This window comes from Paracoccus maritimus (assembly GCF_025195095.1).
Lineage (GTDB): Bacteria > Pseudomonadota > Alphaproteobacteria > Rhodobacterales > Rhodobacteraceae > Paracoccus > Paracoccus maritimus.
In genome coordinates this window covers 54,064-168,413 of sequence record NZ_JANAVZ010000007.1, presented here as the reverse complement: position 1 = coordinate 168,413, position 114,350 = coordinate 54,064, and the positions used below count along the sequence as shown (strand labels likewise).

104 protein-coding genes, 2 tRNA genes, 3 pseudogenes and 1 riboswitch (2 of these 110 only partly in view) are annotated in these 114,350 nt (G+C 63.4%); of the genes and pseudogenes, 44 read left to right on the top strand and 65 right to left on the bottom strand.

Going from position 1 to position 114,350, the window contains the following annotated elements; all coding sequences use genetic code 11:
• From MU516_RS13595 to MU516_RS13525, 15 genes are all read right to left on the bottom strand, one after another.
• Positions 1-1,017, bottom strand: the 5' portion of a protein-coding gene (locus MU516_RS13595) for an L-idonate 5-dehydrogenase (RefSeq protein WP_260277774.1). It extends 24 nt beyond the left edge of the window; only the first 1,017 of its 1,041 coding nucleotides appear in the window; the start codon lies at positions 1,015-1,017; its stop codon lies off the left edge, out of view.
• Position 1,018: 1 nt separating this feature from the next.
• Positions 1,019-2,296: a TRAP transporter large permease gene (locus MU516_RS13590; RefSeq protein ID WP_260277772.1), complete on the bottom strand. Its 1,278-nt coding sequence runs from the start codon at positions 2,294-2,296 to the stop codon at positions 1,019-1,021.
• The gene (locus MU516_RS13585) at positions 2,293-2,793 is read right to left on the bottom strand and encodes a TRAP transporter small permease (protein WP_260277771.1); all 501 of its coding nucleotides are present in this window, start codon (positions 2,791-2,793) and stop codon (positions 2,293-2,295) included. Before MU516_RS13585 ends, MU516_RS13590 begins: the two co-directional genes overlap by 4 nt.
• A 71-nt stretch (positions 2,794-2,864) precedes the next feature.
• Complete coding sequence (locus MU516_RS13580; RefSeq protein ID WP_260277769.1) at positions 2,865-3,851, bottom strand: TRAP transporter substrate-binding protein; 987 nt, start codon at positions 3,849-3,851, stop codon at positions 2,865-2,867.
• Positions 3,852-3,874: 23 nt separating this feature from the next.
• Positions 3,875-4,555 (bottom strand): GntR family transcriptional regulator, encoded by a 681-nt coding sequence (locus MU516_RS13575; protein ID WP_260277767.1) that lies wholly within the window; start codon positions 4,553-4,555, stop codon positions 3,875-3,877.
• Positions 4,556-4,890: 335 nt separating this feature from the next.
• Positions 4,891-5,976 carry an ABC transporter ATP-binding protein gene (locus MU516_RS13570; protein ID WP_260277766.1) on the bottom strand — a complete coding sequence of 362 codons (1,086 nt, stop codon included), beginning with the start codon at positions 5,974-5,976 and terminating at the stop codon, positions 4,891-4,893.
• A gap of 3 nt (positions 5,977-5,979) precedes the next feature.
• Positions 5,980-6,783 carry an ABC transporter permease gene (locus MU516_RS13565; protein WP_260277764.1) on the bottom strand — a complete coding sequence of 268 codons (804 nt, stop codon included), beginning with the start codon at positions 6,781-6,783 and terminating at the stop codon, positions 5,980-5,982.
• Positions 6,780-7,766 carry an ABC transporter permease gene (locus tag MU516_RS13560; RefSeq protein WP_311319110.1) on the bottom strand — a complete coding sequence of 329 codons (987 nt, stop codon included), beginning with the start codon at positions 7,764-7,766 and terminating at the stop codon, positions 6,780-6,782. The genes MU516_RS13565 and MU516_RS13560 overlap by 4 nt, the downstream gene beginning before the upstream one ends.
• A 76-nt stretch (positions 7,767-7,842) precedes the next feature.
• A complete protein-coding gene (locus tag MU516_RS13555) occupies positions 7,843-8,952 on the bottom strand; it encodes an ABC transporter substrate-binding protein (RefSeq protein ID WP_260277761.1) in 1,110 nt (369 codons plus the stop codon).
• Positions 8,953-8,982: 30 nt separating this feature from the next.
• On the bottom strand, positions 8,983-10,107 hold the full coding sequence (locus MU516_RS13550) for an NAD/NADP octopine/nopaline dehydrogenase family protein (protein WP_260277760.1): 1,125 nt from the start codon (positions 10,105-10,107) through the stop codon (positions 8,983-8,985).
• A gap of 81 nt (positions 10,108-10,188) precedes the next feature.
• Entirely contained in the window at positions 10,189-10,779 is a 591-nt protein-coding gene (locus tag MU516_RS13545; RefSeq protein ID WP_260277759.1) for a peroxidase-related enzyme, read from the bottom strand.
• On the bottom strand, positions 10,776-11,249 hold the full coding sequence (locus MU516_RS13540; protein WP_260277758.1) for a hypothetical protein: 474 nt from the start codon (positions 11,247-11,249) through the stop codon (positions 10,776-10,778). Before MU516_RS13540 ends, MU516_RS13545 begins: the two co-directional genes overlap by 4 nt.
• Positions 11,249-12,715 carry an NAD(P)-binding domain-containing protein gene (locus MU516_RS13535; RefSeq protein ID WP_260277757.1) on the bottom strand — a complete coding sequence of 489 codons (1,467 nt, stop codon included), beginning with the start codon at positions 12,713-12,715 and terminating at the stop codon, positions 11,249-11,251. The genes MU516_RS13540 and MU516_RS13535 overlap by 1 nt, the downstream gene beginning before the upstream one ends.
• A 40-nt stretch (positions 12,716-12,755) precedes the next feature.
• Positions 12,756-14,102, bottom strand: a complete 1,347-nt coding sequence (locus MU516_RS13530; protein WP_260277756.1) for an MFS transporter — start codon at positions 14,100-14,102, stop codon at positions 12,756-12,758.
• Positions 14,099-15,559, bottom strand: coding sequence for an aminotransferase class V-fold PLP-dependent enzyme (locus MU516_RS13525; RefSeq protein ID WP_260277755.1), 1,461 nt, complete (start codon positions 15,557-15,559; stop codon positions 14,099-14,101). Before MU516_RS13525 ends, MU516_RS13530 begins: the two co-directional genes overlap by 4 nt.
• Positions 15,560-15,661: 102 nt before the next feature.
• On the opposite strand from MU516_RS13525, the gene MU516_RS13520 reads away from it, so the two are divergent.
• On the top strand, positions 15,662-16,126 hold the full coding sequence (locus MU516_RS13520; protein ID WP_260277754.1) for an Lrp/AsnC family transcriptional regulator: 465 nt from the start codon (positions 15,662-15,664) through the stop codon (positions 16,124-16,126).
• 76 nt (positions 16,127-16,202) lie between these two features.
• Here the strand turns inward: MU516_RS13520 and tdh are convergent, their stop codons facing one another.
• The 4 genes from tdh to MU516_RS13500 all read right to left on the bottom strand — a co-directional run bounded on the left by tdh (position 16,203) and on the right by MU516_RS13500 (position 19,426).
• Positions 16,203-17,231: an L-threonine 3-dehydrogenase gene (tdh, locus tag MU516_RS13515; protein ID WP_260277842.1), complete on the bottom strand. Its 1,029-nt coding sequence runs from the start codon at positions 17,229-17,231 to the stop codon at positions 16,203-16,205.
• Between the two features lie 14 nt (positions 17,232-17,245).
• Positions 17,246-18,433: a glycine C-acetyltransferase gene (locus tag MU516_RS13510; protein ID WP_260277753.1), complete on the bottom strand. Its 1,188-nt coding sequence runs from the start codon at positions 18,431-18,433 to the stop codon at positions 17,246-17,248.
• 122 nt (positions 18,434-18,555) lie between these two features.
• On the bottom strand, positions 18,556-19,113 hold the full coding sequence (locus tag MU516_RS13505; protein WP_260277752.1) for a helix-turn-helix domain-containing protein: 558 nt from the start codon (positions 19,111-19,113) through the stop codon (positions 18,556-18,558).
• A 238-nt stretch (positions 19,114-19,351) separates the two neighbouring features.
• A tRNA-Gln gene (locus tag MU516_RS13500) sits at positions 19,352-19,426 on the bottom strand.
• A gap of 94 nt (positions 19,427-19,520) precedes the next feature.
• Here MU516_RS13500 and MU516_RS13495 point away from each other — a divergent pair.
• The gene (locus MU516_RS13495) at positions 19,521-20,705 is read left to right on the top strand and encodes a BaiN/RdsA family NAD(P)/FAD-dependent oxidoreductase (RefSeq protein WP_260277750.1); all 1,185 of its coding nucleotides are present in this window, start codon (positions 19,521-19,523) and stop codon (positions 20,703-20,705) included.
• 4 nt (positions 20,706-20,709) lie between these two features.
• Here the strand turns inward: MU516_RS13495 and MU516_RS13490 are convergent, their stop codons facing one another.
• From MU516_RS13490 to MU516_RS13475, 4 genes are read right to left on the bottom strand one after another with little or no spacing between them, the layout of a single operon-like run.
• The gene (locus tag MU516_RS13490; RefSeq protein ID WP_260277748.1) at positions 20,710-22,044 is read right to left on the bottom strand and encodes a mechanosensitive ion channel family protein; all 1,335 of its coding nucleotides are present in this window, start codon (positions 22,042-22,044) and stop codon (positions 20,710-20,712) included.
• On the bottom strand, positions 22,041-22,883 hold the full coding sequence (gene kdsA / locus MU516_RS13485; protein WP_260277747.1) for a 3-deoxy-8-phosphooctulonate synthase: 843 nt from the start codon (positions 22,881-22,883) through the stop codon (positions 22,041-22,043). Before kdsA ends, MU516_RS13490 begins: the two co-directional genes overlap by 4 nt.
• Positions 22,880-24,643 carry a KpsE/RkpR family capsule polysaccharide export protein gene (locus MU516_RS13480; RefSeq protein WP_260277746.1) on the bottom strand — a complete coding sequence of 588 codons (1,764 nt, stop codon included), beginning with the start codon at positions 24,641-24,643 and terminating at the stop codon, positions 22,880-22,882. Before MU516_RS13480 ends, kdsA begins: the two co-directional genes overlap by 4 nt.
• Positions 24,627-25,280 carry an ABC transporter ATP-binding protein gene (locus tag MU516_RS13475; RefSeq protein WP_209056180.1) on the bottom strand — a complete coding sequence of 218 codons (654 nt, stop codon included), beginning with the start codon at positions 25,278-25,280 and terminating at the stop codon, positions 24,627-24,629. Before MU516_RS13475 ends, MU516_RS13480 begins: the two co-directional genes overlap by 17 nt.
• 172 nt (positions 25,281-25,452) lie before the next feature.
• Between MU516_RS13475 and MU516_RS13470 the strand changes: the two genes are divergently transcribed.
• On the top strand, positions 25,453-26,049 hold the full coding sequence (locus tag MU516_RS13470; protein WP_260277745.1) for a uracil-DNA glycosylase family protein: 597 nt from the start codon (positions 25,453-25,455) through the stop codon (positions 26,047-26,049).
• Here the strand turns inward: MU516_RS13470 and MU516_RS13465 are convergent.
• On the bottom strand, positions 26,028-26,573 hold the full coding sequence (locus MU516_RS13465; RefSeq protein ID WP_260277744.1) for a carboxymuconolactone decarboxylase family protein: 546 nt from the start codon (positions 26,571-26,573) through the stop codon (positions 26,028-26,030). The two genes, MU516_RS13470 and MU516_RS13465, sit on opposite strands and share 22 nt — an antisense overlap.
• 40 nt (positions 26,574-26,613) lie before the next feature.
• Between MU516_RS13465 and MU516_RS13460 the strand changes: the two genes are divergently transcribed.
• The 5 genes from MU516_RS13460 to MU516_RS13440 all read left to right on the top strand — a co-directional run bounded on the left by MU516_RS13460 (position 26,614) and on the right by MU516_RS13440 (position 34,199).
• Complete coding sequence (locus MU516_RS13460) at positions 26,614-27,945, top strand: aspartate aminotransferase family protein (protein WP_260277743.1); 1,332 nt, start codon at positions 26,614-26,616, stop codon at positions 27,943-27,945.
• Between the two features lie 210 nt (positions 27,946-28,155).
• Positions 28,156-29,127 (top strand): TAXI family TRAP transporter solute-binding subunit, encoded by a 972-nt coding sequence (locus MU516_RS13455; protein WP_260277742.1) that lies wholly within the window; start codon positions 28,156-28,158, stop codon positions 29,125-29,127.
• Between the two features lie 97 nt (positions 29,128-29,224).
• Entirely contained in the window at positions 29,225-32,053 is a 2,829-nt protein-coding gene (locus MU516_RS13450) for a TRAP transporter permease (protein ID WP_260277741.1), read from the top strand.
• Positions 32,046-32,471, top strand: coding sequence for a universal stress protein (locus MU516_RS13445; RefSeq protein ID WP_260277740.1), 426 nt, complete (start codon positions 32,046-32,048; stop codon positions 32,469-32,471). The genes MU516_RS13450 and MU516_RS13445 overlap by 8 nt, the downstream gene beginning before the upstream one ends.
• Before the next feature lie 57 nt (positions 32,472-32,528).
• A complete protein-coding gene (locus tag MU516_RS13440; RefSeq protein WP_260277739.1) occupies positions 32,529-34,199 on the top strand; it encodes a formate--tetrahydrofolate ligase in 1,671 nt (556 codons plus the stop codon).
• 10 nt (positions 34,200-34,209) lie between these two features.
• Here the strand turns inward: MU516_RS13440 and MU516_RS13435 are convergent, their stop codons facing one another.
• Positions 34,210-35,676, bottom strand: coding sequence for a hypothetical protein (locus tag MU516_RS13435; protein WP_260277738.1), 1,467 nt, complete (start codon positions 35,674-35,676; stop codon positions 34,210-34,212).
• Between the two features lie 280 nt (positions 35,677-35,956).
• Between MU516_RS13435 and MU516_RS13430 the strand changes: the two genes are divergently transcribed.
• Positions 35,957-37,552 (top strand): peptide chain release factor 3, encoded by a 1,596-nt coding sequence (locus MU516_RS13430; protein WP_260277737.1) that lies wholly within the window; start codon positions 35,957-35,959, stop codon positions 37,550-37,552.
• A gap of 10 nt (positions 37,553-37,562) precedes the next feature.
• On the opposite strand, the gene MU516_RS13425 is transcribed toward MU516_RS13430, so the two are convergent.
• From MU516_RS13425 to pedF, 6 genes are all read right to left on the bottom strand, one after another.
• Complete coding sequence (locus MU516_RS13425) at positions 37,563-37,976, bottom strand: hypothetical protein (RefSeq protein WP_260277736.1); 414 nt, start codon at positions 37,974-37,976, stop codon at positions 37,563-37,565.
• Positions 37,958-38,584: a pentapeptide repeat-containing protein gene (locus tag MU516_RS13420; protein ID WP_260277735.1), complete on the bottom strand. Its 627-nt coding sequence runs from the start codon at positions 38,582-38,584 to the stop codon at positions 37,958-37,960. The genes MU516_RS13425 and MU516_RS13420 overlap by 19 nt, the downstream gene beginning before the upstream one ends.
• Positions 38,585-38,649: 65 nt before the next feature.
• On the bottom strand, positions 38,650-40,521 hold the full coding sequence (locus MU516_RS13415; RefSeq protein ID WP_260277734.1) for a PQQ-dependent methanol/ethanol family dehydrogenase: 1,872 nt from the start codon (positions 40,519-40,521) through the stop codon (positions 38,650-38,652).
• Positions 40,522-40,574: 53 nt separating this feature from the next.
• Complete coding sequence (locus MU516_RS13410; protein ID WP_260277733.1) at positions 40,575-41,522, bottom strand: quinoprotein relay system zinc metallohydrolase 1; 948 nt, start codon at positions 41,520-41,522, stop codon at positions 40,575-40,577.
• Positions 41,519-42,280 (bottom strand): quinoprotein dehydrogenase-associated SoxYZ-like carrier, encoded by a 762-nt coding sequence (locus tag MU516_RS13405; RefSeq protein WP_260277731.1) that lies wholly within the window; start codon positions 42,278-42,280, stop codon positions 41,519-41,521. The genes MU516_RS13410 and MU516_RS13405 overlap by 4 nt, the downstream gene beginning before the upstream one ends.
• A gap of 33 nt (positions 42,281-42,313) precedes the next feature.
• Positions 42,314-42,985, bottom strand: coding sequence for a cytochrome c-550 PedF (gene pedF, locus MU516_RS13400; RefSeq protein WP_260277730.1), 672 nt, complete (start codon positions 42,983-42,985; stop codon positions 42,314-42,316).
• Positions 42,986-43,092: 107 nt separating this feature from the next.
• On the opposite strand from pedF, the gene MU516_RS13395 reads away from it, so the two are divergent.
• Both MU516_RS13395 and MU516_RS13390 read left to right on the top strand, forming a co-directional pair.
• Complete coding sequence (locus MU516_RS13395; RefSeq protein ID WP_260277728.1) at positions 43,093-43,707, top strand: rhodanese-like domain-containing protein; 615 nt, start codon at positions 43,093-43,095, stop codon at positions 43,705-43,707.
• Between the two features lie 34 nt (positions 43,708-43,741).
• A complete protein-coding gene (locus MU516_RS13390; RefSeq protein ID WP_260277727.1) occupies positions 43,742-44,230 on the top strand; it encodes a hypothetical protein in 489 nt (162 codons plus the stop codon).
• On the opposite strand, the gene MU516_RS13385 is transcribed toward MU516_RS13390, so the two are convergent.
• The 7 genes from MU516_RS13385 to acs form a co-directional block, all read right to left on the bottom strand.
• Positions 44,206-46,179: a 3'-5' exonuclease gene (locus MU516_RS13385; RefSeq protein ID WP_260277726.1), complete on the bottom strand. Its 1,974-nt coding sequence runs from the start codon at positions 46,177-46,179 to the stop codon at positions 44,206-44,208. The genes MU516_RS13390 and MU516_RS13385 overlap by 25 nt on opposite strands.
• The gene (locus MU516_RS13380) at positions 46,179-46,544 is read right to left on the bottom strand and encodes a response regulator transcription factor (RefSeq protein WP_209056162.1); all 366 of its coding nucleotides are present in this window, start codon (positions 46,542-46,544) and stop codon (positions 46,179-46,181) included. Before MU516_RS13380 ends, MU516_RS13385 begins: the two co-directional genes overlap by 1 nt.
• Positions 46,516-47,043 (bottom strand): hypothetical protein, encoded by a 528-nt coding sequence (locus MU516_RS13375; RefSeq protein WP_260277725.1) that lies wholly within the window; start codon positions 47,041-47,043, stop codon positions 46,516-46,518. Before MU516_RS13375 ends, MU516_RS13380 begins: the two co-directional genes overlap by 29 nt.
• Positions 47,040-48,848: a DUF294 nucleotidyltransferase-like domain-containing protein gene (locus MU516_RS13370; protein WP_260277724.1), complete on the bottom strand. Its 1,809-nt coding sequence runs from the start codon at positions 48,846-48,848 to the stop codon at positions 47,040-47,042. The genes MU516_RS13375 and MU516_RS13370 overlap by 4 nt, the downstream gene beginning before the upstream one ends.
• Before the next feature lie 64 nt (positions 48,849-48,912).
• On the bottom strand, positions 48,913-50,724 hold the full coding sequence (locus MU516_RS13365) for a sodium:solute symporter family protein (RefSeq protein ID WP_260277723.1): 1,812 nt from the start codon (positions 50,722-50,724) through the stop codon (positions 48,913-48,915).
• 12 nt (positions 50,725-50,736) lie between these two features.
• Positions 50,737-50,994 (bottom strand): DUF4212 domain-containing protein, encoded by a 258-nt coding sequence (locus MU516_RS13360; RefSeq protein WP_209056158.1) that lies wholly within the window; start codon positions 50,992-50,994, stop codon positions 50,737-50,739.
• A 133-nt stretch (positions 50,995-51,127) separates the two neighbouring features.
• Positions 51,128-53,083 (bottom strand): acetate--CoA ligase, encoded by a 1,956-nt coding sequence (gene acs, locus MU516_RS13355; protein WP_260277722.1) that lies wholly within the window; start codon positions 53,081-53,083, stop codon positions 51,128-51,130.
• Positions 53,084-53,346: 263 nt separating this feature from the next.
• On the opposite strand from acs, the gene MU516_RS13350 reads away from it, so the two are divergent.
• Positions 53,347-53,841: a pyridoxamine 5-phosphate oxidase gene (locus tag MU516_RS13350; RefSeq protein WP_260277721.1), complete on the top strand. Its 495-nt coding sequence runs from the start codon at positions 53,347-53,349 to the stop codon at positions 53,839-53,841.
• Positions 53,842-53,887: 46 nt separating this feature from the next.
• Here the strand turns inward: MU516_RS13350 and MU516_RS13345 are convergent, their stop codons facing one another.
• From MU516_RS13345 to MU516_RS13335, 3 genes are all read right to left on the bottom strand, one after another.
• Positions 53,888-54,661: a hypothetical protein gene (locus MU516_RS13345; protein ID WP_260277719.1), complete on the bottom strand. Its 774-nt coding sequence runs from the start codon at positions 54,659-54,661 to the stop codon at positions 53,888-53,890.
• A 45-nt stretch (positions 54,662-54,706) separates the two neighbouring features.
• Complete coding sequence (locus tag MU516_RS13340; RefSeq protein WP_260277718.1) at positions 54,707-56,182, bottom strand: glycoside hydrolase family 55 protein; 1,476 nt, start codon at positions 56,180-56,182, stop codon at positions 54,707-54,709.
• Positions 56,183-56,318: 136 nt separating this feature from the next.
• Positions 56,319-57,908, bottom strand: a complete 1,590-nt coding sequence (locus MU516_RS13335) for a lysine--tRNA ligase (RefSeq protein ID WP_260277716.1) — start codon at positions 57,906-57,908, stop codon at positions 56,319-56,321.
• A gap of 88 nt (positions 57,909-57,996) precedes the next feature.
• On the opposite strand from MU516_RS13335, the gene MU516_RS13330 reads away from it, so the two are divergent.
• Positions 57,997-58,419, top strand: coding sequence for a tellurite resistance TerB family protein (locus MU516_RS13330; RefSeq protein ID WP_260277715.1), 423 nt, complete (start codon positions 57,997-57,999; stop codon positions 58,417-58,419).
• A gap of 6 nt (positions 58,420-58,425) precedes the next feature.
• Here the strand turns inward: MU516_RS13330 and MU516_RS13325 are convergent, their stop codons facing one another.
• From MU516_RS13325 to MU516_RS13305, 5 genes are all read right to left on the bottom strand, one after another.
• Positions 58,426-59,832, bottom strand: a complete 1,407-nt coding sequence (locus tag MU516_RS13325) for a D-alanyl-D-alanine carboxypeptidase (protein ID WP_260277714.1) — start codon at positions 59,830-59,832, stop codon at positions 58,426-58,428.
• 8 nt (positions 59,833-59,840) lie between these two features.
• The gene (locus MU516_RS13320) at positions 59,841-60,449 is read right to left on the bottom strand and encodes a nicotinate-nucleotide adenylyltransferase (RefSeq protein WP_260277840.1); all 609 of its coding nucleotides are present in this window, start codon (positions 60,447-60,449) and stop codon (positions 59,841-59,843) included.
• Between the two features lie 134 nt (positions 60,450-60,583).
• Positions 60,584-61,600 (bottom strand): GGDEF domain-containing protein, encoded by a 1,017-nt coding sequence (locus MU516_RS13315; RefSeq protein ID WP_260277713.1) that lies wholly within the window; start codon positions 61,598-61,600, stop codon positions 60,584-60,586.
• Positions 61,597-62,193 (bottom strand): heme NO-binding domain-containing protein, encoded by a 597-nt coding sequence (locus MU516_RS13310; RefSeq protein WP_260277712.1) that lies wholly within the window; start codon positions 62,191-62,193, stop codon positions 61,597-61,599. Before MU516_RS13310 ends, MU516_RS13315 begins: the two co-directional genes overlap by 4 nt.
• 84 nt (positions 62,194-62,277) lie before the next feature.
• Positions 62,278-62,568, bottom strand: a complete 291-nt coding sequence (locus MU516_RS13305; RefSeq protein WP_260277711.1) for a DUF3572 domain-containing protein — start codon at positions 62,566-62,568, stop codon at positions 62,278-62,280.
• A gap of 123 nt (positions 62,569-62,691) precedes the next feature.
• On the opposite strand from MU516_RS13305, the gene MU516_RS13300 reads away from it, so the two are divergent.
• The 3 genes from MU516_RS13300 to MU516_RS13290 all read left to right on the top strand — a co-directional run bounded on the left by MU516_RS13300 (position 62,692) and on the right by MU516_RS13290 (position 65,304).
• Entirely contained in the window at positions 62,692-64,086 is a 1,395-nt protein-coding gene (locus MU516_RS13300; protein WP_260277710.1) for a diguanylate cyclase, read from the top strand.
• Between the two features lie 106 nt (positions 64,087-64,192).
• A complete protein-coding gene (locus MU516_RS13295; RefSeq protein ID WP_260277709.1) occupies positions 64,193-64,609 on the top strand; it encodes a DUF983 domain-containing protein in 417 nt (138 codons plus the stop codon).
• The gene (locus MU516_RS13290) at positions 64,606-65,304 is read left to right on the top strand and encodes an NUDIX hydrolase (RefSeq protein WP_260277708.1); all 699 of its coding nucleotides are present in this window, start codon (positions 64,606-64,608) and stop codon (positions 65,302-65,304) included. Before MU516_RS13295 ends, MU516_RS13290 begins: the two co-directional genes overlap by 4 nt.
• Before the next feature lie 8 nt (positions 65,305-65,312).
• On the opposite strand, the gene ampH is transcribed toward MU516_RS13290, so the two are convergent.
• From ampH to MU516_RS13270, 4 genes are all read right to left on the bottom strand, one after another.
• The gene (gene ampH / locus MU516_RS13285) at positions 65,313-66,443 is read right to left on the bottom strand and encodes a D-alanyl-D-alanine-carboxypeptidase/endopeptidase AmpH (RefSeq protein ID WP_260277707.1); all 1,131 of its coding nucleotides are present in this window, start codon (positions 66,441-66,443) and stop codon (positions 65,313-65,315) included.
• A gap of 99 nt (positions 66,444-66,542) precedes the next feature.
• Positions 66,543-68,057, bottom strand: coding sequence for a PhnE/PtxC family ABC transporter permease (locus tag MU516_RS13280; protein WP_260277706.1), 1,515 nt, complete (start codon positions 68,055-68,057; stop codon positions 66,543-66,545).
• Positions 68,047-68,703: an ATP-binding cassette domain-containing protein gene (locus MU516_RS13275; RefSeq protein ID WP_260277705.1), complete on the bottom strand. Its 657-nt coding sequence runs from the start codon at positions 68,701-68,703 to the stop codon at positions 68,047-68,049. Before MU516_RS13275 ends, MU516_RS13280 begins: the two co-directional genes overlap by 11 nt.
• Positions 68,704-68,708: 5 nt before the next feature.
• Positions 68,709-69,551: a putative selenate ABC transporter substrate-binding protein gene (locus MU516_RS13270; RefSeq protein ID WP_425606861.1), complete on the bottom strand. Its 843-nt coding sequence runs from the start codon at positions 69,549-69,551 to the stop codon at positions 68,709-68,711.
• Positions 69,552-69,898: 347 nt separating this feature from the next.
• Here MU516_RS13270 and MU516_RS19540 point away from each other — a divergent pair, with 347 nt between their 5' ends.
• The 8 genes and pseudogenes from MU516_RS19540 to MU516_RS13235 all read left to right on the top strand — a co-directional run bounded on the left by MU516_RS19540 (position 69,899) and on the right by MU516_RS13235 (position 78,963).
• The gene (locus MU516_RS19540; RefSeq protein ID WP_486651770.1) at positions 69,899-70,498 is read left to right on the top strand and encodes a twin-arginine translocation signal domain-containing protein; all 600 of its coding nucleotides are present in this window, start codon (positions 69,899-69,901) and stop codon (positions 70,496-70,498) included.
• Positions 70,499-70,510: 12 nt separating this feature from the next.
• Positions 70,511-72,982, top strand: a pseudogene (fdnG, locus tag MU516_RS13265) (formate dehydrogenase-N subunit alpha); the annotation flags it as partial.
• Positions 72,979-73,944 carry a formate dehydrogenase subunit beta gene (fdxH, locus tag MU516_RS13260; protein ID WP_260277702.1) on the top strand — a complete coding sequence of 322 codons (966 nt, stop codon included), beginning with the start codon at positions 72,979-72,981 and terminating at the stop codon, positions 73,942-73,944. The pseudogene fdnG and the gene fdxH, both read left to right, overlap by 4 nt.
• On the top strand, positions 73,944-74,630 hold the full coding sequence (locus tag MU516_RS13255) for a formate dehydrogenase subunit gamma (protein WP_260277700.1): 687 nt from the start codon (positions 73,944-73,946) through the stop codon (positions 74,628-74,630). Before fdxH ends, MU516_RS13255 begins: the two co-directional genes overlap by 1 nt.
• A gap of 45 nt (positions 74,631-74,675) precedes the next feature.
• Complete coding sequence (fdhE, locus tag MU516_RS13250; protein ID WP_260277699.1) at positions 74,676-75,590, top strand: formate dehydrogenase accessory protein FdhE; 915 nt, start codon at positions 74,676-74,678, stop codon at positions 75,588-75,590.
• Positions 75,590-76,966 carry an L-seryl-tRNA(Sec) selenium transferase gene (gene selA, locus MU516_RS13245; protein WP_260277698.1) on the top strand — a complete coding sequence of 459 codons (1,377 nt, stop codon included), beginning with the start codon at positions 75,590-75,592 and terminating at the stop codon, positions 76,964-76,966. The genes fdhE and selA overlap by 1 nt, the downstream gene beginning before the upstream one ends.
• A pseudogene (gene selB, locus MU516_RS13240) lies at positions 76,963-78,819 on the top strand (selenocysteine-specific translation elongation factor); the annotation flags it as partial. The gene selA and the pseudogene selB, both read left to right, overlap by 4 nt.
• Before the next feature lie 48 nt (positions 78,820-78,867).
• Positions 78,868-78,963 (top strand) — tRNA-Sec (locus MU516_RS13235).
• A gap of 35 nt (positions 78,964-78,998) precedes the next feature.
• Here MU516_RS13235 and MU516_RS13230 read toward each other — a convergent pair.
• A complete protein-coding gene (locus tag MU516_RS13230) occupies positions 78,999-79,385 on the bottom strand; it encodes a hypothetical protein (protein WP_260277697.1) in 387 nt (128 codons plus the stop codon).
• A gap of 171 nt (positions 79,386-79,556) precedes the next feature.
• Between MU516_RS13230 and tig the strand changes: the two genes are divergently transcribed.
• On the top strand, positions 79,557-80,891 hold the full coding sequence (tig, locus tag MU516_RS13225; protein ID WP_260277696.1) for a trigger factor: 1,335 nt from the start codon (positions 79,557-79,559) through the stop codon (positions 80,889-80,891).
• Between the two features lie 176 nt (positions 80,892-81,067).
• The gene (locus MU516_RS13220; protein ID WP_260277695.1) at positions 81,068-81,490 is read left to right on the top strand and encodes a DUF1489 family protein; all 423 of its coding nucleotides are present in this window, start codon (positions 81,068-81,070) and stop codon (positions 81,488-81,490) included.
• Between the two features lie 7 nt (positions 81,491-81,497).
• On the opposite strand, the gene fba is transcribed toward MU516_RS13220, so the two are convergent.
• Genes fba through MU516_RS13195 form a run of 5 tightly spaced genes read right to left on the bottom strand, consistent with a single transcriptional unit; the run spans position 81,498 to position 85,550 of the window.
• Positions 81,498-82,532: a class II fructose-bisphosphate aldolase gene (fba, locus tag MU516_RS13215; protein ID WP_260277694.1), complete on the bottom strand. Its 1,035-nt coding sequence runs from the start codon at positions 82,530-82,532 to the stop codon at positions 81,498-81,500.
• A gap of 5 nt (positions 82,533-82,537) precedes the next feature.
• The gene (locus tag MU516_RS13210) at positions 82,538-83,515 is read right to left on the bottom strand and encodes a class 1 fructose-bisphosphatase (RefSeq protein WP_260277693.1); all 978 of its coding nucleotides are present in this window, start codon (positions 83,513-83,515) and stop codon (positions 82,538-82,540) included.
• Between the two features lie 18 nt (positions 83,516-83,533).
• Positions 83,534-83,995 carry a D-erythrulose-4-phosphate isomerase gene (derI, locus tag MU516_RS13205; protein ID WP_260277692.1) on the bottom strand — a complete coding sequence of 154 codons (462 nt, stop codon included), beginning with the start codon at positions 83,993-83,995 and terminating at the stop codon, positions 83,534-83,536.
• Between the two features lie 12 nt (positions 83,996-84,007).
• Positions 84,008-84,766 (bottom strand): triose-phosphate isomerase, encoded by a 759-nt coding sequence (locus MU516_RS13200; protein ID WP_260277691.1) that lies wholly within the window; start codon positions 84,764-84,766, stop codon positions 84,008-84,010.
• Between the two features lie 4 nt (positions 84,767-84,770).
• Complete coding sequence (locus MU516_RS13195; protein WP_260277690.1) at positions 84,771-85,550, bottom strand: DeoR/GlpR family DNA-binding transcription regulator; 780 nt, start codon at positions 85,548-85,550, stop codon at positions 84,771-84,773.
• A gap of 146 nt (positions 85,551-85,696) precedes the next feature.
• Between MU516_RS13195 and tkt the strand changes: the two genes are divergently transcribed.
• The gene (gene tkt / locus MU516_RS13190) at positions 85,697-87,727 is read left to right on the top strand and encodes a transketolase (protein ID WP_260277689.1); all 2,031 of its coding nucleotides are present in this window, start codon (positions 85,697-85,699) and stop codon (positions 87,725-87,727) included.
• A gap of 134 nt (positions 87,728-87,861) precedes the next feature.
• On the opposite strand, the gene MU516_RS13185 is transcribed toward tkt, so the two are convergent.
• The 5 genes from MU516_RS13185 to MU516_RS13165 are packed head-to-tail and all read right to left on the bottom strand — an operon-like array spanning position 87,862 to position 94,023.
• Positions 87,862-88,821, bottom strand: coding sequence for a sugar-binding transcriptional regulator (locus tag MU516_RS13185; protein WP_260277688.1), 960 nt, complete (start codon positions 88,819-88,821; stop codon positions 87,862-87,864).
• Positions 88,821-89,963, bottom strand: a complete 1,143-nt coding sequence (locus MU516_RS13180) for an iron-containing alcohol dehydrogenase (RefSeq protein ID WP_260277687.1) — start codon at positions 89,961-89,963, stop codon at positions 88,821-88,823. Before MU516_RS13180 ends, MU516_RS13185 begins: the two co-directional genes overlap by 1 nt.
• 27 nt (positions 89,964-89,990) lie before the next feature.
• A complete protein-coding gene (locus MU516_RS13175) occupies positions 89,991-90,923 on the bottom strand; it encodes a sugar phosphate isomerase/epimerase family protein (RefSeq protein WP_260277686.1) in 933 nt (310 codons plus the stop codon).
• A gap of 9 nt (positions 90,924-90,932) precedes the next feature.
• On the bottom strand, positions 90,933-92,450 hold the full coding sequence (locus tag MU516_RS13170; RefSeq protein ID WP_260277685.1) for a glycerol-3-phosphate dehydrogenase: 1,518 nt from the start codon (positions 92,448-92,450) through the stop codon (positions 90,933-90,935).
• Positions 92,440-94,023 (bottom strand): FGGY-family carbohydrate kinase, encoded by a 1,584-nt coding sequence (locus MU516_RS13165; protein WP_260277684.1) that lies wholly within the window; start codon positions 94,021-94,023, stop codon positions 92,440-92,442. Before MU516_RS13165 ends, MU516_RS13170 begins: the two co-directional genes overlap by 11 nt.
• 607 nt (positions 94,024-94,630) lie before the next feature.
• On the opposite strand from MU516_RS13165, the gene MU516_RS13160 reads away from it, so the two are divergent.
• From MU516_RS13160 to MU516_RS13140, 5 genes are all read left to right on the top strand, one after another.
• On the top strand, positions 94,631-95,296 hold the full coding sequence (locus MU516_RS13160; RefSeq protein WP_260277682.1) for a DUF2291 family protein: 666 nt from the start codon (positions 94,631-94,633) through the stop codon (positions 95,294-95,296).
• The gene (locus tag MU516_RS13155) at positions 95,293-96,849 is read left to right on the top strand and encodes a sugar ABC transporter ATP-binding protein (protein ID WP_260277680.1); all 1,557 of its coding nucleotides are present in this window, start codon (positions 95,293-95,295) and stop codon (positions 96,847-96,849) included. Before MU516_RS13160 ends, MU516_RS13155 begins: the two co-directional genes overlap by 4 nt.
• 26 nt (positions 96,850-96,875) lie before the next feature.
• Positions 96,876-97,919 (top strand): ABC transporter permease, encoded by a 1,044-nt coding sequence (locus MU516_RS13150; RefSeq protein WP_260277678.1) that lies wholly within the window; start codon positions 96,876-96,878, stop codon positions 97,917-97,919.
• Positions 97,920-98,038: 119 nt separating this feature from the next.
• On the top strand, positions 98,039-98,977 hold the full coding sequence (locus MU516_RS13145; protein ID WP_425606857.1) for a D-ribose ABC transporter substrate-binding protein: 939 nt from the start codon (positions 98,039-98,041) through the stop codon (positions 98,975-98,977).
• A gap of 102 nt (positions 98,978-99,079) precedes the next feature.
• On the top strand, positions 99,080-99,949 hold the full coding sequence (locus MU516_RS13140) for a DeoR/GlpR family DNA-binding transcription regulator (protein ID WP_260277676.1): 870 nt from the start codon (positions 99,080-99,082) through the stop codon (positions 99,947-99,949).
• A 116-nt stretch (positions 99,950-100,065) separates the two neighbouring features.
• Here MU516_RS13140 and MU516_RS13135 read toward each other — a convergent pair whose 3' ends face one another.
• Entirely contained in the window at positions 100,066-100,542 is a 477-nt protein-coding gene (locus MU516_RS13135) for a 6,7-dimethyl-8-ribityllumazine synthase (RefSeq protein ID WP_260277838.1), read from the bottom strand.
• A 75-nt stretch (positions 100,543-100,617) separates the two neighbouring features.
• Positions 100,618-100,745: riboswitch (FMN riboswitch) on the bottom strand.
• Positions 100,746-100,978: 233 nt separating this feature from the next.
• Between MU516_RS13135 and ccrA the strand changes: the two genes are divergently transcribed.
• Together ccrA and MU516_RS13125 are read left to right on the top strand one after the other, a co-directional pair.
• On the top strand, positions 100,979-102,268 hold the full coding sequence (gene ccrA / locus MU516_RS13130; protein WP_260277675.1) for a crotonyl-CoA carboxylase/reductase: 1,290 nt from the start codon (positions 100,979-100,981) through the stop codon (positions 102,266-102,268).
• 90 nt (positions 102,269-102,358) lie between these two features.
• Positions 102,359-103,591: a hypothetical protein gene (locus MU516_RS13125; RefSeq protein WP_260277674.1), complete on the top strand. Its 1,233-nt coding sequence runs from the start codon at positions 102,359-102,361 to the stop codon at positions 103,589-103,591.
• Between the two features lie 184 nt (positions 103,592-103,775).
• Here the strand turns inward: MU516_RS13125 and MU516_RS13120 are convergent, their stop codons facing one another.
• Positions 103,776-103,982, bottom strand: a complete 207-nt coding sequence (locus tag MU516_RS13120; protein WP_260277673.1) for a hypothetical protein — start codon at positions 103,980-103,982, stop codon at positions 103,776-103,778.
• Between the two features lie 90 nt (positions 103,983-104,072).
• Here MU516_RS13120 and MU516_RS13115 point away from each other — a divergent pair, with 90 nt between their 5' ends.
• The gene (locus MU516_RS13115; RefSeq protein WP_260277672.1) at positions 104,073-105,620 is read left to right on the top strand and encodes an ATP-dependent DNA helicase; all 1,548 of its coding nucleotides are present in this window, start codon (positions 104,073-104,075) and stop codon (positions 105,618-105,620) included.
• A gap of 30 nt (positions 105,621-105,650) precedes the next feature.
• Here the strand turns inward: MU516_RS13115 and MU516_RS13110 are convergent, their stop codons facing one another.
• Positions 105,651-106,445 (bottom strand): EcsC family protein, encoded by a 795-nt coding sequence (locus MU516_RS13110; RefSeq protein ID WP_260277671.1) that lies wholly within the window; start codon positions 106,443-106,445, stop codon positions 105,651-105,653.
• Positions 106,446-106,545: 100 nt separating this feature from the next.
• Positions 106,546-107,022 (bottom strand): annotated as a pseudogene (locus tag MU516_RS13105) (GNAT family N-acetyltransferase); the annotation flags it as partial.
• A 111-nt stretch (positions 107,023-107,133) separates the two neighbouring features.
• On the opposite strand from MU516_RS13105, the gene MU516_RS13100 reads away from it, so the two are divergent.
• From MU516_RS13100 to MU516_RS13055, 9 genes are all read left to right on the top strand, one after another.
• Positions 107,134-107,736, top strand: a complete 603-nt coding sequence (locus MU516_RS13100; RefSeq protein ID WP_260277670.1) for a flavin reductase family protein — start codon at positions 107,134-107,136, stop codon at positions 107,734-107,736.
• Positions 107,733-108,269 carry an adenine phosphoribosyltransferase gene (locus MU516_RS13095; protein WP_260277669.1) on the top strand — a complete coding sequence of 179 codons (537 nt, stop codon included), beginning with the start codon at positions 107,733-107,735 and terminating at the stop codon, positions 108,267-108,269. The genes MU516_RS13100 and MU516_RS13095 overlap by 4 nt, the downstream gene beginning before the upstream one ends.
• 697 nt (positions 108,270-108,966) lie before the next feature.
• Positions 108,967-110,103, top strand: coding sequence for a TRAP transporter substrate-binding protein (locus MU516_RS13085; RefSeq protein ID WP_425606860.1), 1,137 nt, complete (start codon positions 108,967-108,969; stop codon positions 110,101-110,103).
• A 60-nt stretch (positions 110,104-110,163) separates the two neighbouring features.
• Entirely contained in the window at positions 110,164-110,748 is a 585-nt protein-coding gene (locus MU516_RS13080) for a TRAP transporter small permease subunit (RefSeq protein ID WP_260277667.1), read from the top strand.
• Between the two features lie 30 nt (positions 110,749-110,778).
• On the top strand, positions 110,779-112,197 hold the full coding sequence (locus tag MU516_RS13075) for a TRAP transporter large permease (protein ID WP_260277666.1): 1,419 nt from the start codon (positions 110,779-110,781) through the stop codon (positions 112,195-112,197).
• Complete coding sequence (locus MU516_RS13070; protein ID WP_260277665.1) at positions 112,187-113,542, top strand: amidase; 1,356 nt, start codon at positions 112,187-112,189, stop codon at positions 113,540-113,542. Before MU516_RS13075 ends, MU516_RS13070 begins: the two co-directional genes overlap by 11 nt.
• Complete coding sequence (locus MU516_RS13065) at positions 113,542-113,730, top strand: hypothetical protein (protein WP_260277664.1); 189 nt, start codon at positions 113,542-113,544, stop codon at positions 113,728-113,730. The genes MU516_RS13070 and MU516_RS13065 overlap by 1 nt, the downstream gene beginning before the upstream one ends.
• A 180-nt stretch (positions 113,731-113,910) precedes the next feature.
• Complete coding sequence (locus MU516_RS13060) at positions 113,911-114,273, top strand: hypothetical protein (RefSeq protein ID WP_260277663.1); 363 nt, start codon at positions 113,911-113,913, stop codon at positions 114,271-114,273.
• On the top strand, positions 114,270-114,350 hold the 5' end (the start) of the coding sequence (locus tag MU516_RS13055; RefSeq protein ID WP_260277662.1) for a hypothetical protein. It continues 114 nt past the right edge of the window; the window shows 81 of its 195 coding nt (coding positions 1-81); it begins with the start codon at positions 114,270-114,272; the stop codon falls past the right edge of the window. Before MU516_RS13060 ends, MU516_RS13055 begins: the two co-directional genes overlap by 4 nt.

Genomic DNA, 114,350 nt, shown 5'->3' with positions numbered 1-114,350 from the left:
CTTGACCGCCTTGCTGCGGTCTCCGGCCATGTCGAACGCCCGCACCGCATCTTTGGCCGGCAGCACCTGCGTCACCATCGGCGACAGGTCGATCCTACCTTCGCCGATCATTTGCACCGCCTCGCTGAACTCGGCGTCGAAGCGATGCGTGCCGACCAGGCGCAATTCCTTGCCGACGATCAGGTTCAGGGGCAGCGGCATGGTGCCTCCCACGCCGATCTGGACCACCGTGCCCTGCGGCCGGGTGACACCGATGGCCTGCGCGATGGCGTGCGGATTGGCGGAACATTCCAGCACCACGTCGACCCGCCCCTTTCCGGTCGCATAGTCGTTCAGCCCATCGGGATCGGCGGCCACATTTACCACCCTGTCAGCGCCCATGCGACGCGCGATCGCCAGCGTGAAATCCTGCACATCCGTGACCACGATCTCGGCCGCGCCGCGCAGACGGGCCAAGGCTACGCAGATCGCGCCAATCGGGCCCGCGCCGGTGACCAGAACGCGCTGGCCTTCCAGAGGCGGGGCCATGTTCAGCGCGTGCAGGCAGACCGACAGCGGTTCGGCTCCCGCCGCGGCCTCGGCCGTCACGCCGTCCCGCAACGGAACACATTGCCCCGCCGGGTGCGAGATATGGGTGCGGAAGAAGCCCTGCTCATGCGGCAACCGCATGGCGGACCCGTTGAACCGCATGTTCAGGCAGTGGCGGTTCTGGCCTGCGGCGCAGAATTCGCATTCCCCGCAGTGGCGCGACGGGCACAGCGCGACAAGCTGCCCTGTGCGCAGTCCCGATCCCGCAGGCGCGGTTTCGACGACCCCGGCGGCCTCGTGACCCAGGATCATCGGTTCCCGAACACGGACCGGACCAAATCCGCCGTCGTGATAATAGTGCAGGTCAGATCCGCAGATGCCGCCCCGCAGGACGCGGATCAGGGCATCGCCGGGCGCGGGCCGTGGTTCGGGCTGATCCTCGACCCGAAGATCGTGGGCGGCATGCAGCCGGCAGGCGAAGTCAGTCATATTACTTATCCATCAGAGAAGGCAGGAACGTGCTGATCCACGGGATGTAGGAGACCAGCAGCAGCACGAAAATGTTGGTCGCGAGATACGGCACCAGCGCGCGGATCACCGGGGCCAGCGGGATTCGCGCAATGTTGGCGCAGACGAACATGCAGACACCGACCGGCGGCGTGGTCAGCCCAATCATCAGGTTCAGCACCGCAAAGACGGCAAAATGCAGCGGCTCGATCCCCACGCCCTCGGCCAGCGTCATCAGCGGCACGAACAGAATGATCAGCGCCGCGATCGTTTCCATGAACATGCCGACGATCAGCAGCACGATGTTGATCAGCAGGATCACCAGAAACTTGTTGTCGGTCACCGACAGCACGGCATCGGCAATCATCTGCGGGATTTGTTCGCTGACCAGAATCCAGCCGAACACATTGGCCGTGCCGACCAGCGCGAGGATGCCGGCGGATGAAACCGCACTGTCGATCAGGATCGTCGGGACGCGCGCCAACGGCAATTCGCGATAGACAAAGGCGCCCACGATCACCGCATAGATCGAGGCAACGACCGCCGTTTCGGTCGGCGTGACATAGCCTGACAGCATTCCGCCCACGATCAGCCCCGTCATCGCCAACGCCCAGAACGCGCCAAGAAACGCCGCGCCCAGTTCGCCCCAGCCTTGCCAGGCCTGACGTGGGAAATCGCGCCTCACTGCGATGACATAGGTCGTCACCATCATCGCCAGTCCCAGCAGCAATCCCGGCAATGCGCCCGCAATGAACATCTTGCCGACCGAAATTCCCGCAAGTGACCCGACAATGATCATCGGCACCGAGGGTGGAATGATCGGTCCCACCGTGGACGAAGCGGCGGTAACTGCGGCAGAAAAATCAGCAGGATAGCCGGCCTTCTTCATGCCCGGTATCATCATTCCGCCGATCGATGCCGCATCCGCGACCGCCGTCCCCGAAATACCGCCGAACAGCATCGAGGACGCCACATTGGTCTGCGTCAGCCCGCCCCGGATCCAGCCGACCATCGCCTGCGCGAAACGGATGATGCGCCCGGTGATCCCGCCGCCGTTCATCAGGTTGCCGGCCAAGATGAAGCCGGGAATGCACAACAGCACAAAGCTGTCCATACCGGCATACATCTTCTGCGGGATCACCACCAACGGCATCCCCTGCCACAGAAGATAGGCCATCGAAGACAGCCCCAGCGTCACCGCGACCGGCATGCCGATCACCAGCCCGAAAACGAAGGTCAGGCCAAGGATGGCAAGGCTCATTCGATCTCTCCCGTCAGGTTGTCGGGACGGCCGTCAGCCGCGCCCGTCAGCATCGCGATCAGCCGCAGTGCCGCCGCCAGCGCAAGCATCGTCAGCAGCAGAAGGATGCTGCCATGCGCATAGTTCATGGGCAGAGCCATCGCGGGCGACGTCTGCATCGCGCCGATCCGGGTAAAGCGCAGCGCAGGCTCGACCAGCATCGCGGCGAAGACCAGCACCAGCAGCGCCGAAACCAGCCTGGTGATCCACGGCCCGCGACGCGGCAGGCTTTCGCTGACCAGATCGACATTCACAAGATCGCCCGACAACAGGGCCAGCCCGGTGCCGAATCCTGCAAGATACAGCAGCGCGAACCGGGTCAGTTCCTCGGTCCAGACTGGCGAGGTCGCAAAGCTGCGCCCCACCACCTGAACGGTGACGGCTAGTATCAGCACCATGAAGGACAGTCCGGTGCCAACCCGCAACAGCACCCGCATTCCACGGATCAAGGCGGTCATGTCTCCTCCTTCGCTGGATACCTCGTTTCGCCTGTTGAGCTGCGGTGGCCTGTCGGCCACCGCAGTTCAGGTCATCCCTGCGACGCGAAAAGCTGTTCGACCACCGGCTTGATTTCTGGCGCGACGTTGGCCAGCACCGCATCCTTGGCCGATGCGGCGAAGGCAGCCTTGTCGCTGTCCACGAAGGTCATGCCCTTGTCCTGCAGGATCTGGGTCAGCCGCTCTTCGTCGGCCAAGAACAGTTCGCGCTCATACTGCTGTGCGGTCGCGGCCGCCTGCATCACCGCATCCTGATCCGCCTCGGACAGACGGCCCCAGCTGAGTTCGGAAATGGTCAGGTAGATCCAGGAGCGGACATGTTCGGTCTTGTTCACGAATTTCTGGACCTCGTTGAAATTCGCGGAATCGATCAGGGCCAGCGGATTTTCCTGTGCATCAATCGTGCCGTTCTGCAGCGAGGTAAAGACTTCGCTGAATGCCATCGGTGTAGGGGCGGCACCCAAGGCTTCCCACGTCTTGACGAACAGCGGGACGTTCGGCACCCGCAGCTTTAGCCCGTTAAGATCGTCCGGCGTCATGATCTCGCGGTTCGAGGTCAGATTGCGCGGACCGCGCGCGAAATAGGCAAGCGGACGGATCTGGGCATTGGACATGACCTGAGCCTTGATCTGTTCGCCGATCTCGCCCGACGCGACCTGATCCATCTGGTCCAGCGTCAGATAAGCATAGGGCACGGCCAGCAGCGCCGCCATCGGCGCCCAGTTCTGAAGGCTTTCGCCGGTGATCGTCATGTCGGCGGTGCCAAGCTGCATGCCGTTGATCAGATCGATCTCTTTGCCCAGGGATTCGTTCGGAAAGACCTGCACCTCGACCCGACCTTCGGTCAGCTTCGCGACCTCTTCGCCAAACCTGATCGACGCCTTGTGCCAGCTGTTCTGTTCATTCGCGAGATGACCCAGTTTCAGCGTCACATCTGCGGCATAAGCCTTGATTGCCGGTGCGGCCAGCAGGCTGGCCCCGGCTAGCGCGGTGAAATGGCGACGGTTCAGTTTCATCATCATCCTCCTCATGGTGATAGTGTCTATTTCGTGAAGAATTCCGGCTTGTTGCGCGCGATCTCGGGAAGATCGGTCAACAATTCGCGCAGGTGCAGTCGCATCGCCTGTTCAGCGCGATCTGCATGGCCATCGCGCAGCGCTTCGACGATGGCGGTGTGCTGGTCCAGCAGTTTCTGATGATCGAAGACCCGCGCGGTGATATAGCGCAGACGGTTCATCTGGGACTTCAGCCCCTCAAGCACGTCCCACACATCCGCGTGGCCTGCCGCCTTGGCAAGGCTGCGATGGAACTGATCGTCCAGCGCAATGAAATCCTCGACATGCTGGCGCGCGCTGGCTTCTCGCTGCGCCTCGAGCTGCTGATCAAGCTGCGCCAGAAGTGCGGGCGAGGTGGTGGCCGACACCATCCTGATCAGATCGCTTTCGACTGCCTCGCGGATCAGTCGCGCCGACAGCACCGCGCCCACGGAAATCCGCCCGATAAAGGTGCCGCGCTGGGGTCGCACTTCGGCCAGTCCGGCCGCCGTCAGGCGGATGAAGGCCTCTCGCACGGGCTGGCGGCTGACGCCGACCTGACCGGCAATCTCGGTCTCGCTCAGCCGCGCACCCGGCGCCAGATCGCCGCGCAGGATGCGATCATGCAACCAGTCATAGACCTGTTGCGCAGTCGAACTGGACGGAACGATGAATGATGGCTGATCCACTGTCTTCTCCCTTGCGCAGAAGCTACGCCATACTTCCATACAAGTAAAGCGGGGCAACAGATACGCATCGACTTCTGCAATGCCCCACGCGCACGCGCTCCAAGCGCAAAGCTGCCGTGATCCTGCAACGCGAGGTCAGCCCCGCCGCGAAACAACGGGCGATCTGCAAGCGCACGGCATCTTGGGCTTTCGACCTGACCCACGTTGTGATCGGGACATCAGCCTGCAAGGAAAAGGACCGGCGAGATCAGGTTCGCGGCCACGTTCTGCAATTCCTGGCAATATGCCAGAAGGCCGCACGCCCGCGTCCGGACGACGCGGGCGACAGGTCCGGGTCAGTCGTTCAGGACTGCCATATTGTCTGGTTCCCAGCCGATCCAGACGGGGTCGCTACCCAACGACTGGCCGGTATCGGCGTCCACATAGGCCTTCAGCAGTGCGCCGTTCTCGCCGACAGCGATTTGCATGGCCATCCGGCTGCCCAGGAAGGTCTTGGCCACCACGCGCCCTTGCACCGCATTCGCGGTCTGCGGACGTTCGGCGCTGAATCCCAGCTTTTCCAGCCTGACCGAAGCGGTGATCGGCTGTCCCTCGCCAGGCACACCTGCGGGCGCCTTGCCAAGCAGGGTCGTGCCTTCCCAGTCCATGACGATCTTGTCGCCGTCGCTGCCGCGCATCCGGCCAGACAGAAGATTGGTTTCGCCGATGAATTCGGCCACGAAACGGCTGGCAGGGCGAAAATACAGCTCTTCCGGGGTGCCGTCCTGCTCGACCTTGCCCTTGTTCATCACCACGATCCGGTCGGACATGGTCAACGCCTCTTCCTGGTCATGCGTCACGAAGAAGAACGTCTTGTGGGTGCGGCGCTGGATCGATTTCAGCTCTTGCTGAACCTGGCCGCGCAGCTTGGCGTCCAGCGCGCCCAAAGGTTCGTCCAGCAGCAGCAGCGCCGGATCGGGCGCCAGCGCGCGCGCCAACGCCACACGCTGCCGCTGCCCACCCGAAAGCTGCGCCGGGTAGCGCGTTGCATAGGATTCCAGTTCCAGGAAGGACATGATCTCTGCCGAGCGACGCTGGATCTCTGATTTCCGCATGCCCTTCAGCTCCAGCCCGAAGGCGACATTCTGCGCAACGGTCATGTGCGGGAAGAGTGCATAGTCCTGAAACACCATGTTCACATGGCGCTTTTCGGGCGGCTGGTTCGTCACGTCCTCGCCGTCAAGGATCACCCGCCCTGTGGTCGGACGCTCGAACCCGCCCAGAATGCGCAACGTGGTGGACTTGCCGCACCCCGAGGGGCCAAGGAAAGTGACGAACTCGCCCCGCGCGATGTCCAGCGTCAGATTGTTCAGCGCAACGGTTTCACCGAAATGCTTGGACAGCCCCTCGATGCGGACAAGCGGTGTCGTCTGGTCGGTCATGGCTCAGTTTTCCTTGTTCATGCGGCGGGTGAAGCGCTCTGCCCAGATGCCGATGGCGGCGGTCAGGAACAGCGCGACGGTCGCGATGGCGTTGATCTCGGGGCTCATCCCGGAACGAAGCTTGGCGAAGATCAGCACCGGCAGCGTGGGTTCGTAGCCGCCCAGGAAGAAAGAGCGCACGAAATCGTCGAAAGACAGAAGCAGGCAGAAGATAGAAGCGCCAAGGATCGCAGGCACCAGATAGGGCAGCGTGACGCGGATGAACGAGATCAGCGGGTCGGCGCCCAGATCGCGCGCCGCCTCGATCTGACTTTTGGGCAGTGTCGACAGCCGAGCCATCACCACCAGCACCACGAACGGAACATTATGCACCGCATGCGCCCAGACGATCGCGCCCATGCCGGGCTCGATCCCCAGCCAGCGGGCGTAGATGCGAAAGGCGATCGCCGAGATGATGCCCGGCACCAGCGCCGGCAGGACCGCCAAGCCGAACAGCAACGTGCGGCCCCAGAACTTGCGCCCTTCCAGAAGCACTGCGATCCAGGTGCCGACAAAGATCGAAATCAACGTGGACAGCACCGCGATGGCCACCGAATAGCCGAAGGTCGACAGCACTTCGGCATCGGCGAAGACACCGGTGTACCAATCCAGCGTCCAGGACTTGATCGGGAAACCGATGAAATTGCTGTCCTTGAAGCCCATCAGCACCATCAGGATCAGCGGCACGAAAACGTAGAGGACGAAGGCCCAATAGATGCAGGCAAGGAAGATCCGGTTGCCGCGGAAGACTTCGGGGCGGTCGTTCATTTCTTGTCTCCCTTGCGCAGCGCGTTCATCAGCTTCTGGAACGTCGCCGTGATGGCCAGCGCGGCCGCGAACATGATCGTGGCAAACGCCGCACCGGTGGGCCATTCATCCCCCGCAACATGGAAGAAGCCTGCGATGGTTTCGGCAAAGACCGTGGTGGACGGCCCGCCCAGAAGGACCGGCGTCGCGTAGAAGCCTGTCGAGATCAGGAACACCAGCGTGCAACCCGACGAAATCCCCTCGATGGTCAGCGGCAGCGACACGCGACGGAACCGGGTCCAGGCGCCCGCGCCCAGATCGGCGGCGGCCTCGTTCATGCTTTTGGGCAGCTTTTCCAGCGATGAATACAGAGGCAGCAGCATGTAAAGCGCGGTCAGGTACACGATGCCGACGCCCATGGAAAAGCTGGTATACATGAAGGGAATCGGCCGATCGATCAGACCCAGCGTCTTCAGCGCCAGGTTCACCGCCCCGGTATTGCCCAGCAAGATCATGATCGCGTAGGTGCGCACGATCTCGCCGACCCAGAACGGGATCAGCAGCAGCAGAAGCAGCAGCATCTGGTTCTTGCGGCTGACATGCCGCGCCAGAAAATACGCGACCGGATAGGTGATGATCAGCGTGCAGAAGGTGAACACACCGGCAAAGATCAGGGTGCGGAAGAACGGCATCCAGAAGATGCTGTCCCCAAAGAAGCGGCCATAGTTGTCCAGCGTGAAATGCTGCTCGACGCCGGGCGCAACCGGATAGGCATCCGTCAGCGACACCCGCAGCATCTGCAACATCGGGCCAAGATGCTGGCTCAGTACCCAGAGGATGGGAAACGCCGCAAGGATCAGGAACTGGCGTCGGGGTGAGGCCGTCGTCAGCCGCATCAACGCGTGATACGGTCCCCACGAGGCCAACCGGGCCCAGAATGTGCGTCCCGATTTGTCTTCTGTCATGGCTGGCCCGTCCTGCTGTGCGGATGCGTCATACGTCATACAGTCGTCTTTCAAGTATGCTTGGGCCCCTGCCCCGCGTGTGGCGGGACAGGAACATGCTGGGCTGGCAAGGGGATCAGGCGGCCTTGATCGCCTCGACGGCCGGATCGACGAGGCTGTATTTCAGCTCGTTCGCCTCGGCACGGAAGAACTGCATGTTGGCCAGCTGCTCGTCCGGGAAAGAGGTGGATTTCCGCTCAAGCTCGCTCAGATGCTGGGACACATCCTTGTAGGTCGAGATGAAGCCCGAAGCCTTGGTCATTTCCGCGCCGATTTCGGGCGAGGACAGCAGCGCGTCAAGGAAGAGATAGGCATTGTCGGAGTTCGGCGCATTGTTGGCGATGTTGAACGTATAGACAAAACCGTAGGAACCTTCGCGAGGAATGCTCATCGCCAGCGGGAAGCCGTCATTGATCAGCGCCGCGGCAGGGCCGTTCCAGCTGTGGCCCAGCACGATGTCCTGATTGACCATCATCTGCTGGAACTCGGCACCGCCATCGTAATATTTGCGCACCAGCGGCTTCTTCTCGATCAGGAAGGCCTTGGCTTCCTCGACGATCTGCGCGGCCTTGTCCGGGTCGTCGAGATACTCGACCATATTGCCGTCATAGCCCATCTTTAGCATGATGATCGACATCATGTCCTGGATGATATAGGCGGTCTGGCCCTTGTATTGTTCGCTGAAGAGGGTGTCCCAGGTCTGGGCCTCCTCCTCGCTGACGATTTCGGTGTTGTAGGACAGAACTTCCATCCCCGACAGGATCGGCGCGCCCCATTTGTTGCCGTTGATCGTCGACCAGTCGCTTTCCGAGAAGGTCGGGTTGATCTTGTCCCAGTTCTTCAAACGTCCGGTGTCCAGCGGCGCCAGCAGGTCGCTTTCGATGAACTGCAGGAACCGGTGCCCGGCAACGGTCATGATATCGACGGTCGGGTTCGGCTGCTCGGCCGCCAGCAGGTTGAACTGCTTGCCCTGGTCATCCACCAAGCGGATGTTGACCTTGATGCCGGTATCGGCCTCGAACTGCTCGCGGAAGGCCGTGGGCACGAAATCATTGTAGGTCCAGATGTTCACCTCGCCCCCGGTCTGGGCAGAGGCACGGCGCAGATAGGCGGGCGATGTCAGCGCCGCGCCGGTCGCGACGGTCGTTCCCAGAAACCGGCGACGATTGAAGATCAGTTTCGACATGGCTTGTTCTCCTTGTTGGTCCCGTGGTGGTTATTCTTGATTCTCGCCCGACGCACTTGCTGCGCGGACAGGCTGGCGCAAAAGGCCCGTTCTGGCCGCCACCTTCAAGTCTTCAAGGCTGAAGCGATCAAGGTCGAGCGCCGCCAAAATCTGATTCTCAGCCTCGAAATCGCGACCGTACATGGCCGAAAAGATGCGAATACCTGCCTCGTGCAGCGGCGCGGGATGGCCAGCCAGCCGACCCAGCGCAGCAGTCACGACCAGCCCGTAGGGCACGTCCTCGGTGACATAGCGGCTGTCGGCGGTATCGGGTCCGGTGCCTCCGTTGCCCTGGGCATGCATCTGCTGGTTCATCTCAGAGATCGAAGCGATCGGAACGTGAAAGGACAGGTGGAAATGTTCGAAGATCGTCCTGACCTCCAGCCCCAGCGCCTGCGCGATCTGCAGCCGTTCGCGGTCCAGTTCCTCCAGAAGACGTCCCACCTTCGGGGTGACGTTCTGGCCCTGCGACCATGTTTCGCCACGCTCCATCCGGGTGATGTTTCCCAGCGCGATGCCCATGTGGTTCTGGGGGTTGAGGTTCGACAATGATATCGCCAGCAGCCCGTCACGCGGCTGGAACCGGTCGCCGAACAGTTCCCGGCACAGCGCCAACGCCTCGGCAGAGCGGTCATCGGGCACGGTGCAAAGATCGACGCGGCTGCGCACGGTGTTCACCTTGACCTCGGTGCCCGATTGCCGACGCCCGGTGCAGATCGTCGTGCCCCATGCGGTGATCGGCGCGACGACGCCGCGTTCGGCCAGAAGCTGCATCAGGTACACCGCCCCCAACGAGGCGTGAGAAGACACGATCACATGGTGACGGTCCTCGATATGCGGTGCCAAGGCATCCAGCACGGTCTTGTGGCCATAGCCGGGCAAGGCGATGATCAGTACGTCATTCTCGCGCGCCAGCATCGCCGCGTCGTTGGCGATGCGAGGGGAGAACGTCGTTTCCAAGGCACCCACCGCCTGCAGAGGCGCGCCACCGCTCAGACCTGACGTGCCATCACCAGAAGGCGACCACAGCATCGGATCATGGCCCGCCTTGTCCAGCACCGCCGCGGTTCCGAACGCAATCGAGCCCGCGCCCGCCAATCCTACCGTCTTTCCCACGTCGTCTCCCTGATTCGCCCTATCACTGTCTCATCGTTCAGATGATATTATGACAGAATAATTTCCGTTATAGTAGATTTTTTAAGAAGCGGTTTCCGGCAGCCGCACCGGATCGCCCAGAACATGCATCAACCGATTGGCCCAGCCAAACAGCGATGCCGACAGGATAAGGTCCAGAACTTCGGCCTCATCCAGACCCGCATCTTTCAGGGCAGCCACCTCTGCCGGACCGGCCTGAGACGGCGTCCTGGACAACGCTACGGCAAAATCGAAGATCGCCCGATCACGCGGCCCCAAATCGGCATCGGCACCGTCCCGGAACAGCCTGTCGGTCACGTCCGTGGATTTTTCCAGCTGCGCATGCCGCGCAGCGTGCACCGCGGCGCAGTAGATGCAGTGATTGACCATCGACGCCGCAAGCGCACCCAGTTCACGCTCGGCCCGGCTCATCCCGCCCTTGTCATACATGATTGCGTTGAACAGAGGTGATCGGACCTTCAGACTTTCAACGTCATGCGCCAGCGTCAGGACATATTCCGACACCTTGGTGTTCGACGGGGTGACCTTCAGTGCGTCAAGCTGCTCGTCGCTGGCCTCCTTCAGGTCAACGGGCTTCACGCGCGGTTGCCAATGCGGCACGTTGCGGGTGAACTTCGTGATCACCTTGGTCATGCGAAGACCCCTTTCATCAGGCGCAGACCGGCAACCACCCGCAACTGGTAGGCCAGGAATGCGTTAAGTTCGCAGAGGCGCACGATATCTGCGTCCAAGATCCCTGCCGCCTGCAAGCCCGCGATGTCAGGCGATGCGACGTTGCGCGTATCGGTTGCAACCTTGTCCATGAATGCCAGCACGGCCGCAAGCCCCTCGGCGGATCCGTCCTGCGACGGTTCGGCCAAGGGCGCGAAACTGCCCGCGCCGGTGGCATATCGCTCGGCCAGCTCGTGTTCATCGTTCTGCACCGCGATCCGTGCCGCCAGCGCCGCACGCAATTCGTGCGACCACGCCCCGCAATCTTTCGGCCGCAGCACAGCTTCTTCGGCAGCCTGGGTCATCTCGAAGATATTCGCGCGCCCCTCGACGGCTGTTCCGGGCGCGCCGGTCAGCCCCGCGCCCGTCAATGCGGTTGTTTCCATCGCCATCACGCCACTTCCCCCTTCTGTTCTGCACTGGAAAGCTGGGACGGCACCCACTCGCTGCCGTCCAGCTCGGGTTTGTCATAGGCCATCATCGCCTGCCAATGCTGCTGAACGTCCTCGGCATACAGCTTTCCCGCCAGCGCGCGGGCCATCCAGCCTGCCCCCTCCGAGATCCCGGGGATGTCACCGCTGACCTTCCCAAGGCTGGCCGAAGCGCCATAGTTGAAGCAATAAACATTGGACAGCCAAGGCGCCTGCCCCGGCTCTTTCTCGCGGAACGTGAAATCGTCGTTCAGGTAGGGAAACCGGCCCAGATCTCGGGATTGTTCGTCCTTCGGCGGTGTATAGACGTCCTGCCAAAGCAGGATGTCGCCCGCCGCCTCTCCAAACTCGGTCCGCGACAGCGGGTCGATGGTAAACCCCGTGCCGAGGATCACGAAATCGGCCTCGTAGGACGTCCCGTCCGCGAAGCCCACGGTGACCGCGCCATTTCTCTCGACCGTCGTCGCGACCGCCTTGCCAAAGTGGAAATAGGCGTTGCGATGACGGCTGACCCGCTTGGTAGAACCGTGCGGCGGCGGCGTCTGGGTGGCAAAGGAATACTGCATGAAGCGCCAGCGCCATTCATCAGGCAGGATGGCATAACCGGCAGTGAAGCCGAAGGAACCGATCCCCATCATCTTGTTGACGGTGGGCATTTCCTTGCGGCGGATCAGGTGGCGGACCTCGGCGGCACCATGTTCCAGCGCCTCGGCGGCATTGTCCACGGCCGAGGCCCCGACGCCGACAACCGCAACGCGCTTCCCCCTCAGCGTGTCGAAGTCGATATCATCCGCGCTGTGCGCCCAGTATTTCCGGTCAAGGTCTCGCACGAAACCCGGGATGTTCGGCTGGCCGGTCCCATCGCGCCCGGTGGCGAAGACCAGCTTGCGTGTCAGGATCGACGCCTCTGGCGCGCCCGACAGATGCAGCCGCAGCAGATCGCCCTCGGGCTTGACCAGATCGACGGACACCCCGTTCTCGGTGGGTATCTCAAGAACCTTGCGGTACCATTTCAGGTACTGCATCCACATCGGCCGCGGGATCTTGTCCAGCTGCCCCCATTTCTCGGTGCCGAACTGTGCGCGATACCACGCCTGAAAGCTTAGCGCACCGTGGCCGTAGGCCGGGCCGGTCAGCTCTTTCGGAGAGCGAAGAGTCTCCATCCGTGCATAGGTTAGCCAGGGACCTTCCAGCCCCTCGGGACTGCGATCCAGCACACGCATGTTGTGGATGCCGCCGGTCTTCAGCGCCAGCCAGGCCACCATGCCACACATGCCACCACCGATGATGACCACGTCGTGGACGCCTTCGCGTGCGGGCACCCAGTCCTTGCCCGGCCAGCAAAGGAACTTCAGATCCTCGCGCAGCCGCGCCTCCAGAACGGGCAGTCCCTGGCCGTCGATCGGAGAAGCGGTTTCCTGTATCATGTCGTCATTCCTGTAACTTTGGGGTGCGGTCACTTCACGCTCAGGCCGGCCTGCTGGCCGACCAGTCCGGGTGGAGGTCATCGATGAAAAAGGCATGGGAATGCCGGTGGCGCGGCCCCTGCGCCGGGGTGTGACGCAGATGCGGATGATCGCGGGCCAGTTCCGGGTGATCATGTTCGCGGGTCAGTGGATCGGTCGCGGGCCAGATCCGCAGCCCCAAGGCTGCCACACCGACGGTCATCCCCGACAGGATCAGCAACGCCGGCTCCAGACCGGCACGGGCCCCCAACTCTCCGGCCAGGGGATAGGCCAGCAGCCAGCCCGCATGCGACAGCGAGAACTGCGCCGCGAAAACCGCCGGACGGTCCTTCGCCGTGGCAGATCGTGCGATCACCAACCCGCCCGGCGTCAGCACCAGCGACGCGGCCAGCCCGAAGCCAAGCCAAAGCGCCATGTACCCCGCATAGCCCAACGGCAGCGCGATGACCAAGCCCAGCACCGCGTGCAGCACAGCCCCCGACGCCATCACGCGGCGATCATCCTGCGCTTCGACCAGACGAGGGACCAGCACCGCGCCCATCGCGGCACCCAGGCCGTAGAAAGCCATCAGGATGGGAAAATGCGTTTCCGCATCGCCCAGACGCGCCCCCGCCAGCACCACCGAATTGACCAGCACCCAGGCCATGCTGAGCGACAGCGCGAAATTGAGGAGGAAAAGCCCGCGCAGGCGCGGCGTGCGTCGATAGATGGACAGCCCCCTAAACGCCCGTGACACGAATGATCCCGTGCGGCCATCGCTTCCCTCGGGCGGAAAACGAGTGATAACAAGCGCGGCGATCGAGCCTATGAAAGCCAGCGCGGCGACCCAGAACAGATACTTGCCTGCCAAGACCTGCAACACCATGGCGGCAAGCACCGGCGACAGGACCGATTCCAGCGTATAGGCGATGCGCGACCAGACCAGTGCCCGGCTGTAAACACGTTCATCGGACAGCACATCGGGGATCACCGACTGGAAGATCGGCGTGAAACCCGACGACACGGCAAAGAAGACCAGCGCCAGCGCGGCGATCTGCCAGGTCTGAGAGGCAAAGGCCATCGGCAGCAGCAGCAGCATCCGTGCAACGTCCAGCCCCACCATCACCCGCTTGCGACTGCGACCGGCAAACAGCGCGGCTGCCAGCGGCGCGATGCCGACATACGCAACCATCTTCACCGCCAGAAGAAAGCCCAGAATCTGTCCGGCGGCCGCAGTTCCGCCGATCCGGTACGCCGCCAGCGACATCGCCACGGTCATCAGGCCGATCGCCAGCAGCGAAAAGACCTGTCCGACAAACAGCGTGCGGAAGGCGGGATTGGCAACAGGGCTGATCCGGGCGTCGGTCATGAAGCAAGCGTATCCTTGGAAGAACCTTCCGCGTTGAACCGGGCCGTACTGGTATCGACGCGATACTGAACTGCATAGTCTGGGGCGATCCTTGCCAGGTTGTCCACCGCCCCGATGATCAAATCTGCCTTCTTGTCGCTCATCAGTGCGGAAAGATTCAACCGCACCCAGCCGGGTTTGGCGGTTTCCCTGCCCTGTTCCAGCGCGGCGATGGTCGCGTCGGATTCGGCGCGTCCCAAGCCCAGCAGTCGATGCCCGTAAGGACCTGCACAGGCGCAACCGCCGCGGGCTTGCACGCCCGTCAGATCGCTGAGAAGACGTGTGAAGAACTGGTGATGCACCAGCCCGCCATGTCCATCCCGCACCCGAAACGAGAAGATCGGCAAAGCCTCGGCATCCGGCAAGCCCAGCAACTCGATCCGGTCATTTTCTCCCCAGACCTTCAGCGCCCGCGCCCGCAGTTCCGCCTGCCGGGCATTCAGCCAGTCCTGGCCCAGGGCTTCCTTGACCAGCATCGCCAGCGCGGCGCGGATATCGCCGGTCACGTTCGGGGTGCCACCCTCTTCCCGTGCCGACAGGCTGTCGGAATACACATGCCCCCAGGGCGATACGAAACTGACCGTGCCGCCGCCGGGAAGGGTCGGCGTTGCGCGATGCGCGATATCGTCTCGGATCACGGCGACACCACTGGAACCGGGGCCACCGGGAAACTTGTGAACCGAAAACACGATGGCATCCTTCTGCACATCAGTTCCGGCCATCATGTCCATTTCGCAATAGGGGCCGGCACAGCCGTAATCCCAGATCGCCAGCGCGCCGTTGGCGCGCAGAACGCGCGTCACCGCGTCGGCATCGGTCAGGATGCCGGTCACGTTCGATGCGGCCGAGAAGGTGCCGACAATCCGCGCCGCGCCCTGCGCCGCCTGCAAGCTGCGCTCTAGCGCGGCCATATCCACACCGCCGCCGGGCGCCTCGTCGATTTCGATCACCTCAGCACCGGTTTCTCGCCAGGGCAGGATGTTGGAATGGTGCTCGTAGGGGCCGGTCAGAACCACGACACGCTGCCCTTCCCGCACCAGCCGCGCCAAGTCCAGCAGCCCGACGATGCGGTTGATCCCGGCGGTAGAGCCCGAGCCGGTGAACACCACGCTCATTCCCGCGCCCGCGCCGGTCAGGCGGGCGATTTCGGCCCGCGCGGCCTCGCGCAACTTGGTCATGTACTCGCCGCAGAACGACGCCTGTGTATGCGTGTTGGCATAATAGGGCAGCACCCGTTCGCGGATGAAATCCTCGACCTGGGTCAGCGCGCGACCCGATGCGACATAATCGGCATAGATCAGTGGCTTAGACCCGAACGGCCCGTCGATCTGCACATTCTCGCCGATCAGCCCCTCGCGGATCCGGTCGTGAACGTCGGCGCCTTTCAGCGCGGCCTTGAAGTCGTCGAGCGCAGTCATGTCATCCCCTGGTTCCAATGGTTCGAGTATGACGCAATATTTGGAAAAAACTTCACAGTTCATTGCCGTTGATTTTAATTTTTTGGGTCATATGATCGGTATATGACACATAAACTGGATCATTTTGATTTTCGCATCCTCGAGGAACTTCAGCGTGACGCAGGCCTGCCCCAGCGCGCGCTTGCCGAGAAGGTGGGGTTGTCGCAGAACGCCTGCTGGCGCAGGCTGAAGGCGTTGGAAGCCTCGGGCGCGATCCGCAACCGCACCGTGGTGATCGATCGAAACAGCCTGGGCGGCGGCTTTGTCGTATTCTCGCTGATCAAGACACGACATCATTCGGCAGACTGGCTGAGAAAGTTCCGCGTCCATGTCTCGGCAATCCCCGAGGTGATCGACTTTTTCCGCATCGGGGGCGAGTACGATTATCTGCTGAAGATCATCGTCAGGGACATGGCAGGCTATGACGACGTCTACAAACGGCTGATCGCGGATATAGAGCTGGAAACGGTGACCTCGTATTTCGCAATGGAAGCGATCGAGGAACAGCGCCCGATCCCGTTGCGATAAGGACGTATGGCAACCGGCGGCCGCGCGGGACACGAGCCCCGCGCCGCAACGCGTTCGGATAAGGCTGTCGTGCCGCCTAGCGCCAGTTCAGGACCACCTTGCCGGACTGGCCGGACTTCATCGCCGCAAAGCCGTCGCGGAAATCGTCTACCGACATGCGGTGCGTGATCACCCGGCTGACATCCAGCCCGTTCTGCAACATGGCGATCATCTTGTACCAGGTCTCGAACATTTCGCGCCCGTAAACACCCTTGATGGTGATCGCCTTGAACACGATGCGCGACCAGTCCACCGGGGACTTTCCCGGCGGTATCCCCAGAAGCGCGATCTTGCCGCCCATGATCAGGCTTTCGACCATCTGGTCCAGCGCCTGCTGGCTGCCGGACATTTCCAGCCCCACGTCGAAGCCCTGCTTCATGTCCAACTCGCGGATCACGTCGCGCAGATCCTCCTGCGACACGTCGACCGTGCGCACGTTCCGGCAGACATGCTCTGCCAGCTTCAGTCGGTCGGCGTTGATGTCGGTGATCACCACATGCCGCGCACCGGCGTGGCGCGCCACCGCGGCCGCCATGATGCCGATCGGCCCCGCCCCGGTGATCAGCACATCCTCGCCCAGAAGGTCAAAGCTGAGTGCTGTGTGAACCGCGTTTCCCAGCGGGTCGAGGATCGCGCCGATCTCGTCGGGAATGTCGTCCGGCAGCGGCACCACGTTGAAGGCAGGCAGCTTCAGATATTCGGCAAAGGCCCCCTGCACGTTCACCCCGATGCCGCGCGTGCCGGGATCCAGATGGAACTTGCCCGATCGGCTCTGCCGGCTTTCGGTTCCGACCACATGCCCCTCACCGGAACAGCGCTGACCGATCTGCAGACCGGTCACGTTGCGACCGATCTCGACGATCTCGCCGGCGAACTCATGACCGGTGATCATCGGAACCGGCACCGTGGCCGCGGCCCAGTCGTCCCAGTTCCAGATATGGATGTCCGTGCCGCAGATGCCGGTGGCGTTGATCCGGATCAGAACCTCATCCGGGCCCAGCTCGGGCACTGGCGCCTGCACCATCCACAGCCCCTCTTCGGGGCGGGATTTCTGCAGCGCCTTCATGGTGTTCGGCAAGCTCATCGGATCACCCCCAGATCTCGGCCCACTTCGGCGAAGGCGGCGAGGGCGCGATCAAGCTGCGCGCGGGTCAGGGCCGCGTTCATCTGTGTGCGAATGCGTGCCTGGCCATGCGGAACCACCGGATAGAAGAAGCCCGAGACATAGACGCCCTTCTCGAACAGGCCCGAGGCCATTTTTTGCGCCAAGGGCGCCTCGCCCAGCATCACCGGAATGATCGGATGATCGCCCTGCAGCAGGTCAAAGCCCAGATCGGCAAGACCCTGGCGCCAATACGCGGCATTCTCGAACAGCTGCTGGCGCAACGCAGCGCCCTGATCTACCAGGTGCAGCGCCTCCAGCCCTGCGGCAACGATCGCAGGCGGCAGCGCATTGGAAAACAGGTAAGGTCGCGCGCGTTGGCGCAGCAGGTCTATGACCGGCTGCGGCCCGGCGATATAGCCCCCCATCGCCCCGCCAAGCGCCTTTCCCAGCGTTCCGCTGAGAATATCCACCTCGACCCCGAAATGGTCCGGCGTCCCCGCACCGCGCGGCCCCATGAAGCCGGTGGCATGGCAATCGTCCACCATCACCACTGCATCATAGGTCCGGGCCAGCCGCGTGATTTCAGGAAGGTTCGCCAGATAGCCATCCATCGAGAACACGCCGTCGGTCGCGATCATCACATGCCGCGCCCCGCCGTCACGCGCCTCTTTCAGCTTCGCCTCAAGATCGTTCATGTCGTTGTTGGCATAGCGATAGCGCCGTGCCTTGCACAGCCTTATGCCATCAATGATCGAGGCGTGGTTCAGACTGTCGGACACAATCGCATCCTCGGGCCCAAGAAGCGGTTCGAACAACCCGCCATTCGCATCGAAACACGCCGCGAAGAGGATCGAGTCATCCTTTTGCAGGAATGCCGCCAACTTCTGTTCAAGAGTGCGGTGCAAATCCTGCGTGCCGCAGATAAAGCGGACCGAGGCCATGCCGAAGCCCTTGTCGTCCATCACTTCGCGGGCGGCGCGGATCAGGTCCGGATGATCCGCCAGACCCAGATAATTATTGGCGCAAAGATTGATGACATCCCGCCCGCCCACGGCGATTTCCGCGCGTTGGGCCGACGTGATCATGCGCTCGCGCTTCATCAGGCCATCGGCCTCGATTCCGGCAAGCGTCTTTTGCAGATCGGCGAAGAAGCGGGCGGACATGGGCGACTCCTTTAGGTTGCGATGCGGCATCTATCACGGCGGAAATTATTCCGCAATAACGGATTATGCTTTAGTGCACACCCGTCCGTTAAACTGTCATCCCGCACCTTGAGGCGCCGCCATCACCCTCCCTTCACGACAAGGAACGCCCGCGCCTTTCCTTCGGCCTGCAGGCGATGCGGAACGTCGGCGGCGTATCGCGCGGTTTCACCGGTATCGAGCCGGTCCACGGCCTCGCCGCTTGTCACGGTCAGCGCGCCTTCGATCACGGTCAGGTTTTCCTGAGTGCCCCGGGCATGCGGCGCGGAATCCAGCACCCCGCCCTCTGCAAAGCGCAGCTCGTAAACCTCGTGATGGCCCGCGTCTTCTGGCGGCGACAGGATGCGTATCGTGCAGCCTGTGCCGCGATTCTCGATGGTCGGCACTTGCTGCGCCCGCAGCACTTCCAGCTGGCTGACATGCTGGTCTTCCAGCAACCCGGCAAAATCCACCTGCAGCGCGCGGGTCAGGTTCCACAGCGTCGAGACGGTGGGCGATGACTCGCCACGCTCGATCTGACTGACCATGCTGCGCGACACCCCCGACAGCTTGGCGACGGCGTCCAGAGACAGACCCTGCGACTGCCGGGCCTGTTTCAAGCGCGCAGAAAGAAGCGAGAGAATAGCGTCGGGTTTATCCATGAAAGCGGAAGCTAAGCGCGCAGGACGCAGTTTTCCAGCAGAAAATCCGGGCCGCCGTCAGGGGCCGGATGCCGGCATTCTCATTCGCGCTGTGCACCCGGAGCATGGCCTTGGCGTGGTCCGCCGCAAAGGATTGCGCACTGCGCAGGGGACAGTCTCGGCAGATTGTTACAGGGATATTTGCGACCGGGATCTGCAAATCTGCTTTCGAAGATTCTTCTTGATGATCTCGAAAAACTGGCTGGGGCGGTAGGATTCGAACCTACGGTACACGGTACCAAAAACCGCTGCCTTACCACTTGGCTACGCCCCAACGTGCGAGGCTGAATAGCCAAGACACCGGGGGGGTTCAAGTCGAAAAATCGCAAAACCTTGCCCTGCCGCGGATGCCCGGATATGCGCGCCGGATGGAGCACGCGGATCTACTTGTACTGGGCGCCGGGGCGGCGGGGCTGTTCTGCGCTGGATCGGCGATGGCGCAGGGCCGGCGCGTGGTCGTGCTGGATCATGCATCAAATCCCGCCGAAAAGATTCGCATCTCGGGCGGGGGGCGCTGCAATTTCACAAACCTTGCCACGACCAGAGAACGGTTCCTGTCAGGCAATCCCAGATTCGCGGCCAGCGCCCTGTCAGGATACCGGCCCGAGGACTTCGTCGGGTTGGTCGATCAGGCCGGGATCGCCTGGCACGAAAAGACCCAGGGGCAGCTATTCTGCGACGGGCGGGCGACGCAGATCACAGACATGCTAATCGAAAGGATGCAGGGCGCGGAACTGCGCCTGAGCACGTCAGTGTCGGGTCTGCGGCATGCCGGTGATCGGTTCTGCCTGGAAACTGGCAGCGGTGCCATGACGGCCGCGCGTGTGGTTATTGCCACCGGCGGAAAATCGATACCCAAGATGGGAGCGACGGGTCTGGCCTATGAAATAGCGCAGGATTTCGGTCTGCGCTGCGTCGAGCCCCGGCCCGGTCTGGTTCCGATGACATTTGCGGAACAGGATCTTGCGCTGTGCCGGCCGCTGGCGGGGGTCTCGCTTGAGGCGCGGATACGGCACCGTGGCGGCGACTTCCAGGACGCGCTGCTGTTCACCCATCGCGGTCTCAGCGGCCCCGTCATCCTGCAGATCTCCAGCTTCTGGCAGCCCGGTGAAGTGCTGGAAATCGACTTGCTGCCCGGCATCGCGATTGGCGAGGAACTCAAAAAGCGGCGTGCGCAGGCGGGCCGGATCAGGATCGCGGCAGCTTTGGGCGAATGGCTTCCGCAGCGTCTGGCAGATGCGATCGCGACCGAAGCCGGTCTGGCGGAACGGCGACTGGCCGATCAGTCCAATCCAACGCTTGAGGCGTTGGCAGAGCGGATCAACCGCTGGCGGCTGCGCCCCGTGGGCACCGAAGGATACCGCACCGCCGAGGTCACCTTGGGCGGTGTGGACACCCGCGATCTTGACGCCCGAACACTTCAGGCGCGGAAGGTGCCGGGCCTGCATTTCATCGGTGAATGCGTTGACGTGACCGGTTGGCTTGGCGGCTATAATTTCCAATGGGCCTGGGCCTCGGGGCACGCTGCAGGGATCGCCGCCCGCGACGGCTGAGGCTTCAGCCGGGCCGACGCATGTCACTGCGCAGCAGGTTGCGCCCGTCATCCACCCGGCCGCGATCGACCAACTGTTCGAAACCCGCATCCGGGCTGAGATCAAGCGGCGGCTCGGGCGCGTCAGCGGGGGCCGGTGCAGGGTCGGGCTTCTGAAGCTGGCTGGCCTCCTGCCCCTCAAGATGCAGCCGGTGGATCGGCTCGGGGATCGCATAGCCAGCGCCGTCCAGCGCCTGCCGCAGCAGGCGGAACGCCTCGCCTCGGGCCAGGTCGAAATCAGTGCCGTCCTGCGACACCCAGGCACCTGCCCGGATCACCACGAACTCATTGCCCGACGCCTCGATCCAGGCCACCGGCTCGGGTCGGGCCAGCACGAAATCCATCCCCGCCAGGGTCCGCAGCACCAGATCGCGGGCGCGGCCCAGATCGGCGAAGGGATCGACCGTCAGATCGACAAGAAAACGGCGTTCAGGATTGCGGGTATAGTTGGTCAGCACCGCCTTGTAGACGATCTGATTGGGAAAGCGGATATGGTTGCCGTCAAGCGTCAGCAGCGTCGTTCCGCGACTGGTCAGACGGATTACGCGACCGCGCTGGCCGCCGATTTCGATCAGGTCGTTGGGTCGGAAGGGCTGTCGCAGGGACAGAAGGATCGTCGCCACGAAACCCTCGATCGTGTCACGCGCTGCAAAGCTGAGGGACAAGCCGAAAATCCCGGCGGCACCCAGCAGGGTTCCCAGAAGGGCCGTGGCCTCCATCAGCCCCAGCGCGACGACCAGCGCGACGATCCACGTGCTGAGGCGGATGGTCTGGGCCATGAAGTCGGCGATGAACGGGTTGGGCGCGATCCGTGCCAACGTCTTGTCGCGCCGCGACAACCAGCCACCAAGCAGCACGATCACCGCGCCGACCAGCAGGCCCAGCACGACGAACGGCAGCCCCGCCGCGACCTGGTTCAGCCGCTGCAGGAAACGACCGCGCACGGATTCCAGGCGCAGCCCGATATCGGTCGACAGCAGGACCTGATCCTCGATTGCGACAACGCCATCAACCCGCGCGATCAGCGCGTTCAGACGGTCGATCGTCGCCTGCTCGGTCGCTTCGCCGGTCAGGGTCACGATACCCGCATCGACGCGCGCACGCACGGAATCGAAGGACGCCACCTGATCCAGAATGCTGTAGATCCGGTTGCGGATGGCCAGATCGGTGGCCGCATCGTTGCGGACCGATATGGTGCCGCTGGGTGAAGCCACGCTGTCGCGACCGGCCTGCGCCGCTGCCGGGCCGGGAATCGCGGCCGGCAGCACCAGCAGCAGGATCAGCAGAAGCGCACGGATCATGCGTCCAGCGGTTCTGCCTTGGCCAACGCGTCGAACCGCATCAATGACTCGATCAGCGCCGGCATCCGCTGCAACTGGATCATGTTCGGACCATCGGACGGAGCATTGTCGGGGTCTTCATGGGTTTCGATGAACACCGCGGCCACGCCAAGCGACACGGCGGCGCGCGCCATCACCGGCGCGAACTCGCGCTGACCGCCCGACGATCCGCCCTGCCCGCCCGGCTGTTGCACCGAATGAGTGGCATCCATCACGACGGGATATCCGGTCCGCGCCATGATCGGCAGGGCGCGCATATCCGCGACAAGCGTGTTGTAGCCGAAGCTGACACCACGTTCGGTCAGCAGGATATTCTCGTTCCCGGTCGAGGCGACCTTGTCGGCCACGTTCGGCATGTCCCAAGGCGCAAGAAACTGCCCCTTCTTCACGTTGACGACCGCGCCGGTCTTGCCCGCGGCCAGCAGCAGGTCGGTCTGCCGGCAAAGAAAGGCCGGGATCTGGATCACATCGACCGATTTCGCGGCCAGAACGGCCTGCTCGGCGTCGTGGACATCGGTCAGAACGGGACAGCCAAGCCGCTGCCGCACAGTCGCCAGAATCTCCAGCCCCTCGTCGATACCCAGACCGCGCCGCCCCTTCAACGAGGTGCGGTTGGCCTTGTCGTAGCTGGCCTTGAAGACATAGCGCGCACCGGCCTTGTCGCAGGCCTCGGCCATCGTCTCGGCGATCATCAGCGCGTGGTCCAGCGTCTCGAGCTGGCAGGGACCGGCGATAACGGTCAGCGGCAGGTCGTTGCCGCAGTCGAGATTGCCGATGCGGATATGGCGGTGTTTGGTCATGAAGATACCTGTTCGCGCAAGATGGAAGCGGTCAGGGATAACATGAGGTAAATCCCCGAAAAGATCAAAAGGGCGACCAGCGTGTTCTGGAACGCCTTGGGATAGGTGGCCTCGTCGGGCGCGACAGGTTTCACCGACAGCGACAGATAGCGAACCTGCTTGTTCGCCGTGATCCGCGCCGTCTCCATCTGCGCGGCGGCATTCGCCATCAGTTCCTGCCGAGTCGCAAGATCGCTTTCGGCGATCCGCAATTCGCCCGAGATCGCGGCAAGCGAGGTACGCGTTTCGTTGCCACTGGTCAATTGCCCGCGGGTCTGCGCGATCATGTCCTGAAGCCGCGAGATATCCCCGCGCAGTGTGGCCACGCGGCTTTGTTGCGGACGCTGGTTGGCCAGCAACTGCCCAAGTTCCAGCTGTCTCTGGGCAAGCTGTCCCTCCAACTCGGCGATCTGGTTCATCACCACCGACCCTTCGGCCACGGGATCCAGCACACCCAGATTCTGCTGCAATTCCTGAACCCGCCGCTGTGCCTCGACCACCCGTTCTTCGGCATCGCGATAATTCTGAACGGCACCCTCCATCTGATCAGCGCGCAATCGTTCGGTCATCCGATCGACCTGATCTTCCGCATAGGCGATCAGCGCCAGCGAAAATTCCTGGCTCAACGCGGGATCGGGCGCGATCACCTCCATGTTGATCATCCCTTCGGTGGGATCGTATCCGATCCTCACCGAATCCTGATAGACCTTGTAGGCTGCCTCGTTGGTGGCGTCGGGGGCCAGCCGTTTGACCGGGTCGATCGACGGGTCCTGAAAGGCCCGCTTGAACCCCTTGTCGGCATCAAGGCGCAGCATGGCATCGCGCGACGACAGATAGCTTTGAACCCCGACCGCGTCGCTGTTCGCCTGCAGCCCGGCGATCGCGTTGCCCCCCTGGCTGAGACCAGAGGTGTCCGCGAACTGGATCTGGAACTGCGAGAACGTCGCATAAAGTGGGGTCGCGACCCGGAAATAATACCACCCCGCCAGCGCCGTGGGCAGAACCACGAAAAACAGCAACCGCAAGGCCAGCATCATCATCCGGCGACGACGGCGTCGGGCTATATCGCGCTGGATGCGATAGATGTCGGCGGCGCGCTGATCCTCGGCCAGCGCCTCGCGCGACGGCAGCGGCGGGGCGGCGGGCCCGACCTCGGTCCCCTTGGCACGCGGCAGCACAGCCGGGGCGTTCCGGGTCGGAGAGGACTGCACGCGGTTGCCCTCGCTGGACAGGATCTGGCTCAGCGCGGCGCGGTGGGACGGGTCGATGCCCCGTTCGCGAAGCCGCAGCACCGCCTCTTCGTCAGACGCGACCTCGATCTGGTGCAGCGCGGCGATACGCCGCGCGATACGAAGCTGGCGGTCGGTCAGCTTCTCGGAACGGATCGCCCGCAGCCTGGCCTCCAGCCCCGCGCTGTCCGGTTGCGCGGGCGCGGCGGCCGTCGCGGGCGCCTGTCCGACCTTGCGATCGGGGAAACCGTCATCGGTGGGCTGGGTCAGCGTAAGCCGATCAAGTGCCGCGTTAGATGTATCGGGCTTTCCGGCTGCGTCCGCCGCGGGATCCTCGCCGAAGCGCGGTGGAAGATCCGTTTTCTTTCGCACCTCGACACGAACCGACGGGGTAGTCTTGCGCGTATCGGCAGCATGGGCCGCGGGCGCGCCCGGTCGAACGGATTCCGAGGCGGAGAGGTGAAAGCGGCGGGCCTTAGGCGGTGTAGTCATAATACTGCTTCGCCTCTTCAAGGGACTCGAACATGTACAACCTGCCGTCGCGCAGAATGGCGGCGTGCCGGCAGAACTTCTCGATCGTTTTGGGCTGGTGGGACACGATCACGACGGTCGAATTCCTCAGTCGTTCGAACAGCACCTCGCCCGCCTTCCGGTTGAACTCGACATCCGTGGTCTGCGGCATCCCCTCGTCGATCAGGTAGATGTCGAATTCCAGCGCAAGCAACAAAGAGAAGGTGAACCGCTGCCGCATACCGGCGGAATAGGTGCCGACGGGCATGTCGAAATATTCTTTGATATCCGTCAACCAGCGGGTGAAAGCGGAAACATAGTCCGGGTCCAGCCCGTAGATCCTGGCGATATACCGGGCGTTCTCGTTGGCGGATATCCTGCCGACTACACCGCCCATGAAACCCAACGGAAAAGAGATGCGGCAACTGCGGCGGATCTTGCCCTCATCGGGCTTTTCCAGTCCGCACATCATGTTGACCAAAGTCGTCTTGCCGGTGCCATTCGGCGCAAGAATCCCAAGCGACTGGCCCAGTTCCACGCGGAACGAAGCCTGGTCCAGGATCACCTTTCGCTGCGTCCCGGTCCAGAAGGATTTCGAGACGTTATCGAATTCCAGCATGGCTGTTCGTTACCATTCAAAACACTCGGTCCGGCCTGCCATGCCGATGGTCCGGCAGAATGCGCCGGAACATAGGCCCGCGTCGGCTATCTGTCCAGTTGTCATCCCTAATGCCTGAAAATCCTTTGAAACGCACCCTTCTTTCATGCCGCATTTTCACTAGATGAAAGGAATGTCGATGATCGCCGACCAGATTTCCGGCTGCAGGCTGTGCGCGGATCGCTTTGCCGCCACGGCCACGGCGCATCGTCCGCGGCCGGTGGTGTGGTTCCGCCCCGGCGCGCGACTGCTGATCGTCGGCCAGGCGCCGGGCGCACGTGTCCACGAAAGCGGGCGTCCCTTCACGGATCGTTCGGGCGACAGGCTGCGCGAATGGATGGGCGTGGACCAGGCGACATTCTATGACCGCGACCGTGTCGCGATCGTTCCCATGGCCTTCTGCTTTCCGGGATATGACGGCAAGGGTGCGGACCTGCCCCCTCCGGCGATCTGCGCGCGCACCTGGCGGACGCAGGTCATGCGGCTACTGCGGCCAAGACTGACATTGCTGGTCGGCGGCCATGCGATGCGTTGGCATCTGGGATCACGCAACGTCACGCGCGCCGTGTCGGACTGGCGCGATCATGCGCCGGAGATCTTTCCGCTGCCCCATCCGTCCTGGCGCAATACCGCATGGCTGCGGCGCAACCCGTGGTTTCAAGAAGAGTTGCTGCCCGCGCTGCGCGATGCGGTGGCTGCCGAACTGGATCAGGGGGCGGGACGGGCCTGAAGCTCGGCGGCGATGTCGGCGTCCACCGGCACGTCAAGGCTGTTGGCGATGAAGCCCAGCACCGAATAGAATCCGACCGTGGCCATCAGGTCGAACATGCCGCCGGTGCCGACCAGATTGATCACGCCGCGTTGCGTCGTCTGGGACAGGCGCGAATCCGCGATCAGTTCATCCACGGCGCCGGCAAGAATCCGGTCCTCGTCGGCCATCCCGTCCAGCGGGCCTGCCAGCGTGGCGATGCGCGCGTCGGTCATGCCCACCGCCCGTCCCCGGCTGACATGATGCGCCCATTCGTATTCGGATCGCAAATGATGGCCGGTGCGCAGAATGACCACCTCGCTTTGCTGATCGGTCATCGCGCGGTCGCGCACCACATGCTGACGCAGGGGCGCCCAGGCGGCCAGCAACGCGGGATGATGCGCCATTGTCCGATAGACATTCAGCCGACCCGCGAACCCATCGCGCAGCGCGGCAACGGATTCGGGCCACTCGGTGTCGTTCAGGGGTTTAAACTGTTCGGCCATCGGGACATCCTTTCTTGACCAGAGACTCAGGAATATCGCCATGTCGCATGTCTTTCCCCGCCATTGCCACGCCGAAATGCCCACTGCCGTGGGCGGAGAAGGTGTCTTTCTGATCGATTCCCAGGGCAACCGCTATCTGGACGGATCGGGCGGCGCGGCGGTCAGCTGCCTTGGTCACGGCGACCGCGAAGTGACCGACGCGATCAAGGCGCAGCTGGACCGACTGGCCTTTGCGCATACCGGCTTTCTGACCAGCGAACCAGCCGAGGCACTGGCAGATCTGCTGATCGAACACGCGCCGGGCGATCTTGACCGGGTCTATTTTGTCAGCGGCGGGTCCGAGGCAACCGAGGCCGCAATCAAGCTGGCACGGCAATACTGGGTCGAGAAAGGCCAGCCGCAGCGGTCGCGCCTGATCGCGCGGCGCCAAAGCTATCACGGAAACACCATCGGCGCGTTGTCGGCGGGCGGCAATGAATGGCGGCGACAGCAATTCGGGCCGCTGCTTCTGGATGTCAGCCACATCGCGCCCTGCTACGAATACCGCGAGCGCGGCGATGGCGAAACGGCCGAGGAATACGGCCTCCGCGCGGCCGAAGCCCTGCGCGAAGAGATCCTGCGGCTGGGTCCGGACACCGTGATGGCCTTCATGGCCGAACCGGTGGTCGGCGCGACGGCGGGGGCTGTGCCGCCCGCGCCGGGTTATTTCCAGCGCGTGCGCGAGATCTGCGACGAATACGGCATCCTTCTGATCCTTGACGAGGTGATGTGCGGCATGGGCAGGACGGGGTCGCTGTTCGCCTGCGAACAGGACGGGGTCGCACCCGATATTCTATGCATTGCCAAGGGGTTGGGCGCCGGATATCAGCCGATCGGTGCGATGCTGTGCAGCAAGGCCATCTATGACACGATCGCCTCGGGCAGCGGCTTCTTCCAGCACGGACATACCTATATCGGCCATCCGGTCGCCACGGCCGCAGGGCTTGCGGTCGTCCGCGCGATTCTGGATCGGGACCTTCTGCCGCAGGTGCGCAAGAAAGGCGCGTCACTGCAACAGGCGCTTGAGGCACGCTTTGGCCAGCACCCTCATGTCGGCGATATCCGCGGCAGGGGGCTGTTTCGCGGGATAGAACTGGTCGAGGATCGGGCGACGAAGGCCCCGTTCGATCCGTCCCGGAAGATCGCGGCCAGACTGAAAAAGGCCGCCTTCGCGCGGGGATTGATCTGCTATCCGATGTCGGGCACCATCGACGGCAAACATGGTGACCACGTGCTCTTGGCACCGCCGTTCATCATCTCGGACGCCGAGATCGGGATGCTGACGGATCGGCTTGCCGCTGCTATGGAAGACGTGCTTGGCAGCGACAGCTGACGCTATCGACCATATCCAGGCAGCCGTATCGCCGCCTCCGAAACGGGGCGCCACTCATAAGTATGCCGTAAATAATAGGATCAATAGGCAATTCTACCAAGCTCCGGCTTTAGGGATTGCCAAACCGGTTCACTGCGCTACCGTAGCCTTAACCTGCGCTTTTTGGCGCGGGAATCTATGCGAAAAACGCATGACAAGGGAGTTAGCTGCATGAGCAAGTTCAAACCGATCCTAATTGGCGCTGCCTTCGCCATGGGCGCGACCGGCGCCGCGGCGCAGGAAGAGCGTTTCATCACCATCGGCACGGGCGGCCAGACAGGCGTCTATTATGTGGTCGGCCAGTCGATCTGCCGGCTCGTCAACCGCGACACCGCAACGACCGGGATCAAGTGCACCGCACCGTCCACCGGCGGTTCGATCGCAAACATCAACGCGATCCAGGCCGGCGACATGACCATGGGCGTCGCCCAGTCCGACTGGCAGTATCACGCCTACATGGGTGATACCGAAGAATTCAGTGGCGACAAGAAGTTCGAAAAGGAACGGGCAATCTTCTCGGTCCATCCCGAACCCTTCACCGTGGTGGCCCGCGCCGATTCCGGCATCGAGACCTTCGACGATCTCAAGGGCAAGCGCGTGAACGTGGGCAACCCCGGATCCGGCCAGCGCGGCACGATGGAAGTGGTACTGGACGCGCTTGGCTGGTCGATGTCCGATTTCTCGCTGGCGTCCGAACTGAAGCCGGCGGAACAGTCTGCCGCGCTGGGTGACAACAAGGTGGATGCGATCATCTACACCGTCGGCCACCCGAACGGTTCGATCCAGGAAGCGACCTCGACCGTGGACGCCAAGCTGATCCCGGTCACCGGCGAGGCGATCGACAAGCTGGTCGCGGACAACCCCTACTACGCCAAGGCGACGATTCCGGGCGGCATGTATGCCGGCAACCCCGACGACGTCGAGACGTTCGGCGTCAAGGCGACCTTCGTGACCTCGGCCGATGTGCCCGACGACATGGTGTATGAGGTCGTCAAGGCGGTGTTCGACAATTTCGACCGCTTCAAGGGCCTTCACCCGGCCTTCGCCAACCTCGAACCCGAGGCGATGGTGACCGAAGGCAACAGCGCACCGCTGCATCCGGGCGCCGAGAAGTACTACAAGGAACAGGGCTGGATCGAATAATCCGGTCGACTGACAAAGGGCGGCCCCTCGCGGCCGCCCTTCGCGCCTAAAGATAACTAAAAAAACTAGAACAATCCCATGAACAGGGGGGAACGCGATGAGCGATAATGACAAGGACGATCGTCAAAAGAACGATCAGTTCGAGGCGAGCGCCGTCGAAATGGAGGCATCGGGCCATGGCGGATTGTCACAATCCGAGCTTGATGCACTGGTCGCGTCTTCGGACACCGGCGCGCGGACGCCGCCCGGAGGTGTCGGCAAGCTTATCCTGATCACCGCGCTGTGCTGGTCGCTGTTCCAGCTTTGGATCGCATCGCCCATCCCCTTCATGGTCGGCTTCGGGGTGTTGAACGACACCGAGACCCGGTCGATCCACCTCGCCTTCGCATTGTTCCTTGCCTACATGGCCTATCCCGCCGAACGAACCCCGTTCCAGATGGTGCTGGGCGTCGGCATTCCTGTCCTGATGACGGTCCTGTTCATGGTCGGATCCAAGGCCGGTGTGCCGGTCTGGTGGGTTCCCGTGATCGGCGCTGCGGTGGTCGCGGCAATTCTTCTGGGCAGTCCCAAAAGCTGGGTTCCGCCCTGGGAATGGGCGCTGGCGGTCGTGGCCGCGCTATCGTCGCTGTACATCTTCTTCTTCTATGACGCCATCGGTACGCGTGTCGGCGCGCCGATCATGCAGGATTACGTCGTTGCCGTGATCGGCATCATGCTGCTGCTGGAGGCGACGCGCCGCAGCCTTGGCCCGGCGCTGATGATCGTGGCTTCTGTCTTTCTGATCTACACCTTCCTTGGCCCTTACATGCCGGGGATCATCGCCCACAAGGGCAACTCGCTGGCCGAGGTCGTGAACCACCAGTGGATCACCACGGAAGGTGTGTTCGGCATCGCGCTTGGCGTTTCGACCAGCTTCGTCTTCCTGTTCGTGCTGTTCGGCGCGCTGCTGGACAAGGCGGGGGCGGGCAACTACTTCATCCAGGTCGCCTTCTCGCTGATGGGTCACATGCGCGGCGGACCCGCGAAGGCCGCAGTGGTCAGTTCGGCCATGACCGGCCTGATCTCTGGCTCGTCCATCGCCAACGTCGTGACGACCGGCACCTTCACCATTCCACTGATGAAGAAGGTGGGCTTTTCGTCTGAAAAAGCCGGCGCGGTCGAGGTCGCATCTTCGGTCAACGGTCAGATCATGCCGCCTGTCATGGGTGCTGCCGCGTTCCTGATGGTCGAATATGTCGGCATTCCCTATTTCGACGTGGTCAAGCACGCCTTCGTGCCTGCCACGATCAGCTATATCGCGCTTGTCTATATCGTCCATCTCGAGGCGATGAAGGCCGGCATGAAGGGTCTGCCCCGCGCCTACGAGCCCGGGCCGCTGATGCGCCGCCTGATCGGCTTCCTGTTCGGCATCGTCGCCATCGGCATCCTGGCGTTCCTGCTGAAATTCACGATGGGCTGGATCCGTCCGACCTTTGGCGCCAGCGCGATCTGGGTCGTGTTCGCGCTGCTGACCGCCGCCTATGTCGGCCTGCTCTATGTCGCGTCGCGGGAAGAGCCGCTGGAACTGGACGACCCGAATGCCCCTGTCACGCAGCTGCCGATGCCCGGACCGACGGTCCGGTCGGGCCTGCATTTCCTGCTGCCGATCGTCGTACTGGTCTGGGCGCTGATGGTTGATCGCCTGTCGCCGGGTCTGTCGGCGTTCTGGGCCACGGCCTTCATGATCTTCATCCTGCTGACGCAGCGTCCGCTGATGGTGATGATGCGCGGCATGGACCGGACCGGCAACGAAACGACCGCATCAGCCTTCCGTTCGGGCATCAATGATCTGGCGGACGGCCTGATCTCGGGCGCGCGCAACATGATCGGCATCGGCATCGCCACCGCCACCGCAGGCATCATCGTCGGTGCCGTCAGCCAGACGGGCGTTGGTTCGGCCCTTGCAGATGTGGTCGAGGTGCTGTCGGGCGGCAACCTGCTGGCCATCCTGTTCCTGACCGCGATCCTGTCGCTGATCCTGGGCATGGGCCTGCCGACGACGGCGAACTATATCGTCGTCTCGGCCCTGCTGGCGCCTGTGATTGTCACGCTGGGTCAGCAGAACGGGCTGATCGTGCCGCTGATCGCCGTTCATCTGTTCGTGTTCTATTTCGGGATCATGGCCGATGTGACGCCACCCGTGGGACTTGCCAGCTTCGCGGCCGCGGCCGTGTCGGGCGGTGATCCGATCCGGACAGGCGTGGTCGCGTTCTTCTACAGCCTGCGCACAGCGGCCCTGCCCTTCCTGTTCATCTTCAACACGGACCTCTTGCTGATCAACGTGGACTGGATACACGGCATCTTCGTCTTCATCACGGCGACGATTGCCATGCTGTTGTTCGCCGCTGCGACTCAGGGATGGTTCCTCACCCGCAACAAGATCTGGGAATCCGTCTTGTTGCTGCTGATCGCCTTCGCGATCTTCCGCCCCGGCTTCTTCATGGACTATATCTACCCACCCTATAACGACCTGCCGCCGACGCAGTTCGAACAGGCCTTGGCGGACTCTGCGCCGGGTGATCCCTTGCGCCTGCGCGTCGCAGGGCTGAACGACGTTGGCGAACCGATCGAGTTCACGTCGCTGCTGGAGGTGCCCGAGGGTGCCGACGGTGCGGCGCGGTTGGCCGCGCTGGGAATCGAGACGGTTCAGAACGGCGACGAGGTGATGATTGACAACGTCGCCTTCGACAGCCCCGCACAGGCAGCAGGCCTTGACTGGGATCAGCAGATTCTTCTGGTCCGTGCCCCGGCCGCGGCACCGTCGAAATACTGGATCTACATCCCGACGGCGCTGATCCTTGCGCTTGTCATCTGGTTGCAGCGGCGTCGCGCCGGCCCCGGCGAGGGACAGCTGCGCCGCAAAGAGGAAGGGCTGAGCCATGCATGAGAATGTCCTGCTTCCCATCGACCTGCAGCACGAGGCAAGCTGGTCCAAAGCCCTGCCTCAGGCCCGTCGTCTGGCGGGCGACAGCGGCACGGTCCACCTGCTGGGGATCGTACCCGATATCGGCAGTTCCATGGTCGCCACATTCCTGCCCAAAGGGTTCGAGGTGAAGGCCCTTGAGGAAATGAAGGCTGCGCTGGACAACTTTGCCGACGCCGAGTTTCCGGCGGGCGGCAAGGTGGCCGTCCATGTCGGCCACGGCCATGTATCGGAAACGATCCTGAAGGTCGCGGCCGACGTGAATGCCGACATCATCGTCATGGCCAGCCACAGGCCCGACGAACTGCGCAGCATCCTGATCAGCAGCCACGCAAACTCGGTCGTTAGGCACTCGCCGGTGACGGTAATGATAGTGCGTTAGTCTGGCCTTCTGCGAACGATACTTGCGCCAATAGCCTGCCGAAGCGATGATCCCGGCATGATGACAGATATCCAGATCGCCCGGCAGGCGTCCAAGCTGCCGATTGCCGAGATCGCCGAACGGCTGGGGCTTACCCCAGCCGAAATCCTGCCTTATGGGCATGACAAGGCGAAGATCACCCATGCGGCCATCGCCTCTCTGAACGGTCGCCCATCGGGCCGGCTGGTGCTGGTCACGGCAATCAACCCGACGCCCGCAGGCGAGGGCAAGACCACGACGACCGTCGGACTTGGGGACGCGCTGAACCGGATCGGCAAGCGCACCACGATCTGCATTCGCGAAGCCAGCCTGGGGCCCAATTTCGGCATGAAGGGCGGCGCGGCGGGCGGAGGCCGGGCCCAGATCGTTCCGATGGAAGACATGAACCTGCATTTCACGGGAGATTTTCACGCCATCACCTCGGCCCACAACCTGCTGGCCGCGATGATCGACAACCATGTCTATTGGGGGAACGACCTCAACATCGACACGCGCCGGATCACATGGCGGCGGGTGATGGACATGAACGACCGCGCCCTGCGGGACGGTGTCGTGGGTTTGGGCGGGCCCACGAACGGTTTTCCCCGCCAATCCGGGTTCGACATCACCGTCGCCTCGGAAGTCATGGCCATCCTGTGTCTTGCCAGCGATCTTGCCGATCTGCAGGAACGGCTGGGACGCATCGTGATCGGAGAAACCTTCGATCGCCGCCCCGTGACGGCGCGCGATCTTGGCGCGGACGGTGCGATGACGGTCCTGCTGAAGGACGCGATGCAGCCCAATCTGGTCCAGACCCTGGAAAACCACCCGGCGCTGGTCCATGGCGGCCCCTTTGCCAACATCGCCCATGGCTGCAACAGCGTGATCGCCACGCGCGCCGCACTTGCCATGTCGGAATATGTCGTGACCGAAGCGGGGTTCGGCGCCGATCTGGGGGCAGAGAAGTTTCTGAACATCAAATGCCGGCTGGCCGGGCTTGCGCCGTCGGCCGTGGTGCTGGTCGCAACGATCCGGGCGCTGAAGATGAATGGCGGCGTGGCCAAAAGCGACCTTGGGAAAGAGGATGCGGCGGCTGTCGTCCGTGGCTGCACCAATCTGGGCCGCCATATCGAAAACCTGCATGGTTTCGGCCTGCCTGTCGTCGTCGCCCTGAACCATTTCGCGGGCGATACCGAAGCGGAAACCGATGCCTTGCGCAGCTTCTGCACCGACCACGGGGTTGAAGCCGTGATTGCCCGCCACTGGGCCGAAGGCGGTGCCGGGGCCGAGGATCTGGCGCATGCTGTGACCAGGCTGGCCGAAAGCGGAAAGGCCGATTTTCACACCCTCTATCCCGATGCGATGCCGCTGTGGCAAAAAATCGAGACCATCTGCACCCGCATCTACCGCGCCGCGCATGCCGAACCGGCCGCAGGTGTCCGCAAGCAACTTGAGGCGTGGGAGATGGCCGGGTATGGGGATATGCCAGTCTGCATCGCTAAAACGCAATATTCGTTCAGCACCGATCCGTCGCTGCGTGGCGCGCCGGGAGGGCACGTCATTCCGGTCCGAGAGGTGCGCCTGAACGCCGGTGCGGGCTTCGTGGTCGCAATCTGCGGCGAGATCATGACCATGCCCGGCCTGCCCCGTCATCCGGCAGCGGAAACGATCATGCTGGACCGCGATGGGCAGGTGGAAGGCCTGTTCTGAAGGCTGGGCCTCAGGCGGCGGCCGCCAGATGTAGGGGCGGCTCGAACAGTTGGGCGATCATGCATGCCCGGCGCAGATAAGTCGCAGCCTGTTGCAAACTCAGCGAGTCGGGGCAATCAGCGGTCCGCAAGATCTGCAGGCCATGCGCCCGGATCACTTTGCGCAGCGCGGCGTCGGGCGTGGCCGGCGGAAATATCAACGCATCACGGCAGCAACGATCGAAGACGCCACCCTGCACGGCCAGATCATCAACGCTCCATCGGGACCAGATTCGACCAGGATCGTCCTGGCGCATCATGACCGCGGCACCGTTCAGCCACCGCAGTTCCGGGTCGTCGCGCCACGCCGTTGGCAAGTCCTGTTCCAGATCCAGCGTCTGGCGGGCATGGCGCGCCGCATGCGCATCACAGAAGACGGCCGCGGCAAGCCTGGTCACCCCGGCTTCTCCGGGTCGATAGCCCGTCAGACCACATCGATTGAACCAGTTCTCACCCGTCGCGCGCGTCAGCGCGGCGGCAAGGTCCAGCATCTCGGCCGGTCTCTGTCGCCGCGCCCAATCGTCAACGCGTGGTGCGATCGCGGCTGCAAGACGATCGCGGGACCGGGTCAGCGGGCGCAGTATCGGATCATTCCTGCGGGAACGTCGCCACCCGCCATAGGCGCACAGATGCAACGTGATCAGCACGATCATTGTCGCCTCAAGACCGGTCCGCAGATCCTGATCCGCAGTCGAAAAACCCACCTTTTCGGGGAATGAACCGTCCGGGCGCTGACTTGAGATGATCTCCGACAGATCCTCGGCCATGTCATGATCGGGGTCCAGCAACCTGAGGCAGACTAGCGACTGGGCCAAGGCCACAACGCGCCCCTTCCGCCGTGCCCATTCCGCAAAGCGCCGCGCCTTGTCATGGGCGTGCCCGAAGCTGCGCGCATCCGCAAAGGGCGGACGCGCCGCGCCAAAGCGATAGACCTGCATCAGCAGCCGCGCAAACCGCGAGATCCGCGCGTCGCAGATCACCTCTTGGGGGATCTGGGCGCAGATCGCGGCCTCGGCCTCGGCCATCAGTTCGGGCATGGGTTCAACCGCCAGCGCCAGCCGGTCGGCAAGGTCGGCCTGGGGATCATCCACCACCGCAAGCCGCGCCATCTGCCAAGCCGGATCATCGCGCGAAACCAGTTCGCCTGCCGCGATCAGTTCGCGCAGTGTGGCAGTCATCTTGCCGGTCAGCCCCCTTTCTGATGCCTCGCGCACCATGACTGGGCACAGCCGCCGGGCCGCGATGTCTTCCAGCGGGGACATATGCCCGCGCAGTCCTGAAAGAACGGGCGCAAGCCGCGCCAATTGCGCCACTTGTGCGGCCGCCGGATGATCCGGCGACAGCGGATCGGGAAGGTCCATGACGCGCTGCCGTGTCCAGTCCAGACCACGCGCTGCAAGCATGCGCATCAATTGCTGATAGGTTGCATCAAGTTGCATACAAACCCGTTTGTTCAAGGCCTGATCACCGCGCAAGTTTCAAAAACGGTGGCGGCACGATCAGTCGCAGCGAATATCGACTACCAGTTTCGGATCAACGCTGGGATAACTCAACGGCGATATGCCGATAACTATATTCCATTTTTATGAGTGTGCAATTCAATTAATATAGAATTTCATTTACTGCAATTCCATTCGTCAGATTCAGCCATCTTCATTCACCACACTTGCTGCGCGACGCCAATTGCGTCCGGCGCGCCGGCGCGATAGATGCGCGGGCATGAGCAACCGCCCCGACCTTCCGCCCGAAATCGCCCGCCGCCGGACCTTTGCGATAATCTCGCATCCCGACGCCGGAAAGACCACGCTGACCGAGAAATTCCTGCTGTATGGCGGCGCGATTCAGATGGCGGGGCAGGTTCGTGCCAAGGGCGAGGCGCGCAGAACCCGGTCGGACTTCATGAAGATGGAACAGGATCGCGGGATCTCGGTCTCGGCCTCGGCGATGTCGTTCGATTTCGACGGGCATCGATTCAATCTGGTCGACACACCCGGTCACAGTGATTTCTCTGAAGACACCTATCGAACCCTAACCGCCGTGGATGCGGCGATCATGGTGATCGACGGTGCAAAAGGCGTGGAAAGTCAGACCAGGAAACTGTTCGAGGTCTGCCGGCTGCGCGATTTGCCGATCCTGACATTCTGTAACAAGATGGACAGGGAAAGTCGGGACACATTTGAAATTATTGACGAGATTCAGGAAAATCTTGCAATCGACGTCGCCCCGGCAAGCTGGCCGATCGGTATGGGTCGCGATTTCCTTGGCTGCTATGACATGCTGAACGACCGGCTGGAACTGATGGATCGGGCCGACCGCAACCGGGTCGCCGAATCGATCCGGATTTCCGGGCTGGACGATCCCAAGCTGGCCGAGCATGTGCCGCGGCACCAGTTGACGCAGCTGCGCGAAGAGATCGAGATGGCGCGTGAATTGCTGCCTGCCTTCGATCGCCAGTCATTCCTGGAAGGCCACCTGACACCGATCTGGTTCGGCAGCGCCATCAACAGCTTCGGCGTGCGCGAGTTGATGAACGGGATCCGTGAATTCGGCCCCCAGCCGCAGCCGCAGAACGCATCGGGCCGCGAGATTGCGCCCGAGGAAAAGGCCGTGACCGGCTTCGTCTTCAAGGTGCAGGCGAACATGGACCCCAAGCATCGCGACCGGGTGGCCTTCGTGCGCCTTGCCTCGGGCCATTTCGAACGCGGCATGAAACTGACCCATGTGCGCTCGAAGAAACCGATGGCGGTGTCCAATCCGGTGCTGTTCCTGGCCGCCGACCGCGAGCTTGCCGAAGAAGCCTGGGCAGGCGACATCATCGGCATTCCCAATCACGGACAGCTGCGGATCGGTGACGCGCTGACCGAGGGAGAGGCGCTGCGCTTTACCGGCATCCCGTCCTTCGCGCCCGAACTGCTGCAATCGGTGCGCGCCACGGATCCGATGAAGGCCAAGCATCTGGAAAAGGCGCTGATGCAGTTCGCCGAGGAAGGCGCGGCCAAGGTGTTCAAGCCGATGATCGGTTCCGGCTTCATCGTGGGCGTCGTCGGCGCCCTGCAATTCGAGGTGCTGGCCAGCCGGATCGAACTGGAATACGGCATCCCCGTCCGCTTCGAGGCGTCGCAGTTCACCAGCGCGCGCTGGGTCACCGGACCCACGGACAAGGTCGAGGCCTTCGCCAACGCCAACAAGCAGCACATGGCCCAAGACCATGACGGGGATCTGGTTTTTCTGACCCGGCTGCAATGGGATATCGACCGGGTCGGACGCGATCACCCGAATCTGACGTTGTCGGCCACGAAGGAAATGATGGTCTGAGGGTTCCGGCCTAGAGTTCCTGCAGTTCCACCCGCCAGCCACCCGATGCATTGACCTGCAAGCGATAGCGTCCAGGCCGGTCGATCACGAATTCGCCGTCGCCGGCACCGGCCTGATGCAGGTTTTGCACGACGGCGCCGTGCCGATCCAGCAGATAGGCGACGAAAATCGCATCGTCGCTGGAAAACACCAACCTGGACCGCGTCCGCACCTGAAAGAACGGGGTCTGTCCGCTGCCAGCGCCGGAAAATCGGAGCTCAGGCTCTGCATTTGGCGCCGGCAGCGCTTCGAAACAGGCCAGCCGCGTGCCGTCGTCCTCGATGCTTCGGCAGTTCTGGAAAGCCTTGGCGAACGGCGCGCCGCTGGCGGCGCCTGCAAAGGTCGCCAGAAGCGCACAGCCCGCGATCACCAGTCGAGCGGGCATCCGGTGCAGTTCTCCATATGCACGCCTTCCCAGATCGCAAAGCGGATATTGTTCGATTCCAGATGCGCCTCGGCCAGATCGGCATTGTAGAACTTGGCTTCGGACAGGTTCGCGGCGACGATGGTCGCCCCGACGAAGCGGGCCTTCGGGGCCCAGGACGCCTCCATTGAAACAGCGGTCATGTTCGCGCCGCTGAAATCGGCCCCGGCAAGGCGGGTGTAGTCCAGATCAGCGCCGGTCAGGTCCGCGCCTGGCGCCTTCATGCCCTGAAGCTGCGATTTCTCGAGATTGGCGCCGCGCAGATCCGCGCCGGACAGGTCGATCCCCTTCATCGAGCCATGTGAAAGGTCGGCCCGTGTCAACTTGGCCCCGCGAAAATCAGCGCCACCAAGATCCAGCCCGGACAGGTTCGCGTTGCGCAGGTCGGCGCCGGGGCAGACCGCGCCCGGCTTCAATTCGCAGCCGTCAATCACCAGCGGCCCGTCGGGTCTGTCCGTCGTATCGACGATGATCGGAAAACCGTGATCCTCGACCATGATCCCGGCCTGTTGGGCATTCGCGGGCATCGCACCGATCAGCGCGGTCAAAAACAACAGGAATCGCAACATGATGGCCGTCCTTTCGGCAGGGAAGAATGAATCGGCGGACGGCATTCGCCCGCCGATCTGCAGGGTCAGTTGGCCGAGGCCAGCAATTCGTCGGGGATCTCGAAGACCCAGAACGATCCGCCCTGGCTGACCTGGGTGGTCAGCTGCGCCATGTCGCCGCCCCACAGCGGCACCGCGCCACCATAGCCCGAGGCGATGCCAAGATACTGCTTGCCGTCCATCTCCCATGTGATTGGCACCGAAACGACGCCCGAACCCGTCTGGAACTTCCACAGCTCTGCGCCGTCCTGGGCGTTGAACGCCTTGACATAGCCATCCGAGGTGCCGGTGAAGACAAGATTTCCGGCAGTGGCCAGCGTGCCGGCCCAAAGCGGGAATTCTTCCTTGTGTTCCCAGACCTTTTCGCCGGTGGCCGGATCGAAGGCGCGCAGCGCACCGATATGATCGTCGAACAGCCGCTTGATGCGGAAACCCTGACCCAGATAGGCAGCGCCCGCTTGATAGGTCACGTTCTCGGTCCAGTAGTCCTCGGTCCAGTCGTTCGAGGGAATGTAGAACAGCCCCGTATCGCGCGAATAGGCCATCGGGTTCCAGTTCTTGCCGCCAAGGAAGGGCGGCGTGACCTGAATGGTGGCGCCTTTGGATTCCCCTTCCGCGGGCAAGGGCGGACGCTGGCCTTTAACCTCGATCGGGCGGCCGGTTTCCAGATCGATCCCTTCTGCCCAGGTGATATCCTCGACAAAGGGGAACGCGTTCAGCAGCGCGGTCGGCTTGTTGATTTCCGTGCCACGTTCGCTGAGCGCGTCGATGTCGGTGACATAGAAGAACCCGTTCCGGTCGGCATGACCACCGGCGCGATGGGTGTTGCCGTCCTTGTCGGTATAGTCGAACAGGATGATCTCGTTATTGCCGGAAAAGTCCCATGCGTCATTCGGCGTGTGCTGGTAAAAGCCCACCACCTCGCCATCGGTCGGGTTCACATAGGCCTGACCAGAGGTGTAAAGGCTGTCGTAGTCCCAGTAATTCTCGCCCTGCGAGCGTTCCCATGTATTCCAGGGCGCAGGGTTGCCGGTGCCGACGACGATCGTGTTGGTCTCGGGATCGAAGCTGGCCGATTGCCAGGGCGCGCCGCCGCCGTGATGCCACGCCTCGACCTTGCTGCCATCCTCGTTCACAGGCCAGCTGGGGGCCGAGGCATCGCCCGTCGTGGTGCTTTCCTGACCATTCAGGTTGCCCGTGTGACCTTCCACAAAGGGCCGCATCCAGATTTCTTCGCCGGTCTCGACATCGCGGGCATACAGCTTGCCGACCACGCCGAACTCATCGCCCGAGCTGCCGTGGATCAGCATCACCCGGTCGGTTTCCTTGTCCTTCACGATGGTCGGCGCGCCGGTCATGGTATAGCCGACCTTGTGATCGGCGAACTTCTCGCGCCAGACGACCTTGCCGGTCTTCCTGTCCAGCGCATAGATGCTGGCATCCAGCCCACCGAAGAAGATCTTGTCGCCATAGATCGCGGCGCCCCTGTTGACCACGTCACAGCAGGGGCGGATATCATCGGGCAGGCGCGCCTCGAACTTCCACAGCCGCTCGCCGGTCTTGGCGTCCAGCGCCCAGACCCGGCTGTAGGATCCTGTGATATAGATCACGCCGTCATGCACGATGGCCTGTGTTTCCTGACCGCGCTGCTTTTCGTCGCCAAAGGAAAACGCCCAAGCAGGCCGCAGGTGGCCGACGGTTTCAGCGTTGATCTGGGTCAGCGTCGAATAGCGTTGGGCGTTGTTGCCCATGCCATACATCAACACGTCACCGGTGGTTTCGTGGTCGTTCAGGATATCCTCCCAGGTGACGTCCTTGGCAAATGCGCCACCCAGTCCTCCCGCCACCAGCAGCGCCAGCGCGCTGACGGTCGGGATCGTGATCTGCTTGCGAGCCATTCTCTCCTCCTCTGTCGCAATGAACCGGCGGGTTGCCGGGTTGTCGGCCGTCGTCAGACACTGCCCCCGATCAGTGGCAGTGCCTGGTCTTCAAAGTCGCGCCATCGCTGGATGACAGCGCGGCGATATTCCTCGGGATTGGCGCCTAGCCCGACGAAATCGGGCATCGGGCCGGCGGCCAGCGCCTCGGACGGGGCAAGGCCCAGATCGGCGGCGCGCGCCATGCGGTCGTGGAACCCGTCCAGATAGGCGCGGGTCTGCACGAACGCCCGGCTGTCGCGGGCAAAGGGACCATGGCCTGGCACGATGCCCGATGCGGGCAGACCGGCCAACAGATCCAGCGACGCCCGCCACATATCGGCATCGGCGTCGGGAAAGCTGGGCGCACGATCCAGAAACAGCAGATCACCCGCGATCAAGGTCCCCGTCGCGCGGTCCACCAGCGCCAGATCGGCCTGACTGTGCCCCGACAGCGCAAGCAGCCGAAGATCACGCCCGCCGGCGCCGAAACCGTCACCGGCAGGCAACGGATTACCCGGCAGCGGCGCAGTGCCCGACATCCAGCCACCAAGAATGCGATACAGCCCGTCGCTCAGCGCCTGTGCGTTCCCGGCCTGCAGTCGGGCGGTCATGGGCAGGACATGAATGGGACGGTCGGCAAATGCCTGATTGCCGAACCAGTGATCCGGGTGGTGGTGGGTGTTGAACGATGCCGCGACGCCGCCCAGCTTCTGATCGGCAAACCGCCGCAGCGCCGCACCGTGCCGCGCTGTGCCGCCGGTATCGATCACGATGGCCCCCGCATGCGTGGCCAGCATCACGATATTGCAGATCGCGCCGCCATTCCGGGGCCCAAAGCTGTCGCGCGCCCCTTCGATCAGCCAGACACCGTCCGCGACCTGCTGCGGGCTTAGCCGGTATTCGGGCGCGGCCGGACGCGCTGGAAGCGGCAGCATCAGCGCCGCAGTTCCGCCGATCAGCGCCTGTCGCCGCGAGATCATGCCGTCACCTCGCCCGCGAAACTGTACCCGTTGGTGTCCCGCGCCTCGATCCTGACCGGACCCGCCGCCAGATCCGGCGGCAACGTGAAGGTAAGCGCCGGATTTTCCTCGATCGGCTCGTGCAGATCGACGCTTGCGATCAGGTCGCCCTGCCCGTCCAGCAGCCGCAGCCCTGTCAGATGATGCGCGGGGATGCCATCAGCCAGTCCGGTGTCCATCGGATGCCGGATACTTACGCGCAGCCGTCCGGTCGCGGGCCACAGCCTGCCCCGCATCTGACCGAAACCCTCTTGCCAGTCCGGGCGCGCGTGAGCCGCCGCTGGCGCGGTGCAGCCCCCGCCCATTGCGTCGACAAAGGCTCCGCCCATGCGTGCCGGCACCCCATCGGCCAGCGCGGTGGCCCGGATCGGGCCGGCGATCTCATACTTGACGCCGAAGCCCAGCACCGGCTTCGCCCGACCGGGATGAAAGACCAACGCCAGCGGCAGTGGGCTGTAGTCGATGGTGACGACGATGCGCCGCACCTGGCCCTGAACATCCGTTGCATCGACGATCACCGGAACATGCGCCGGATCCTCGGCCGCGCGCGGGGCCAGAACCCGCATGCCGCGATCTGCCTGCCACCCGGCCGGATCGCCCAGATACTCGGCCCTGTGCAGGTCCCACATGCCGCTGTCGAAGGGGTCTTCCCCCTTGCCCGCCAACGGCGCGGCGCCACCGCCATAGGCGGCCAGCCCGGCGGCTCCGCTATCTAGCATATGGCACAGGAACAAGGTCACCGCCGCCCCCGATCAGTCCGCCGCTGCCTGCAGCGTCTCAAGCGCGGCGGAGACATGCGGCGGCTGGGTGGACAGCAGATATGCCGCCTCGTCGAACGGGGTGATCGCACGCGGCGCACCGGACAGCGCCTCGAACCCCTGCCCGGCGCTGGCGATTTCATCGGCCAGCGCGATCGCGGCAGGCTGGTCATCCTTGACCGCGGCCAGCTTGTCGCGCATCTCGGCCAGCTTGGCAGCGTTTTCGGCGATTTCCTGATCGTCGGGGCGGGTTTCGACATAGGTGCGGATCGCCCAGATCGCCTCCTGGTTCAGGATCCCTTCGAAGGGCGGCATCTTGACCGCGCCGTTCTGTTCATACCCGTGCAGGATCCGGTCCAGATACCACTCGTCGCCGTAATCCGACGCTTCGAGATAGCGCAGGTCGGGGGCCAGCCCCCCCGAGATCGCCTCGAGTCCATGGCAGCGGGCGCAGTTGCTGTTATAGCCTTTCGCGCCGACCTCGACCGCCTTGAAAAGAGTATTGGAATCGGCGTCGCGCCATGGGTTTTCGGCCGCCATCTCTTCGGGCAGATCGGGCAGCCCCGCCGTATCGACGGATTGCGGAACCGTATCGCCGTGCCCCAGCGCGGCGGCAGTCCCCAGCAGGATGACAAGCCCTGTCCAAGCGGTCGTCTTGCGCAGCATCTGAAACTCCTTCCCCATTGCCTGACCCATAGACTGAGGCCAGCGGCGCCAACCTAACAACGGTCCATTGGTCGAAGCGCGAAACAGGGAATCTGGCCAAAGGTCGAATGGGAACCGGTCCCGGTTGCTGTCACGCTGGCGTGATGGGAATCGCCCGCTTTGCAACCGCATCACTGATCTTCCTGCTGTGCGCCGGCGGCGTGTCACGGGCAGATCCGTTGTTCGATCCGACGACCGGCCTGCGCATGTCCGCCTATCGCGCGCCGGTCCCGCCCACGGTGCCCGGCGGTCAGGTCGTGACCGATCCGGCCAGGGTCGCGCGGCTTGCTGACAGCGGTGCGCTGCTCATCGACGTGATGGGTGCGGCGGGCTATCGCATCCGCGACGACGGGACGTGGATCACAGCCGAGAGCCACCAGACCCTGCCCGGTGCGATCTGGCTGCCCGAGATAGGTCGCGGCAGGCAGGAACCCGCCATCGCCGCCTATATGCATCAGGCACTGCAGATGTGCAGCGAGGGGCGCAAGGATCGACCCATTGTGATCTTCTGCCTCAGCGATTGCTGGATGAGTTGGAATGCCGTCCAGCATGTCGCGGCGGCGGGATATTCCCGTGTCTTCTGGTTTCCGGGCGGCACGGACATGTGGCAACTGATGGACATGCCGACCCGGACGGCGGTTCCTTTGCCCTTCGGCGCACGGCACTGCGCAACACGAAACTGACCGGCGGCAGCTACGCCCATTCGCCGAAACCGGCTTGCGCGACGACCCGCCAGCCCCCATCTTCGGTCTTATGAGCCTGCGTCTTGTCGCCCTTTCCGGTCTGTTCCTTGCTGCGCTTCCCGTGATGGCGCAGCAGGACTATGACTATTCCCCGCCGCCCGCGGACCAGGCGCCGCAGGCCGAAGACGACGGCCTTGGCCTGATCGAGCGCGGCATGGGCATGATCCTGCAAAACCTGATGGACGATGTCGGCCCCGACCTGAACAATCTGGGTGACAGCATGTCGGGTGCGCTGTCGCGCATGGCACCCGTGCTGAAGGACCTGTCGGTTCTGGTGGACGACTTGGGCAACTATCAGACGCCGGAACGCCTTGAGAACGGTGATATCATAATCCGGCGCAAGGCCGATGCACCGCCGCCCCCGCCCATAGGCGACAGCCTGAAAGAGTTCGGGGCGCCCGAAGATCAGGACAAGACGCCCGTGGTCCCCCGCGACCCCTACGCCCCGGAAATCGAGCTTTGATCGCCGCCGCCGGTGGCGGTGATCGGCAGGTTTGCATCGGCGATCAGGCGTCTGTGCCGGCGGCCCTCGATGACGGCCTGCTCGAAACGCTCGATGCCCTTCGCCTCCAGCGCCGGGATCAGCCGCAAGAATGCCTCGGCCGTGGCGACCGTATCGCCCATCGCGGTGTGGCGATCCTCGGGCGGAATGGCGATGCCGAGCCTCTGAGTCAGCGCATCCAGCGTGTGCGGCACCGACCCGCCCCAGACCACCGCCGACAATAGAACCGTGTCCAGGACCCGGTTATCGAAATGCGCGCCAGTTTCGGCGGCGGCTGCACGCAACAGGCCCATGTCGAACGGGGCGTTGTGAGCGATCAGGACCGCATCCTCGGCAAAATGGTGAAACGCCGTCAGCGCCGCGGTCATGTCGGGGGCGTCCGCCACCATCTGATCGGTGATGCGATGGATTGCGGTTGCGCCCGGCGGGATCGGCCTGCCGGGATTGACCAGCGTTTCGAAACGTTCGCCGGTCAGCCGCCCCCGGGCGATCCGCACGCCGGCGATCTGCACGATCCGGTCGGTGGTCGCCAGTCCGGTGGTTTCGGTGTCGAAGACCACGCATGTCAGGTCGGCCAGCCGCGATGACGCCGCCCCACGGCTGGACAGCGCGAAGTCATAGGTCAGCCCCGCCCCGCCGGCCTGTCCAGGGGCCAGCCGCAGCGGCAGGACCAGTCGCGCGGTGCCTTCGGCGGCTTCGGGCCAGATGCCGGTGCCATGCGCCGCAAGGATCTGATTACCGGTCAGGTCCGGCTGACCGGTATCGGGCGCGGCCTGCAACCAGCCTTCCAGCCTGTCCATCGGCACGCTCGATCCCTGCCATTCCAGCAGAAGATGCACCTCGCCGGGGTCGCCATGTCCGATCCGCAGGCGTGGCGCGACGGCATCGGCGCGCAACCTGTCGTCCAGAATCCGCAGCAGCGCGTTCATCGGACCGGCCTCGGCCAGCACCGACAAGCGCGGCACTGCCTCGGCAGGATCAAGACCGGTGGCAAGTTCGGCCAGCAAGGCGCTGCCGGTGGGCGCATCGGCAGACATGATCTCGGACAGCCGTCGCGTGGCCTGGGCCAGCCCCTGCCCTTCATCACGGATCGCCTGTGCCAGCGCGGGCGGGATCGGCCCGTCCAGCGCATCCAGCATCGGCACCAGCGTGGCGGCGTGACGGCGCAGGGCCTCCATCGCGTCGCGCGGTGCGGGACGGTCGGGCGCGCGGTCCCTCAGGATCAGCAGCGTGCCGTTGTCGATCCGCCGCATCCGCCCCGACAGCCGCGCGCCTTCGGCCGTCAGACATACCAGATCGGTGGCCTCTGCGCCCGCCGCCAGCCGGGCTGCCGCAGCCTCCAGCGCGCCGGGCACGATATGGCGGTCCAGCGCCCGGTCCAGCGCCAGACCGGGAAGCAGCCGGGCCGCCGAGGCGTTGTAGAATACCACCCTGCCCTGTGCATCGGTCATCACCGCACCGGCACCGAAATCGGCAAGGATCGATTCCAGCGTCGCCTTTTCACGGCCAAGTTCGGCGGCATGTTCCTGCACCGCCTCGGCCAGCGCCTCGGCCGAGCGCGCCCGCGCCTCGGCCGCATCGCGCGCGGCGGGGCCAAGATCGGCCAGATAGCGGGCCTCGTCCGGGTCCGGAACCTGCCCGGTCCGCAGACCACCGGCCAGAACCTCGATCGGACGCGCCACGTTTCGATCGAACAAGAACCAGACGCCGGTGACCAGGGCCAGAACGGCGAAACCCGCGATCAGCCCCGCCTGCAGAATCGGATCCAGCGCGATATCCGCGCCGACGCCCGCCGTCATCAGACGGCGTGCCTGGACCCACAGGCCAAGGATCACAGCCGCCAGCACGGAACACGCCAGCCCCGCGAAGATCAGCAGCACCCGCAGCCGCAAGGACAGCCGGCTCAGCATCACGCGTCCAGCAGCCGGGCCATCTCGGCGCGCAGTTCGTTCAGCTCGAATGGTTTGGCGATAAAGCCGTCCGCCCCCAGCGCCAGCCCCTTGCGGCGTTCGACGACCGAACCGCGTGCGGTCATCATCAGCACCCGCACGTCCTTCAGGGCCGGATCGGCCCGGACGTCCTGCACGATCTGATAGCCCGAGACATCGGGCAACATCACATCCAGCAACACCAGATCGGGATGCGTGTCGCGGATCCGCGCGACCGCCCCTTTGCCGGTCGCCATCCTGGCGTGCCGGTGGCCGTCGCGCGTCAGCAGGAAATCCAGCGCGACGGCAATGTTGTCCTCATCCTCGATCACCAATATCTCGGCCATCGTTCCCCTCCCCCTCGCAGACCGCGGCATAGGCCGGATCATCCGGCTGTACCGGGGTCCATTCGCCTCGCGCGGGCCTGATGCGCCCCTGTGTGCAGTCGAATTGCTGCGGCACCACCAGCGTCTGGCCACGCCGTTCGACCAGCGTGATTTGGGCCTGCCTGATGCCATTCTCCTCGTCGCGGATGCTGGCCGGATCCAGCGCGGCAAAACGCACCGCGACCGGGGCCACATATGTCCATGGTGCCCAGGGCTGGCTGTCGCGACCGACAAGCAGCATCTGCGAATCCTGCGGCAGCCGGTCCTTGGCCCGCCCAAACCACGCATAGTCATTCCAGACGGAATAGCCGATCATCGCCAGACCGATGCCCGCCGGCAGCAGCCAGCGCGGCAAGTTCAGCCCGGCCTTGCGCAAGGCATGCATCCCCGCGAACAGCACCGCCGCCATCCCGATCCCGACGGCAATCACGCCCAGCAATTCGACGCCCACACCCGTCATCCCAGCATTCCCTTTCCATGCCCCACCGCCGACTGCATCCCCCGCACCACCACAAAGGCGTCACGCAGATGGCTGCGCTCGAAATCCGGCAGATCCGAGGGCGACAGGTAGTTGTCGGGCCTGCGATCCGCCTTGACAAGATGCGCCTGACTGTCCAGCCGCATGGTCTGGATCAGGTCATAGGCGGCAATCAGATCGCGCGCGCCGCTGCCCGAGATCACGCCCTGCGCCTCGGCCTCTTGCAGCCTTGCCCGAGTGTTGACCGCTGTCAGCCGCCCCTGCAGCGCATAGACGCGCGCCAGATCGGTGACCGGCACGACGCCGTTATGTTTCATGTCGATATGGTGGCGATGCTCGCCGCTGCGGATGGTGGCGAACCCGCCGATCAAGCCCAGAGGCGGGCGATGCTTCAACGAGTTTGAAATCATGTGCGCGACGAAGATCGAATTCTTCGAGGCCATCTGCAACGTGTCCTGCTGCAATCCGGCCAGCAGCGTGGCATCGCCGCCGATCGCCCGAAGATCGAACATGACGCTGGCCAGCATCTGCGCCTCGGGGCTGGGGCGGTCGATCCAGTCCCGGAAATAGCGCTGCCAGACATCGCGCGGCTGCCGCCAGCGCGGATTGGTCGCCATCATGTCGCCGGGGCAATAGACGTACCCGCATTCATTCAGCCCGTCGCTGACAAAGCGCGCCAGTTTCGCAAAATAGGGATCGGCGGGATCGGCGCCCTCGGCCAGGATCAGGCAGTTGTCCTGATCGCTGACCCCGGTCTGTTCCTGGCGGCCCTGACTGCCGCAGGCCGCCCAAAGCCATGCGGCAGGGGCAGGTCCCAGCTCGTCCTGGGCCATGTCCAGCAGACGCCGCGTCACCGCGTCCGCGATATCGGTGATCATGCGCGTGATGACCTCGTGGCGCTGATGCGCGCGCACAAGCTGCAGCAGAAGCCCGGGAATCCGCGCGGTCGTTCTGGCCATCTGGGGAACGCTGCCTGCTTCGGCCACCTCGCGGATCAGCGCCGAGGCGGTGATCGCCTGGACGCGGGTCAGGTCGGTCTGGCTGATCATGCCGATGAAGCGGCCATCCTCGACCACGGGCAGATGGCCGATGCGCCGTTCCAGCATGATGTTCAGGACATCATATCCCAAGGCCGAAGGCGGCAGGGTGATCGGGTCCTCCGTCATCACCGAGCTGACCGGATCATGCAGATCGCGCCCCTCGGCCACGACCCGGTTCGACATGTCGCGGATCGTGACAAGCCCGGTCAGCCGGCCATCGGACGCGATCCCGAGGCTGCTGATGCCTGCGTCGCGCATCATTCGCGCCGCGTCTATGATCGGCGTGTCCGGCGCGCAGCTTTGCGCCCCGCGGTTGAGCAGATCGCCCACTTTCAGCAGGGCGATATCGGTGCCGCGCTCAAGGGGTCCCCGACCGCGATCGAAGAACCGCGCCACCGCGCGATGGGCATCGATCAGCCGCAACAATTCGGCCCGCGGCAGCATCAGCACGACGCACCCTTCAGCCGCCCGGGCAGATGTCACGGCAGAGCCGTCGCGCAGCAGACCACGCTCGCCAAAGGAGTTTCGGGGACCCAGTTCGGATACGGAATCGCCGTTGCGGTCGGTGACCAGGACCCGGCCCTCTTCGATCAGGTAAAGACCGGGCAGCAGATCCCCGACGTGATAGATTTCGGCGCCAGCAGGATAGGTTCTGCGGCTGAAGGAACCGGCGACGCGCGCCAGTTCGTTCCGCGGCAGACTGTCATAGGGGTGGACAGTGGCGATGAAGTCGGCGGTCTGGGACATGCCGGACAATCCTGAAAACCGGGAAGGCCGCGCCCCCGAAAACCGGGGGCGCAGCAGGTTTCAATCAGTGTGCGCGGGCCTGGCCGGCGCCGCGCGGGACGCGGATCGATTCGACCAGTTCCTGCACTTCCAGCGGCGGCTCCTCGGTGGCGTTCGAAACCACATAGGCGACCGCGAAGTTGATCAGTGCGCCGATCACACCGAAGGATGCGGGCGAAATGCCGAACAGCCATTCCGCCGGAACATCGTTCAGCGAGTTGGTGCCCGCGATGAAGAACCAGCCCTTGTACAGGAAGATATAGACCAGCGTGGACAGGATCCCCGCCAGCATCCCCGCGATCGCGCCCTGCTTGTTGATGCGCTTCGAGAAGATGCCCATCATCAGAACCGGGAAGATCGAGCTGGCTGCAAGGCCGAAGGCCAATGCCACCGTCTGCGCCGCAAAGCCCGGCGGGTTCAGCCCCAGGATCGTGGCCACAAGGATCGACACCGCCATCGACACACGGGCCGCGAACAACTCGCCCTTTTCACTGATGTTGGGGTTCAGCGCGCCCTTGACCAGATCGTGGCTGACCGCGCCCGAAATCGCCAGCAGCAGACCCGCAGCGGTCGAAAGTGCGGCGGCCAGACCGCCAGCAGCGACGATGGCGATCACCCAGCCCGGAAGGTTGGCGATTTCCGGGTTGGCCAGAACCATGATGTCGTTGTTCACCGTGGTCAGTTCGTTGCCTTGCAGGTTCTGCTCGGCCACGGCTGCGGCCAGCGGCTCCTGCTCGGCGCCGGCTTCGTTGTAGTACTGGATCAGTCCGTCGCCGTTCTTGTCCTCCCAGTTCAGCAACCCGGTCACCTGCCAGTTACGCATCCACTGCTTGTCGTCGTCGTTCTGGATCGAGTCCAGCGATACGGCAGGCTGGCTGAAGGTCTGGCCGGTTTCGGCGCCCGGCCACATGGTGCTGGTCAGGTTGAAACGCGACATCGACCCGACTGCCGGGGCAACGGTGTAGAGCAATGCGATGAAGACCAGCGCCCAACCCGCCGACTTCCGTGCGTCCGACACTTTCGGCACGGTGAAGAAGCGGATGATGACATGCGGCAGGCCCGCGGTGCCGATCATCAGCGCCAGCGTGAACAGGACCATGTTCAGTGTGCTGCCGTGATGGCCGGTGTAGGATTTGAAGCCCAGATCGGTCACCACCTGATCCAACGTGGTCAGGAACTTGGCGTCGGTGCCGTTCAGCGTGCCGAACAGACCCGTCTGCGGCAGCGCGTGGCCGGTCAGCTGCAGCGCGATGAAGACCGCCGGGATCGTGTAGGCGATGATCAGCACGACATACTGCGCAACCTGCGTGTAGGTGATGCCCTTCATGCCACCCAGAACAGCATAGCAGAACACCAGCGCCGCGCCGATCCACAGACCGGTCGAGTTCGACACCTCGAGATAGCGCGAGAAGGTGACGCCCACGCCGGTCATCTGACCGATCACATAGGTGATCGAGATGATCAGCAGGCAGATCACGCCGATGATCCGTGCGGTACCAGAATAGAAACGGTCGCCGATGAATTCCGGTACGGTGAACTTTCCGAACTTGCGCAGATACGGCGCCAGCAGCATCGCCAGCAGAACATATCCGCCGGTCCAGCCCATCAGATAGGTCGAGTTGTCATAGCCGGTGAAGGCGATCAGACCCGCCATCGAGATGAAGGATGCCGCCGACATCCAGTCGGCCGCGGTCGCCATCCCGTTCATCACCGGGCTGACACCGCGGTTCGCGGCATAGAATTCGGCCGTTGTTCCGGCGCGGGCCCAGATGGCGATGCCGATATACACGGCAAAGCTGAGGCCGATGAAGATCAGGTTAAGTGTAAACTGGCTCATGTTACGTCCCCCTCACTCGTCCACGCCGTGGTCGCGGTCGAGCTTGTTCATCCGCCACGCGTAGAAGAAAATCAGTGCAATGAAGACCAGGATCGAGCCTTGCTGCGCGAACCAGAAGCCCAAATCAGTCCCGCCGATCTTGATGCCCGAAAGCAGCGGCCTGAGGATGATCGCAAAGCCATAGGACACAAGTGCCCAGATCGCGATGCAGATATAGATTATCTTCAGATTGGCCTGCCAATAGGCGTTCGATGATTGTCTGTCACTCATGTCCTTCGGACCCTCCCTGTTCAGACTTGACCCTCTTTCCGCCATTGCTTTGGACACACCGCCCCGGTTCCCGGCGGAAAGGCCGGGGCGGCTTGCCGGGGCCGACAGGCGGCCCCGTTCGTCTGTCGATGGATCAGCCCCGGTTCATCCGGTTCTCGATCAGTTCGTCCACGACCTCGGGTTCAGCCAGGGTCGAGGTGTCGCCAAGCGCGCCATAGTCGTTCTCGGCGATCTTGCGCAGGATGCGGCGCATGATCTTGCCCGACCGGGTCTTGGGCATTCCCGGCGCCCACTGGATCAGGTCCGGCTTCGCAATCGGGCCGATCTCGGTCCGGACCCATTTTTCCAGTTCCGCGCGCAGTTCGTCGCTGGGTTCCACGCCGTTCATCAACGTGACATATGCATAGATCCCCTGCCCCTTGACCGGATGCGGATATCCGACCACGGCGGCCTCGGCGACCTTGTCATGGGCGACCAGCGCGCTTTCAACCTCGGCGGTGCCCATGCGGTGGCCGCTGACATTGATGACGTCGTCCACGCGGCCGGTGATCCAGTAATAGCCATCTTCGTCGCGCCGACAGCCGTCGCCGGTGAAGTAGTAACCCGGATATTGTTGGAAATATGTCTCCATGAAGCGCTGGTGATCGCCCCAGACGGTGCGCATCTGCCCAGGCCAGCTGTCGGCGATGCACAGCACGCCCTCGGCCGGATCGCCCTTGATCAGTTCGGCACTGTTGGGATCGAGAACGGCGGGCTTGATCCCGAAGAACGGCAGTGTCGCCGAACCGGCCTTGGTCTCGATCGCGCCCGGAAGCGGCGTGATCAGGTGGCCGCCGGTTTCGGTTTGCCACCATGTATCGACGATCGGGCAGCGCCCCTTGCCGACATTCTCATTGTACCAGTTCCAGGCTTCCGGGTTGATCGGCTCGCCCACGGTGCCAAGCAGGCGCAGGCTGGACAGGTCGTGTTTCTCGACGAATTCGGTGCCCTTGCCCATCAACGCGCGAATGGCGGTCGGCGCGGTGTAGAACTGGTTGACCTTGTGCTTGGCGCAGACCTCCCAGAAGCGACCGGCATCAGGCCAGGTCGGCACGCCTTCGAACATCAGCGTGGTCGCGCCGTTCGCCAGCGGGCCATAGACGATATAGCTGTGGCCGGTCACCCAGCCCACATCCGCGGTGCACCAGAACACGTCGCCTTCGTGATAGTCGAAGGTGTATTGATGGGTCATCGCGGCGAAGACCAGATAGCCGCCGGTCGAATGGACGACGCCCTTCGGCTTGCCCGTCGAGCCAGAGGTATACAGCACGAAAAGCGGATCCTCGGCATTCATCGGCCGCGGCGGGCAATCCGGGCTGACCTCTTGCATCTGCGCCTTCACGTCCACATCGCGGCCCTCGACCCAGGTGGTCTGGTCGCCGGTGTGCTTGACGACCAGGCATCGCACCCTGTCCGAACAATGCAGCAGCGCCGCATCTGCATTCGATTTCAGATTGGTCTTGCGCCCGCCGCGCGGCGCGCTGTCGGCGGTGATGACGACCTTGGCACCGCTGTCGTTAATGCGGTTGGCCAATGCATCGGGGGAAAAACCTGCGAAGACGATCGAATGGATTGCACCGATCCGGGCGCAGGCCAGCATCGCATAGGCTGCCTCGGGGATCATTGGCAGATAGATCACGACGCGGTCGCCGCGCATTACGCCCTGGCTCAGCAGGACATTCGCCATCCGGTTCACATTCTCGGAAAGCTGATTATAGGTGATGTACTGCGCCTCGGCCTTGGGATCGTCGGGCTCGAAGATGATCGCCGTCTGCTCGCCACGCCGTTCCAGATGTCGGTCAACGCAGTTGACGCTGGCATTCAGAACGCCGTCCTCGAACCACTTGATGCTGACCTGACCAAAGGTGAAATCGGTGTTCTTGACCTTGGTATAGGGCTGGATCCAGTCCAGCCGCTTGCCCTCGCGCCCCCAGAAACCGTCAGGATCATCAATCGATTCGGCATACAGCCGCTGATAATCCGCAGGCCCCGCATGGGCATTTTCGAAACCTGCCGGAATGGCATGTTTTCCAACGTTTTCAGAGCTCATGTAATCCCCTCCTCGCAGCAATGTCCCGGCAATCAACCAATGCGCGCCAAGCGTCACGCACAGGATGCACGGCAACCCTGCAGTGATGTTAATCACAAACAGGGCACGATGTTAAGTAATTTTTAAATAACGATTTTTTTGTAAATTTATTGACCGATTAAACGGCTAATCTGTAAATATTCACAACTTTGGGAACAGACCGAGTCAGGCGACACGTCGCCTCTCCTGTTGCCAAGCGAACAACCCGCCAGCTAGATCGTGCCATGAGCCAGGCGCGTTTTCAGACCCTCGATGACCAGACCCGCAAGCTGATGATGTCGATGCTGGACCGGATGCGGCATGCGACGCTGGCTGTGCCTGACACGCGTTCAGGCCATCCACATCAGGCTCGCATCCTCTGTCAGACGGCCGGCGACGGAACGCTGACGGCTCTTCTGGCGGGAATCGCAACCCACAGTCAGGCACTGGCCCGAGATCCCCGCGCCGGACTGCTGGTTGAGCAGAGCGAGGAGAAGGGCGATCCGATGACCTGGCCGCGCCTGTCGCTGCAGGTAACGGCTCGGCTGCTGCCAGCGAACGCCGATATCCGCGATCGCTGGTTGCAACGGCACCGACGCTCGCGGCTGTTCATTGATCTGCCGGATTTCCGGTTCTGGTCATTGACGCCACAGCGCGGGCTGTTGAACGCAGGTTTCGGTGCGGCGTTCCGGCTGACGGATCAGGATCTTCGCGGCGACGATGCGAAAACGCCCCCATGACCTTCCGGCTCATGGGGGCGCCTTGGCATCCGAAACTGGATCCGCCTCAGACCGGACGATCCATGCGCGCATAGACGCAGATATTACCCTTCACCGGGGTGCTCCAGTTCACGCGGATCTGGCGTTTGCTGGATCCGACAAAGCCCTGCACCCAGGGCATCGCATCAAGTCGGTTTCCTGATGCGTTGGTGATCGGTCCTTCAAGGATCACCGACTGGATCGATTTGGCCCAGCCTTGAAACGGCAACCCCTGGATCACCGGCAAGGTCCAGCTGCTGGACAGGCTGTTCTGGGTATGCTGCACCATAAGTGGGTTGGAGACATAGTTCGAGATGCCATTGAAGGTATTGGCCTCGAATTGAACGTTGCGCATGTTGTTGTAGTCCAGATCGGCGATCGAGGTATCCACACGCTCGATCCGGTCGATCGAATTATAAAGCGCCTTGAACACGTTGCTGGCGACGGTAAGGCCGTGGATGTAGTGCCCGGTTCCATAGGGCTTGACCGTCAACCAAGTGAACCAGGGCACCGTTCGACTGCACAGGCAGGTATTACCGGTGATGGTCAGGCCGCCAAAGCTGTATTCGCCGCCCGTGAAATCAGGATAGGCGCTGTGTTCATTGGTCCATTCGATCGAGGCGTTGTCGATATAGTTGCCCGAGATCGTCGTCTGGATATTCGTCTGGGTCAGAACCAGCCCGGCATAGCGCAGCCCGTCATTGCTGTTGTCGCCTTGGAACCAGTGGTTGCCGCTGATGATGTGCCCGCCACCCGCCGCGACCATGAAATGGGCAAAACGAACAAACCGGTTGTTGCGCATCTTTACGTCGTTGCCGTTCACGTTGATGGCGATGGTATGGCGCTGCTATGCCGGCAAGGTCATCTCATCTGACAGGAACTGGCATCGATCCACCAGCAAGTCCTGACATCCCTTGCCGATCGAGGTGATCGCGCGGTCCTTCGGGCGGGTGATATAGCAGTCGCGCACTGCGATCATTTCGCCGTCGGGGGGCAGCATGATCGCGCTGCCCACACCCTGACAGTTCAGGTCCAGATCGACAAAGTTCAGCCGGTCCAGCTTTTCCATGCCCGAAAAGTCGAACATGTAGCGATATCGTTCAAAGCTGTAATTGCGCGTGCTGGCACCGCCATACAGCGGCTGCGACAGGCGCAGCCACCCCTCGCTGACATTCTTTCCGTTGACATAGACCTCGCGACCGACGCCGTTGCCGATCACCCGGCTGCCGATCTCGACCGCAGCGACGTTGACGACATCTGTCAGCCGCAACGGGTTCGCCGGGTTGTAGGTCGCACGACTGCTGCTGGTGCCGGTCTGCCACGCCGGACCATCCACCGACATCACACTGCCATTGCAGATGACCCGGCGATTGGAAAATCCCGACAGTTCCGGCGCGATGTCCGAGATAAGCATCGGTTCAGTCAGATCGACCCTGCGTCCGCACAGATCCAGCGAGACATGATCGGTATACCCGAACAACGCCTGCAGTGCCTTGCGGAACCCCAACGTCTCGTCTCCGAACGCATCCGCATAGGTCGGAAAGTCGAAGCTTTCCAGAAAGGACACGCGCGTGGAATCGGGCGTGGTCAGCCTGCCCTTGAAGCGGATCGGACTGCGGATGCCGATGTCGCCAACGATCCGAAAACTGCCTTCCGGCACAAGGATCCATCCGCCATTCGCGGCGTTGTCCGCGGCCATGAATGCGTCTCGATCATTGGTGATACCGTCACCGACCGCGCCATAGTCCCGCACATCCACCCAGTCGATCAGCGACGGGACGAAAGCGGAGGTGACGTCCTCGATCCGGATCGATTCGACGCGTATCGCGCCGCCATTGGCACCGATCAGGTCCAGACCGAAATGGCCAAATACCGGCCGCGTGCCCCATGGCATGTTCACCCCACCGCGCGCGCCCACGCCGACGATAGCACTGACCTCGACCACCTCGTTATGCGTTTGCAAAGGCAGGGTCGGACCGGTTTCGGTTAAACCCGAGACATGATTTCTGCCACCATCACCCGCCCAACCCGCGATGCGCACGCTGCACAGCGGGCCCGCCACCGCCTTGACCCGCGCCGAGATGCGCAGATAGACGCCCGGGATCATCGGCGTCTCGCCCATGAACCGGATGCTGGTCGTCGTCTGCTGCTTGAGGATTTCAAGACAGGCGCCGAAATCCTGATCCGAGGGATTGATACCGGCATTGTCGGCGCTGGCCCAGGTCGCACTGCCCGAGGTGCCATCGCTGCGTGACCATGCATTCAGACCGGCGCGAAACGCCGGCGGCATCAGCAGCAACCCGTTGGTGATCGCAATGTTCATGTCCTATCTCCTCAAGGCGGTGCGCAAACGGGTCCGTGACATGAGCCCGCGTGAGACCTGAAGAAATAGTTTACGAAAGCTTAACCGCCGGTGAACGGTGCGAACGGTGCAACGCGTGTTTCGGCAACACCCGTATCTAGGTCGCGGTCCCGTCCACCAACTCGCCTGCAAGCGCGCGTTCGATCAGACCGCGCGTTTCGTCGATGCCGTAAAGCGCCACAAACCCGCCGAAACGCGGCCCCTGATCGGCGCCCAGCAACACCTGATACAGCGCCGCGAACCAGTCGCGCAGCGGCTCGAATCCGTGATCCTTGCCGACAGCGAAAACCATCGACTGCAATGCCTCGGGATCGGCGGGCTGGTCCCACGCCGCCAACCGCCCGGCCAGATCCTCCATCGCGCGACGTTCGATTTCGTTGGGAGCACGGAATGTCCGGGACGGTGCGACAAAATCCTTGAAATAGCGCAACGCAAATCCCGCCGCCTGATCCAGGCCCGGATGGGTCTCGGGACTGGCCTCGGGCGCGTAACGCCGGATAAAGCCCCACAGACCGTCCTTGCCGCTGGCCCCCGCAACCGAGGCGAGGTTCAGCAGCATCTGGAACGGGACGACCATGTCCGACACCGGCACCTGACCGCCATTGATGTGAAAGACCGGGTTGGCGAGCTGCTGTTCAGGCGCCTGATCCGGGAAGGCGCGCAGTTGCTGGTGATATTCGTCCACCGCCTTCGGGATCACATCGAAATACATGCGCTTGGCCGTTTTCGGCTTCTGATACATGAAATAGGACAGGCTTTCGGTTGCCGCATAGGTCAGCCACTCGTCGATCGACAGGCCGTTGCCTTTGGATTTGCTGATCTTCTGCCCGTGCTGGTCGAGGAACAGTTCATAGGTGAAATGTTCGGGCTTCCGGCCCCCAAGAATCTCGCAGATGCGGTCATAGATCGGCGTGTTGGTGCTGTGATCCTTGCCGTACATCTCGAAATCGACATCCAGCGCCGCCCACCGCGCGCCGAAATCGGGCTTCCACTGCAGCTTCACCTGCCCGCCCGTGACCGGCAGCGTCAATTCCTGCCCGTCCTCGTCGAAGGTGATCGTGCCGGCTGCCGCGTCGACATGCTTGATCGGGACATACAGCACTCGGCCGGTCGTGGGGCTGATCGGCAGGAAGCAGCTATAGGTCTGCTGCCGCTCCTCGCGCAGGCTGGCCAGCATGACCTGCATGATCTGTTCATATTTCTCGGCCGCGCGCAGCAACGTCTCGTCAAAGCGCCCGGACTTGTAGAACTCGGTCGCGCTGATGAATTCGTATTCGAACCCGAACGTATCCAGAAAACGGCGCAGCATCGCGTTGTTATGCCCGCCGAAGCTGTCATACTGGCCGAAGGGATCTGGCACGCTGGTCAGGGGCTTTTGCAGATGTTGGTGCAGCATCTCCTGTTGCGGAACATTGTCGGGCACCTTGCGCATGCCGTCCATGTCATCCGAAAAGCAGATAAGCCGGGTCGGAATATCGCTGATCATCTCGAATGCGCGGCGGATCATGGTCGTGCGCGCAACCTCACCGAATGTCCCGATATGAGGCAGGCCGGACGGGCCGTAACCCGTCTCGAACAGAACGAACCCCTTTTCTGGTTCCTTCTTCTCATAGCGTTTCAGCACCCGGCGCGCCTCCTCGAACGGCCAAGCCTTCGATGTCATCGCAGCGTCGCGCAGGGTTGTCATGATTCAGCTCCTGTTCCAAGCCTTCGACGCCATATTGAAAGCAGGCGGAATCGTCAATAATTTGAACCCATCATCAGGAGACGTCAGCATGACCGCCGAACTGCCCTCTTTCTCGCCCTGCGATGCGCTTGTCGCGGTGATGGTGGCCGTTTCGGCCTCGGATGAAACGATGCGAACCTCGGAGCTCGTGGCGATTCAGCGCAATGTCGATCATGCGCCGGTCTTTGCGGACTACGATGAAAGCCGTATCCGTGCGGTCAGCCAGACCGTGATCTCATTGTTCGAGGACGAAGACGGGCTGGATGCGCTGTTCGGCCTGGTCCGGGATGCTCTGCCAGAGAAGATGTATGAAACCGCCTATGCACTGGCTTGCGACGTGGCCGCGGCGGATGGCAGGCTTTACGAGAACGAAATCGAGATGCTGGCCGAGATCCGCGACCAGATGTCGATTGCCCGCCTGCATGCCGCCGCCATCGAGCTGTCGGCGCAGGTCCGTCATCGCGTGCTCTGACGCCTTCTACAGATATCGCTGCGCCCATGACGCCAGAAGCCGGCGTTGCAGAGTTTTCGCCTCTCGCGTCCAGCCGCGCACTCCGGCAGGCAAATCGGTGCCTGACGTTGCGATGTGACGCGGCTGATCCGTGCAAAGAATCGCGAAGACACCTTGACGCCCATCTTTGTCAAGATGACCTGCCAGATTCGAGACGAAGTTCAAGGTGCCGGTCTTGGCGGCAACCTCGTAGCTTTGCGAGACAGGCGCACCCAGATCATCGGAAAGTGGATCCCGTTTCAGCAGGGCACCAAGTTCCGCCGCACCTGCAGCCGACTGGATCGCGCGTGCAAGTCCCTCTGCCGTCACACGGCTGGCATCGGACAACCCCGAATGATCGGCCAGATCGAAGCCGTCACCCAATCCCTGATCGCGGAACCAGCCCTGCATCCTGCGTGCCGACGCCGCCGGATCGCGGGCCCCGCTTGCGTGCAGGCCCACCACCTCGGCGGTCAGGTTGGTCGAGTAATACAGCATGTCACGCAGAATCCGGTCCAGTCTCTGGCTGCCATGCGCCGCGACCTCATCGCCAGCAGGCATGACATCTATCACTTCGGGCGATGGCAGCACCAACCCCTTGGCGCGGCACAGCGTCTGGAACACGTCGCCGGCATATAGTTCGGGCCTCCGAACCGGCAGCCAGCGGCTTCCGGGCCGAGCCAAGGCGGACCGCGCCACGGTCCAGTGTTCGACACGATCATCCGCGCGATAGGTGAACAGGTTGCGCTGATCGACGGGCTGGGCGGTGATGGTATAGGCGCGTGGCGAATTCGCGGCGGCGCGCGCCTCGAGCCGCATCTGCAATCCGCCGCCGACATGACGCCAGCCCAGATGCACACGGTTGAAATTCAGGATCATTCCCGAAACCGCAGGATTATAGGCCAGGTGATCGGGCTGATCCGGGACAATTTCGGTCAGTCGCGGCAGCGCACCACCCCAGACCGCGAAGCGTGCGGGGCTGGTCTGACCCGACGCGACCAGATCGGCGGCCAGCGTTTCCAGATCGTCGCTGGACAGGATCGGATCACCGCCCCCGACCAGAACCAGCATGTCAGCCGCGCGAACGACGCGGGTCCGGAACCGATGATCGGGCCCCAGCCGGGCAAGGGCATATAACGCCGTCAGCACTTTCATGGTGCTGGCCGGCGGCAAAGGCTCTGACGCCAAAGCGCCGTCCAGAAGCGTGCCGCGGTTGTCAAGCAGCGCGTATCCAACCGTGCCACGCAGCCGCGATGCTGCGACCAACTCTGCCGCATCGGGGATAGGCCTGGTGGGCGGCCGTTGCGCCAGACCGGCATCCTGACCCCACAGACGGGCGGCCGGCAGACTTAACGCGGCAGCCAGAACGGCACGACGGCTCAATTTGGTCACCATTCCGCCCCTCAGTCTGGATTCAACTTGTTTCGGGCCGCTCGAATAGCGGTCGATGACTGCGGCGACATCGGCAGGTTGACCAGAACCCAGGCCGGCGGGTCGCACATCGCAAGTTCACCGGCACGGAATTGCGGCAATCGCCAGCGGCGCATGATCTGCGCGGCTGGCGCGTGACGGGCGGCCACACGCGATCCGGGCCGTGACAGGACACCGATCGGCACCGAAGCCGCAATCTGACGCCAGCGGTCCCATTGGTCGAACTGGACCAGATTGTCGGATCCCATCAGCCAGACAAACCGAACCCCGGGATAGCTGCGCTGCAATTCGGCGATCGTGTCGGCGGTCATTCGGGTGCCGAGTCGCGCCTCGACATCCGTCACCACGATATCGGGATCGTGCAGCAATCGCCTTGCTGCGGCGATCCGGTCCTGCAATGGCGCCGGACCGCGCGACTTGAGCGGATTTCCCGGAGAGACCATCCACCAGATCCGGTCAAGCCCGAAGCGGTGTTTGGCAAAGCGAGATATATCGACATGCCCGCAATGGGCAGGATCGAACGATCCGCCCAGAACTCCGATCCGCATACCGGCGTGCGCCAATGGAAATCCTGTCGCCATTTCCAACGATTAGATCATCACATCGGCCAAGCCAACTGGCCCGTCAAGGCAAGCTGGATCTGTTCCGCAACTTGCCCGATCGTATATGGCGATCCTTGGATCGTGACCGCGCGTGCTTCGATAAGATACGCCAGTCAATCGGCGCGCGGCGCGTCGATAATTGTGACGCGCGCCCTGCCATTGCGTTTCGACCGATACAGGGCAGCATCGGAATCGGCCAGCATACGTTCGGCGGACAGGTTCTTGTAGAACCGTGACAGCACGATCCCCATGCTGGCCGAAACGCCGCATTCTTCTTGCTGGTCAAGCGCGGCTTCGATTCCCGCGATGATCCGTCCGGCCAAGCGCTTCAACATCTCCGGATCCTCAAGCCCTTTCAGGATCAGGACAAATTCGTCACCACCGATTCTGGCCGCCGTATCGTCGCTGCGAGTCACCTCTTGCAGGACCCGGGCAACGTGCCGCAGCACCAGATCGCCTGCCGCATGCCCCAGAAGATCATTCACCTGCTTGAAATGATCCAGATCCAGGTGCGCCAGCGCAAAACCCGTGCCCTTCCCCGTGGCGTCACCGTCTCGGGCCAGTCGCAGCGCGTTGCCCAATGCCAGTTCCAGCCCCCTTCGGTTGCGCAATCCGGTCAGCGGATCGGTATGGGCCTGAACCTCGGCGGCCTCGCGCGCCGCCTCCAACTGGCTGTTGAAACGCGATAACTCGCCCAGAACGCCCCCGATCGCCTCGCGCATGAACAGCAGTTCCATGGCCAGTTCGGGTGGCGCGAAATCCGCATCCGTCAGCCCCGCAATGCGCACCGCGTCGTAGATTTCGATCCCGAACCCAAGATTCAGCAACACCGATCCGGATCGCGCGCGAACCGCATTGCCCCTAAGATTCAGGTGCGGCGCTGGTCGCATCCGCAAAAACAGGCGATCGCCGTTTTCTGCGGCGGCGTCGATCCGATCCAGCAACGTGCCGGCATCACCGGCACGCCCGTTCAGGAACAGATCACCAAGATGTTCCCCGCCGCCGATGATCTTGGCCAGGGTCGGCCCGGTCGACAAGACCGTGCCATCGGCCGTCATCCAAAGATGCATCGGCAACAGCGCCTTCAAGGCCCCCATTTCCAATCCAAGGATCTGTTCCCGATGCATCATCGGCGCGTCGCCATGTCGGTGGCACGATCACCAACCAGACGAAACTCTCGCCCCTCGGCAAACGCATCGTCGGAGATCTGGACATGGACTTCATCACCCTTGACCTCAATCAGCGCCAGCGTGCCATAGTCGTCTGCCATGACGCGCAAAACGCCGGCCAGAATCTCGGACCAGCCGGGCGCGGAATGCGGAAAAGACAGTCGCAGCGATTGATTGGACTGCAACGTGATCTCGATCTGCGGCATATCCAGATCCGGAATGACGAAATGTGCCCGTCCAGGCAGTTCCTCCAATCGCATGAGGAAGTCCCTGAAATCACGGCCTGAAAATCGCAACAGACGCCTGATCGCCTCGCGTCTCGCCAGCCAGGCGCCCATGTCCTCGAACAACTCGCCGACCGGCCTGCAAAGCCGTTCTGCGGTCACCGACAAAAGTCGATGGATCTGTTGCTCTCGATCGCGCGACACAGGTGCCGAACCTGTCACGCCCTCACGTGTCCGCGCGTCGCAGTCCGCGACGACCCGCGTCCACAGCGCATCTCCATGGGTGTCACGCAGGAACTCTTCGATCGCCCGAACTACCAGCCTTTGCATTCGTCACCTCTGCTCGATTCCTGCAGCTAACGCAGAAAGATGAACAAGTTTCTAACAGAGGCAGGAATCGCCGCTTGCCGCCGGTCAGTCCGCTTCCCATCCATAGCTGCCCGGTCCCGCGATCGCCGTCCGTGCCGCAAGCAGGTCCTGTGGTCGCATCGACATCGACGACGCGGCTTCGACCACGCGCGAATCATCTTCAAGAAGAAAATCCAGGACATGCAGACCAAGCTCTGGCGTTCCGGCAAGTGCATGCAGATCGTCGGGCCTCAACCCCGTCGCATTCATGAAGCCCGACGCCAGATCAGGTTTCTCGAGGATGTACAGCAGCGCGTCGGTCGCCAGATGTCGCGCGCCTGAATGATTGAAGCTCATCGTTCACCTCTTCGTGGTCTGAGCGGAAATCGGCTCATGAGATCCGGCCGGAAACCGTTTGTTAAGTATTTGATGAAAGGGTTCAGCCTGGAAGCAACGCTTGTAAAGAGGGCGACACGTCCGATGACCGCTCGCATCCTTGTCGCAGATGGGATGGCCACCAACCGCATCACCCTGAAGGTGCGCTTGGCTGCCGCTTGCCATGATGTGGTGACAGCGGGGACGTATGCCCAACTTCTGCAGCAGGCGCGCGCCGCGCGTCCGGACATGATCATCTTGGGAGGCGGCTTCGTCGCCCCGCACCCCGTCCAGATTTGCGAGGAACTGGCCCGAGACCGCGACCTCGCCCGGATCCCTGTCCTGATGCTTGCCGGCAAGGCCGCGATGTTGCCCGCACTGAGGGCGGGTGCTGCAGCGGTGCTTGAACCCACGGTCGAGGAGCAGGTGCTGCTGGCCCGGATCAGGGGTCTGTTGCGAGATACAAACGCCGGCCACGAACCGCAGCGGTCCATGGCCGAAGCACAGGCAGAATTCACGGGTCAGCCGGTTACATCCGGCGTCACGCTGGTCGCCGATTGCGCGGCACGGGCACTGCTGTGGCGGCACATGCTGCAACGTCGCTTGAACAGCCGCTTCAGCATCTGCAACACTGAAGAAGCGCTGGCCGCCGCCGCTGCGGGTCGCGCCGCCGATCTGTATCTGATCGCCGCGGATATCGAGACGCGCGGGGACGGGTTACGGCTGCTATCCGAACTGCGGTCCCGGTCAGGCTCGCGCGATGCCGCCTTCGTGATCGCGACCGGCCCCCATCGGGCCGAGCTGGCCGCGATCGCGCTGGATCTTGGCGCGGGCGAGGTTTTGCCCATCGACCTGGGCGGCGAGCCGGGCGTCGAGGTTGCCACGCTGGCCCTGCAGATGCAGTTGGCCCGCAAGAAGCAGAGTGATCAGCGCCGGGCAGACGCGTTGCGCAACAGATTGTGGGCCATGACCGACCCCCTCACCGGGCTGTACAACCGCCGCTACGCCCTGCCCCGCCTGACCGAGATCGCCCGCGACGCCTTGCGGGAAAAGGACAGCTTCGCTGTCATGGCCCTGGATCTGGATCGCTTCAAGCGGATCAACGACTGTCACGGTCATGCGGCAGGCGATGCCGTTCTGCGCGATGTGGCGGCCCGCCTTGAGGCCGTGATCGGCAGCAGTGGGATCACCGCGCGCCTCGGCGGCGAGGAATTTCTGGCAGTCCTGCCCGGCATGGGCGAGCGCGAAGCCTGGACCCGCGCCGAAGAGGTGCGTCGGGTGGTCGAAGCACGCCCCGTCATGCTGCCGGATCTTTCGGGCGGCGGACATGTCGGAATAACACTTTCCGCAGGCGTCGCAATCGGTCGCTGCGTCTCTGCGACCTTCCAGCCCGAACGCCTTGCCGAGATGTCTCTGGAACGCGCGGATCGTGCGCTGATGTCGGCCAAGGCGCTGGGGCGGAACCGGGTCATGCTGGCGCAGGCCGAACACGCGGCCTGAGTGCGGCCGATACCTGTGTCCCGTCAGGACTGGCGGAAAGCCTGTTCCGGCACTAGATTGACGGAAACGGGGACCGAACGGGATCCCGATTCAGACGGAGCAGCGCATGACGCAATCGCAGCTTTCCACGAACATGGCGGATGCCGAGCGTCCGAACGGGCAGGCAATGCTGCGCGGGACGCGTGGCCGATGCCCCGCCTGCGGCGAGGGAAAACTGTTCAAGGGTTATCTGAAAGTGGCAGACCATTGCCCTTCCTGTGGCGAGGCGATGCACCACCAGCGTGCCGATGACGGACCGGCCTATCTGACGATCCTGCTGGTTTCGCATCTTGGCGCCCCTATCCTGCTGGCCAGCTTCATCGCGTGGCGCCCTTCGGCGATGACGATGATCATGACCTTCGGGCTGGGTGCCATTGCGCTGTCGCTGCTGCTGCTGCCGCGCATCAAGGGTGCAATGATCGGGCTGCAATGGGCTCGGCGCATGCATGGTTTCGGTGATGCGGCCGAGCCCGCCTCATCATGACGATACAGACGCCGGACATGCCGATCCGGGATGCCGCGACGATGATCCTGCTGCGTCGCGACGCGGGCGGCGGCGCGGTTCTGATGGGAATGCGCGGCGCGTCTGCGGTATTCATGCCATCGAAATATGTGTTTCCGGGCGGCGCCGTCGACGCAGCCGACGCCACCGCGCCGATGGCGCACGGACTGACCGAGCCGCATCGCAGCCGTCTGCTGTGCGACCCGCGCGACGACGCCTGTGCGGACCCCCACGCCATCGCCGCCGCCGCGCTGCGCGAACTGGCGGAAGAGACAGGACTGCTGATCGGCTCCGACACGGGACCACTCTGCGGCTGGCCGGGATATGCCGATACCGGGCTAAGACCAGACGCCTCGGGCCTGCAGTATGTCTTTCGCGCCATCACGCCACCGGGTCGCCCGCGCCGGTTCGACGCGCGCTTCTTTCTTGCCGATGCCGCGACGATCTGCGGCGATCCGGACGATTTCGGCCGCGCGTGTGACGAGCTTTCGCATCTGCACTGGGTTCCGCTGTCAGACGCCCGCGCGCTGGACCTGCCGTTTATCACCGAGGTGGTTCTGGCGGAAATCGCCGAACTGGCCGGGGCGGTGCCGTATCACGCACCATTGCCGCAGGCCGACACCGTGCCGTTCTTCGATAATCGCGGTGCTGCACCGCGATTTTCCCAGATCGCCTGACGAAACGATCAACGCCCCGCAAGCTGCGCCATCAGGTCGTTCGCGAATGCCGCAATGGCCAGAGATGCGTCGAAATCGAACTGATTAATCGCGACGAATACCCCGATATCGTGGGCCGGGGCGAAAGCGTGATAGACAAACATCCCCTGCAGCCCACCGGCTTTTTGCAGGATCAGCGGTCGTCCGGCATCCGGCCGCATGATCACCCAGCCCAGCCCCATCGCGTCCATATGGCCGGATTCGTCCATCGCGAAGACCGGGCTTCGTCCATCTCGCGGCACCCAGGCGGCGTGATCCAAAAGCCGCGCCTCTGGCAGCGTGCCGGCATCCTCCGCCAGATGCCATTCCAGCCATGTCAGCATGTCGTCGGCGGTCGAATACAGCCCGCTGGCCCCCGACATGACGGCTGTCGTGGGAATATCGGGCAACGCCTCGCCCTGGAATCCGTGGCCTTGCATCAGCCGGTCGCCTTCGCGCGGGGCAAAGACGGTGTTCTTCAGGTCGATCGGGTCCAGAAGCCGTGTTCGAAGAAGATCGCGATAGGCTTGCCCGCCGACCTGCCCCAAGGTCATGGCCAGCAGATCAAATCCCATGTTGGAATAGCTGATGCCACTGCCCGGCGCGAAAAGTCGCGGCTGCTCTGAAATTGCCTTGCGGTAGGCCGTCTCGGTCAGCGTGGCGAACGGGTCATCGTCCGGACCGGGTTCGCGGTCGGCCTCGCGCGGCAGCCCGGCACCATGCGTCGCAAGATCGATCAGGCGGATTACGGGTCCGTCGGCCGCATCGATATCAGGCCAATCCAGGTATTCGGTCAAGGGATCGGTCAGGTTGACGTCTCCCTCGGCGGTCATCTGTGCCAACATCGCGCCCGTGAACACCTTGGTGATCGACCCCACCCGCATCAGCGTTCCGCCATCGGGCGCGCCCTGCCCCGGCGCAGCCTCGCCAAAACCTGCGATGCGACGGTCGCCGTCCTGCGTCACGGCAAGGATCAGGGCTGGTGTACCCAGTTCCAGCCACAGGACCTGTCCACCGAAGTCCACTGCCTCGTTCAGCATCGGCTGATCCGCTGTCGCCGGCGCGGACCAGATCAGTAATGCGGCAAGAACCGTCCACCGAACCCCACGACATACGTTCATTCCATCCTCCTGCTTTACCCAAAGTGATGGTCTGCCGATCACAACCCAGACGCGAACCTTGGTAAAGGAAGATGCATTCGGCTATCGAGGTCAAGCGTCTCAGATCGCGGCGGCGGCGGTGCCACCTTCGCGCCTGCGCAGCCTTGTGCGCAAGTGACCCGCACCCAGCCTTGCCCGCAGCTTGCGCGACAGCATGTCGATGCCAGCGGTGACCAGTCCCGTCGCGACAAGGATCGCAACCGCGCGATCCAGCCGCAGTTCCGCGATGGCGTCGTCCAGATAGAACCCCAACGTGGCGATCCCCAGAATGCCCAAGATGGCACTTTCGCGGATGATGATCTCCCACCGGTAAAGACACAGCGCGACGAACTGGCCAAACAGGCGCGGCACGATCTCCCACCCCCACAGCGTCAGCCCTGACGGGGCGTCGGGCCGCAGAGCCAACCCGGCGGCCTGCCGTCCAAGAAGATGCCCGATGATCGCACCGTTATGCAGACCCAGCGCAAGGATCGCGGGCAGCATCGAAGGTCCGAAGACCTGCAGGAACAGATAGGCCAGCATGTATTCGGGAAAGCTGCGCAGGATCACCAGCACCAGATGGCCCAGCATCGCGCCGGCGCGACCCGTCACACGCGGCACGATCAGCGATTGGGCAAAGAACGCAATCAGACCGGCCAGGACAAGCGCCAACTGCGCGACCAGCATCGTCGCGAACAGGCCCGGCAGGATCGCGTCGCGGGTCAGTTCGGACAGCCACGCCCACAGCCCTGCCGGATCGCCCTGCCGCAGCGGCGCGGGCACGATATCATGTGTCAGGAACCGCCAAAGAACCCCCGATCCCATCGGTGGCGCCTTGACCTGCGAAAGCATCGCGATGGCAGCGATCAGCCACAGCCAGACAAGTCGCGGGCGCATCCAGACACGGACCAAGGCGATCAGCGCGATATAGATCGCCATGATCGCCCCCGCCGCGCCGTATTCGCCCTGCTTGAAGAAGCTGTCCAGCTGAAACCCCAGCGTGGGCAGACCGATAAAGCCCAGAACAGCCGACGACCGTAACCCGCATTCCAGGCGATAAAGCGCATAGTTCACCATCTCGGGCCGAGCCAGCGGCGCTCGCGCCCAAAGGAACCGGCTAAGCGGATCGACCCTTGATCCCAACCATTCCGAGGGGCGCGGATCGGCCTCGTCCAGGATTTCTGACAGAACCTTGGCGAAGATACCCGCATAGGGCAGCGCGATGGCCAGAACGCCGGTGGTGACACCCATTCCGGTCACCTGCATCAGCATCAGCGCCCAGAACAGCTCGTGCACGGAGCGCAGCGCGATGCAGGTCCAGCGCACCACGCGAAACCGATAGAATGGTGCCATCAGCAAGCCGGCCAATCCGCCCGCCGCGACACCCGCGACCGCAAAGGCGATGGTCAGCGCGACGGCGCGGAAAATCTGTTCGACGGCACCGAAATCGGGCCGCAGGAACCCGGCGGCCATGCGCCCAAGCGCCGCCCACGGGTCGTGCCCGGCCTGCTGCAGATCGGCGAAGGGCAGGCACAGCGCCGCGACAGCCAGAAACCCCGCGACGATACCAAGCCGTGACACCCGCTCAGCGCGCATAAAGTGCCTCGATCAGGTCGCGCGGAATATCAGGGGCGCCGTCCAGCAGCACCTGTCCGTGTTTCAGACCGATCAGGCGCGTCGCAAAGCCCAGGGCCAGGTCAACATCGTGCAATGCCAGGATGGCGGTCGGGAACGCGTCGCGGATCACCCCTGCCAGCCTGTCGGCCTGCGCGGGATCGACCGCCGACAGCGGTTCATCACCGACCAGGACATCCCCGCCGCGATACAGCGCGCGGGCCAGCGCCACGCGCTGTTTCTGACCGCCTGACAGGGTCTCGACGGCGCGATCAGCCTCGGGGCACAATCCGACCTGATCCAGAACCGTCATCGCCGCGTCGCGGTCGGCGCGGCGCGGGCGGATCAGCGTGGCCAGATTATACACCGCACCGTGATCGTCCAGCCGGCCCATCAGCACGTTGCGCAGCGCGGAAAGCTGCGGGACCAGGGCATGATCCTGCGGAACCAGCGCGACCCGTCGCCCCTGATCCAGCAAAGCCTGCCGGACAGCAGCCAGCAGCGTGGACTTGCCCGCGCCGCTGCGGCCCAGCAGCACCACCCGCTCACCCACCGCGACATGCAGGGTGACGCCACGAAGCACCGGCGCGGCGCCATAGCCCAGATCCGCGGCGTCGAGCAGGTGCAAGCGGCCTACTCCAACAGGCCCAGCTCGCGTCCGACCTTCTCGATCGGGGCATAATCTTCGTTCGATGCCGCAATGAACCGCGTGCGCGGGAATGCCGCCAGAAGATCGGGGTCATCCATTCCGATCAAGGCGGCCTGAACCTTGTCGGCAAACCCTTCCCCCCAACGCGCATCCACATCGCCCCGGATGGTCCAGTTATAGTCGGGATAGGGCGGCGTCTTCCAGATGACCTTCGCGGTCTCTATTTCGGGCGCGCCGTCGGCAACGGCCTGATCATAGACGGCAAAGTTCAGCGCACCGATCTGCCACGCGCCGGACGCCACCAATCGCAGGGTCTGACTGTGATCGCCCGAGAATCCGACCCGATCAAAGAAATCCTCGGGCGCCTCGCCGGTTTCCTGACGGATATGGAATTCCGGCATCAGCCGTCCCGAGGTCGAGGTCTTGGCCCCGAAGGTGAAGGACATGCCCTTGGCCGCAGCGGGAAAATCCGCGGATTCGGTCAGACCGGTATCTGTATTGGCGATGAAATAGCTGACGAATTTCTGATCCTCGTCCCCTTGCGCGATCGCGCGGGCCTCGGGCACCAGCAACCTTGCCTGCACGCCGGACAACCCACCGAACCACGCCAACTGAACCTGATCGTTGCGGAATGCGGTAACCGCCGCAGGATAGGATTTCACCGGCACGAACTGAACCGGCACATCAAGCTGTTCGGACAGGTAATCGGCAACCTTGTCGAAGCGTTCGGCCAACCGTGTCTCGTCCTCGTCCGGGATGGCCGAGAAATACAACGTGTCCTGCGCATGGGCGCTGCCAAGCATGGCGGCAAGCGCAAAGGCGGACATGAACAGGCGGGGCAAAAGACGCATGGCGGACCTCATCAGCCGTTGTTGTGGGTTCGGGAAGGACGGGGACCCTGGCGCCCTGGGGTTGCGCCGCCACTCATCCTCCCGACAAACCCCTGACGGAGAGCGCGGCATCTTGCAAGACACCACCCCGAGCGCCGCCGGCGCATCGGTCTGCCTGCGGAAAGAATAGCAGTTCACCGCAGGCCGCCGCAAGCAGGGACAAGCTGCCAGAGGCGCGATCAATCACAAGTGGTTTGTCCGGGATGGTTTCTCTTGACTTGCGAAAGTCAGCTTCGCACGATGATTTCGTACCTATCGTGATGACAGGCAAAGTGGAGGGTCCCATGAATATCGACCTGACGCGCCGCGGCTTTCTAAGGCTGGCAGGTGCGGGGGTTGCGGCGACCTCGCTGGGGGCCATGGGCTTCGGCGAGGCAGAGGCGGCGGAAGCGGCGCATGTGCGGGCTTTCAAGCTGACCACGACAACGGAAACGCGCAACACCTGTACCTACTGCTCGGTCGCCTGCGGGATCATCATGTATTCCAAGGGCGATGTGAAAGCCGGCGAAATCGCCGAGATCATGCACATCGAAGGCGACGCCGACCATCCGACGAATCGCGGCACGCTGTGTCCCAAGGGCGCGGCCCTGAAGGATTTCGTCAAGGCCCCGACACGCCTGACCCGGCCCCGCTATCGCGCTGCAGGGGCCACCGAGTTCCAGGATGTCACCTGGGACGAGGCGCTGGACAAGATCGCCCGCGCGATGAAGGACGACCGCGACGCCAATCTGGTGCAGGTCAACGAGGCCGGCGTGCCGGTCAACCGTTGGACCACGACCGGGTTTCTTGCGGCCTCCGCCACCACGAACGAAACCGCATGGCTGACCTACAAGGCCGTCCGGTCACTGGGAATCGTCGGCTTCGACAACCAGGCACGCGTCTGACACGGCCCTACGGTAGCCAGTTTGGCTCCAACATTTGGCCGTGGCGCAATGACCAACGCCTGGACCGACATCAAGAACACCGACCTGGTGATCGTCATGGGCGGCAACGCCGCCGAGGCGCATCCCTGCGGCTTCAAATGGGTGACCGAAGCCAAGGCGACGCGTGGCGCCAAGCTGATCGTCGTCGATCCGCGCTATACCCGTACTGCCTCGGTGTCGGATTATTATGCCCCGATCCGTCCGGGCAGCGACATCGCCTTCCTGATGGGCGTGATCCGCTGGTGCATCGAAAACGACAAGGTACAGTGGGAATATGTCCGCAACTTCACCAATGCCGCGTTGCTGGTGAAGGACGGCTTCGGCTGGTCCGACGGGCTTTTCAGCGGCTATGACGAGGAAAAGCGCGACTACGACAAGGCGGACTGGGATTACCAGATCGGTGATGACGGCTATGCCAAGCTGGACATGACGCTTCAGGATCCGCGCTGCGTGTGGAACCTGCTCAAGGCTCATGTAGACGTCTATACGCCCGAATTCGTGGAAAATGTCTGCGGCACGCCCAAGGACCGCTATCTGCAGATCTGCGAGATGATCGGTGAATGCAGCGCGCCTGATCGGGTGATGACCTCGATGTACGCGCTTGGCTGGACGCAGCATTCCAAGGGCGCCCAGAACATCCGCGGCATGGCGATGCTGCAGCTGATCCTGGGCAATATCGGCATGCGCGGCGGCGGGATGAACGCGCTGCGGGGGCATTCGAATATCCAGGGCCTGACCGATCTGGGCCTGATGTCGAACCTGATCCCCGGCTATCTGAACATCCCGACCGAACGGGAACCCGACTGGCAGACCTATATGTCCACGCGGGAGTTCAAGCCGCTTCGACCGGGCCAGACCAGCTATTGGCAGAACTATTCCAAGTTCATGGTCAGCTTCATGAAGGCGATGTGGGGCGATGCCGCCACGGCCGAGAATGATTGGGCCTACCACTATCTGCCCAAGCTGGACGTGCCGACCTATGACGTCCTGCGGATGTTCGAGCTGATGAAGCAGGGACAGGTGAACCTGTATTTCTGCCAGGGCTTCAATCCGCTGATGGCCTTCCCCAACCGGGCCAAGCTGACAGAGGCGCTGTCCAAGCTGAAGCTGCTGGTCGTGATGGACCCGCTTGAGACCGAGACTGCGCATTTCTGGGAAAACCACGGTCAGTACAACGACGTGGATTCCGCCTCGATCCAGACCGAGGTGCTGGAACTGCCGACGACCTGCTTTGCCGAGGACGAAGGCGCGCTGGTCAACTCGGGCCGTTGGCTGCAATGGCACTGGCCGGGCGGCTCGCCTCCGGGCGAGGCGAAGAACGACACCTGGATCATGGCCAACCTGTTCCAGAAGCTGCGCAAGCTTTATCAGGATGAAGGTGGGGTGTTTCCCGAACCGATCCTGAACCTCAGCTGGAACTATGCCGATCCGCTGGACCCCAAGCCCGAGGAACTGGCCAAGGAGATGAATGGCCGCGCGCTGCGCGACATCGAAGATCCGGCCAATCCCGGAACCACGCTGGTTGCCGCCGGCAAGCAGGTGAAGAACTTCACCCAGTTGCAGGACGACGGCTCGACCATGTGCGGCTGCTGGATCTTCTCGGGTTGCTGGAACGAGGATGGCAACAACATGGCGCGGCGGGACAATTCCGATCCCGGCGATGCGGGGATGTTCCTGAACTGGTCCTATTCATGGCCGGTCAATCGGCGCATCCTGTATAACCGCGCCTCGGCCGACATGCAGGGCAAGCCGTGGGATCCCGATCGCAAGCTGATCGAATGGACCGGCGAGAAATGGGAAGGCTATGATGTGCCCGATATCGGCGTGACGTCGAAGCCCGGCGAGGTCATGCCCTTCATCATGAACCAGGAGGGCACATCGCGCCTGTTCACCCGCGGGATGATGCGGGACGGCCCCTTCCCCACGCATATGGAGCCGTTCGAAAGCCCGATCGCGAATGTCCTGAACCCGAAGATGCGCGGCAACCCGGTCAGCCGGGTCTTCGTGGACGACGCCGAGCAATTCGCGACCAGCGAAGAATTCCCGTTCGTCGCCACGTCCTACCGGCTGACGGAACATTTCCACTACTGGACCAAGCACAACAAGGTGAACGCCTCGTTGCAGCCCGAGTTCTTCGTGGAGATCAGCCAGGAACTGGCGGCCGAGAAGGGTATCACCGGCGGCAGCCGGGTGCGTGTCTGGGGCAAGCGGGGACAGGTCTGGGCAAAGGCCGTGGTGACCAAGCGGATCAAGCCGATGCAATGCGACGGAAAGACCGTCCATGTCGTGGGCATTCCACTGCACTGGGGCTTCATGGGTGCCGCCAAGAAGGGCTGGGGGCCGAACAGCCTGACGCCGTTCGTCGGTGACGCGAACGTGGAAACGCCGGAATTCAAGGCGTTCCTCGTCAATATCGAACCCGCAGCAGAGGAGCCGGTGGCATGAGCGATACCGCACCTCAACCCACGACAGCGGCGGCGAACCCGCCCGTCCAGCCGCTTGAATCGAACTTGCTTCCCTCCGACGTGGTCCGAATCTCGGCCACGCCGGATGTGCCTCAGCCGACGCGGCAACTGACCAAGGTCGCCAAGCTGATCGATGTCAGCAAATGCATCGGCTGCAAGGCGTGCCAGTCGGCCTGCGTGGAATGGAACGATACCCATCCCGAGATCGGCGAGAATATCGGCAGCTACGAAAACCCGCATGATCTGACGCCGGACATGTTCACCCTGATGCGGTTCAGTGAATGGGAAAATCCCGCCACAAACGAACTGGAGTGGCTGATCCGCAAGGATGGCTGCATGCATTGCGAGGATCCGGGCTGCCTGAAGGCCTGTCCCGCCCCCGGCGCGATCGTGCAGTATTCGAACGGCATCGTGGACTTCATCCACGACAACTGCATCGGCTGCGGCTATTGCGTGACCGGCTGTCCGTTCGACATTCCCCGCATCAGCAAGGTCGATCACAAAAGCTACAAATGCACCCTGTGTTCGGATCGGGTCGCCGTCGGCCAGGGGCCTGCCTGCGCCAAAGCCTGCCCGACAAAGGCGATCACCTTCGGCACCAAGGACGACATGACGGCGCTGGCCAATGAACGGGTCGAGGATCTGAAGTCGCGCGGCTACGAGAACGCCGGGATCTACGATCCCGAAGGCGTCGGCGGCACGCATGTCTTCTATGTTCTGCACCACGCGGACAAGCCCTCGATCTACAGCAACCTGGCTGAAAACCCGCGCATCTCGCCCATTGTCGAAGGCTGGAAGGGCGTCACCAAGACGGCCGGCATGGCAGCAATGGGCGTGGCGGCTGCGGGCGCCGTCCTGATGGGCCTGTTCACCCGCAACAAGGTCGAACCCGAAGAGGAAGAGGCTGCCGAACGGCTGGTGCAGGACCGGGAGGGAATCTGATGCACAAGCCACTCTATTCCGACCCCGCAGATCACATCGAAAGCACCGACCCGGTGCGCGTCAGCCGCTATCGCGGCATCACACGGTTGAACCACTGGGTGACGGCGCTGTCGCTGATCGTCCTGGCGCTGTCGGGTCTGGCGTTCTTTTCACCGCATCTCTACTTCCTGACCGGCCTGTTCGGCAGCGGACAGATTGCGCGCTGGCTTCATCCGATCATCGGCGTGGTTCTGTTCTTCAGCTTCCTGCTGCTGTTCCTGCAGATGTGGCGGCTGAACCTGCCCAAGCCCGAAGACACCACCTGGGTGTCGCGGATCGGCGATGTTGCGACCGGCCACGAAGAGCGATTGCCCGAGATGGGCAAGTACAACGCCGGACAGAAATTCATTTTCTGGGCGATGTCGGTGCTGATCGTGGTGCTGATCGTGTCCGGCATCATGATGTGGCAGCAGTACTTTGCCGGGCTCGTCTCCATCCCGGTGCGCCGCGTCGCGACGCTAGTTCACGCGCTGGCCGCCGTCGCGATCATCCTTGTCTTCATCCTGCACGTGTTCGCGGCCTTCTGGGTGCGCGGCACCCTGCGCGCGATGACACGCGGCGATGTCACCGGCGGTTGGGCATGGCGGCATCATCGCAAATGGCTGCGCGAGGTCGCTGGACGTTCCAGCAAGGGGCCGGCAGAATAGTAACTGCAACGCAACCCTCAGTGGCCGGTCCGGCCCGGAGAGATCATGGCGACTTCCATTCAGCCCGACCCTTCCGTCATCGGTGGCGTCCCGACGCCGCCGCTGGCATTCCTGCCCGATCCGGACCGCCTGTTCGCGACGCGCGCGCGGCGGTTCCTGTTTCTGGCCGAACACGATCCCCGACTTGGCCCCTATCTTGCCTTCCTTGGCGAACTGACCGCGCTGCAGGCGCGTCTGGTCGACGAACTGCCAGAACCCGATCCGATCCCGGCCGAACGGATTGAACAGGCCCGCACCTATCGCATGCCGCCCATTGATCGCGAGGCTCTGGCGACCGATGAGGTGCTGCACGAAACGCTGATGACGCTGTGCGATCAGGCGCAGGCACTGGACATGCCGCAGCCTGCGAAACTGGCGCTGCAGGCGGTGCTGGCCTCGGATCTGGCGGACCGGCACTGGCTGCTGGAAAACATCCTGTCGGATCGCATCCCGGAAGACAGCGCCGCCCCGCATTTGTTCGCCGCTGCGGCGGTGCAGGTTCACATGGGGCGGCTCGCTGCATCGCTGGATGCATCATCGCTGGTCCCGATCCGCGCCGGCACCTGCCCCACCTGCGGGGGTCGTCCCGCGACGTCCAGCGTGATGGCCGCGCAGGGCATCGAGAATGTGCGCTATGCCACCTGCGCCTGCTGCGCGACGCAATGGAACGAGGTGCGAATCAAGTGCCTGTGCTGCGGATCGACCAAGGGCATCAGCTACCGCTCGGTCGAAACAGACGAGGCGGCGGTGAAAGCCGAAATCTGTTCCGAATGCGATAGCTGGGTCAAGATCATGTATCTGGGCAAGAACCACAGCCTCGACCCGATCGCCGACGACGTCGGCAGTCTGGGACTGGACCTTCTGATGAAGGAGACGGGCTTTGGTCGCGGTGGGGTAAACCCCTATCTGGCGGGATATTGATGACGGGGTTTCGCGCCCTGCCCTCGGTCGATCAGCTTCTGCAGTCGGACATCGGACACGCGCTGATCGAAGAGCATGGCCGCACTGCGGTCACCACCGCCGCCCGCGCCCGGCTGGACGCGGCACGGGTCGCAATCCGCGATGGCGCCTGCGGCGACGATCAGGCCGCCCGGCTGCCGGATCTTCTGGCGGCAGACCTGGCCCAGGCTGCGCGATCCACGCTGCGTCCGATGCTGAACCTGTCCGGCACGGTACTGCATACCAATCTGGGCCGCGCGATTCTTGCGCCCGAGGCAATCGAGGCAGCCCGCACAGCGATGGCCGCGCCGCTGGCGCTGGAATTCGATCTGGACGGCGGCGGACGCGGCCAGCGTGACGATCATCTGCGCGGATTGCTGCGCGAACTGACCGGCGCCGAGGACGCAACCATCGTCAACAACAACGCCGCCGCGGTGCTGATCGCGCTGAACACCTTCGGTCAGGGACGCGAGGGGATCGTCTCGCGCGGGGAACTGATCGAGATCGGTGGCGCGTTCAGAATGCCCGACATCATGGCCCGCGCGGGCACGCGACTGGTCGAGGTGGGCACCACAAACCGAACCCATCCGCGCGACTACGAAAGCGCGATCACCGCCGACACCGGCGTGATCATGAAGGTGCACACATCTAACTACCGCATCCAGGGATTCACGTCCGAAGTGCCCGCGCCGCAACTGGCAGGGATCGCCCGGGCGGCGGGCATACCACTGTTGAACGATCTGGGCGCTGGATCGCTGGTGGATCTGTCCGCCTATGGGCTTCGGCGCGAACCGACCGTTGCCGAGGCGGTGGCCGAGGGCGCCGATCTGGTCACATTCTCAGGCGACAAGCTGCTGGGTGGGCCGCAGGCGGGGTTTATCGTGGGGCGTCGCGACCTGATCGCGCAGATCAACAAGAACCCGCTGAAGCGTGCGCTGCGCCTGGACAAGATTCGCATCGCCGCGTTGCAGGCGACACTGCATCTGTACCGCGACCCGGATCGTCTGCCCACACGTTTGCCCACCCTGCGCGATCTGTCGCGGCCCTACGACCAGATCGCCGCGCAGGCGGCGCGACTTGCCCCAAAAATCGCCGCACTGCTTGAACCGCTAGGATATGCAGCACGACCATGCGACTGCGACAGCCAGATCGGCTCGGGCGCCCTGCCGGTGGATACGATTCCATCAGCCGGGTTGCGGTTGACGGGTCAGGGCGGGGACGCACCGGATCGCCTGTCGGCGCATCTGCGCGCCCTGCCGTGCCCGGTCATCGGCCATATCCGTGACGGCGGGCTGATCCTGGACCTGCGCTGCCTTGATGACGACGACGCCCTGCTGGACGCGATGGCAGCGCTATGATCGTCGGAACGGCAGGCCATATCGATCACGGCAAGACTGCGCTGGTCAAGGCGCTGACGGGAACCGATGCCGACCGGCTGGCCGAGGAAAAGGCGCGCGGCATCACGATTGACTTGGGCTTCGCCTATGCAGATCTTGGGGGTGGCGCGATCACCGGATTTGTCGATGTGCCGGGGCATGAACGTCTGATCCACACCATGCTGGCGGGGGCGGGCGGCATCGACATGGCCTTGCTGGTCGTCGCCGCGGATGACGGGGTGATGCCGCAAACGCGGGAACATGTGGCGATCCTTGACCTGCTGGGGATCACGCAGGGAATCGTGGCGCTGACCAAATGCGACCTTGTCGATACCCCACGGCAAGCACAGGTGACGGCCCAGATCCGTACCGCGATCGCCGGAAGCGGGCTCGCGGATGCGACGATCCTGCCGGTCTCCTCGCGGGAGGGAAAAGGGATAGAGGCACTGCGCCTGGCGCTGCGAGAAGCCGAGGCCGGGATCGCCGCGCGCCGCACCGAAGGTGCGCTGCGCCTTGCGGTGGACCGCAGTTTCACGTTGCCAGGAACGGGCACGGTGGTGACGGGCACTGTCGTCAACGGTCGCGTCGCTGTCGGCGATCAGGTGATTGTCAGCCCGTCGGGCCTTAGCGCGCGGGTGCGTGGCATTCACGCGCAGAACCGCGAGGCGACCCAAGGATTGGCGGGGCAGCGTTGCGCGCTGAACCTTGCGGGCGAGCATGTCACGAAAGCGGCAATCCGACGCGGCGATGTGGTCTTGGCCCCGGCGCTGCACGCGCCGACCGACCGGATCGACGCGACCCTTACCGTTCTGCCGACCGAGCCGAAGCCCGTCGGCACCTGGTTTCCAGCCCGTCTGCACAGCCACGCGACAGAGGCCGGAGCACGGATCGTGCCGCTGGCAAATCCGATCCCACCGGGCGGCAGCGGGCCGGTGCAGATCGTCCTGGATCGGCCCGTCGCCGCGTTGGTGCTGGACCGGTTCATCCTGCGTGACGTGTCGGCCAGCCGGACCATCGGCGGGGGAGTGTTCCTCGACCTGCGCGGGCCGGCGCGAAAACGCCGCGCGCCGGATCGGCTTGCCCTGATCGCTGCGGCAACGGCCCAGGATCCGGCCCAGGCACTGTCTGCGATGCTGGCCATCGCGCCGGTCGATCTGAACGTCTTTAGCCGTGATCGGGGCCTGTCCGAGGACGCGCGCGATGACGCCATCTCGATCAGTTCTGCCGAACGGATCGGCGAGCTTGCGTTGTCTGGCACGCAGCTGAATGCCCTGCGCACACAAATGTCCGAAAACCTTGCCGAATTTCATGAGGCGAACCCGGACTTGCCGGGTCTGGGCCGCGAGAAGCTGCGGCTATCGCTGCACCCCAGGCTGCCCAAGCCTGCATATCTGGCTTTCCTTCAGTCTGAGGCGGAAGCGTCCCGCATCGTGCTGGATGGTGCCTTCGTTCGCCTGCCGGGGCACGAGGTAAAGCTGTCCTCAGACGATGAGGCGCTATGGGCGCGGATCGCCCCAGCGCTGATCGGCGAGAACCGCTTTCGGCCACCGCGTGTCCGCGATTTTGCGGGTGAACTGGACGTCGACGAACGCGAAATCCGTCGCGTCATGAAACTGACCCAGAAACTTGGCCGAACCGATCAAATCGCACGCGACCATTTCTTCGCGCGCGCGGTCACGGCCGAGATGGTCGAGATCGCACAGGACGTGGCAGCCGCGTCAGAGGATGGATGGTTCAGCGCGCCTGCATTTCGCGATCGCGTCATGAACGGCCGCAAGGTGGCCATCGAGATCTTGGATTTCTTCGATCGTCTGGGCGTGACCTTGCGCCGGGGCGATCTGCGTCGCATCAATCCACACAGGGTGGATCTGTTCGGCGCATCCGGAAGGGAATCGTCCCCGGTGGGGCGGCCGGTCTTCAAAACCGGTTGGGGCAGCGAGCCTGTCCCGGGTGGGTTCGACTCCCATTCCCTTCCGCCAGTTTCTCTCCGAGAACCTGCGAACCGAGGCTCGACCTAGCAGTCGGGAAGGCCGGCCAAGTCCTGCGAGGCGGGCTTCGGCTCATCCTGCGGCTGACCGGCGGGTTCGGGCCGTCCCTGCAGATCCAGCCCGCGCGCCGTCGGGGCGTGCCACGTCACCGATGACGGCACTGCGCCCTGCGAATTCGTACCGATCTGTGACCCGCCGGTCCCGCCCGTCCAGCCGGTACTGCCGGAATTGCCGGGCGCGGTGCCGTCCTCGGACGGCTGCGGCTGAGTCGCAGGCAACGCGACGCCCGCGTCGTCGGCGCATTCGCCGCCGGTCGCAACGTCGGGCTGCGATTGGGCCAAGACCCCTGTTCCGCCCAGCATCAAGGCGACGGCCGCGATACCGCCGAACTTCACGATTGAATGGGTTGTCATGGCTTCGCCCCCTCTTGTGCCGGGAATTGCTTGAACGCCCAACGCCTGTGCGGCGCGACGGTTCCGTCGGCCGCCAAGCTATCTGCTTGCAGAGCATGGCCCCGAAGAATAGAACTGCGGAAATTTTCAGGCCGCCGCTACCCGGCGGCCCTTCTTGCTATGAGGACGATGATGCAGGTCAAGGAAACCCAGAACGAAGGTCTGAAGCGGGGCTACCAGTTTACCCTGCCCGCCGCCGAGCTGGCCGAGACGGTCGACGCCAAGCTGAAAGAGGCGCAGCCCGAGGTCGAGATGAAGGGCTTCCGCAAGGGCAAGGTCCCGATGGCGATGCTGAAGAAGCAATTCGGCCAGCGCATCATGGGCGATGCCATGCAGGAAGCCATCGACGGCGCACTGCGCAAGCATCTTGAGGAATCGGGCGACCGTCCCGCCGCCCAGCCCAAGATCGAGATGGAGAACGGCGAGACCTGGAAAGAGGGCGACGATGTCGTCGTCAACGTCTCGTACGAATCCCTGCCCGAGATTCCCGAGGTCGATCTGGCCAAGCTGAAGCTGGAAAAGCTGAGCGTTCCGGCAGAGCAGTCCGCGATCGACGAGGCGCTGGAAAATCTTGCGAAATCGGCTCAGAACTTTGACGATCGCCGCAAGGGCAGCAAGGCCAAGGACGGCGATCAGGTCGTGATCGACTTCAAGGGCTTCGTGGACGGCGAGGCGTTCGAAGGCGGCTCGGCCGAGGATTATCCCTTGGTCCTGGGATCGAACAGCTTCATCCCCGGCTTCGAGGAACAACTTGTCGGCGCAAAGATGGACGAAGACGTTACCGTCAACGTCAAATTCCCCGACGAATACGGCGCGCCGCATCTGGCCGGCAAGGACGCGACCTTCGAATGCAAGATCAAGGCCGTGAAGGCCCCCAAGCCCGCCGAGATCGACGACGAGTTGGCCAAGAAGTACGGCGCCGAGGATCTTGAGGGTCTGAAAAAGCAGATCGCCGAGCGGCTGGAACAGGAATATGCCGGCGCTGCGCGCGCGATCATGAAGCGCGCCCTGCTGGACCAGCTTGACGATCAGGTGAAGTTCGATCTGCCCGAATCGCTGGTCGAGGCCGAGGCCGGGCAGATCGCCCATCAGCTGTGGCACGAGGAACATCCCGAGGAGCAGGGCCACAACCACGGCGAAATCGAACCCACCGACGAGCACAAGAAACTGGCCGAGCGTCGCGTGCGTCTGGGCCTGCTGCTGGCCGAAATCGGTCAGAAGGCCGAAGTGCAGGTGAGCGATCAGGAAATGACCCAGGCCGTGCTGCAAGCCGCGCGCCAGTATCCGGGCCAGGAACGCGCGTTCTTCGAATTCGTCCAGCAGAACCAAGCCGCCCAGCAACAGCTGCGCGCCCCGATCTTCGAAGACAAGGTCGTCGATCACATCGCCGAACAGGCGAAGGTCGAGGAAAAGCAGGTCAGCAAGGAAGAGCTGGAAAAGGCTGTCGAGGCGCTGGACGAACTTTGATCCGCGCCTAACTAGCAGTCCCCCGAAAGCCGCGGCACCCGCCGCGGCTTTCTTCGTTTCGCGCCATTCTGCGGCCGCGTTGCCCGACGGGCCAAAGTCTTCTGCAGGGACGCTTGCGCCAAGAAGAAGCCTTAGGCGCGCTTGCGGGTCCGCGTCGCTAGACCTATCTTGCGTTCATGTCCGGTTCCCTCAATCTCATGAAGCTGTGCGTCGGCGCCGAAGGGCCCGATGATCTGTTGCGCTGGCAGCAGCAGCGGTTCGGCGACGCGCCTGCCTGCCATGTTACACGCATGTGGCCCAGGCGAGAGGCCGAGTTGCTGGACGGCGGATCGATCTATTGGGTCTTCAAGGGTGTGATCCTGGCGCGACAGCGAATCCTGAGGCTGGACGAGCGGATCGGTGACGACGGGATCCGGCGCTGCGCGCTTGTCCTGGATCGGAATCTGGTTCGGGTCGGCGCCGTTCCCCGAAGACCGTTTCAGGGTTGGCGTTATCTGGACGGAAAGGACGCCCCCGCCGATCTGCCGGAAGGCCGCGGCGCCGAAGAAGCGCTGCCGCCAAGCGTGGCGGCGGCGCTGTCCGAGATGGGGCTGGTCTGAACGTCGCTCAGTAACGCGCGGCCATTTCCGCCAGCGTAAGCGGCCGGATCTTCGAGGCGTTTCCAGCCGTTCCGAATGCTTCGAATCGCTGCTGGCACATCTCGGCCATCATCGTCATGGCGGGCTTGAGATACTTGCGCGGGTCGAACTCGGACGGGTCCTCGGTCAGGGTCTTGCGGATCGCGGCGGTCATCGCCAGCCGGCTGTCCGTATCGATATTGACCTTGCGCACACCGAACCGGATGCCGCGCTGGATCTCCTCGACCGGGACGCCCCATGTCGGGCGAATGTCGCCACCATGGGAATTGATGATCTGCTGCAGATCCTCGGGAACCGAGGACGATCCGTGCATGACCAGATGGGTGTTCGGAATCCGCGCGTGGATCGCCTCGATGACATGCATCGCAAGGATCTGGCCGTCAGGTTCGCGGGTGAACTTATAGGCCCCGTGGCTGGTCCCCATCGCGACGGCCAGCGCGTCAACGCCCGTATCGGCCACGAAACGCGCGGCCTCGTCGGGGTCGGTCAGAAGCTGATCCTCGGACAGCTTCTCGGTCGCGCCGTGGCCGTCTTCCTGATCGCCCATTCCGGTTTCAAGGCTGCCCAGCACGCCCAGTTCACCCTCGACCGACACGCCGCAGGCATGGGCCATCTCGACGACGCGCGCGGTGATGTCGCGGTTATAGTCGTAATCGGCCGGCGTCTTGCCGTCGGATTTCAGGCTGCCATCCATCATCACGCTGGTAAACCCGTTCTGGATCGCGGTCGCGCAGGTCGGCAGGCCGTTGCCATGATCCAGATGCATGCACAGGGGAATTTGCGGAAAGGCACGCGCCAGCCCGGCGATCAGCCCGGCCAGCACCTGATCGTTGGCATAGGACCGCGCGCCCCGGCTGGCCTGAAGGATCACCGGGCTGTCGGTCCGGGCAGCCGCCTGCATGACCGCAAGCCCCTGTTCCATGTTGTTGATGTTGAACGCCGGCACCGCGTAGCCGTGCTCGGCTGCGTGGTCCAGAAGCTGGCGAAGCGTAATCATGGCCATCGGATCTATCCTTTGTTGCCGGCGAGATAGGCGAGAATCGTGTCCACCTCGTCCGTGGCGCCGAAGATCAGGGGGGTGAAGTCGTGCAGCCCGCGCGGCCGACGGTCGAGGATCGGGACCTGCCCGTCACTGGCCGCGCCGCCCGCCTGTTCGATCAGAAAGGCGATGGGCGCGCATTCGTAGATCAGCCGCAAGCGGCCATGCTCATATCCAGCGCGGCCATCGGCGGGGTAAAGAAATGCGCCGCCCTTCAGTAGGATACGGTGCAATTCCCCCACCGCGGCTGCCAGCCAACGCATGTTGAAATCGCGCCCTCGCGGCCCGTCGGCGCCCGCGCGCAGATCGCGCAGCCATGCCTGCAGTCCGGGCGACCAATGCCGTTCGTTCGAGGCGTTATAGGCGATGGTCGAGGTGGCGGGTTTCAGCGTCACGTCATCCCGGACGACGCGGAAATGGCCCGCCGCCGCATCAAACCCCGCGATCTGAACGCCCTGCCCGAGCGACCAGCCGAAATCAAGCGAATGACCGAAGGACGCATATCCCGCCGCCACGATGGACCGACCCGTTCGCAGAAACCCCTCTGGCGCGGCAGGCAGGACCGAAAACAACATCCCCAACGGCGCGCCGACGCCGATGCTGCCCGATCCGTCGATCGGATCGATGGCGACGTCGAACAGGCCGTCATCGTTCAGGGTGATGATGTCTTCCGCCTCTTCCGACAGAACCTGCCGGACGCCAACTGTGCGCAGCGCGTCCAGCATGTGGCAATGGGCCGCGACATCCAGCGCCTTCTGCTTGTCGCCGCTGTCATTGATGCCGACGATGGCCTCGGGATCGCCATGCAGCCGCCCCGCGGCAAGCCGCGCGGCCAGCGGCGGCAGGGCCTGCGCCAGTGCCAACACGACGGCGCCGGGACCGTCCTGCGTCAGCGCATCATGGATCGGTCGGCCCCGCGCGGGGCCGTCATCGGGCAGTTTCAGCATGGCGACGTTCCGAGGGTCTCAGCCCTTGTTGTATTTCGCATCGACCTGGTCGATGGCATTCACGTTACCGGCCGATTTGCCGGCAGCGTCGAAGTTCATCGTCTCGGCCAGCCAGGCATCGGCGATGGTCTTGGCAACCTCGGCGCCGATCACACGCGCGCCCATGGTGATGATTTGCGCGTTGTTCGACAGCGCGGCGCGTTCCGCCGAATAGGTGTCATGGGTCAGCGCGGCGCGGATGCCCGGCACCTTGTTGGCCGCGATGCAGACGCCGATGCCGGTGCCACAGACCAGGATCGCGCGGTCATATGTGCCGTCCAGAACCTGCGACGCCACCCGGTCGGACAGGTTGGCATAGAACGCATCCGGACCAGCGTCGGTCCGGCTGATTTCAGACACCTCATGCTTGTCCTTCAGGTAATCGGCCAGAATCTTGGCCAGACCTTCGCCCGCGCTGTCGCCTGCGATAGCCAGTTTCATGTCGTCACTCCTTCAGATTTTCGCGGCGCAGCGCGCCAGAATGTCCAGATATCCCTCGACCTTCCAGGCCGAGCGTCCGATGAACAGCCCGTCGATATGCGGGCATTGGATCAGTTCCTCGCAGTTCTGGGGACTGACCGAGCCGCCATAGAGGCAGGGCAGCTTGCGACCCACGACGTTCCGGGCAACCGCCGTGATATCGGCCTGCCGCGCATCGGCATAGTCGGAGGTCGCGGGAATGCCGTTCACGCCGATGGCCCAGACGGGTTCATAGGCCAGAAGGATCGGCGCCGCTTTCTGATCCTCTGTCAGCCGCCCCAAGGCACCACGCACCTGCGCCTCCAACACATCCTGGGCGCGACCCGCCTCGCGTTCGGACAGGGTTTCGCCGATGCAGATCAGCGGGATCAGCCCGTGACGGATCGCGGCCTCGGTCTTCAGTCCGACGGTTTCATCGGTTTCGCCAAAATGCTCGCGGCGTTCGCTGTGGCCCAGTTCGACGATGTCGAGGTTGCAGTCTTTCAGCATCACCGGGCTGACCTCGCCGGTCCAGGCACCCTCATCAGCCCAATGCATGTTCTGCGCCCCGACCTTGACGCTGGTCCGGTCCAGCATCGCCTTGACCTCGCGCACGGCGGTAAAGGGCGGGATGACAAAGCGTTGAATCCGGTCGTCGCGATCGGCATCGGCGGCGGCCAGCCCTTCGGCAAAGTCGCGCGCCTCTGCCAGCGTCTTGTTCATCTTCCAGCTTGTTCCAATCCAGAACGTCATGTTGTCAATCCTCGGTGGGTTGGGCGCTGGCGATGGTCAGGGCGATGCCCGCGCGATCCAGTGCCGCACGATCTTCGGGCGCCGGGGGCGCGTCGGTGATGATGGCGTCGAATTCGGACAGATCGGCCAGCAGGTGCAAGGCCGGACGACCGAAACGCTGATGGTTGACCAGCAGCACGCTGCGTTCGGCACCAGCCATCATGGCGCGCTTGGCACGCACCACGGGTTCGTCCATGTGGAAGGCCTGCAGCCCCGCAAGCGCCGGGGTCGAGATGAACGCGATATCGGCGCGCAGCCGGGCCAGCGCATATTCGGTCACCAGCCCGAAATAGCCGTTGAACTTGGCGCTGTAAGCCCCACCCAGCGCGATCAGCGTGACCCGTGGCACATCCTTTAGATGATCCAGCACGGCGGCGTTGTTGGTGATGACGGTCAGTGGCGCCTTATCGGCCAGTCGCGCCCCCAGCAGCGACGCCATCGAACCGTCATTGACCATGACGCTCATCCCCGGCTCGACCAGATCCAGCGCGACATGGGCCATGCGCGACTTGGCGCTGCTGTCCTGCAACTCGCGAATGCGGAAATCGCTTTCGAATTGCGTTCCCGCCTCGATGGTCGCGCCGCCGCGCACCTTGCGCAGCAGTCCGGCCTGTTCCAGATCGTCCAGATCGCGGTGGATTGTCATTTTCGACACCGCGAAGCGGTCAGCCAGATCGTCCAGATCGACGGCCCGGTCTTCGACCAGAATATCCATGATGGCCTGTCTGCGTTCGTCGCGTTTCACGGCAACCTCCTGGCCAATTCCGTTTCGCCAATGATGTTTTTAACACCCACATCACACAATGCAACATAATTTTTGTGACTTTGTGATTTTATCTTGTGATTTATTGCGTTCGCGCGTATCACGCTCGCAACACAGGAGGACCGAACATGCCCTTGGATACCCCGAAAGACCCTGCAATCGCCGAAAAGGCCGCGCGAGACCCGGAAAACTTTGCCTTGGCAAACTGCATTCGCGCGCTGTCGATCGACGCGGTGAACGCCGCCAATTCCGGCCACCCCGGCGCGCCGATGGGGATGGCGGATGCCGCGACCGTGCTGTTCCGCAACCATCTGAAATTCGACGCGTCCAACCCTGACTGGCCGGATCGCGATCGTTTCGTGCTGTCGAACGGCCATGCCTCGATGCTGCAATACAGCCTGCTTCACCTGACCGGTTATGCGGACATGACGCTGGATCAGCTGAAGAACTTCCGGCAATGGGGCGCGATCACTGCAGGCCACCCCGAATACGGCCATGCCAAAGGGATTGAACTGACAACGGGTCCGCTGGGTCAGGGCCTGGCGATGGCGGTCGGCATGGCGCTGGCCGAACGTCGACTGGCGGCCGAGTTCGGCGACGACCTGGTCGATCACCATACCTATGTCTTTCTGGGCGATGGCTGCCTGCAGGAAGGTATCGGGCAAGAGGCGATCAGCCTTGCCGGTCACCTGGGGCTGGGCAAGCTGATCGTGCTTTACGACGACAACAGCATCACCATCGACGGACCGACTTCGGTCAGCTTTTCCGAGGACGTGCCAGCCCGCCTGGCCGCCTGCGGCTGGCATGTGCAATCCTGCGACGGTCATGACGGCCGCGCGCTGGACGCCGCGATCACGGCAGCGAAGGCCGAGGCGGGCAAACCCTCGCTGATCGCGATGAAGACGGTGATCGGGTTCGGCTCGCCCAACAAGGCCGGCACCTATTCCGTCCACGGCGCGCCGCTTGGCGCGGACGAGGCCGCGCTGACCAAAGAGGCGCTTGGCTGGTCGGCGGCCCCCTTCGAAATTCCGGCAGATCTTGCAGCCGAATGGCGCAGGATCGGCGCACGCGGCGCCGATGCCCGGACCGCATGGGAAGAACGGCTGGTGGCCAAATCGAGGGATGTGCGGGACGAATTCACCCGTCGCCTGTCGGGTAGACTGCCTGCCGACTACGATTCCGTCGTCAAGACCTCCCGCGACCGGCTGTTCGCGGAACCGAAAAAGGCCGCGACCCGCAAGGCCAGCCAGATGGCGCTGGATCCGCTGACCGAGGCCGTGCCCGAAATGATCGGCGGATCTGCCGATCTGACCGGATCGAACCTGACCCGCGTCAAGGCCGTGGACAGCCAGTATTCCCGCGAGGCGCCGGGCCGATATATCGGTTATGGCGTGCGCGAATTCGGCATGGCGGCAGCATTGAACGGCATCGCGCTGCATGGCGGCTTCATCCCCTATGGCGGCACCTTCCTGGTGTTCTCGGACTATTGCCGCAACGCTATCCGGCTGTCGGCGCTGATGGGCATCGGCACGATCTATGTGATGACGCATGACAGTATCGGTCTGGGCGAGGATGGCCCGACCCACCAGCCGATCGAGCATCTTGCATCCCTGCGCGCTATTCCGGGCCTGACCGTGCTGCGCCCCGCCGACACGGTCGAGACGCTGGAGGCGTGGGACATCGCGATCCGCAACCGCAAGGTTCCGTCGCTTCTGGCGCTGTCGCGTCAGGACGTGCCGCAATTGCGGACCCAGGCGGGGGACGAGAACCTGACCGCCAAGGGCGCCTATATCATCCGCCAGTTCGGCGAGGGCCGCGACGTGACCCTGATCGCCACCGGAACCGAGGTCGCACTGGCCGTCGAGGCCGCCGAGGCGCTGCATCAGGACGGCATGAGTATCGCCGTCGTCTCGATGCCGTCATGGGAACTGTTCGACGCCCAGCCTCTGGACTATCGCAAGGCCACCCTTGGCGACGCCCCGCGCATCGCCATCGAAGCGGCGGGCAAGTTGGGCTGGACCCGCTATGTCGCCAGCGAGGATGACGTGATCGGCATGACCGGCTTTGGCGCCTCGGCCCCCATCGACCGCCTCTATCGCGAATTCGGCATCACCAGCGACGCGATCATCGCACGTGCGAAGGCGCTGGCCGGCAAGTAACCTCGCGCCGGGGCTGACCTCGCGGCCCCGACGCCTTTCCTTGCGCGCGCGAAAGCGCGCGCCCCGGGCCCAGTGGCAACGACCGGGCCGGGCTTTGCCCGGCCCGTCCCCTTCATCGGTCACAAGGGGGGATCTCAGATCTGGTCGCCGATCAGGGCAGTGGCGGTCAGTTCATCGGTGATCAGACCGTTGACATGGCCGCTGTTCAGGACAGCCCGCAGTCCCGCGACCTTGGCCGGTCCCCCGGCGATCACCACGATCCGGCTGCCTGCCGGACCGGACAGATCCACGGACAGCGTACGCGCCGACAGCGTGGTGTGCAGCACCCGCCCCTTCGCGTCGAAGAAATGTCCCAGCATCTCGCCCATGCCCCCCGCTGCCTCGATCTCGGCGATCTCGCGCGGTTCGATCATCCCCGAGGCGACCAGTTGGGCCCCCGCATCCGCCGTGCCCATGCCCGCGATCTTCAGCGACGCGGCATTCGACAGATCGAAGATCTCGCGCACGCCGGGTTGCGCCAGCAACACCGCCCGATCCTTCTCGGAATTCGCGAAGAACGGCACCGGCAGCACGAATGCCTGCGCCCCGGTCTTCTCGGCAAGGCGATGCATCACGTCATGGGGGTTGGCCGCGTAGTTGCGCGTCAGCCCCCCAAGCAGGGACACGAACCTTGCGTTGCTTGCGTCGAAACGCGGTAACTGATGCACCGCCGCCGCAAGTGTTCGCCCGTGGCCAAGGCCGATCACCCGATGCTCGCCCCGTTCGATCTGGCGACGCAGGAAGGCTGCACCGGCAAGCCCCAGGGCGCGCAGCGGAATGCCATTCTCGCCCAGATCCGGCGCGACCTCGCAGTAATCAAGTCCGTATCGCGCGCAAAGCCGGTCCTCCAACATCGCACATTCGACGATCTCGCCATCGATCGACATCTTGACCACACCATCCGCGACCGCCCGCGCGATAAGCCGATGCGCCTTGACCGACGGCAAGCCAAGCCGCTTGGCGACCGCCGCCTGTGTCAGCCCGCCAGCGTAATGCAGCCATGCCGCGCGTATCGCGAGGCTTTGTTCCGGATCGATCCCGCCGCCGCGCGCCATCAGCCGGCCGCCTGCATCAGCGCGCGCAGATCGTCCGGCGACAGGACCGCCGGGTTCGCCTTCATCGAAGACGACGCAGCGGCGGCCGTGGCGGCCGCGTCCTGTGCCGTGCTGTCGATGCCAAGTTCGGACAAAGATGGAAGCCCGGCGGCCCGAGACCAGTCGGACATGACCCTGGCCGCCTGGGCCAGGGATGCTTCGGGCACCCCGAAAGCCTGTCCGATCCAGCGCCCGACCTGATCCAGCCGTCCGGGGTCAGCGACCGCGCCACGATTCGCGATCAGCACATGCGGCAGCAGCGTTCCGCAGATCGCGCCGTGCGGGGCGCCTGTCAGGCCACCCAACGGACCGGCCAGTCCATGCACCGCACCAAGCCCGGCATTGGCCAGCGCCAACCCGCCGCACAGGCTGATCCAGGCCATATCGTCGCGCGCGGCAGGGTCCTCTGCCTCGATCAGACGACGAATGGCGGCCAGCCCGCGCGGGATCGAATCGCGGCACAGGGCATCTGTCATCGGGTTGGCCCGGGTGCTGACATAGGGTTCGATCACCTGGGTAATCGCATCCAGCCCCGAGGCAAGTGTCACGACGCGCGGACAGCCATCGGTCAGCGCCGGATCGACGATGGCAAGGCGCGGCAACATGCGGGCATCGCGCAGGCTGACCTTGCGGTGGTGTTCCGGCACGCCGATCACAGCGTTTCGTGTAACCTCGGCGCCGGTGCCCGCCGTCGTGGGCATCGCAACAAAGGGCAAGGGCGCGCGATCCAGCGCAAGACCGCGCCCGACCACCTCGAGATGATCCAGCATGGGGCGCGTCGCGGGCATCAGCGCCGCAACCGCCTTGCCCGCGTCGATGACGGCACCGCCCCCCATCGCCACCACGACCTGCGTGCCTTCCGCACGCGCCGCAGCCACACCTGCCTCGATCATCGCCATGTCGGGTTCGCGGTCAACGGCAAAGCCGGTGACGTGGCAGCCGCTTGCCGCAAGCCCCGCGCGCAAGCCGGCGCTGCGTGCCGGGTTGCTGCCATGAACCAGAAGCACGGCACGTCCCAGTGCCGCGATCCTTGACGGTGCGCTGTCCGCCTGCCCCCGGCCGAACAGGATCTCGGTGGCAGTGGCAAAGGCAAATGGCTGCATCTGTCGCTCCTGCAAATTCTCGTCGGCTCAGATATTCAGCTTATCGGCCCCTGTGTCGATATGCGGCGCCCAGAAAGCGACGCTTTCGGCGATCTGGGGGATCACTTCGCGATCATTCGGCTCTCTCTCCTTGAAGCTGAGTTCAAGGCAGATCTCGTTGTCGGTCGCGCCACCTTCGGCAAGGGCCGCAAGCAATGGTGCGGGCTGGATGCGGCCGCGTGCGTTGAAATCGGCGGTGAAGGGGCGATGCCCCCCCTTGTCCATCAGCGACTGCTTGATGTGGATGATCGGGCTGACCTTCGGGACGGCGCGCGCCCAGGCATAGGGATCGTAATCATCGGGATTATCGCTGGTCACATCGCCGTGGTCGATATCCGCCATCATCCACATCGGCACCGCCATATCTGCCGCCGTCAGCCGGCGCTGCAACTTAAGACATTCGGCGATCGTCTCGCCGAACTCTCGCCCGATGCTCATCGGTTCCCAGAAAACATAGTCCAGACCGGCGGCCTTGGCGTGGTCTGCGACCTCGGCCCAGCAATCGATGGCGATGCGGATCAGATCTTCGCGCCGCGCCGGGTCGTCGTAATCGCGATAGGTGAAGATTGCGAACTGGGTGCCGACGCTGGTTCCGCCCAGATCTGCGTTGATATCCGCGAAAGTCTTGAACCAGTCCACATAGTAGCGACGCACATCGCGGTCGGGATGACCGAAATGGTTCAGCCGCCCGTAGGGACCGGTCATGCCGCTGGTCACGCGCACGCCGGTGCGATCCAGCGCCGCACCCATCTGTCGGGTCAGCCGCCGGATCACCGGGGCGGGCCAGGAAGGGTTGATGAACTCATGGGTCAGCTGCAGGTCGCGGATCCGCAGATCACGGGCGACCGTATCAATCAGGTCATCGGGATCGGCAAAGCGATTGACCAGCGGATTGGTGTTCAGGGACAGCGTCAGGGGCATGTTGTTTCCTCAGGCCGCCTTGGCCAGATCAGAGGCATTGAACCAGTCGGAAAAATCCTTCCGCTGTGCATCGGTCAGGTGCAGATAATGCTTGGTGCGCCGGCACAGGATGTCTTCAGGTCGCTGCGCCCATTCCCTGGCGACAAGATAGCGGGCTTCTGCCTCGTACAGCTGGCCACCGAAATGGCGGCCCAGATCGTCAAGGTTCATCGCACCTGCGACGACATCCTTGGTCCGTGCGCCATAGAGGCGGCCATAGTGATGAACCAGCTTGCGTGGCATCCATGGATGCAGTTCGCGCAACAGGTTGGCATAGCTTTCGTAATCGGCATTGGCGATTTCGCCGCCGGGCAACGGGGCGGTCTCGGTCCAGTCGCCGCCCATCTGCGGAAAGATATCCTTCAGCTTGTGCATGCCGCGTTCGGCCAATTCGCGGAAGGTGGTGATCTTGCCACCGAAGATATTCAGCAGCGGCGCTCCACCGGTCTGGTCCAGGTCAAAGACGTAATCGCGCGTCACTGCCGAAGGGTTGCCCTGCCCGTCGTCAAACAAGGGGCGCACGCCCGAAAAGGTCGTCAGCACGTCAGATCGACGCAGCTTCTCCTTGAAATAGCGGTTCACGGCGTTCAGCAGGTAGTCGATCTCGGCCTCGTCGGCGGCGACATCCTCGGCCCGGCCGTCATAGGCGATATCGGTGGTGCCGATCAACGCCTTGTCCCCCTCGTAGGGGTTGATGAAGATGACGCGCTTGTCGTGATTCTGGACCAGATAAGCGTTGTTGCCCGGCCAGAACTTCGGAACGATGATATGGCTGCCCTTGACCAGTCGAACATTGCGCGATGAATTTGCGCCGGCGACCCGGGTGATGAAATCGGTGACCCAGGGCCCTGCACAATTGACCAGACAGCGGGCGCGGAAGGTCCGAGTTTCGCCAGTCGCCTCGTCGCGGGTCTGGACTGTCCATGCCCCGTCTTGGCGGCGGGCCGAGATGCAGGGGCTGCGAGTCAGAACCTCGGCCCCTTTCTCGGCGGCATCCACGGCGTTCAGCACCACCAGACGCGCATCGTCGACCCAGCAATCGCTGTATTCAAAGCCCTTGGTGTATTGATCCAGCAGCGGCGCACCTTCCGGATCGCGGGACAGGTCCAGCGTGCGCGTTCCGGGCAGTTTCTTGCGTCCGCCCAGATGGTCATACAGAAACAGCCCCAGACGGACCAGCCATGCAGGGCGGTCCTGCGGGCTGTGGGGCAGGACGAAACGCATCGGCCAGATGATATGGGGGGCCGCACGCATCAGCACCTCGCGCTCGATCAGGGCCTCGCGGACCAGCCGAAACTCGTAATATTCCAGATAGCGCAGGCCGCCATGGACCAGCTTTCCGGACCGCGACGAGGTGCCTTCGGCCAGATCGTCCTTTTCACACAGCACGACCTTCAGGCCACGGCCCGCCGCGTCCCGCGCGACACCGGCGCCATTGATGCCGCCGCCGATCACGAACAGGTCGATCATGTCGCTGTCATTGCTCATCCTGATTTCCTTTCGAATATGCGGCGCGGGCGGCGGACAGCGCGTCCCACGCGGGCGGCAGCGCCTGTCGCGATGCCGCGAAGGCCGGGAACAGTCGGTCATAGGCGGCAACCAGATCGGTGTCTGGCGGCTCGGCTGGCCCCAGCAACGGGGTGACCCATTCGGCGATACAGGCATCCATGTCCGGGTAGGCGCCGATGGCGACCGCCGCCATCATCGCCGCCCCCGCAGCCCCGGCCTCCTCCCGGTCAGAGACGCGAACAGGCGCGTTCAAACTGGCCGACATGATGCCGCGCAACGCCTTCGACCGCGCCGCGCCGCCGGTCAGGCGCAACTCTCCCGGGAGCGGGCCCATTGCGGCATAGCAGTCGCGCATCGCCATCCCCAGCCCCTCGGCCACGGCGCGAATGAGGTCAGGATAGCGGTGGCTGGCATTCAGCCCGGCAAAACCGGCGCGAGCGGCGGCGTTGACGAACGGACCGCGTTCGCCCGCCTCGGAAATGTAGGGGTGATAGACGATCTGGCCCGGCCGGGACTGGGCCAGCCAGCCATCCATATGCGCGATCAGGTCACGATGCGTCACCGCCGCCCCCATGTCGGACATGATTCCGGCCGCGACACCCAGAATCCAGTCCAGGTTCAGCGTTGCCGCCATGTTGGTCTGGACCTGCGTGACCATATCGGGGATCGGCAGGCAGATCACATAGCCGGTGCCCTCGGCGTTCAGATGCACCCGATCCGGATGCACCGCACGCAGATGCACCCCGGTAGAACCGACGGTCGAACAGGCGACATCGCCCGGCGCGCCTCCATGGACGCCTGCGCCAAGCGCGGTCATCACCATGTCCACATAGCCAAGGCAGACCGGCGTGCCCGCACGCAATCCGGTCTGGGATGCCGCATCTTTCGTCAGCGGATGGGTGGTCCGCGTGCCCTCGATGATCTCGGGCAGCAAGGCGCGGCGATGGGTCAGGCCAAGCGCTTCGATAACCGAATCATCATAGGTGCGGCTGCGAAAGTTTCCGAAGGTGAAGCTGGCCTCGGAAGGATCGGTTGCGCGAATGCCGGTCAGGTTCAGATAAAGCCAGTCCTTGCAATGCAGCGCGACCTGTGCGCTGTCCAGCAGTTCCGGAGCGTGCGCGTCCATATGCGCCATCTGGGCGCCCTGCTGGCAGGTGTTCAGTCCGGTTCCCGTTGCCTCGAACCGCGCGCGGTTGCCCGGTCCGGCGGCCAATCGTGCGACGGTCGGCGCGGCGCGTGCATCCAGCCAAAGCCAGGCATCACCGACCGGGCCATCGCGACCGACCAGCCAAGTACCATCACCTTGCGCGGTGACCGACAGTGCGGCCGTGCGGCCCGCAAGGCCGTCGATCTTTTCGCCAAGCCCGCGCAACGCGGCGGCGCAATCGTTCCAGGTCTGTGGCAGAGACTGCGTCGCGCTGCCATCGGCACCGGCATGATAGCGATTCGGCACGGATGACGACGCCAGTTGCCTGCCGGCCAGGTCAAACGCCACCGCCTTGATGACAGACGTGCCGGCATCGATTCCGACCAGAATATCAGCGCCCTGCATGGATCGCCCGTGCCTTTCCCGTCATCGCCACAGCGCGAATCATCCGACTCTCCCCCGACTTGACCGCCACCAAACTTATGATGCCAACAATATACCACATACCTATCATAGTGAACGTATTTTTTTACGGACATAGCAATTTATTTCATGTAGGCTACAAGGTGAGGAGGACGACCGCCCGACCCCGCGCCAAATGCACAAGCGCAGCCAGAACACCGCGCCAAGCGCACCTGATCAGCCGAGATTGCCGAATGATATCTTCATACTTTCCCGGACTTCATGGCCGACAGCCTTTCAAACATGGATGCAGGGAGCGGAGAGCAAATCGGGATAAGCTCTGAGGTTCGAAATTCAGCCCCAGCCACCCCGCGGATGCGTCAGGCGCCGAACCCAGTAGGCTATAATTATCCTTATTGACTATCTTTATCACATTGCGATAACATGCACGAACGGATCGGCCCGACCATTCGCAAGTTAGACGGTGCCGGCCCGAAAAGAGGGAGGACAACATGCCCATGTTCTTGCGGCCCCTGTGTCGACCCCATCCGATTCGCCGCCGACGCGCCGCGTCGGCCCCGCCCCGCAATTCGCATTTCGAGGCTTGCACATGACACACGGCTCTGCCCCGACCTCTCCTGCACCAAAGGCTCCGGCGCCGTCGCGCCGAGGGCTGATCATCAGCGCCGCCGTCGCCGTCGCGGTTGTTGCCGCGATGGCACTGGACACCACGGTCGTTCAGGTCGGCTCTGACGCCGATGTGCGGGCGCAGGCCTTCTCGCCAGACAATTATGGCCAGACCGAATTCCCGCGCATCGCGGAATTCGTGAAGGGCAAGGCCGTTGACGCGGCTACGCTGGCCCCCGCCGTTCTGGCCGACAAGGACGCGGCGGCGGAACAATATGGCACCCCTGCATCGACCGGGGCGATCATGTTCACCACCGTCACCGGCACCGTCGGTGAGGGAAAATCGGGCGTCTATACGTTGCAGGCCGACGGTGTGCCCGAAGACATCACCGTTCGCGTCCAGACCGGCCCGGCCATCAACGGCACGGATCTGCGCGACGCACCGGGCGATATCGAATTCGGACAGTTCAAGAACCAGATCGAATACCAGGACGCCGGGTCGGGCATCAATCGCGCCATGAAGGCCGCCGTGCTGGACCCGGTCGACACCTCAAGCCTGACCGGCAAGACCATCACCGTGACCGGCGCGTTCCGCCTGATCAATCCCAAGAACTGGATGATCACCCCCGTCGAGGTCGGCATCCAATGAGCGGCCCCGTGAACGCCGCAGGCGAGATGACACAAGACAATCCCGATGCGCGCGAGGTCGTTCTGGCCGCCCGAAACGTCGCCAAGTCCTATGGTCAGGTTCATGCGCTGAAGGGCGTCAATTTCGACATCCATCGCGGTCAGGTTACCACGCTGTTCGGCGAGAACGGCGCGGGCAAATCCACGCTGATGAAGATTTTGTCTGGTGTGATCCAGCCGACCGGCGGAGAGATCATCCTGGATGGGCAGCCGGTGTCCTTCAGCAATTCGACCGAGGCGCGGGATCGGGGCATCTCGATCATCCACCAGGAACTCAGCCTCGCCCCAAACCTGTCGGTGCGCGACAACATCTTCATGGGTCGCGAGATCATGGGTTCGACCGGCGTGGATTTCGCCGAAGAAGAACGCCAGACCCGCAAGCTGATGGAAGAGCTTGAGGAAAACATCGACCCGCTGACCCCGGTCGAGGAACTGCGCCTTGGTCAGCAGCAGATCGTCGAGATTGCCCGCGCCCTTTCGGTGGACAGTCGCATCCTGATCATGGATGAACCGACCAGCGCCCTGTCGGCCAGCGAGGTCGAGGTTCTGTTCAAGGTCATCCGCGACCTGACCGCACAGGGCGTCAGCATCGTCTATATCTCGCATCACCTGGAAGAGGCGTTGACGATCACCGATCACGCGGTGGTGCTGCGCGACGGCAACATGACCGCCTATGCGCCGCGTGCCGAGATCGATCTGGAATGGATCGTGCGGAACATGGTGGGCGAGAATTACGACCTTGGCAGCCCGCCCGATACGGACATGGGCCAGCCCGCCCTGTCGGTCCGAAATCTGACCCTGCCGGACCCGGCAGGCGGGTTCAATCTGGTCGACGGACTGTCGCTGGATGTCCGCGCGGGCGAGATCGTCTGCATCTACGGGCTGATGGGCGCAGGACGCACCGAACTTCTGGAAACCTGCGCGGGACGGCTGCGCGCCAGCTCCGGCGAAATCGTCCTTGAGGGCAAGGAAATCTCGCATCTTTCCATCGCCGAGCGCATCGCGCGCGGCCTTGCGCTGGTCCCCGAGGACCGTCAGCGCGACGGCCTCGTGCAAACCATGAGCGTGGGACAGAACCTGTCGCTGGCCTCGATCGCCAGCTTCACGAAGGGGCTCTTTACCCAGCGCAGGGCCGAACAAAGCCTGATCGACGCCAGCATCCGCGAAGTGACCGTCAAGACATCCGGCCCGACGGCCGCCATCGGGTCGCTGTCGGGCGGCAACCAGCAAAAGGTCGTCATCGGCAAGATGCTGGCCACGAAGCCGCGTGTCATCATGCTGGACGAACCCTCACGCGGCATCGACATCGGCGCCAAGGCCGAGGTGTTCCGCCTGCTGTCCGAAGAAGCCAGGCAGGGCCTTGCCGTGATCTATTCGACATCCGAAGTCAGCGAATGCCTGTCGATCGCGCATCGGATCATCGTCATGCACAAGGGCCGGATCTCGGCCGAATTCGATTCCAACGTCTCCAAGGAAAAGATCATGGCCGCCTCGGGCGAGTCCGTGGCCGCCTGACGGGCGTGAGAGAGAGGAAGCAACCCATGTCTGCCGCTACGACCACCGCCTCTGCCGCCGACAAGAAGAAGGCCGATTTCAGCATCGGCCGGCTGCTGCTGGAAGGCCGCGCCTTCTTTGCCCTGATCGCGATCATTGTGGTCTTTTCCATCCTGTCGCCGAATTACCTGACGATCAGCAACCTGCTGATCATGTCCAGCCACGTCGCCATCTATGGCATCCTTGCGATCGGCATGCTGCTGGTGATCCTGAATGGCGGGATCGACCTGTCCGTCGGGTCGATCCTGGCGCTGGCCGGGGTCAGCGCAGGCGCGATGATGCAGGGCCTTCAGATCGATGCGGCGGGGGTGATCCTGTATCCGCCGGTCTGGGCCGTGGTAATCCTGACCTGCGTGCTGGGCGCGCTTGTCGGCGCGGTCAATGGCGTGCTGGTGTCGATCTTCAAGGTGCCGGCCTTTGTCGCCACGCTTGGCGTCATGTATGTGGCGCGCGGCGTCGCGCTGCTGATGACGAACGGCCTGACCTACAACAACCTGTCCGGGCGCCCGGAACTGGGCAATACCGGCTTCGACTGGCTGGGCTTCAACCGGATTGCCGGTGTGCCGATTTCGGTGATCGTCTTGGCGGTGCTGGCCATACTGGGCGGGCTGATGCTGTCGCGTTCGGCCTTCGGGCGCTGGCTCTATGCCTCGGGCGGGAACGAACGTGCCGCCGAGTTGTCGGGTGTGCCGACCCGCCGCGTGAAGATCACCGTCTATACGCTGTCGGGCATGCTGTCGGCGATCGCGGGCCTTGTGCTGGCCTCGCAGCTGACGTCTGCCGGGCCGACCGCCGGTGTGACCTATGAACTGACGGCCATCGCGGCGGTCGTGATCGGCGGCGCTGCGCTGACCGGCGGGCGCGGCACGATGCGCGGGACCATGCTGGGTGCCTTCGTGATCGGCTTTCTGTCGGACGGCCTCGTGATCATCGGCGTGTCGTCCTACTGGCAGACGGTCTTCACCGGCGCCGTGATCGTTCTGGCCGTGCTGCTGAACTCGCTTCAATACGGCGGCGGTCGCAAGCGCTGACCCCGCATCCAGGCTTCCCCGCCCGGCGAAATCCAAAGTGCGCCGGACGGAAAGACTGCCCACGGAACAGACCCGCAGGGCAGGTCCATCAACCAAGGGAGAGAAGACAAATGATGAAGATGACACGCCGCCTGCTTCTGGCCGCTGTCGCCGCCGCGCCGCTGATGGCCGGGGCCGCACAGGCCGAGGGGCTGATCTCGATCATCGTGAACGACCCGGCGAACCCCTACTGGTTCACCGAGGGCGAGGTCGCAAAGGCCACCGCCGAAGAACTGGGCTATGACGCCAATGTCGCCGCCCACAAGGGCGACACGAACACCGAAAGCACGCTGATCGACACCGCGATCACCAACCAGTCCAAGGCGATCATCCTTGATCCCGCCAACGCCGACGGTTCGGTGGGCGCGGTCAAGAAGGCCGTCGATGCGGGCATCCCGGTCTTTCTCGTGAACGCTGAGATCAACCAGGAAGGTCTGGCCAAGGCGCAGCTTGTGTCCAACAACGCGCAGGGCGCAGCCCTTGGCGCACAGGCATGGGTCGAGGCCGTCGGCGACAGCGGCAAATATGTCGAGCTGTTCGGCAACCCTGCCGACAACAACGCACAGACCCGTTCGAACGGCTTCGAGACGGTTCTGACCCAGTATCCTGACCTTGAGAAGGCAGGTCAGGAAGTCGGCAATTGGGACCGCACGCAGGGCTACCAAAAGACCCAGTCGCTGCTGCAGGCGAACCCGGATATCATCGGCGTCATCTCGGGCAACGACGAAATGGCCCTGGGCGCGATCGCCGCGCTGAAAGAGGCCGGCAAGCTGGAGCAGGTCAAGGTCGGCGGCTTCGACGGCTCGCCCGACGCGGTGGATGCGGTGAAGGCCGGCGAGATGCAGTACACTGTCCTGCAGCCGGTCGCCGTCTTCTCGGAAGAGGCGGTCCGTCAGGCCGACAACTTCATCAAGAACGGCGAGACCGGCGCGGCCAGCGAAAAGCAGCTGTTCGACTGCATTCTGATCACGGCTGACAACGCCGACAACTACAGCGCACCCTTCGTGCTCGACCAGTGACCTGACGGGGGCGCGGATAGTCCGCGCCCCTTCACCATCCGGTGACGCCGGATCTCGCCTTTCGTGGCATCCGCCGTTATTGCGATGGTCAAAGGATACGCCATGAACGATGCCAAAGCCCCCTTGCCTTCCGCCGACCAGATCGAACGCCTGGTGGCCGACGACCTGCCTTCGGACAGCCGGCAGGCACGCCAGATCGCGCGCCGCCAGCTGATCGCCGAGACGGTGATCGCCGAAGGCACGATGCGGATCGAGGATCTGGTCGATCGTTTCGGTATCAGCCTGATGACCGCCCATCGCGATCTGGACGAACTGGCCGCACGGGGCCTGTTGCGCAAGACGCGTGGCGTCGTCTCGGCGGCGCCGACCAGCCTGATCGAATCAAGCGACGCCTATCGCGAGGCACGTCAAGGCGCCGAGAAATCCGCCATTGCCGCGCTTGCGGTGCAGCAGATCGAACCCGGACAGGCGGTGTTTCTGGACGACTCGACCACCGTCTCGCGCATGGTTCCGCACCTGGGGGCCAAGGTGCCGCTGACGGTCATCACCAATTCGCTTCTGATGATGAACGCCCTCAAGGGCATCCGCGATCTGACCCTTCTGGGTCTGGGCGGGCAGTTCCATCACTGGTGCAATGCCTTCATGGGTCATGTCACCACTCAGGAAATCCGCAACCTGCGCGCGGACACGGCCTTCATCTCGCTGTCGGCGATCACCGACGGGATGGTGTTCCACCAGTCGCCCGAGATGGTCGAAACCAAGCGCGCCATGTGGGGCAGCGCCAGAACACGCATCCTTCTGGCCGACCACACGAAATTCGAACGCCGGGCGCTGCACGCGATGGGTCCGCTGGACGATTTCGACATGGTGATCGTTGACGACCTGACACCGCCCCTGCTGATCGACAGGCTTCGCAGTGAAGGCATCAGGATTGTCGTGGCGCCGACCGATCGCGCCGCCTCGTCGGACTGAGAAACGTCCTGGCCTTTTCGCCATGACCGCGCGCGCAGCGCGCGTCCGGCCCAGCGGCAGCGACCGGGACGGGCCCCTGCCCGTCCCGCCCCCTCATCCTGCAAGCCGTTTGAAACTCAGGCGACCGCCGACCGGTCCGCTGCCGCAAGCCGCGCGTCCAGTGCCAGGATCTGCCGAACCGCCTCGGCGGCCTCGGCACCCTTCTTGACGAAATGCTCGCGATAGAAATCGGTCAGGGCCTGAACCTCCTGATAGTTATGCGGGGTCAAAGACACCGAGAAGCAGGGAACACCCGTCTCAAGCCCGACATTCATCAACCCGGTGACAACCGCACCTGCGACGAAGTCATGCCGATAGATGCCGCCATCGACGACGAAGGCTGCGGCGACGACGGCGTCGTATTTTCCGGTCTGCGCAAGCTTCTTGGCCAGCAACGGCATCTCGAACGCGCCCGGCACGTCGAAGGCGTCGATCCGGGCCCCCGGAATCAGCCGCGCGACCTCTTCGGTAAAGCCGTCATGCGCGCGATCGACGATATCGGCGTGCCAACGCGCCTTGACGAAGGCGATGCGGGGATTGGTGGTCTTGGTCATCATTTCGGAACCCTCCGTTAAACAGCGTCAGGTCCCAGAGCACGAGCCTTGACCGACCCGCGGGATCGGGGCGGCCTCGGTTCTCTTCCATCCGGACTATACCGTCGGCTCCGGAATTTCACCGGATCTGCTGACCCTTCCTTCGAAGGCGCTCGCGGGCTTTCACCGCCGGTGGGGAATTGCACCCCGCCCTGAGAACGCCCGTCAGATAGCATGCGCGTCTTTTCACGCCAATATGCCGATTTCGCCACCCGCAGATATTGCGCTGCAGCAGAGCACCTTCTGCGACGCGGCTAGAATTGCGTCACAGATCACACGTCCCAGACATAATATTACCAAAAATGCCTTCAATGCTGTTGCATTGTTGCGCGGACGAAGTTACCCAACTGCAATACGCCCGGCGATTCTGCGCCGCGGCACGACGAAGGAGAACCCGATGGCCCTTGATGCCCCGACCCAGATTGCGCCCTACGAAGCCCCCCAGAAGGACCTTTATGACATCGGCGAGATGCCTCCGCTTGGCCATGTGCCACGGCAGATGCACGCCTGGGCAATCCGCCGCGACCGGCAGGGAGAGCCCGAACAGGCGATGCAGCTGGAGGTCGTGGACACGCCCGCCATCGACAGCCACGAAGTGCTGGTCCTGGTGATGGCGGCGGGGGTCAACTACAATGGAATCTGGGCCGGTCTTGGTGTGCCGGTCAGCATGTTCGACGTCCACAAGCAGCCCTATCATATCGCCGGGTCGGACGCGTCGGGGATCGTCTGGGCGGTGGGCGACAAGGTCAAGCGCTGGAAAGTCGGCGACGAGGTCGTGATCCACTGCAATCAGGACGATGGCGACGACGAGGAATGCAACGGCGGCGATCCCATGTATTCGCCCACGCAACGCATCTGGGGATACGAGACGCCGGATGGCAGCTTTGCCCAGTTCACCCGCGTGCAGTCGCAGCAACTGATGCCGCGCCCCAAGCATCTGACATGGGAGGAATCGGCCTGCTACACGCTGACGCTGGCCACCGCCTATCGCATGCTGTTCGGCCATGAACCGCATGAGCTGAAGCCGGGCATGAACGTGCTGGTCTGGGGCGCATCGGGCGGCTTGGGCTCTTACGCGATCCAGTTGATCAACGCCGCAGGCGGCAATGCGATCGGCGTGATCAGCGAAGAAGACAAGCGCGATTTCGTCATGTCACTTGGCGCCAAGGGCGTCATCAATCGCAAGGACTTCAGCTGCTGGGGCCAACTGCCCACCGTGAACACCCCCGAATACAAGGAGTGGTTCAACGAGGTGCGCAAGTTCGGAAAGGCGATCTGGGACATCACCGGCAAGGGCAACAATGTCGATATCGTCTTCGAACATCCCGGCGAGGCGACGTTCCCGGTTTCGACTTTCGTGTGCAAGAAGGGCGGCATGGTGGTGATCTGCGCCGGCACCACCGGCTTTAACTGCACCTTCGACGTTCGCTATCTGTGGATGCACCAGAAGCGCGTGCAGGGCAGCCATTTCGCGCATCTGAAACAGGCCAGCGCCGCGAACAAGCTGATGCTGGAACGCCGGCTGGACCCCTGCATGTCCGAGGTCTTTCCGTGGGCTGAAATCCCGCAGGCGCACATGAAGATGTACAAGAACCAGCACAAGCCCGGCAATATGTCGGTGCTGGTTCAGGCCCCGACCACCGGTCTGCGCACCTTCGAAGACGCACTGGAAGCCGGTCGGATTTAAGGAAGCCTTCAGGTTTTCGGGTAAGAAGCTTGACTGCCGGTGGACCGAGGGTGTCTACCGGCGACATCTGCATGTTTTGGAGTAACTCGCATGAAGGCAATTCTCCTCACAGTGGTTTTCGCCTTGGCCTTGTCGACCGAAGGTTCATTCGCCGCACCGAATTTCCCGATGACTCGGAATGCTGTCGGACCCGGTGAATATTATGTTCTGGAAGAATTCGATGAATGGGTCGCAAGCTGTCTTCGCGGTGAAGACGATGACGATATCTGCGAAGCGTCGACGACGCTAACCGCGATGGAAGAAGGCCTAGAGTTACATCTGTCCATATTTCCGTTCATGCACTACCGAAAGCCGGCGAGGGCCAACGTAGATGTGCTTCCCGTCGCACTGGTCGATATCTCCCCTTACTCGAATTCGGCGCATTATCACCGTTTTTCCGCCGCGATCACCAGCATCGACGGAGACCCCTTCGACGGATACTGGTGCCAGTTGACCGAGCTAGTATGCAGCCGCGGCCCCGAGTTGGACCGAAATAGCACCGACCAGCTTTTGTCCGCCCGGTATGTCGTCGTCGCAATCTATGATGTAGACCCCGAAACAGCTGACGAAATTGCCAATGTGAGCGATAATTTCACAGTGAAGCCGGTGAAAGAATTCGAACTATCGATGCGAAATTTCCGGAAAGCTTATGAGCGAGCCAATCGGTTCTCTGCAGACGTTTCAGGAATCGACCTAGACAACAATGAAACGCAGGTCAAAGAATGCGCCTTCAGCTATCGGGGGCGGAATACCAGCATCAGATACACCTACGACGAGGACTACGATGTCAACCACACGACGATGCGCGAGATGCTACGCGGCCCGCGTGGGAGCGGTGATTGCCCAAGCTATGTGATGCTTGCCAGCCTGACTCCGGACATGACCCCTTCGCAACGAGACTTGTTTTGCCTTGACTACGAAAAGGATGCGAAGACTTATCAGGGCTTCCAGATGGGCGAAGCCAATGCGTATGGTGTCTGCGTGCAACCTACGAAAGCCTTTTGCTCGCGTGTGAACGATGCCAAGACAGCAGCTGTAGCGATTACCGGCTTCGCGACCGGAGCGGTTGGCGGCACGGTGGGAGCCACGGCAGCAACCGGTACGACGGTAGTCGCTCACAGTTCCGGCGCAGCAATTCTGACTGGCTCGGGAGGGTATATCGCTGGAACGTTGGGAACGATTGGCACCACAGCTATCGGTATCTTGACAGCGCCCGTGACGGTCACCGCAGCCGCGGTCTCCGTCGTAGCCGTCGGCGGAGCCGTCTATGTGTGCTCTGAATAGGAGGCCAAGGTAGAACCCAGCACAAGCCCGGCAATATGTCGGTGCTGGTTCAGGCCCCGACCACCGGTCTGCGCACCTTCGAAGACGCACTGGAAGCCGGTCGTCGCTGACCAGCTGAAAGACGCAACTCATCGGGCACCGCCGGTTCGCCGCGCGGTGCCCTTCGCTTTGCAGACAGGCTCTCTCAGGTCTTGCGGCCTGCCTCGCCCGCCCGTCGGCATTTCCATTCGCGCACCCTCTCTCGCGGATGCGTCTCGACCCACCGTGCCAACTCGTTCTGGCCCAGCAGCATGCAGGTGAACAGCCCGTTCTGTTCCTCGAACAGCAGGCTGTGGTCCTGACAGGACTCGGGCTCGGACAGCAGGCAGGTGACGAAGAACAACTCTATCATCGGACGTCCTCCATGTTCCCATTCACGCAGGAAACCGGCAAGAGTTGCATCCCCCTTCGCTTTCCCTGCGCGCCGGGCTAAGGCTGGGCCATGACCGGTCAGCCCCAAGCCCCCGCAGCAAACCGCCCCGCCCTGTCGCCGGACCAGGCCGACGCATGGGATGCGCTGGCCGAGACATTTCAGAACGCCGGCGTCGATCTGGTGGCGGAAGAGATCAGCCCGCCCAAGCCCGGCAAGGGGCGCGTGATGGCCGTGATCGGCAAGGCCGGATCGGGCAAGACGTTGCTTCTGTCGGAAATCACCCGCGCGCTGCGCGAGGCCGGCGTCGACCTGATCAGCGCCGACTACGAGGGGCGTCGTCGCAAGGACCGCCGCACGGTCGCGATCCTAGCACCTACCAACAAGGCGGCGTTCGTGCTGCGCACCCGCGGGGTGCCTGCCACAACCATCCACCGAATCCTCTACACGCCGGTCTATGACCCCGAATACGAACGCATCGCGGAATGGCTGAACGGCGAGGGCACGCGCCCCACGATCGAGGGGCTGACCGACGAGGCGCTGGACCGCGCCAAGGCGTTCTATGACATTCACGCCTCGGTTCCTGGCGCGCTGGCGGCTGCGGGGCTGCGTGGATCGGACTTCATCAAGGGCTGGAAACGGCGCGAGGACGGGCTGGATATCGGCCTGATCGACGAGGCCTCGATGCTGGACGAACGCCAGTTCGACGATCTGCGCGAGATCTTTCCGGTGCTGGTCCTGTTCGGCGATCCGGCCCAGCTTGCCCCTGTCGGACAATCGGGCGAGATGGTCTTCGACAAGCTGGCCGACAGCCAGCGGCTGATCCTTGATCGCATCCATCGGCAGGCCGATGACAGCCCGATCCTTGATCTGGCACATGCGCTGGCCGACGACCGGCTGACGTTTGATGAGTTCGAACGCATGGTTCGCGAGGCCGCGTCCCGCGACGACCGCGTGATCTGGGCGGAACGGGTCGAATCCGACCTGATGGCGCGCAGCCCGGTGCTGGTCTGGCGCAACGCGACGCGGATCCGGCTGATCCATGCCTTTCGGGCCGCGTTCGGAGCCCCCGGCGACGCGCTGCTGCCGGGCGAGCCGCTGATCTGCGACGGTCTGGAACTGCCGTTGAAATACCGCAAGAAACGCATCGACCTCGAGGCGCGCGGCCTGATCAAGGGCGCGCAGGTGGTCTATCTTGGACCGGGCCGCAAACCGGGCTTTTCTCGTCTGCACGTCATCGGCGCCGAGGATCCGCGCCTTTCGGCCGCCAGCATCGTCAAGATCGAGATGCCCGAACAGGATGAACCCTTCATCCCCTATGCGGCGCGCATGGGCGCGGCTTTTCTGCACGGTGCGGCGGTGACCATCCACAAATCGCAGGGCAGCCAGTGGCCCGACGTGCAGGTTTTCGCCCCCGATATCAACGCCGCCGCATGGTCGAACCGGACCGAAGCCGGCATCGCCCTGTGGAAACGCCTCGCCTATGTCGCGATCACCCGCGCGCAGGAACGTCTGCTCTGGGTTACCCGGCCCCGTCTAGCGCGCCCGACGCAGGGGCTGTCGACGGAAGACCTTGCGATACCTGCCGCCCCGCTGTCTCTGCAACTGCAGGACGACTGACTTCTTCCCTGCCCGGCCAACCGAAATCGATCACCCCCGACGGACCGCCCGCCGGGACTGTGTCCGTTCGATCGACAGTCGCAGCCTTTCGACCAGCGCCTCGTGCGGGATCCCGGTCTCGTGCGACAGGCGCATGATGCCGAAATGCACGCGCGCCAGCTCCTGATAATAGCGGGCGAAGGTATAGTTGATCGACGCGCCGACGACCGCGCCGAAGACAGGCGCTGCCTGCGCGGCAAGTTTCTGACCCAGCGACACCGACAACCGCGGCGCGACCCGGCTGATCAGCCCCTGAACCGTCTGGCCGGTCACCGACAACCGTGCGGCCAGCAAACCCAGGTCCGTGCTGTCATCATCCTCCATCGGCCCAGCGGCTGCAAAAATGCGCAGGCATTCCATCCGGACTTCGTCGCTGTCGGGATCCAGCCCGTGTTCCGCCGCGATTTCCAGCATCGACCGCAGAAGCAGCGTGACCGTGAACGGCAGTTCGACCATCGCACCGGCAAAACCACCCGCGCCACCTGCCGCACCGCTGAAGGTGGACGCCATGCGGTTGAACCAGTCGCCCCTGTCGCGGACCATCCGACGTGTGCCTGCCGCCGCCGAGAAGGCGCGGCTGAGCGCGGTCCGCGTCAGTCCGTCCATGCGGTCGCGTACGAATGCGGGCAGGCGTTCCACCAGCCCCTCGGCGCTGTTGCCGATGATCGACATGATCTCCATGCCGAACCCGCCCGCATCGATATAGCGGCGGGCAAGGCGGTCTATCTGTTCATGAACCGTCGGATCGCTGATCGGCGGCAGAACCAGTTGCGGGTTGGGCGCCATTCGGGGCCTCTCTGGGATGTTCGACTTCGGTGCAGTCCGGTCCGATATGGGAAGCCGAAGCAAGTTCAGCCAGACCCGCCAGAATCTCGGGCGTTTCCTCACGCGTGACCAGTCCAGTGACATCAACCCACGCCCCGGTCCGAAGTTCCAAGCCAAGCACCCGGTCGGGGTTGGTCGGGGGCGGCATCTCGACCCCGTCCAGTTTGTGAAAACCGAAGCGCGAATAATAGGGTTCGTCACCGACCAACAGCACCCGGCCCCAGCCCATCCGCCGCGCTCGGGTCAGGCTGTCGCGCATCAGCAGCCCGCCCAGACCCTCGCCCTGGGCAGTCGGATGCACGGCGATCGGCCCCAGAAGCAGCACGGAATGATCCCCGACGCGCGCCGGCCAGAACCGGATCGCGGCCATGACGTTACCGCCCGGTCCCCGCAGCACGAGGCACAGATCGGCAACGCGTGGCACGCCCTCTCGCAGGCGGTACGATGAGAGCGCCGTGCGTCCCGGCGCGAAGCACAAATCGTAAAGCGCCTCGACCTCGTATTCGTCGGCGGGCGTCTCGGGGCAGATCTCGTACATCGCGCCTCCTGGTCTCGGCGCGCCCCTTAGCACGGGCGCGGACCAAGCGGAACATTGCAGAGGCTGAAAAGCGGTGGCAGGTTGGTCGCGAACTAGACAAAGAGGCCGCCCATGTTCTACCGTCCCGAAGCCGGTCACGGCCTGCCCCATAACCCGTTCAATGCCATCGTCGCACCGCGCCCCATTGGCTGGATCTCGACCCGGGGGCGGCAGGGCGACAACCTGGCCCCCTATTCCTTCTTCAATGCGGTGGCCTACGTGCCGCCGCAGGTCATGTTCGCCTCGACCAGCGTCAAGCCGGACCGGCAAGGCACCAAGGACAGCGTCGCGCAGATCATCGAAAGCGGCGTGTTCTGCGTCAACATCGCCAGCGGCGACATGCGCGATCAGGTCAACGCCAGTTCGGCCCCGTTGCCCGCCGGCACCAGCGAGTTTGAAGCCGCAGGCATCCGCGCCGCCAATTGCGACACCATCGACTGTCCGCGGGTGGCCGATGCCGTCGCGGCGCTGGAATGCCGGATGACCCAGGTCGTGCCGCTGGCGGGCGATGCGAATTTCGTCGTTCTGGGTGTCGTCACCGGCGTTCACATCCGCGACGATTGCGTGATCGAGGGCCGGTTCGACCCGCGTCCGGCAGGCGGCTGGATCTCGCGGTTGGGATATCGGGACTACGCCGCCGTACACGACCTGTTCGAAATGGAGCGCCCCACATGAACAATCCGAATGTGCGCGACTATATCCGCACCATCGCGGATTTCCCGCATGAAGGCATCATGTTCCGCGATGTGACCACGCTGTTCGCGGACGCGCGCGGTTTTCGCATGGCGATCGACCAGCTGCTGCATCCCTATGCCGGTGTCCGCATCGACAAGGTCGTGGGGCTAGAGGCGCGCGGCTTCATTCTGGGCGGCGCTGTCGCGCACCAGATGTCCACCGGCTTCGTTCCGGTCCGCAAAAAGGGAAAACTGCCCGGACCGGTGATTTCCGAAGCCTATCAGCTGGAATACGGCGAAGCGGTGATGGAGATCCATGACGACGCGCTGAAGGCGGGCGAAAGAGTGCTGATCGTCGACGATCTGCTGGCGACCGGCGGCACAGCCGAAGCGGGTATCGCGCTGTGCCGCCGTCTTGGCGCCGAAGTCATCGGTTGTGCCTTCGTGATCGACTTGCCTGAACTGGGCGGTCGCGCACGACTTGAGGCAATGGGCATGCCGGTCCACACACTGTGCGCCTTTGACGGTGACTGACCGCGCGAGGCCGGGCGCACCGGTGCAGGACTTACTGGGGCTTGGCGATCTCCAGCGCGATTGCCGAAAGCGGGCGGTCAGGTCAGCGATCTGCTGGTCCGAAAGGGCTGCGGCAACAACGGACATCATTTCGCTGTGCCGCTCGCCTTTCCGGAAGGCGGTCAGCTGACCTCGGACGTATTCGGCGGACTCGCCACCGATATGCGGGGCCACCGGGATCTTGGCATAGCCTTCCATCCCGCGGCATGTCCGGCACTGGCCCGTCAGCTTGCGTCCCGATGCGGCATCGCCCTGCAGATCCTGGGACGCCGCGGCGCCGGCGAGAATGATCCCGTTGGACGCCAGCAACAGACTTAGCCCCCTCATACTTCGTAGCTGATCCGGGACAGCGCACCGGGCAGATCATCAGAAACAAGGATCGACCCGTCGCACAGCTGCGCGATATCGACAGGACGGCCTAGATATTCGTCGTTCGCGTCGATCCAGCCTTCGGCGAAGGGTCGCGACGTGGCCGTTCCGTCAATGATTTCATACTCATACGAAAGTGTGGTGCGTGCCCGACCATCCCTCAGCCTTTAGTACGCATGTCGCCTAAGGTCTTGCCAGACCGGCCTCTTGAATTGCAGACTTGGTAACACGGTCACGAGAAGGGCATGAGGAGAGGCCCGGACCGAATGGGGAGGAAACAATGATGACGATGAAGAACGACACCGGCAGTGCCGTGTCGCGCCGCTCGTTTCTGCGGCGCAGCAGCGTGATGGCCGGCGGGGCGGCAGCCAGCACACTGGTCGCGGCACCCGCGGTTCTGGCGCAGTCGCCGATGGTGCTGAAGATGCAGACCAGCTGGCCGGCTTCCGACATCTGGCAAACCATGGCGCAACAATATGTGGAGCGGGTCGAGGCGATGTCGGGCGGCCGGCTGAAGATCGACCTGCTGCCCGCGGGCGCGGTCGTCGGCGCGTTCCAGGTCATGGACGGGGTCAGCGACGGGGTGATCGACATCGCCCATTCGGTCTCGGCCTACTGGTACGGCAAGAACAAGGCAGCTTCGCTGTTCGGAACGGGTCCGGTCTTCGGCGGCGATCCGACCAACATGCTGTCATGGTTCTATCAGGGCGGCGGCAGGGAACTGTACCGCGAACTGACCCAGGACAACATGGGGCTGAACGTCATCGGCATGATGGGATTCCCGATGCCGGCGCAGCCATTCGGCTGGTTCAAGAACCCGATCAGCAGCGTCGAAGACATCAAGGGCATGAAATACCGCACCGTGGGACTTGCGGCCGACCTGCTGCAATCCATGGGCATGTCGGTGGCGCAGCTGCCCGGCGGCGAGATCGTGCCCGCGATGGAACGCGGGGTGATCGACGCGTTCGAGTTCAACAACCCGTCCTCGGACATGCGCTTCGGCGCGCAGGACGTCGCCAAGAACTATTACCTCGGCAGCTATCATCAGGCGTCAGAGGCGTTCGAATTCCTGTTTAACCGCGACATGATGGAAACGCTGGACGAAGATCTTCGTGCCATCCTGGAACACGGCGTCGAGGCGGTCTCGACCTACAACACCGCCTACGCGCTGGACAATTATTCCTCCGACCTGCAGAAGCTGCGCGATTCCGGGGTCACGGTCCACAAGACCCCGGACGACATCCTGTCGGCACAGCTGACCGCATGGTCCGACATGATCGGCACGCTGGAAGAGGATCCGTTCATCAAGAAAGTGCTGGACAGCCAGCGCGACTGGGTCAAGCGCACGGTCTATTACGAACTGATGGACAAGCCTGACTACACGCTGGCTTACGAACATTTCTTCCCCGGCGAACTGAAGCTGTAATCGGCAACAGTCCCTGCCCTGCCCCGCAATTGCGGGACAGGGCTGACCGAAAGGAATATCATGCGGTCCTTCATCCGGTTCGCCGACGGGCTGTCGGCGTGGTTCGGCAAGACGTTCGGCTGGCTGATCCTGCTGATGACCTTCGGGGTCAGCTACGAGGTCTTTGTGCGCTATGTCCTGAACAGCCCCACAAGCTGGTCGCTGGACGTATCCTTCATCATGTACGGCACGCTGTTCATGATGGGCGGCGCCTATACATTGTCGCGCGGCGGCCACGTGCGCGGCGATTTCCTGTACCGCCTCTGGCCGGTGCGGGTGCAGGGTGCGGTGGATTTCACCCTGTATCTGCTGTTCTTCTTTCCGGGCATCACCGCCCTGGTCCTGTCGGGGTGGAAATATGCCAGCCGGTCCTGGCAATACGGTGAAGTCAGCGTCAACAGCCCCGCCGGCATCCCGATCTATCAGTTCAAGTCGGTCATCGTGGCGGCGGGCATCCTGCTGTTCATCCAGGGGCTTGCACAATTGATGCGCAGCATCATCGCGATGCGCGACGGTGTCTGGGTTCAGGCTGAAGAGGATGTCGAGGAAACCGAACAGCTGCTGCTGCGCGAACAGGCGCCGCGGGCCGGCGTGCATGTCGACTGACATGCCCCACATCACCACGGAGACGCGCGCGTGACCGATCCGCAGATCGCCCTGTTCATGCTGGGTATATTCATCTTTCTGGTCTTTCTGGGCTTTCCCATCGCCTTCACGCTGATGGCGCTGGGAATAGGCTTTGGCTACTACGCCTATTTCGACGCCGCCCGCATGTGGCGGGGCATGGATCGTCTGCCCGAGGACGCCAGCTGGCTGACCCAGAACTGGGCCTGGTTGGAGGGCTTCTACAACAATCGAATATTCGATCTGTTCATCAACCAGACCTACACGGTGATGTCGAACGAGGTGCTGACGGCGGTGCCGCTGTTCCTGTTCATGGGCTATATCGTCGAGCGCGCCAACATCGTGGACCGGTTGTTTTCGACGCTGGCCATCGCGTCCCGCCGGATGCCCGGCTCGATGGGGGTCGCGGCGCTGATCACCTGCGCGCTGTTCGCGACCGCGACCGGGATCGTCGGCGCCGTGGTGACGCTGATGGGCCTGCTGGCGCTGCCAGCGATGCTGAAGGCACGCTATGATCCCCGCTTCGCCAGCGGCATCATCTGCGCGGGCGGCACGCTGGGGATCCTGATCCCGCCCTCGATCATGCTGATCGTCTATGCAGCAGCGTCGGGGGTGTCGATCGTGCGTCTTTACGCAGGCGCGATGCTGCCGGGGCTGGTGCTGGTCGGCCTGTATCTGACCTATGTCATCGGGCGGTCGATCCTTCAGCCCTCCGTCGCCCCGCGGCCAAGCGAAGAAGAAGTGCCGTCGGTTCCGACCGGGAAACTGCTGCTGATGCTGGCAACCTCGTTCTTCCCGCTCGCCTTCCTGATCCTTGCGGTGCTTGGGTCGATCCTGTTCGGCCTTGCCACGCCGACCGAGGCCGCCGCCATCGGCGCGTTGGGCGGCATGGTTCTGGCCGTGGTCTATCGCGCGATGACCTTCCAGCGGCTGCGCGAATCCGTCTACCTGACGGTTCGGACCACGGCGATGGTCTGCTGGCTGTTCGTCGGGTCCTACACGTTCTCGTCGGTCTTCTCGTATCTGGGCGGCGAGCAGGTGATCTCCGAATTCGTCAGGGGGATGGACCTGACGCCCCTGCAATTCCTGCTGCTGGCGCAACTGATCATCTTCCTGCTCGGCTGGCCGCTGGAATGGTCGGAAATCATCATCATCTTCGTCCCGATCTTCCTGCCGCTGCTGGCGATGTTCAACATCGACCCGCTGTTCTTCGGCATTCTTGTCGCCTTGAACCTGCAGACTTCGTTCCTGACGCCACCCATGGCCATGTCGGCCTATTACCTGAAGGGGATCGCCCCGCCCGAGGTCAAGCTTACAGACATCTTCTCGGGCGTGATGCCGTTCCTGCTGATGGTCTTCATCGCGATGGCCCTGATGTATATCTGGCCAGACATCGTCTACATGCTGCCAAGGATGATCTATGGCTCTTGATCCCGCTACTCTGGGCGCTGTCGCGCTGCGCGACCTGATCGCCAGCGGCGCGCTGACGGCCGAGGCCGCGACCTCCGCCTGCCTGAAACGCATCGCCGAAACCGAGCCGCAGTTGCAGGCCTGGGCCTATGTCGATGGCGAGAACGCGATCGCGCGGGCCCGCGCCCTGGACGCAAGGCGCAAGGCGGGCGCCGCGGTCGGATTGCTGCACGGCGTGCCCGTCGGCATCAAGGACGTGATCGACACCGCGGGAATGCCAACGCAATACGGCAGTCCGCTGGCCAAGGACCGGGTGCCGCAGACGGATGCCCAGCTTGTCGCGCGGCTGCGCGCGGCCGGCGCGGTCATCATCGGCAAGACGGTGACCACGGAACTGGCCTTCCTGCAGCCTTCGGGCAGCCGCAATCCGCATGACCCGGCGCGCACACCCGGCGGATCATCAGCGGGATCGGCGGTCGCAGTCGCCTCGGGTCAGGTGCCGCTGGCGGTCGGAACCCAGACCGGAGGCTCGGTGATCCGGCCCGCATCCTATTGCGGGACGGTCGGCTTCAAGCCCAGCTTCGGGCTGATCGGTCGAACCGGCGTCCTGCCGCAATCGCCCTTCCTCGACACGGTCGGAGGCTTTGGCCGGACGATCGAGGACGTGGCCCTGCTGGTCCAGGCAATGGCCGGGCACGATCCGCAGGACGATGCAACGGAGATGTGGCCCGTTCCGCGATTGCTGGACGCCGCCGGCCAACAGCCCCCCCTGCCGCCCCTTCTGGCATTGGTGAACCTGCCCGGCGTCGAATCCGTCATGGCCGATGCGATGTCCGAACTGCAGGGCGCGCTTGGCGACCGCGTCCACCGGGTCGATCTGCCGCCCGCCTTCACCGAAGCAGAGCCGGCCCGGCGCCGGATCAATTTCGCCGAGATGGCCAAATGCTATTATTCGTTCGAACGACGTGGCGCCGCGCAGCTTTCGACCCAGATGCGGGACGCGCTTGAGGAAGGAAAGCAGATCCTTGCCCGCGACTATCTTGCCGCGCTTGACTGGCGGCGGGTTCTGAACGCCGGGATCGCGGAACTGCTGACCCGTTGCGACGCGCTCCTGTGCCCCGCCGCCACCGGCCCCGCGCCGCTGCTGTCCGACAACACCACCGGATCGGCGGCGATGAACGGTACATGGACGTTGTGCGGCGTTCCCGCGATCACCCTGCCGCTGATGTGCAGCGATGAGGGGATGCCGATGGGCGTGCAATTGATCGGACGACGCGGCGATGATGCGCGGCTGCTGCGCGTGGCCTCGTGGCTGATGTCCCGGATGGCTGAAACGGACGAGGCCGAACAAAGGAGAGTGGGTTAATGGACAGGATCATGGCGCTGGTCGCCTATGCCGTTCTTGCAGCCTTCCTGATCATACTGGTCTGGCATGTGCCACGGCTCGATCTGGGTGGGGTCGTTCTGCTGACGCTGGTCTTCGCGGGGTTTGACGCCGCTGCCGTGATGCGCAGCCATCACAAATCCGGTCATGCTGCGGAGGACGACGCGTAATGGCCCTGACAGGGACATAAACGCTGCCCGCGCAAGGCCAGCCATGACCTGAAACTCGACGCTGTCTCCAGATTTTATTGGTGACCCCGGCAGGTCTACAAGACCGCCTCTGAAAACAATGACATAGCTTGTCCACACGGGGCAATCGGTGCCATTGAAAACATTGCGGAATATTCCGCTTTGTCCAACGGTGAAAAAGAAAATCCCGGCGCTCTGGCAGGAGCAACCGGGACCGATCTGAAAGTCTGGCTAGACTGGGTTGATAATAACCTGAACCGCGAATCTGCCGCAAGGTCCTTGTTGGAGGCCGTGCTGGCCTGCGATCCGCGTGACCGCATTCCCCTGATGGAACGGTTTATCGACGCGCTGCGCCATGGCGCACCGCTGCCCGCTTTCGGCGGCGTGATGGACGAGGCGTCATTCTGGGCCGATGGGGCCACCGCCTCCGAACTAAAGTGCTACGCTGTAGCCTGCTACTCGCGCCTGTCGGCAAAGGATCAACGCGGCTTCCTGGGTTACGTTCAAGGGAGCGCGGCGGCATGAAATACACCCGCGCTCTAATCTGGATCATGGAAGACGACACCATGCGCGTCGTCGGCGTCAAGGGCAGCACACTCTAC

Excerpts from the sequence above, each read along its gene's own strand:
- MU516_RS13590 (WP_260277772.1), bottom strand. The coding sequence starts at position 2,296 with ATGAGCCTTGCCATCCTTGGCCTGACCTTCGTTTTCGGGCTGGTGATC.
- MU516_RS13585 (WP_260277771.1), bottom strand. The coding sequence starts at position 2,793 with ATGACCGCCTTGATCCGTGGAATGCGGGTGCTGTTGCGGGTTGGCACC.
- MU516_RS13580 (WP_260277769.1), bottom strand. The coding sequence starts at position 3,851 with ATGATGAAACTGAACCGTCGCCATTTCACCGCGCTAGCCGGGGCCAGC.
- MU516_RS13570 (WP_260277766.1), bottom strand. The coding sequence starts at position 5,976 with ATGACCGACCAGACGACACCGCTTGTCCGCATCGAGGGGCTGTCCAAG.
- MU516_RS13565 (WP_260277764.1), bottom strand. The coding sequence starts at position 6,783 with ATGAACGACCGCCCCGAAGTCTTCCGCGGCAACCGGATCTTCCTTGCC.
- MU516_RS13560 (WP_311319110.1), bottom strand. The coding sequence starts at position 7,766 with ATGACGTATGACGCATCCGCACAGCAGGACGGGCCAGCCATGACAGAA.
- MU516_RS13555 (WP_260277761.1), bottom strand. The coding sequence starts at position 8,952 with ATGTCGAAACTGATCTTCAATCGTCGCCGGTTTCTGGGAACGACCGTC.
- MU516_RS13545 (WP_260277759.1), bottom strand. The coding sequence starts at position 10,779 with ATGACCAAGGTGATCACGAAGTTCACCCGCAACGTGCCGCATTGGCAA.
- MU516_RS13540 (WP_260277758.1), bottom strand. The coding sequence starts at position 11,249 with ATGGCGATGGAAACAACCGCATTGACGGGCGCGGGGCTGACCGGCGCG.
- MU516_RS13535 (WP_260277757.1), bottom strand. The coding sequence starts at position 12,715 with ATGATACAGGAAACCGCTTCTCCGATCGACGGCCAGGGACTGCCCGTT.
- MU516_RS13530 (WP_260277756.1), bottom strand. The coding sequence starts at position 14,102 with ATGACCGACGCCCGGATCAGCCCTGTTGCCAATCCCGCCTTCCGCACG.
- MU516_RS13525 (WP_260277755.1), bottom strand. The coding sequence starts at position 15,559 with ATGACTGCGCTCGACGACTTCAAGGCCGCGCTGAAAGGCGCCGACGTT.
- MU516_RS13520 (WP_260277754.1), top strand. The coding sequence starts at position 15,662 with ATGACACATAAACTGGATCATTTTGATTTTCGCATCCTCGAGGAACTT.
- tdh (WP_260277842.1), bottom strand. The coding sequence starts at position 17,231 with ATGAAGGCGCTGCAGAAATCCCGCCCCGAAGAGGGGCTGTGGATGGTG.
- MU516_RS13510 (WP_260277753.1), bottom strand. The coding sequence starts at position 18,433 with ATGTCCGCCCGCTTCTTCGCCGATCTGCAAAAGACGCTTGCCGGAATC.
- MU516_RS13505 (WP_260277752.1), bottom strand. The coding sequence starts at position 19,113 with ATGGATAAACCCGACGCTATTCTCTCGCTTCTTTCTGCGCGCTTGAAA.
- MU516_RS13495 (WP_260277750.1), top strand. The coding sequence starts at position 19,521 with ATGGAGCACGCGGATCTACTTGTACTGGGCGCCGGGGCGGCGGGGCTG.
- MU516_RS13490 (WP_260277748.1), bottom strand. The coding sequence starts at position 22,044 with ATGATCCGTGCGCTTCTGCTGATCCTGCTGCTGGTGCTGCCGGCCGCG.
- kdsA (WP_260277747.1), bottom strand. The coding sequence starts at position 22,883 with ATGACCAAACACCGCCATATCCGCATCGGCAATCTCGACTGCGGCAAC.
- MU516_RS13480 (WP_260277746.1), bottom strand. The coding sequence starts at position 24,643 with ATGACTACACCGCCTAAGGCCCGCCGCTTTCACCTCTCCGCCTCGGAA.
- MU516_RS13475 (WP_209056180.1), bottom strand. The coding sequence starts at position 25,280 with ATGCTGGAATTCGATAACGTCTCGAAATCCTTCTGGACCGGGACGCAG.
- MU516_RS13470 (WP_260277745.1), top strand. The coding sequence starts at position 25,453 with ATGTCGATGATCGCCGACCAGATTTCCGGCTGCAGGCTGTGCGCGGAT.
- MU516_RS13465 (WP_260277744.1), bottom strand. The coding sequence starts at position 26,573 with ATGGCCGAACAGTTTAAACCCCTGAACGACACCGAGTGGCCCGAATCC.
- MU516_RS13460 (WP_260277743.1), top strand. The coding sequence starts at position 26,614 with ATGTCGCATGTCTTTCCCCGCCATTGCCACGCCGAAATGCCCACTGCC.
- MU516_RS13455 (WP_260277742.1), top strand. The coding sequence starts at position 28,156 with ATGAGCAAGTTCAAACCGATCCTAATTGGCGCTGCCTTCGCCATGGGC.
- MU516_RS13450 (WP_260277741.1), top strand. The coding sequence starts at position 29,225 with ATGAGCGATAATGACAAGGACGATCGTCAAAAGAACGATCAGTTCGAG.
- MU516_RS13445 (WP_260277740.1), top strand. The coding sequence starts at position 32,046 with ATGCATGAGAATGTCCTGCTTCCCATCGACCTGCAGCACGAGGCAAGC.
- MU516_RS13440 (WP_260277739.1), top strand. The coding sequence starts at position 32,529 with ATGATGACAGATATCCAGATCGCCCGGCAGGCGTCCAAGCTGCCGATT.
- MU516_RS13435 (WP_260277738.1), bottom strand. The coding sequence starts at position 35,676 with ATGCAACTTGATGCAACCTATCAGCAATTGATGCGCATGCTTGCAGCG.
- MU516_RS13430 (WP_260277737.1), top strand. The coding sequence starts at position 35,957 with ATGAGCAACCGCCCCGACCTTCCGCCCGAAATCGCCCGCCGCCGGACC.
- MU516_RS13425 (WP_260277736.1), bottom strand. The coding sequence starts at position 37,976 with ATGCCCGCTCGACTGGTGATCGCGGGCTGTGCGCTTCTGGCGACCTTT.
- MU516_RS13420 (WP_260277735.1), bottom strand. The coding sequence starts at position 38,584 with ATGTTGCGATTCCTGTTGTTTTTGACCGCGCTGATCGGTGCGATGCCC.
- MU516_RS13415 (WP_260277734.1), bottom strand. The coding sequence starts at position 40,521 with ATGGCTCGCAAGCAGATCACGATCCCGACCGTCAGCGCGCTGGCGCTG.
- MU516_RS13410 (WP_260277733.1), bottom strand. The coding sequence starts at position 41,522 with ATGATCTCGCGGCGACAGGCGCTGATCGGCGGAACTGCGGCGCTGATG.
- MU516_RS13405 (WP_260277731.1), bottom strand. The coding sequence starts at position 42,280 with ATGCTAGATAGCGGAGCCGCCGGGCTGGCCGCCTATGGCGGTGGCGCC.
- pedF (WP_260277730.1), bottom strand. The coding sequence starts at position 42,985 with ATGCTGCGCAAGACGACCGCTTGGACAGGGCTTGTCATCCTGCTGGGG.
- MU516_RS13395 (WP_260277728.1), top strand. The coding sequence starts at position 43,093 with ATGGGAACCGGTCCCGGTTGCTGTCACGCTGGCGTGATGGGAATCGCC.
- MU516_RS13385 (WP_260277726.1), bottom strand. The coding sequence starts at position 46,179 with ATGCTGAGCCGGCTGTCCTTGCGGCTGCGGGTGCTGCTGATCTTCGCG.
- MU516_RS13380 (WP_209056162.1), bottom strand. The coding sequence starts at position 46,544 with ATGGCCGAGATATTGGTGATCGAGGATGAGGACAACATTGCCGTCGCG.
- MU516_RS13375 (WP_260277725.1), bottom strand. The coding sequence starts at position 47,043 with ATGACGGGTGTGGGCGTCGAATTGCTGGGCGTGATTGCCGTCGGGATC.
- MU516_RS13370 (WP_260277724.1), bottom strand. The coding sequence starts at position 48,848 with ATGTCCCAGACCGCCGACTTCATCGCCACTGTCCACCCCTATGACAGT.
- MU516_RS13365 (WP_260277723.1), bottom strand. The coding sequence starts at position 50,724 with ATGAGCCAGTTTACACTTAACCTGATCTTCATCGGCCTCAGCTTTGCC.
- MU516_RS13360 (WP_209056158.1), bottom strand. The coding sequence starts at position 50,994 with ATGAGTGACAGACAATCATCGAACGCCTATTGGCAGGCCAATCTGAAG.
- acs (WP_260277722.1), bottom strand. The coding sequence starts at position 53,083 with ATGAGCTCTGAAAACGTTGGAAAACATGCCATTCCGGCAGGTTTCGAA.
- MU516_RS13350 (WP_260277721.1), top strand. The coding sequence starts at position 53,347 with ATGAGCCAGGCGCGTTTTCAGACCCTCGATGACCAGACCCGCAAGCTG.
- MU516_RS13345 (WP_260277719.1), bottom strand. The coding sequence starts at position 54,661 with ATGCGCAACAACCGGTTTGTTCGTTTTGCCCATTTCATGGTCGCGGCG.
- MU516_RS13340 (WP_260277718.1), bottom strand. The coding sequence starts at position 56,182 with ATGAACATTGCGATCACCAACGGGTTGCTGCTGATGCCGCCGGCGTTT.
- MU516_RS13335 (WP_260277716.1), bottom strand. The coding sequence starts at position 57,908 with ATGACAACCCTGCGCGACGCTGCGATGACATCGAAGGCTTGGCCGTTC.
- MU516_RS13330 (WP_260277715.1), top strand. The coding sequence starts at position 57,997 with ATGACCGCCGAACTGCCCTCTTTCTCGCCCTGCGATGCGCTTGTCGCG.
- MU516_RS13325 (WP_260277714.1), bottom strand. The coding sequence starts at position 59,832 with ATGGTGACCAAATTGAGCCGTCGTGCCGTTCTGGCTGCCGCGTTAAGT.
- MU516_RS13320 (WP_260277840.1), bottom strand. The coding sequence starts at position 60,449 with ATGGCGACAGGATTTCCATTGGCGCACGCCGGTATGCGGATCGGAGTT.
- MU516_RS13315 (WP_260277713.1), bottom strand. The coding sequence starts at position 61,600 with ATGATGCATCGGGAACAGATCCTTGGATTGGAAATGGGGGCCTTGAAG.
- MU516_RS13310 (WP_260277712.1), bottom strand. The coding sequence starts at position 62,193 with ATGCAAAGGCTGGTAGTTCGGGCGATCGAAGAGTTCCTGCGTGACACC.
- MU516_RS13305 (WP_260277711.1), bottom strand. The coding sequence starts at position 62,568 with ATGAGCTTCAATCATTCAGGCGCGCGACATCTGGCGACCGACGCGCTG.
- MU516_RS13300 (WP_260277710.1), top strand. The coding sequence starts at position 62,692 with ATGACCGCTCGCATCCTTGTCGCAGATGGGATGGCCACCAACCGCATC.
- MU516_RS13295 (WP_260277709.1), top strand. The coding sequence starts at position 64,193 with ATGACGCAATCGCAGCTTTCCACGAACATGGCGGATGCCGAGCGTCCG.
- MU516_RS13290 (WP_260277708.1), top strand. The coding sequence starts at position 64,606 with ATGACGATACAGACGCCGGACATGCCGATCCGGGATGCCGCGACGATG.
- ampH (WP_260277707.1), bottom strand. The coding sequence starts at position 66,443 with ATGAACGTATGTCGTGGGGTTCGGTGGACGGTTCTTGCCGCATTACTG.
- MU516_RS13280 (WP_260277706.1), bottom strand. The coding sequence starts at position 68,057 with ATGCGCGCTGAGCGGGTGTCACGGCTTGGTATCGTCGCGGGGTTTCTG.
- MU516_RS13270 (WP_425606861.1), bottom strand. The coding sequence starts at position 69,551 with ATGTCCGCCTTTGCGCTTGCCGCCATGCTTGGCAGCGCCCATGCGCAG.
- MU516_RS19540 (WP_486651770.1), top strand. The coding sequence starts at position 69,899 with ATGAATATCGACCTGACGCGCCGCGGCTTTCTAAGGCTGGCAGGTGCG.
- fdxH (WP_260277702.1), top strand. The coding sequence starts at position 72,979 with ATGAGCGATACCGCACCTCAACCCACGACAGCGGCGGCGAACCCGCCC.
- MU516_RS13255 (WP_260277700.1), top strand. The coding sequence starts at position 73,944 with ATGCACAAGCCACTCTATTCCGACCCCGCAGATCACATCGAAAGCACC.
- fdhE (WP_260277699.1), top strand. The coding sequence starts at position 74,676 with ATGGCGACTTCCATTCAGCCCGACCCTTCCGTCATCGGTGGCGTCCCG.
- selA (WP_260277698.1), top strand. The coding sequence starts at position 75,590 with ATGACGGGGTTTCGCGCCCTGCCCTCGGTCGATCAGCTTCTGCAGTCG.
- MU516_RS13230 (WP_260277697.1), bottom strand. The coding sequence starts at position 79,385 with ATGACAACCCATTCAATCGTGAAGTTCGGCGGTATCGCGGCCGTCGCC.
- tig (WP_260277696.1), top strand. The coding sequence starts at position 79,557 with ATGCAGGTCAAGGAAACCCAGAACGAAGGTCTGAAGCGGGGCTACCAG.
- MU516_RS13220 (WP_260277695.1), top strand. The coding sequence starts at position 81,068 with ATGTCCGGTTCCCTCAATCTCATGAAGCTGTGCGTCGGCGCCGAAGGG.
- fba (WP_260277694.1), bottom strand. The coding sequence starts at position 82,532 with ATGGCCATGATTACGCTTCGCCAGCTTCTGGACCACGCAGCCGAGCAC.
- MU516_RS13210 (WP_260277693.1), bottom strand. The coding sequence starts at position 83,515 with ATGCTGAAACTGCCCGATGACGGCCCCGCGCGGGGCCGACCGATCCAT.
- derI (WP_260277692.1), bottom strand. The coding sequence starts at position 83,995 with ATGAAACTGGCTATCGCAGGCGACAGCGCGGGCGAAGGTCTGGCCAAG.
- MU516_RS13200 (WP_260277691.1), bottom strand. The coding sequence starts at position 84,766 with ATGACGTTCTGGATTGGAACAAGCTGGAAGATGAACAAGACGCTGGCA.
- tkt (WP_260277689.1), top strand. The coding sequence starts at position 85,697 with ATGCCCTTGGATACCCCGAAAGACCCTGCAATCGCCGAAAAGGCCGCG.
- MU516_RS13185 (WP_260277688.1), bottom strand. The coding sequence starts at position 88,821 with ATGGCGCGCGGCGGCGGGATCGATCCGGAACAAAGCCTCGCGATACGC.
- MU516_RS13180 (WP_260277687.1), bottom strand. The coding sequence starts at position 89,963 with ATGCAGCCATTTGCCTTTGCCACTGCCACCGAGATCCTGTTCGGCCGG.
- MU516_RS13175 (WP_260277686.1), bottom strand. The coding sequence starts at position 90,923 with ATGCCCCTGACGCTGTCCCTGAACACCAATCCGCTGGTCAATCGCTTT.
- MU516_RS13170 (WP_260277685.1), bottom strand. The coding sequence starts at position 92,450 with ATGAGCAATGACAGCGACATGATCGACCTGTTCGTGATCGGCGGCGGC.
- MU516_RS13165 (WP_260277684.1), bottom strand. The coding sequence starts at position 94,023 with ATGCAGGGCGCTGATATTCTGGTCGGAATCGATGCCGGCACGTCTGTC.
- MU516_RS13160 (WP_260277682.1), top strand. The coding sequence starts at position 94,631 with ATGACACACGGCTCTGCCCCGACCTCTCCTGCACCAAAGGCTCCGGCG.
- MU516_RS13155 (WP_260277680.1), top strand. The coding sequence starts at position 95,293 with ATGAGCGGCCCCGTGAACGCCGCAGGCGAGATGACACAAGACAATCCC.
- MU516_RS13150 (WP_260277678.1), top strand. The coding sequence starts at position 96,876 with ATGTCTGCCGCTACGACCACCGCCTCTGCCGCCGACAAGAAGAAGGCC.
- MU516_RS13145 (WP_425606857.1), top strand. The coding sequence starts at position 98,039 with ATGACACGCCGCCTGCTTCTGGCCGCTGTCGCCGCCGCGCCGCTGATG.
- MU516_RS13140 (WP_260277676.1), top strand. The coding sequence starts at position 99,080 with ATGAACGATGCCAAAGCCCCCTTGCCTTCCGCCGACCAGATCGAACGC.
- MU516_RS13135 (WP_260277838.1), bottom strand. The coding sequence starts at position 100,542 with ATGACCAAGACCACCAATCCCCGCATCGCCTTCGTCAAGGCGCGTTGG.
- ccrA (WP_260277675.1), top strand. The coding sequence starts at position 100,979 with ATGGCCCTTGATGCCCCGACCCAGATTGCGCCCTACGAAGCCCCCCAG.
- MU516_RS13125 (WP_260277674.1), top strand. The coding sequence starts at position 102,359 with ATGAAGGCAATTCTCCTCACAGTGGTTTTCGCCTTGGCCTTGTCGACC.
- MU516_RS13120 (WP_260277673.1), bottom strand. The coding sequence starts at position 103,982 with ATGATAGAGTTGTTCTTCGTCACCTGCCTGCTGTCCGAGCCCGAGTCC.
- MU516_RS13115 (WP_260277672.1), top strand. The coding sequence starts at position 104,073 with ATGACCGGTCAGCCCCAAGCCCCCGCAGCAAACCGCCCCGCCCTGTCG.
- MU516_RS13110 (WP_260277671.1), bottom strand. The coding sequence starts at position 106,445 with ATGGCGCCCAACCCGCAACTGGTTCTGCCGCCGATCAGCGATCCGACG.
- MU516_RS13100 (WP_260277670.1), top strand. The coding sequence starts at position 107,134 with ATGTTCTACCGTCCCGAAGCCGGTCACGGCCTGCCCCATAACCCGTTC.
- MU516_RS13095 (WP_260277669.1), top strand. The coding sequence starts at position 107,733 with ATGAACAATCCGAATGTGCGCGACTATATCCGCACCATCGCGGATTTC.
- MU516_RS13085 (WP_425606860.1), top strand. The coding sequence starts at position 108,967 with ATGAAGAACGACACCGGCAGTGCCGTGTCGCGCCGCTCGTTTCTGCGG.
- MU516_RS13080 (WP_260277667.1), top strand. The coding sequence starts at position 110,164 with ATGCGGTCCTTCATCCGGTTCGCCGACGGGCTGTCGGCGTGGTTCGGC.
- MU516_RS13070 (WP_260277665.1), top strand. The coding sequence starts at position 112,187 with ATGGCTCTTGATCCCGCTACTCTGGGCGCTGTCGCGCTGCGCGACCTG.
- MU516_RS13065 (WP_260277664.1), top strand. The coding sequence starts at position 113,542 with ATGGACAGGATCATGGCGCTGGTCGCCTATGCCGTTCTTGCAGCCTTC.